At 47.9% G+C, this 112,901-nt stretch carries 120 protein-coding genes, 2 pseudogenes and 2 riboswitches (1 of these 124 running past the window's edge); of the genes and pseudogenes, 38 read left to right on the top strand and 84 right to left on the bottom strand.

Features of this window, described 5'->3' with window-relative positions; all coding sequences use genetic code 11:
- On the bottom strand, window positions 1-387 hold the beginning of the coding sequence (locus ICW23_RS10740; protein WP_188154483.1) for an ABC transporter substrate-binding protein. The gene continues 882 nt to the left of window position 1, outside the view; 387 of the gene's 1,269 nt are visible here — the first part of the coding sequence; the start codon lies at window positions 385-387; the stop codon falls past the left edge of the window.
- 80 nt (window positions 388-467) lie between these two features.
- On the bottom strand, window positions 468-1,454 hold the full coding sequence (frlB, locus tag ICW23_RS10735) for a fructosamine deglycase FrlB (protein ID WP_016938024.1): 987 nt from the start codon (window positions 1,452-1,454) through the stop codon (window positions 468-470).
- Between the two features lie 193 nt (window positions 1,455-1,647).
- Between frlB and ICW23_RS10730 the strand changes: the two genes are divergently transcribed.
- Window positions 1,648-2,574: a MerR family transcriptional regulator gene (locus ICW23_RS10730; protein ID WP_045926018.1), complete on the top strand. Its 927-nt coding sequence runs from the start codon at window positions 1,648-1,650 to the stop codon at window positions 2,572-2,574.
- A gap of 32 nt (window positions 2,575-2,606) precedes the next feature.
- Here the strand turns inward: ICW23_RS10730 and ICW23_RS10725 are convergent, their stop codons facing one another.
- The 3 genes from ICW23_RS10725 to ICW23_RS10715 are packed head-to-tail and all read right to left on the bottom strand — an operon-like array spanning window position 2,607 to window position 4,661.
- Window positions 2,607-3,197 carry a sporulation delaying protein family toxin gene (locus ICW23_RS10725; protein ID WP_064778650.1) on the bottom strand — a complete coding sequence of 197 codons (591 nt, stop codon included), beginning with the start codon at window positions 3,195-3,197 and terminating at the stop codon, window positions 2,607-2,609.
- A complete protein-coding gene (locus tag ICW23_RS10720) occupies window positions 3,190-4,134 on the bottom strand; it encodes a sporulation-delaying protein SdpB family protein (protein ID WP_045926016.1) in 945 nt (314 codons plus the stop codon). The genes ICW23_RS10725 and ICW23_RS10720 overlap by 8 nt, the downstream gene beginning before the upstream one ends.
- A complete protein-coding gene (locus ICW23_RS10715) occupies window positions 4,131-4,661 on the bottom strand; it encodes an SdpA family antimicrobial peptide system protein (RefSeq protein WP_016938020.1) in 531 nt (176 codons plus the stop codon). Before ICW23_RS10715 ends, ICW23_RS10720 begins: the two co-directional genes overlap by 4 nt.
- A gap of 123 nt (window positions 4,662-4,784) precedes the next feature.
- Here ICW23_RS10715 and ICW23_RS10710 point away from each other — a divergent pair, with 123 nt between their 5' ends.
- Window positions 4,785-5,057 (top strand): DUF1648 domain-containing protein, encoded by a 273-nt coding sequence (locus ICW23_RS10710; RefSeq protein ID WP_188154482.1) that lies wholly within the window; start codon window positions 4,785-4,787, stop codon window positions 5,055-5,057.
- Window positions 5,058-5,095: 38 nt separating this feature from the next.
- Here the strand turns inward: ICW23_RS10710 and ICW23_RS10705 are convergent, their stop codons facing one another.
- From ICW23_RS10705 to ICW23_RS18965, 3 genes are all read right to left on the bottom strand, one after another.
- Complete coding sequence (locus tag ICW23_RS10705) at window positions 5,096-5,470, bottom strand: nucleotide excision repair endonuclease (protein WP_016938018.1); 375 nt, start codon at window positions 5,468-5,470, stop codon at window positions 5,096-5,098.
- Window positions 5,471-5,536: 66 nt separating this feature from the next.
- Window positions 5,537-6,652 carry an NAD(P)/FAD-dependent oxidoreductase gene (locus ICW23_RS10700; RefSeq protein ID WP_188154481.1) on the bottom strand — a complete coding sequence of 372 codons (1,116 nt, stop codon included), beginning with the start codon at window positions 6,650-6,652 and terminating at the stop codon, window positions 5,537-5,539.
- A 37-nt stretch (window positions 6,653-6,689) separates the two neighbouring features.
- Window positions 6,690-6,923 (bottom strand): hypothetical protein, encoded by a 234-nt coding sequence (locus ICW23_RS18965; RefSeq protein ID WP_223152289.1) that lies wholly within the window; start codon window positions 6,921-6,923, stop codon window positions 6,690-6,692.
- 73 nt (window positions 6,924-6,996) lie between these two features.
- Here ICW23_RS18965 and ICW23_RS10685 point away from each other — a divergent pair, with 73 nt between their 5' ends.
- Together ICW23_RS10685 and csn are read left to right on the top strand one after the other, a co-directional pair.
- Window positions 6,997-7,458, top strand: a complete 462-nt coding sequence (locus ICW23_RS10685; protein WP_047477638.1) for a DUF2691 family protein — start codon at window positions 6,997-6,999, stop codon at window positions 7,456-7,458.
- A 136-nt stretch (window positions 7,459-7,594) separates the two neighbouring features.
- A complete protein-coding gene (gene csn, locus ICW23_RS10680; RefSeq protein WP_016938014.1) occupies window positions 7,595-8,431 on the top strand; it encodes a chitosanase in 837 nt (278 codons plus the stop codon).
- Window positions 8,432-8,466: 35 nt separating this feature from the next.
- Here the strand turns inward: csn and sufB are convergent, their stop codons facing one another.
- The 19 genes from sufB to ICW23_RS10585 all read right to left on the bottom strand — a co-directional run bounded on the left by sufB (window position 8,467) and on the right by ICW23_RS10585 (window position 25,255).
- Window positions 8,467-9,864, bottom strand: a complete 1,398-nt coding sequence (gene sufB / locus ICW23_RS10675) for a Fe-S cluster assembly protein SufB (protein ID WP_003151878.1) — start codon at window positions 9,862-9,864, stop codon at window positions 8,467-8,469.
- Between the two features lie 19 nt (window positions 9,865-9,883).
- The gene (gene sufU, locus ICW23_RS10670) at window positions 9,884-10,327 is read right to left on the bottom strand and encodes a Fe-S cluster assembly sulfur transfer protein SufU (RefSeq protein ID WP_003151877.1); all 444 of its coding nucleotides are present in this window, start codon (window positions 10,325-10,327) and stop codon (window positions 9,884-9,886) included.
- A complete protein-coding gene (gene sufS, locus ICW23_RS10665; protein WP_047477634.1) occupies window positions 10,317-11,537 on the bottom strand; it encodes a cysteine desulfurase SufS in 1,221 nt (406 codons plus the stop codon). Before sufS ends, sufU begins: the two co-directional genes overlap by 11 nt.
- Window positions 11,537-12,850, bottom strand: coding sequence for a Fe-S cluster assembly protein SufD (sufD, locus tag ICW23_RS10660; protein ID WP_016938012.1), 1,314 nt, complete (start codon window positions 12,848-12,850; stop codon window positions 11,537-11,539). The genes sufS and sufD overlap by 1 nt, the downstream gene beginning before the upstream one ends.
- A 17-nt stretch (window positions 12,851-12,867) precedes the next feature.
- Window positions 12,868-13,653: a Fe-S cluster assembly ATPase SufC gene (gene sufC, locus ICW23_RS10655; RefSeq protein WP_003151872.1), complete on the bottom strand. Its 786-nt coding sequence runs from the start codon at window positions 13,651-13,653 to the stop codon at window positions 12,868-12,870.
- A gap of 177 nt (window positions 13,654-13,830) precedes the next feature.
- On the bottom strand, window positions 13,831-13,983 hold the full coding sequence (locus ICW23_RS10650; RefSeq protein ID WP_016938011.1) for a YuzK family famiily protein: 153 nt from the start codon (window positions 13,981-13,983) through the stop codon (window positions 13,831-13,833).
- A gap of 192 nt (window positions 13,984-14,175) precedes the next feature.
- Entirely contained in the window at window positions 14,176-14,553 is a 378-nt protein-coding gene (locus tag ICW23_RS10645) for a carboxymuconolactone decarboxylase family protein (protein WP_031306536.1), read from the bottom strand.
- A 92-nt stretch (window positions 14,554-14,645) separates the two neighbouring features.
- Complete coding sequence (gene metQ, locus ICW23_RS10640) at window positions 14,646-15,461, bottom strand: methionine ABC transporter substrate-binding lipoprotein MetQ (protein WP_016938010.1); 816 nt, start codon at window positions 15,459-15,461, stop codon at window positions 14,646-14,648.
- A gap of 13 nt (window positions 15,462-15,474) precedes the next feature.
- Complete coding sequence (locus tag ICW23_RS10635; RefSeq protein WP_188154480.1) at window positions 15,475-16,143, bottom strand: methionine ABC transporter permease; 669 nt, start codon at window positions 16,141-16,143, stop codon at window positions 15,475-15,477.
- Entirely contained in the window at window positions 16,136-17,161 is a 1,026-nt protein-coding gene (gene metN, locus ICW23_RS10630; RefSeq protein ID WP_016938008.1) for a methionine ABC transporter ATP-binding protein MetN, read from the bottom strand. Before metN ends, ICW23_RS10635 begins: the two co-directional genes overlap by 8 nt.
- 105 nt (window positions 17,162-17,266) lie before the next feature.
- Window positions 17,267-17,373, bottom strand: a riboswitch (SAM riboswitch).
- A gap of 111 nt (window positions 17,374-17,484) precedes the next feature.
- Window positions 17,485-17,835 (bottom strand): SCP2 sterol-binding domain-containing protein, encoded by a 351-nt coding sequence (locus tag ICW23_RS10625; RefSeq protein ID WP_049627324.1) that lies wholly within the window; start codon window positions 17,833-17,835, stop codon window positions 17,485-17,487.
- A 96-nt stretch (window positions 17,836-17,931) separates the two neighbouring features.
- On the bottom strand, window positions 17,932-18,252 hold the full coding sequence (locus ICW23_RS10620; protein WP_016938005.1) for a thioredoxin family protein: 321 nt from the start codon (window positions 18,250-18,252) through the stop codon (window positions 17,932-17,934).
- 8 nt (window positions 18,253-18,260) lie between these two features.
- The gene (locus ICW23_RS10615) at window positions 18,261-18,623 is read right to left on the bottom strand and encodes a toprim domain-containing protein (protein ID WP_095241367.1); all 363 of its coding nucleotides are present in this window, start codon (window positions 18,621-18,623) and stop codon (window positions 18,261-18,263) included.
- A gap of 69 nt (window positions 18,624-18,692) precedes the next feature.
- Window positions 18,693-18,929 carry a YusG family protein gene (locus ICW23_RS10610; RefSeq protein WP_016938003.1) on the bottom strand — a complete coding sequence of 79 codons (237 nt, stop codon included), beginning with the start codon at window positions 18,927-18,929 and terminating at the stop codon, window positions 18,693-18,695.
- Window positions 18,930-18,983: 54 nt separating this feature from the next.
- The gene (gene gcvH / locus ICW23_RS10605) at window positions 18,984-19,367 is read right to left on the bottom strand and encodes a glycine cleavage system protein GcvH (RefSeq protein WP_003151844.1); all 384 of its coding nucleotides are present in this window, start codon (window positions 19,365-19,367) and stop codon (window positions 18,984-18,986) included.
- Window positions 19,368-19,426: 59 nt separating this feature from the next.
- Window positions 19,427-19,783: an arsenate reductase family protein gene (locus ICW23_RS10600; protein WP_016938002.1), complete on the bottom strand. Its 357-nt coding sequence runs from the start codon at window positions 19,781-19,783 to the stop codon at window positions 19,427-19,429.
- Between the two features lie 113 nt (window positions 19,784-19,896).
- The gene (locus tag ICW23_RS10595; RefSeq protein WP_045926008.1) at window positions 19,897-21,681 is read right to left on the bottom strand and encodes an acyl-CoA dehydrogenase family protein; all 1,785 of its coding nucleotides are present in this window, start codon (window positions 21,679-21,681) and stop codon (window positions 19,897-19,899) included.
- Window positions 21,682-21,699: 18 nt separating this feature from the next.
- Entirely contained in the window at window positions 21,700-22,875 is a 1,176-nt protein-coding gene (locus tag ICW23_RS10590; protein WP_188154479.1) for an acetyl-CoA C-acetyltransferase, read from the bottom strand.
- A 10-nt stretch (window positions 22,876-22,885) separates the two neighbouring features.
- Entirely contained in the window at window positions 22,886-25,255 is a 2,370-nt protein-coding gene (locus ICW23_RS10585; protein WP_188154478.1) for a 3-hydroxyacyl-CoA dehydrogenase/enoyl-CoA hydratase family protein, read from the bottom strand.
- 190 nt (window positions 25,256-25,445) lie between these two features.
- Between ICW23_RS10585 and ICW23_RS10580 the strand changes: the two genes are divergently transcribed.
- Window positions 25,446-25,586 (top strand): YuzL family protein, encoded by a 141-nt coding sequence (locus ICW23_RS10580; protein ID WP_076982541.1) that lies wholly within the window; start codon window positions 25,446-25,448, stop codon window positions 25,584-25,586.
- A gap of 30 nt (window positions 25,587-25,616) precedes the next feature.
- Here the strand turns inward: ICW23_RS10580 and ICW23_RS10575 are convergent, their stop codons facing one another.
- Entirely contained in the window at window positions 25,617-26,525 is a 909-nt protein-coding gene (locus tag ICW23_RS10575) for a proline dehydrogenase family protein (RefSeq protein WP_016937997.1), read from the bottom strand.
- A gap of 89 nt (window positions 26,526-26,614) precedes the next feature.
- On the opposite strand from ICW23_RS10575, the gene ICW23_RS10570 reads away from it, so the two are divergent.
- From ICW23_RS10570 to ICW23_RS10555, 4 genes are all read left to right on the top strand, one after another.
- Entirely contained in the window at window positions 26,615-26,872 is a 258-nt protein-coding gene (locus ICW23_RS10570; protein ID WP_016937996.1) for a hypothetical protein, read from the top strand.
- Window positions 26,873-26,883: 11 nt separating this feature from the next.
- On the top strand, window positions 26,884-27,216 hold the full coding sequence (locus tag ICW23_RS10565; RefSeq protein WP_047477613.1) for a spore coat protein: 333 nt from the start codon (window positions 26,884-26,886) through the stop codon (window positions 27,214-27,216).
- 138 nt (window positions 27,217-27,354) lie between these two features.
- Window positions 27,355-27,816: a MarR family winged helix-turn-helix transcriptional regulator gene (locus ICW23_RS10560; RefSeq protein WP_045926003.1), complete on the top strand. Its 462-nt coding sequence runs from the start codon at window positions 27,355-27,357 to the stop codon at window positions 27,814-27,816.
- 20 nt (window positions 27,817-27,836) lie between these two features.
- On the top strand, window positions 27,837-29,432 hold the full coding sequence (locus ICW23_RS10555) for an MDR family MFS transporter (protein WP_016937993.1): 1,596 nt from the start codon (window positions 27,837-27,839) through the stop codon (window positions 29,430-29,432).
- A 34-nt stretch (window positions 29,433-29,466) separates the two neighbouring features.
- Here the strand turns inward: ICW23_RS10555 and ICW23_RS10550 are convergent.
- Together ICW23_RS10550 and ICW23_RS10545 are read right to left on the bottom strand one after the other, a co-directional pair.
- Window positions 29,467-29,575: pseudogene (locus tag ICW23_RS10550) on the bottom strand (tautomerase family protein); the annotation flags it as partial.
- Between the two features lie 62 nt (window positions 29,576-29,637).
- Entirely contained in the window at window positions 29,638-30,525 is an 888-nt protein-coding gene (locus ICW23_RS10545) for a LysR family transcriptional regulator (protein WP_188154477.1), read from the bottom strand.
- Window positions 30,526-30,646: 121 nt separating this feature from the next.
- Here ICW23_RS10545 and ICW23_RS10540 point away from each other — a divergent pair, with 121 nt between their 5' ends.
- Together ICW23_RS10540 and ICW23_RS10535 are read left to right on the top strand one after the other, a co-directional pair.
- On the top strand, window positions 30,647-31,393 hold the full coding sequence (locus ICW23_RS10540) for an acetoacetate decarboxylase (protein ID WP_188154476.1): 747 nt from the start codon (window positions 30,647-30,649) through the stop codon (window positions 31,391-31,393).
- A 13-nt stretch (window positions 31,394-31,406) separates the two neighbouring features.
- Window positions 31,407-32,447, top strand: coding sequence for a ketopantoate reductase family protein (locus ICW23_RS10535; RefSeq protein ID WP_064778640.1), 1,041 nt, complete (start codon window positions 31,407-31,409; stop codon window positions 32,445-32,447).
- Between the two features lie 191 nt (window positions 32,448-32,638).
- On the opposite strand, the pseudogene ICW23_RS10530 reads toward ICW23_RS10535, so the two are convergent.
- The 4 genes and pseudogenes from ICW23_RS10530 to ICW23_RS10515 form a co-directional block, all read right to left on the bottom strand.
- Window positions 32,639-32,906: pseudogene (locus ICW23_RS10530) on the bottom strand (YusU family protein).
- Between the two features lie 2 nt (window positions 32,907-32,908).
- On the bottom strand, window positions 32,909-33,733 hold the full coding sequence (locus ICW23_RS10525) for an ABC transporter ATP-binding protein (RefSeq protein ID WP_016937987.1): 825 nt from the start codon (window positions 33,731-33,733) through the stop codon (window positions 32,909-32,911).
- Window positions 33,734-33,888: 155 nt separating this feature from the next.
- Window positions 33,889-34,326, bottom strand: coding sequence for a YusW family protein (locus ICW23_RS10520; RefSeq protein WP_188154475.1), 438 nt, complete (start codon window positions 34,324-34,326; stop codon window positions 33,889-33,891).
- Window positions 34,327-34,446: 120 nt separating this feature from the next.
- A complete protein-coding gene (locus tag ICW23_RS10515) occupies window positions 34,447-36,228 on the bottom strand; it encodes a M3 family oligoendopeptidase (RefSeq protein ID WP_188154534.1) in 1,782 nt (593 codons plus the stop codon).
- Window positions 36,229-36,361: 133 nt separating this feature from the next.
- Between ICW23_RS10515 and ICW23_RS10510 the strand changes: the two genes are divergently transcribed.
- Together ICW23_RS10510 and ICW23_RS10505 are read left to right on the top strand one after the other, a co-directional pair.
- Window positions 36,362-37,210 carry an oxidoreductase gene (locus tag ICW23_RS10510; RefSeq protein ID WP_188154474.1) on the top strand — a complete coding sequence of 283 codons (849 nt, stop codon included), beginning with the start codon at window positions 36,362-36,364 and terminating at the stop codon, window positions 37,208-37,210.
- An 83-nt stretch (window positions 37,211-37,293) separates the two neighbouring features.
- Window positions 37,294-37,758, top strand: a complete 465-nt coding sequence (locus tag ICW23_RS10505; protein WP_016937983.1) for a Dps family protein — start codon at window positions 37,294-37,296, stop codon at window positions 37,756-37,758.
- Between the two features lie 46 nt (window positions 37,759-37,804).
- Here ICW23_RS10505 and ICW23_RS10500 read toward each other — a convergent pair whose 3' ends face one another.
- A complete protein-coding gene (locus ICW23_RS10500) occupies window positions 37,805-39,169 on the bottom strand; it encodes a S1C family serine protease (RefSeq protein WP_064778638.1) in 1,365 nt (454 codons plus the stop codon).
- A 276-nt stretch (window positions 39,170-39,445) separates the two neighbouring features.
- On the opposite strand from ICW23_RS10500, the gene cssR reads away from it, so the two are divergent.
- Together cssR and cssS are read left to right on the top strand one after the other, a co-directional pair.
- Entirely contained in the window at window positions 39,446-40,123 is a 678-nt protein-coding gene (gene cssR, locus ICW23_RS10495) for a two-component system response regulator CssR (protein ID WP_045925993.1), read from the top strand.
- Window positions 40,120-41,475 (top strand): two-component system sensor histidine kinase CssS, encoded by a 1,356-nt coding sequence (cssS, locus tag ICW23_RS10490; protein WP_188154473.1) that lies wholly within the window; start codon window positions 40,120-40,122, stop codon window positions 41,473-41,475. Before cssR ends, cssS begins: the two co-directional genes overlap by 4 nt.
- Before the next feature lie 27 nt (window positions 41,476-41,502).
- On the opposite strand, the gene spxO is transcribed toward cssS, so the two are convergent.
- Window positions 41,503-41,667, bottom strand: a complete 165-nt coding sequence (gene spxO, locus ICW23_RS10485; RefSeq protein ID WP_007410067.1) for an anti-adapter protein SpxO — start codon at window positions 41,665-41,667, stop codon at window positions 41,503-41,505.
- Between the two features lie 178 nt (window positions 41,668-41,845).
- Between spxO and ICW23_RS10480 the strand changes: the two genes are divergently transcribed.
- Window positions 41,846-42,721 carry a TetR/AcrR family transcriptional regulator gene (locus ICW23_RS10480; protein ID WP_188154472.1) on the top strand — a complete coding sequence of 292 codons (876 nt, stop codon included), beginning with the start codon at window positions 41,846-41,848 and terminating at the stop codon, window positions 42,719-42,721.
- Between the two features lie 36 nt (window positions 42,722-42,757).
- On the opposite strand, the gene fumC is transcribed toward ICW23_RS10480, so the two are convergent.
- A complete protein-coding gene (gene fumC / locus ICW23_RS10475) occupies window positions 42,758-44,146 on the bottom strand; it encodes a class II fumarate hydratase (RefSeq protein ID WP_045925990.1) in 1,389 nt (462 codons plus the stop codon).
- 67 nt (window positions 44,147-44,213) lie between these two features.
- Window positions 44,214-44,399 carry a YvzF family protein gene (locus ICW23_RS10470; RefSeq protein WP_016937977.1) on the bottom strand — a complete coding sequence of 62 codons (186 nt, stop codon included), beginning with the start codon at window positions 44,397-44,399 and terminating at the stop codon, window positions 44,214-44,216.
- A gap of 116 nt (window positions 44,400-44,515) precedes the next feature.
- Between ICW23_RS10470 and gerAA the strand changes: the two genes are divergently transcribed.
- From gerAA to ICW23_RS10455, 3 genes are read left to right on the top strand one after another with little or no spacing between them, the layout of a single operon-like run.
- Window positions 44,516-45,958 carry a spore germination receptor protein GerAA gene (gerAA, locus tag ICW23_RS10465; RefSeq protein WP_045925989.1) on the top strand — a complete coding sequence of 481 codons (1,443 nt, stop codon included), beginning with the start codon at window positions 44,516-44,518 and terminating at the stop codon, window positions 45,956-45,958.
- Entirely contained in the window at window positions 45,933-47,033 is a 1,101-nt protein-coding gene (locus ICW23_RS10460) for a spore germination protein (RefSeq protein WP_016937975.1), read from the top strand. The genes gerAA and ICW23_RS10460 overlap by 26 nt, the downstream gene beginning before the upstream one ends.
- Window positions 47,030-48,142 (top strand): Ger(x)C family spore germination protein, encoded by a 1,113-nt coding sequence (locus tag ICW23_RS10455; protein WP_016937974.1) that lies wholly within the window; start codon window positions 47,030-47,032, stop codon window positions 48,140-48,142. The genes ICW23_RS10460 and ICW23_RS10455 overlap by 4 nt, the downstream gene beginning before the upstream one ends.
- 43 nt (window positions 48,143-48,185) lie before the next feature.
- Here ICW23_RS10455 and liaR read toward each other — a convergent pair whose 3' ends face one another.
- From liaR to ICW23_RS10400, 11 genes are all read right to left on the bottom strand, one after another.
- Entirely contained in the window at window positions 48,186-48,818 is a 633-nt protein-coding gene (liaR, locus tag ICW23_RS10450; protein ID WP_016937973.1) for a two-component system response regulator LiaR, read from the bottom strand.
- Window positions 48,796-49,878, bottom strand: a complete 1,083-nt coding sequence (liaS, locus tag ICW23_RS10445) for a two-component system sensor histidine kinase LiaS (protein WP_016937972.1) — start codon at window positions 49,876-49,878, stop codon at window positions 48,796-48,798. Before liaS ends, liaR begins: the two co-directional genes overlap by 23 nt.
- Window positions 49,875-50,606 carry a cell wall-active antibiotics response protein LiaF gene (liaF, locus tag ICW23_RS10440; protein WP_016937971.1) on the bottom strand — a complete coding sequence of 244 codons (732 nt, stop codon included), beginning with the start codon at window positions 50,604-50,606 and terminating at the stop codon, window positions 49,875-49,877. The genes liaS and liaF overlap by 4 nt, the downstream gene beginning before the upstream one ends.
- 28 nt (window positions 50,607-50,634) lie before the next feature.
- Window positions 50,635-51,504 (bottom strand): LiaG family protein, encoded by an 870-nt coding sequence (liaG, locus tag ICW23_RS10435; RefSeq protein WP_016937970.1) that lies wholly within the window; start codon window positions 51,502-51,504, stop codon window positions 50,635-50,637.
- A 105-nt stretch (window positions 51,505-51,609) separates the two neighbouring features.
- On the bottom strand, window positions 51,610-52,287 hold the full coding sequence (gene liaH, locus ICW23_RS10430; protein ID WP_188154471.1) for a stress responsive protein LiaH: 678 nt from the start codon (window positions 52,285-52,287) through the stop codon (window positions 51,610-51,612).
- A gap of 13 nt (window positions 52,288-52,300) precedes the next feature.
- Window positions 52,301-52,681, bottom strand: coding sequence for a protein liaI (locus tag ICW23_RS10425; RefSeq protein ID WP_188154470.1), 381 nt, complete (start codon window positions 52,679-52,681; stop codon window positions 52,301-52,303).
- Window positions 52,682-52,848: 167 nt separating this feature from the next.
- Window positions 52,849-54,117: an MFS transporter gene (locus ICW23_RS10420; RefSeq protein WP_016937967.1), complete on the bottom strand. Its 1,269-nt coding sequence runs from the start codon at window positions 54,115-54,117 to the stop codon at window positions 52,849-52,851.
- 164 nt (window positions 54,118-54,281) lie between these two features.
- On the bottom strand, window positions 54,282-54,851 hold the full coding sequence (locus tag ICW23_RS10415) for a cob(I)yrinic acid a,c-diamide adenosyltransferase (protein WP_188154469.1): 570 nt from the start codon (window positions 54,849-54,851) through the stop codon (window positions 54,282-54,284).
- Window positions 54,848-56,074: an ABC transporter ATP-binding protein gene (locus ICW23_RS10410; protein ID WP_188154468.1), complete on the bottom strand. Its 1,227-nt coding sequence runs from the start codon at window positions 56,072-56,074 to the stop codon at window positions 54,848-54,850. The genes ICW23_RS10415 and ICW23_RS10410 overlap by 4 nt, the downstream gene beginning before the upstream one ends.
- On the bottom strand, window positions 56,071-57,117 hold the full coding sequence (locus ICW23_RS10405; protein ID WP_045925979.1) for a FecCD family ABC transporter permease: 1,047 nt from the start codon (window positions 57,115-57,117) through the stop codon (window positions 56,071-56,073). The genes ICW23_RS10410 and ICW23_RS10405 overlap by 4 nt, the downstream gene beginning before the upstream one ends.
- The gene (locus ICW23_RS10400; protein ID WP_188154467.1) at window positions 57,080-58,024 is read right to left on the bottom strand and encodes an ABC transporter substrate-binding protein; all 945 of its coding nucleotides are present in this window, start codon (window positions 58,022-58,024) and stop codon (window positions 57,080-57,082) included. The genes ICW23_RS10405 and ICW23_RS10400 overlap by 38 nt, the downstream gene beginning before the upstream one ends.
- A gap of 188 nt (window positions 58,025-58,212) precedes the next feature.
- On the opposite strand from ICW23_RS10400, the gene ICW23_RS10395 reads away from it, so the two are divergent.
- On the top strand, window positions 58,213-59,004 hold the full coding sequence (locus tag ICW23_RS10395; RefSeq protein WP_016937962.1) for an SDR family NAD(P)-dependent oxidoreductase: 792 nt from the start codon (window positions 58,213-58,215) through the stop codon (window positions 59,002-59,004).
- Window positions 59,005-59,052: 48 nt separating this feature from the next.
- Here ICW23_RS10395 and ICW23_RS10390 read toward each other — a convergent pair whose 3' ends face one another.
- From ICW23_RS10390 to ICW23_RS10370, 5 genes are all read right to left on the bottom strand, one after another.
- The gene (locus tag ICW23_RS10390) at window positions 59,053-59,931 is read right to left on the bottom strand and encodes an SMP-30/gluconolactonase/LRE family protein (protein WP_045925977.1); all 879 of its coding nucleotides are present in this window, start codon (window positions 59,929-59,931) and stop codon (window positions 59,053-59,055) included.
- A 66-nt stretch (window positions 59,932-59,997) separates the two neighbouring features.
- Entirely contained in the window at window positions 59,998-61,740 is a 1,743-nt protein-coding gene (locus ICW23_RS10385; RefSeq protein WP_060964297.1) for a HAMP domain-containing sensor histidine kinase, read from the bottom strand.
- Window positions 61,737-62,444 carry a response regulator transcription factor gene (locus ICW23_RS10380; protein ID WP_016937959.1) on the bottom strand — a complete coding sequence of 236 codons (708 nt, stop codon included), beginning with the start codon at window positions 62,442-62,444 and terminating at the stop codon, window positions 61,737-61,739. Before ICW23_RS10380 ends, ICW23_RS10385 begins: the two co-directional genes overlap by 4 nt.
- 172 nt (window positions 62,445-62,616) lie before the next feature.
- Window positions 62,617-62,853, bottom strand: a complete 237-nt coding sequence (gene rsoA, locus ICW23_RS10375) for a sigma-O factor regulator RsoA (RefSeq protein ID WP_016937958.1) — start codon at window positions 62,851-62,853, stop codon at window positions 62,617-62,619.
- 3 nt (window positions 62,854-62,856) lie between these two features.
- On the bottom strand, window positions 62,857-63,387 hold the full coding sequence (locus ICW23_RS10370; RefSeq protein ID WP_095241447.1) for a sigma-70 family RNA polymerase sigma factor: 531 nt from the start codon (window positions 63,385-63,387) through the stop codon (window positions 62,857-62,859).
- Window positions 63,388-63,627: 240 nt separating this feature from the next.
- Between ICW23_RS10370 and ICW23_RS10365 the strand changes: the two genes are divergently transcribed.
- From ICW23_RS10365 to ICW23_RS10355, 3 genes are all read left to right on the top strand, one after another.
- Complete coding sequence (locus ICW23_RS10365; protein ID WP_016937956.1) at window positions 63,628-63,783, top strand: YvrJ family protein; 156 nt, start codon at window positions 63,628-63,630, stop codon at window positions 63,781-63,783.
- Between the two features lie 116 nt (window positions 63,784-63,899).
- Window positions 63,900-65,060, top strand: coding sequence for an oxalate decarboxylase family bicupin (locus ICW23_RS10360; RefSeq protein ID WP_016937955.1), 1,161 nt, complete (start codon window positions 63,900-63,902; stop codon window positions 65,058-65,060).
- A gap of 65 nt (window positions 65,061-65,125) precedes the next feature.
- Window positions 65,126-65,548, top strand: a complete 423-nt coding sequence (locus ICW23_RS10355; RefSeq protein ID WP_016937954.1) for a regulatory YrvL family protein — start codon at window positions 65,126-65,128, stop codon at window positions 65,546-65,548.
- A 37-nt stretch (window positions 65,549-65,585) separates the two neighbouring features.
- Here the strand turns inward: ICW23_RS10355 and ICW23_RS10350 are convergent, their stop codons facing one another.
- From ICW23_RS10350 to ICW23_RS10340, 3 genes are read right to left on the bottom strand one after another with little or no spacing between them, the layout of a single operon-like run.
- Entirely contained in the window at window positions 65,586-66,389 is an 804-nt protein-coding gene (locus ICW23_RS10350) for an ABC transporter ATP-binding protein (protein WP_007613715.1), read from the bottom strand.
- A gap of 18 nt (window positions 66,390-66,407) precedes the next feature.
- Window positions 66,408-67,418: a FecCD family ABC transporter permease gene (locus ICW23_RS10345; protein ID WP_188154466.1), complete on the bottom strand. Its 1,011-nt coding sequence runs from the start codon at window positions 67,416-67,418 to the stop codon at window positions 66,408-66,410.
- Entirely contained in the window at window positions 67,418-68,455 is a 1,038-nt protein-coding gene (locus tag ICW23_RS10340; protein WP_188154533.1) for a FecCD family ABC transporter permease, read from the bottom strand. The genes ICW23_RS10345 and ICW23_RS10340 overlap by 1 nt, the downstream gene beginning before the upstream one ends.
- Window positions 68,456-68,702: 247 nt before the next feature.
- Here ICW23_RS10340 and ICW23_RS10335 point away from each other — a divergent pair, with 247 nt between their 5' ends.
- Window positions 68,703-69,641 carry an iron-hydroxamate ABC transporter substrate-binding protein gene (locus ICW23_RS10335; protein WP_188154465.1) on the top strand — a complete coding sequence of 313 codons (939 nt, stop codon included), beginning with the start codon at window positions 68,703-68,705 and terminating at the stop codon, window positions 69,639-69,641.
- 147 nt (window positions 69,642-69,788) lie between these two features.
- Complete coding sequence (locus ICW23_RS10330) at window positions 69,789-70,703, top strand: class I SAM-dependent methyltransferase (protein ID WP_188154464.1); 915 nt, start codon at window positions 69,789-69,791, stop codon at window positions 70,701-70,703.
- A gap of 49 nt (window positions 70,704-70,752) precedes the next feature.
- On the opposite strand, the gene ICW23_RS10325 is transcribed toward ICW23_RS10330, so the two are convergent.
- Both ICW23_RS10325 and sspJ read right to left on the bottom strand, forming a co-directional pair.
- On the bottom strand, window positions 70,753-72,165 hold the full coding sequence (locus ICW23_RS10325; RefSeq protein WP_188154463.1) for an amino acid permease: 1,413 nt from the start codon (window positions 72,163-72,165) through the stop codon (window positions 70,753-70,755).
- A gap of 108 nt (window positions 72,166-72,273) precedes the next feature.
- Window positions 72,274-72,455, bottom strand: a riboswitch (Lysine riboswitch).
- 122 nt (window positions 72,456-72,577) lie between these two features.
- Window positions 72,578-72,718, bottom strand: coding sequence for a small acid-soluble spore protein SspJ (sspJ, locus tag ICW23_RS10320; protein ID WP_007410034.1), 141 nt, complete (start codon window positions 72,716-72,718; stop codon window positions 72,578-72,580).
- A 183-nt stretch (window positions 72,719-72,901) separates the two neighbouring features.
- Here sspJ and ICW23_RS10315 point away from each other — a divergent pair, with 183 nt between their 5' ends.
- Both ICW23_RS10315 and ICW23_RS10310 read left to right on the top strand, forming a co-directional pair.
- Window positions 72,902-73,384, top strand: coding sequence for a metal-dependent hydrolase (locus ICW23_RS10315; protein WP_016937948.1), 483 nt, complete (start codon window positions 72,902-72,904; stop codon window positions 73,382-73,384).
- A 42-nt stretch (window positions 73,385-73,426) separates the two neighbouring features.
- The gene (locus tag ICW23_RS10310) at window positions 73,427-75,283 is read left to right on the top strand and encodes an LTA synthase family protein (protein ID WP_188154462.1); all 1,857 of its coding nucleotides are present in this window, start codon (window positions 73,427-73,429) and stop codon (window positions 75,281-75,283) included.
- A gap of 29 nt (window positions 75,284-75,312) precedes the next feature.
- Here the strand turns inward: ICW23_RS10310 and ICW23_RS10305 are convergent, their stop codons facing one another.
- On the bottom strand, window positions 75,313-76,239 hold the full coding sequence (locus tag ICW23_RS10305; protein WP_188154461.1) for a substrate-binding domain-containing protein: 927 nt from the start codon (window positions 76,237-76,239) through the stop codon (window positions 75,313-75,315).
- Between the two features lie 117 nt (window positions 76,240-76,356).
- Here ICW23_RS10305 and modA point away from each other — a divergent pair, with 117 nt between their 5' ends.
- The 7 genes from modA (at window position 76,357) to ICW23_RS10270 (ending at window position 82,988) form a co-directional block, all read left to right on the top strand.
- Entirely contained in the window at window positions 76,357-77,154 is a 798-nt protein-coding gene (modA, locus tag ICW23_RS10300) for a molybdate ABC transporter substrate-binding protein (RefSeq protein WP_064778627.1), read from the top strand.
- Window positions 77,135-77,818 carry a molybdate ABC transporter permease subunit gene (modB, locus tag ICW23_RS10295; protein WP_016937944.1) on the top strand — a complete coding sequence of 228 codons (684 nt, stop codon included), beginning with the start codon at window positions 77,135-77,137 and terminating at the stop codon, window positions 77,816-77,818. Before modA ends, modB begins: the two co-directional genes overlap by 20 nt.
- Before the next feature lie 93 nt (window positions 77,819-77,911).
- Window positions 77,912-78,559, top strand: a complete 648-nt coding sequence (locus tag ICW23_RS10290) for a response regulator transcription factor (RefSeq protein WP_029575311.1) — start codon at window positions 77,912-77,914, stop codon at window positions 78,557-78,559.
- 5 nt (window positions 78,560-78,564) lie between these two features.
- Complete coding sequence (locus ICW23_RS10285) at window positions 78,565-79,668, top strand: sensor histidine kinase (protein WP_188154532.1); 1,104 nt, start codon at window positions 78,565-78,567, stop codon at window positions 79,666-79,668.
- Window positions 79,669-79,787: 119 nt separating this feature from the next.
- On the top strand, window positions 79,788-80,723 hold the full coding sequence (locus ICW23_RS10280; protein ID WP_047477526.1) for an ABC transporter ATP-binding protein: 936 nt from the start codon (window positions 79,788-79,790) through the stop codon (window positions 80,721-80,723).
- A gap of 23 nt (window positions 80,724-80,746) precedes the next feature.
- Complete coding sequence (locus tag ICW23_RS10275) at window positions 80,747-81,841, top strand: ABC transporter permease (RefSeq protein ID WP_188154460.1); 1,095 nt, start codon at window positions 80,747-80,749, stop codon at window positions 81,839-81,841.
- A gap of 1 nt (window position 81,842) precedes the next feature.
- On the top strand, window positions 81,843-82,988 hold the full coding sequence (locus tag ICW23_RS10270) for an ABC transporter permease (protein ID WP_016937939.1): 1,146 nt from the start codon (window positions 81,843-81,845) through the stop codon (window positions 82,986-82,988).
- Between the two features lie 33 nt (window positions 82,989-83,021).
- Here ICW23_RS10270 and ICW23_RS10265 read toward each other — a convergent pair whose 3' ends face one another.
- Window positions 83,022-83,852 (bottom strand): aldo/keto reductase, encoded by an 831-nt coding sequence (locus ICW23_RS10265; protein ID WP_007410023.1) that lies wholly within the window; start codon window positions 83,850-83,852, stop codon window positions 83,022-83,024.
- A gap of 221 nt (window positions 83,853-84,073) precedes the next feature.
- Here ICW23_RS10265 and ICW23_RS10260 point away from each other — a divergent pair, with 221 nt between their 5' ends.
- Entirely contained in the window at window positions 84,074-84,559 is a 486-nt protein-coding gene (locus ICW23_RS10260; RefSeq protein WP_016937938.1) for a hypothetical protein, read from the top strand.
- Window positions 84,560-84,599: 40 nt separating this feature from the next.
- Here ICW23_RS10260 and ICW23_RS10255 read toward each other — a convergent pair whose 3' ends face one another.
- The 5 genes from ICW23_RS10255 to ICW23_RS10235 all read right to left on the bottom strand — a co-directional run bounded on the left by ICW23_RS10255 (window position 84,600) and on the right by ICW23_RS10235 (window position 93,708).
- Entirely contained in the window at window positions 84,600-86,615 is a 2,016-nt protein-coding gene (locus ICW23_RS10255; protein ID WP_016937937.1) for a Na+/H+ antiporter, read from the bottom strand.
- A gap of 288 nt (window positions 86,616-86,903) precedes the next feature.
- Window positions 86,904-88,619, bottom strand: coding sequence for an assimilatory sulfite reductase (NADPH) hemoprotein subunit (cysI, locus tag ICW23_RS10250; protein WP_188154459.1), 1,716 nt, complete (start codon window positions 88,617-88,619; stop codon window positions 86,904-86,906).
- 27 nt (window positions 88,620-88,646) lie between these two features.
- On the bottom strand, window positions 88,647-90,455 hold the full coding sequence (locus tag ICW23_RS10245; RefSeq protein ID WP_188154458.1) for an assimilatory sulfite reductase (NADPH) flavoprotein subunit: 1,809 nt from the start codon (window positions 90,453-90,455) through the stop codon (window positions 88,647-88,649).
- 175 nt (window positions 90,456-90,630) lie between these two features.
- Window positions 90,631-92,946 carry an RNA polymerase recycling motor HelD gene (gene helD, locus ICW23_RS10240; protein ID WP_188154457.1) on the bottom strand — a complete coding sequence of 772 codons (2,316 nt, stop codon included), beginning with the start codon at window positions 92,944-92,946 and terminating at the stop codon, window positions 90,631-90,633.
- A 153-nt stretch (window positions 92,947-93,099) separates the two neighbouring features.
- Complete coding sequence (locus tag ICW23_RS10235; protein WP_016937932.1) at window positions 93,100-93,708, bottom strand: trimeric intracellular cation channel family protein; 609 nt, start codon at window positions 93,706-93,708, stop codon at window positions 93,100-93,102.
- Window positions 93,709-93,934: 226 nt separating this feature from the next.
- Between ICW23_RS10235 and ICW23_RS10230 the strand changes: the two genes are divergently transcribed.
- Window positions 93,935-94,735, top strand: a complete 801-nt coding sequence (locus tag ICW23_RS10230) for a zinc-dependent metalloprotease (RefSeq protein ID WP_060964275.1) — start codon at window positions 93,935-93,937, stop codon at window positions 94,733-94,735.
- 33 nt (window positions 94,736-94,768) lie between these two features.
- Here the strand turns inward: ICW23_RS10230 and ICW23_RS10225 are convergent, their stop codons facing one another.
- The 6 genes from ICW23_RS10225 to csoR all read right to left on the bottom strand — a co-directional run bounded on the left by ICW23_RS10225 (window position 94,769) and on the right by csoR (window position 101,328).
- Window positions 94,769-95,188 (bottom strand): disulfide oxidoreductase, encoded by a 420-nt coding sequence (locus tag ICW23_RS10225; protein ID WP_013353605.1) that lies wholly within the window; start codon window positions 95,186-95,188, stop codon window positions 94,769-94,771.
- Entirely contained in the window at window positions 95,178-95,849 is a 672-nt protein-coding gene (gene bdbD, locus ICW23_RS10220; RefSeq protein WP_188154456.1) for a disulfide bond formation protein BdbD, read from the bottom strand. Before bdbD ends, ICW23_RS10225 begins: the two co-directional genes overlap by 11 nt.
- 117 nt (window positions 95,850-95,966) lie before the next feature.
- Complete coding sequence (locus ICW23_RS10215; RefSeq protein ID WP_188154455.1) at window positions 95,967-98,078, bottom strand: heavy metal translocating P-type ATPase; 2,112 nt, start codon at window positions 98,076-98,078, stop codon at window positions 95,967-95,969.
- A 149-nt stretch (window positions 98,079-98,227) separates the two neighbouring features.
- Entirely contained in the window at window positions 98,228-100,657 is a 2,430-nt protein-coding gene (locus ICW23_RS10210; RefSeq protein WP_188154454.1) for a heavy metal translocating P-type ATPase, read from the bottom strand.
- A gap of 83 nt (window positions 100,658-100,740) precedes the next feature.
- Window positions 100,741-100,947, bottom strand: a complete 207-nt coding sequence (gene copZ, locus ICW23_RS10205) for a copper chaperone CopZ (RefSeq protein ID WP_015240581.1) — start codon at window positions 100,945-100,947, stop codon at window positions 100,741-100,743.
- A gap of 75 nt (window positions 100,948-101,022) precedes the next feature.
- Window positions 101,023-101,328 (bottom strand): copper-sensing transcriptional repressor CsoR, encoded by a 306-nt coding sequence (gene csoR, locus ICW23_RS10200; protein ID WP_013353610.1) that lies wholly within the window; start codon window positions 101,326-101,328, stop codon window positions 101,023-101,025.
- 137 nt (window positions 101,329-101,465) lie between these two features.
- On the opposite strand from csoR, the gene ICW23_RS10195 reads away from it, so the two are divergent.
- Window positions 101,466-102,506 (top strand): oxidoreductase, encoded by a 1,041-nt coding sequence (locus tag ICW23_RS10195; protein ID WP_095241337.1) that lies wholly within the window; start codon window positions 101,466-101,468, stop codon window positions 102,504-102,506.
- 42 nt (window positions 102,507-102,548) lie between these two features.
- Here ICW23_RS10195 and azoRB read toward each other — a convergent pair whose 3' ends face one another.
- The 10 genes from azoRB to ICW23_RS10145 form a co-directional block, all read right to left on the bottom strand.
- Window positions 102,549-103,184, bottom strand: a complete 636-nt coding sequence (azoRB, locus tag ICW23_RS10190) for an FMN-dependent NADH-azoreductase AzoRB (protein WP_003151719.1) — start codon at window positions 103,182-103,184, stop codon at window positions 102,549-102,551.
- A gap of 194 nt (window positions 103,185-103,378) precedes the next feature.
- Entirely contained in the window at window positions 103,379-104,707 is a 1,329-nt protein-coding gene (locus tag ICW23_RS10185; protein WP_188154453.1) for an LLM class flavin-dependent oxidoreductase, read from the bottom strand.
- A complete protein-coding gene (locus ICW23_RS10180; protein ID WP_188154452.1) occupies window positions 104,704-104,991 on the bottom strand; it encodes a glutaredoxin family protein in 288 nt (95 codons plus the stop codon). The genes ICW23_RS10185 and ICW23_RS10180 overlap by 4 nt, the downstream gene beginning before the upstream one ends.
- A 2-nt stretch (window positions 104,992-104,993) precedes the next feature.
- Window positions 104,994-106,010 carry an LLM class flavin-dependent oxidoreductase gene (locus ICW23_RS10175; RefSeq protein ID WP_188154451.1) on the bottom strand — a complete coding sequence of 339 codons (1,017 nt, stop codon included), beginning with the start codon at window positions 106,008-106,010 and terminating at the stop codon, window positions 104,994-104,996.
- A complete protein-coding gene (locus ICW23_RS10170; protein WP_016937923.1) occupies window positions 106,007-106,786 on the bottom strand; it encodes an amino acid ABC transporter ATP-binding protein in 780 nt (259 codons plus the stop codon). Before ICW23_RS10170 ends, ICW23_RS10175 begins: the two co-directional genes overlap by 4 nt.
- Window positions 106,783-107,490 (bottom strand): amino acid ABC transporter permease, encoded by a 708-nt coding sequence (locus ICW23_RS10165; RefSeq protein WP_188154450.1) that lies wholly within the window; start codon window positions 107,488-107,490, stop codon window positions 106,783-106,785. The genes ICW23_RS10170 and ICW23_RS10165 overlap by 4 nt, the downstream gene beginning before the upstream one ends.
- A 15-nt stretch (window positions 107,491-107,505) precedes the next feature.
- On the bottom strand, window positions 107,506-108,228 hold the full coding sequence (locus ICW23_RS10160; RefSeq protein ID WP_016937921.1) for an amino acid ABC transporter permease: 723 nt from the start codon (window positions 108,226-108,228) through the stop codon (window positions 107,506-107,508).
- Between the two features lie 22 nt (window positions 108,229-108,250).
- Window positions 108,251-109,063 (bottom strand): amino acid ABC transporter substrate-binding protein, encoded by an 813-nt coding sequence (locus tag ICW23_RS10155; RefSeq protein WP_188154449.1) that lies wholly within the window; start codon window positions 109,061-109,063, stop codon window positions 108,251-108,253.
- Window positions 109,064-109,088: 25 nt separating this feature from the next.
- Window positions 109,089-109,901 (bottom strand): amino acid ABC transporter substrate-binding protein, encoded by an 813-nt coding sequence (locus ICW23_RS10150; RefSeq protein WP_395941061.1) that lies wholly within the window; start codon window positions 109,899-109,901, stop codon window positions 109,089-109,091.
- The gene (locus ICW23_RS10145) at window positions 109,898-110,437 is read right to left on the bottom strand and encodes a GNAT family N-acetyltransferase (protein WP_045925952.1); all 540 of its coding nucleotides are present in this window, start codon (window positions 110,435-110,437) and stop codon (window positions 109,898-109,900) included. Before ICW23_RS10145 ends, ICW23_RS10150 begins: the two co-directional genes overlap by 4 nt.
- Before the next feature lie 152 nt (window positions 110,438-110,589).
- Here ICW23_RS10145 and ICW23_RS10140 point away from each other — a divergent pair, with 152 nt between their 5' ends.
- Window positions 110,590-111,480, top strand: a complete 891-nt coding sequence (locus tag ICW23_RS10140; protein ID WP_188154447.1) for a LysR family transcriptional regulator — start codon at window positions 110,590-110,592, stop codon at window positions 111,478-111,480.
- 40 nt (window positions 111,481-111,520) lie between these two features.
- Here ICW23_RS10140 and ICW23_RS10135 read toward each other — a convergent pair whose 3' ends face one another.
- The gene (locus tag ICW23_RS10135; protein ID WP_188154446.1) at window positions 111,521-112,315 is read right to left on the bottom strand and encodes an SDR family NAD(P)-dependent oxidoreductase; all 795 of its coding nucleotides are present in this window, start codon (window positions 112,313-112,315) and stop codon (window positions 111,521-111,523) included.
- 113 nt (window positions 112,316-112,428) lie between these two features.
- On the bottom strand, window positions 112,429-112,734 hold the full coding sequence (locus ICW23_RS10130; RefSeq protein WP_016937916.1) for a barstar family protein: 306 nt from the start codon (window positions 112,732-112,734) through the stop codon (window positions 112,429-112,431).
- Window positions 112,735-112,901 lie beyond the last annotated feature (167 nt).

The raw sequence follows: 112,901 nt of genomic DNA, 5'->3' as shown, positions 1-112,901 counted from the left end.
CGATTGAACGAGCTGTGATGACCAATCGGTATCATTTTTGTAGTAGGACGAGAGATCAAGTGCTTTATTGCCTTTGATGAATTTAAAAGCAAACTCGTCGCTCCAAGAGAAGTAAATGTCTGGAGGACTGGTGGTTCCCAGCATAACCTTAATTTTGTCTTTATAGGAGTCATTCAAAACGGATTCAATCTGAATGTTGATATCCGGGTGCTTTTTTTCAAATTCCTTCACAACCTCTTGAAAGTAACTTTTTTCCGGCTCCTTCGGCCATCTGTGGAAAAATTTCAATGTCACCTTTCCGTCCGCTGAACTGCTCTGACTCGAACAGCCTGCAATGGTGAGCATACTGACAGCTGCAATGATCAAGAACAACAACATTTTCTTCAAAGGGTTGGCCTCCTCTGGACACTAGACTATAATGTTATATAACATTATAGTCTAGTGCATAATGGTTCCTCATTTTCAGATCAATACTCAACTTTCCACATGTATCTTCTATGAGATAAAGGATGATTTCTCGCCTCTGCCAGCTCGTCTGCGTAGCTTCTCAGCACACGGTTGAGGACGAGCGGGGCAAGGTAGCCTTTAACTGAATCGTCAATTGCAGTGAAATCGTAAGATGCGGCATCAAGCACAGTGAGCTTTCTGCCATACTTTTTCGAGAAGGAAAGCGCCCGCTCTTCAAGAGGTCTTGTTTCGTCTAAGCCGAGCAGGATAATAAATGGAACGGATTCATCAATGATTTCAAATGGTCCGTGAAAATATTCTCCGGCATGAATGGCGTGGGAATGAATCCATTGCATTTCCATGAGAATGCAGATGCTGTAGGAGTAAGCGACACCGTAGTTTGCACCGCTTGCCATTGTGTAAATGATGCTTTCTTTTTCATGAGCTTTTGCGAATTGCTGTGCGTTGTCAGCTTCCTGCTTAAGGGCTCCTTCATACACAGCCTGTAATTGGTCTAAGCCTTCAATGGCCTGCTCAAATTTCGTGTTTTTTTCTAAAACTTGCAGGGTGCCGAAAACGATTTGATACAAAACGCCATAGTTCGTATTGATCGCAAGCGCCTCATCACCCCAATCGTACTGGGCAACATATTGCGCTTCCTGTGCTAAAGGAGACTCCGGTTTATACGTCATCGCAATCGTAAGTGCGCCTTTGCCCCTTGCAAACGCGGCAGCTTTAACTGTTTCCGGGGTATTTCCCGAATGCGAGCACAAAATAACAAGAGACTTTTCACCAAGCTGAACAGGGTTGCGCTGAATAAATTCGTTTGAGCTGTAAAGGTCTGAGCTGATTGATTTTGACTCCCTGTCAAACACATATTTACTCGGATACATAATGGCCGAAGACCCTCCGCAAGCGACAAAGAAGACATGATCAATGGTTTTCCCTTTCAAATCCTGCAAGAAAGCTTGAACCTCACGATTTACTTTTGCTGTGGCCTGACTCAAATCCTTCACTCCTTATTCTTATTATATAACGTTATATAACATTATATATTGTTATATTAATCGCAATAAAGGTGTGTTGTCAATTATATTTTCTGAAATTTCTAAAATATAAAGCAGGATCGCCTTATTTCCCGCACTCTCTTGACCTGACCCTTAGAGACACGTTTAGAATAAAAGCAGGGAGTGATGCAGAATGAATATAAAAGAAGCTGCCCGGCAGACGGGTCTCACGAAAAAAGCCATCAAATATTATGAGCAGGAAGGTTTAATTACCGTCAGCAAAAACCCTGATAACGGATACCGTGAGTATTCCGCAAAGGATGTAAATACACTGAAAATGATTGCCGCCCTTCGAATGCTGGCACTGTCCGTAAGCGATATTAAAGCGTTTCTCTTAGAGGGCAGCAGCCTGCATGAGATACTGCAGCAGCAGCATCAAAAGCTCAGCCGGCAGATTGAAGGGCTTGAGCAGGAACGGAAACTCACCGAACTGCTGCTCAAACGCGTGGAGGGTGCAGAAAATGTCGATTCCATTTTACATGACATCGGCGAAGTCCAAATAGACGAACCGAAGTATATGGGGCTTCAGCTGAAAAAACTGTTCCCGGGAGATTTCGGAAAATTTATCGCCGCGCTGTTTGAACCGTTCCTCGACTTTTCTATTGATACAGATGAGAAAAAAACGACATGGGCGGAGCTTATTAAAGTATTGGATGATATGGAAGAAGTGCCGGCCGCACACCCGATCATGCAGCTGGTCGGCAGTGAGGATCCGGCTCAGCTCCAGCAGCACAAAGCCCAGCATGACCAATTCATCGAGCGGATTTTGGAGAGAGACCCCGCTACTTGGGACACTCATAAAAACACAATCATTCAGCTCGTAAAAAGAGTGCAGACAGATGAAGAATACAGAGAAAACCTGATTAAGGTCGGGGAATCCGCTTCGGATCTGCCGGCGCTTAAGGCGGGTTCGCCTTTCAGCAATCTCCTTCAAAAGCTCAGTCCGACATATGACAAATACGTGCGCCTTCAGCTTGAACTGAAAAAAGAAGCCGACGAGGAGCTCGGCTTTGATTCAGAGGCATATTTAAAAGAGATGCTGCAAATAAAAAAACGCTAAGGCCGTTTTCCTTAGCGTTTCTTTCTTCAGCTTCAGTGCTGCGCATTAATGCGGTCCACGACATTAGCGATGAGCTGCTCTTTGCCTAAGTCGGAATCTTCGTCAACGCTTGCTACGGTCAAAATGATGGCCGCTACCGCAAGAGCGATCGTCTCAATGGCGGCTGCCGCGTTTAAAAACACCCAAACTGCCGTTGCGCATTGGCCGATGGCCGTTGATTTTCCTTTGTCCATGCTTTTTTTGTCAAATTCTTCTTTCAGCACTTTCGCCATAATCTGCGAACCTTGATCAATGACGCTGTTCACTTTCTCATAATCGCCGCTGTAGACCGCGGCTTTTAACTTTTTAAAATAATCCGGCGATGACTTTTTAATATCAGCGATCACCTGATCGGAAACTTGCTTTAATTCGTCCTGATTAATCTTTTTGACAGCTTTGGTATCCCATACCTCGGGAAGAAGCTTTGCGACCTCACCTTGTCCAAAAAAGATGCCGGAAAAAATGTCTTCACCCGAATAAGAGACGGCTGGCTTCGTTTTCGCTGTGGCATGCGGGCCGACTAATGCGACCATTAAAACAAACACCAGCAGCATGGCGGCAGCTGACCTTTTACTTTTAACCATATAATTTCCTCCTTTTCCTTTTATTGAGAAAATTGTAACTAATAAAATAGGAATTGTAATGGTTCAAAGCTACTGTTTTCTCTGCCGGCACCAAAAACAGGACCAAAATACCAGACACTGTAATGGAAAATGAGGTAAGCCCAAGCATGACAGCAAAAATTTCATGCATAAAAATGGATATAAACAAGATCAGGCGCCAATATTTTTTCGGAGCGAACAAAGCGCAGAACATAATGGTTTGCACAATGAGCGTGCCCCAAGTCGGGATGATGACAAGCTTTGACTGCAAGATAAAGTCAAACAGACTGTGAAGCGCATCCGGCAGCCCCAGCATCGGATCGTTCAAATAGTAATAAACGGCGGTGCCATTCTGCCACTCTTCTTCCATCAGTTTGGCAATGACGGAGTTAAAGTACAGCATCGCGACCTGTATTCTGATGATTGTCAGTGTCGCCCAGCATAAGGAACGGTAATAAGGCTCAAGCGGCCTTTTCTCAAAAGACGCTTCGTACGGAGACCAGTGCCACTTCCGCGGATCAGTTAATGTCAAGGGCAGCAGCAGCAGCGTAAAGACTGCAGCCACCTGATCTCCCCCATCAAGGGTAACGGCGGAGTTTTGGAAGCTGTATGAAATCCACCAGTGAAAAAAACCTGTTAGGCGGGGCCGCCAGCCAATGACAACCAGAATTAAAATACAGATACAAACGGCTTTGACGACCTCAATGTAACGGAAATCGGGAAACAGCAAGAACAGGCTGAACGTATCGGAAAAGCTGAGCATTTGATTTTGCGTTTTAAAGAAGACAGACGCCGGATTGAACAGCAATGTCAGAAGCGTGCCGAGCGCGATTAAACTTCTGGCAAGCCCGTACACATTTGTCCAAGGCGGATTCTTCATCATCCATAAGGTGAGCTGCTTTTTTGCATCCTGAATCAATTGACATCCACTCCGATGTATTTTTTGATGGTTCGTTTCGTTTCAGTATGGCTGCTCCATGCCCATGGGGTAATGCGTTCATATGTAATGATCATTTTTCCTTTCAGCCTTGGGGAGGGAGACTCATTTTTCACCTTCAAAAATGTGGTATCCTTAAAGTCCTGGCCGGCCGTGAAGTCGTTCCACTTTTCTTTGGAAGGCAGCTTTTCCAGCATAAGGCCGAGTTCTATCCCTTGCGTCCGTCCGTAGCGGTTTAAGCCGATCACGTTTTTCAGAGAATTATTCGGCCATCTGAGCTCCTCCCCGGCATCAAGAAGATAGATGTTCAGGCTGTCTTCTCTCGGATCTTTACTGAAAAACCCCCAGCTTTGCGGATAAATCATAGAAACGGTTTTGGATTGATGTTTGGTTAATTGGATGGCGGAGCTTGGCAGTGCCGCGATAACGGTTAAAAACAAAACGATGATCCAGGCGGCCATGATAAAAAGAAAGAATGAAAACATGCCGGTTTGCTTCTTGTCAGTCAATCGAAACCCTCCTATTGTTTGGAAATTTCATTGACATGATTATACACCATTCAACAGGTAAAATATTGATAAATTAGATTTTTCGGACTAATATACTATTATATGTAAAAAAGGGGTGTTCAAATGTTTTTGATGAATGATAAGGTGCTGTGGGGAGCGGTGGCTCTCGCCTTTATTCTGTCGATTGTGTTTTATCCGTTGCTTCCTGCTGATATGGCCATTCACTATGACGTGTCGAACCGTCCGAATACATCAATCAATAAAACGGCCGGCGTTCTGATTTTACCCGTGCTTATGATTGTCTGTATGTTATTCAGAAAACGGATCGTCCAGTTATTCCTCGTCGTATACTTTCTGCTGATCGTCCATATAGCGGTGCTGTGGCTGGCACTGTAACAACAATAAAACCGGAGCCTGAAGGGCTCCGGTTTTCCTTATTTATAAAATACTTTCTCAATGTTGTATTTCGACTGAAGGGTATTGATCGCGTACGTTTCGTAAATTTCCCTTTCCATCGGATCATTGACGACACATACTTCAATTTTATACACTTCGTCCCTGTGATGTTTAACAGGCGACACATTGTCTTCAAAATGCTTTTTGATTCTTTGTCTTAATTTACGGGCTTTCCCGACAAACAGCAGTTCATCATGAATGTTATAAAACATAAAGATGCCGCCTTTGTCTCTTGGAATTCGGTGAAAATCAATGAAACCGTAAATCGCTTTAATCGCCGGTTCATTTTCCGACTGTGACTGCTGCCGTTCCGTAATCGTTACATCAGGAGCAGGAAGGTTTATTTTTATCAAAATGGGTCACGTCCTCTTATTCATTAAAGCTCCATCCTATCATAAGAATGCGCCAAAAGCTATTTTTTATTCAAGCGCCCCGGCCGGATCATAAAGGCTCAAATCAATTTCTGTCTGCTGACCGAGCGCGAGTTTCGCCAGTTCAGCCCCCAGATACGGCCCGCTCGTCAGCCCTGAGGCGCCCAGCCCGTTGGCAACGAGAAGTCCGCTGATATTCGGCAGTCTGCCGATGACGGGTAGAAAACCGGGAGTAAACGGCCGGAATCCGACTCTTGTCTCCATCAAAGTACTGTCTGAAAGCCCCGGCGCCACGGTTAATGCTTTATCAAAAATCTCGCGGAGACCGCCGGCCGTCACCCGCAAATCCATGCCGGTATCGTTTTCATGAGTCGCGCCCGCTACAATCCGGCCGTTTGCAAACGCGAGAATGTATTGATCATTTGGAGGCATGACGACCGGCCAGCCGCCCGTATCCTCATCCTGAAGCTCTAAATGAACGATCTGCGCCTTTTGGTACGATACTGAAAAGCGGATGCCGAGCGGCTCAAGCAGCTCTCTCGCCCAAGCGCCGGCCGTTACGAGAACCTGATCGGCCAAAAGCGTGCGTTCTGCGGTTTTCACACCGATGACGGCACCGTCCTCTGTCAATATTGACGCCTCTTCCTTGTAAACAGCCGCGCCGTGCTTAACGGCAGCGTTTAACAGCGCCTTACGAAGCGCCCTGCCGTTCACCCGGGCCGCACCGCTGATATGAACCGCTCCGTATTCCTCCGACAGCGCAGGAAACAATGCTTTCGTTTCTGCCGGAGTCAGTCTTGTAATGTCACCGATTTCAGGAGCGTCCTCTCTTCTTTTATAAGCTCTTTCCTCCATTTGGCTGAGCTTTTTTTCATCCGTATGGAGACTGACGGCACCGACCTTTTGATAACCGGTGTCCGTTTCTCCGTCGGCTTCAAGCTGCTGTATCAATTGGTTATAATAACGGGCTCCGCCTTTTGCGATCGCATACCATGCCTGATTGCGGCGCTGTGACAGCCACGGGCAGACGATCCCCGCTGCAGCGTCAGTCGCCTGCCCCTTATGTTTCCGGTCAATGACCGTTACATCCGCACCGGCCTTTGCGAGATGATAAGCCGCTGACGCACCGAGAATGCCGGCTCCGATAATGATATAAGACTTCATGTGTAACACCTTTTCTATCTGTTTTGTCTTATTTATTTTAACAAATGGAGCGCCCGGTTCCTACCGGAGTCCTGACGGCAATGATGAGTTTCGAAATAAGTTCTTGTCTGGAAGCCGTTTTCCTCAAGAAGCTTTCTGTATTCAAAGCACCCGTCAGCCAGCCCCAGAAAAGAGGGATCATGCCGCATAACGTGCCTGCAGCATAAAGGATCGCAAGTAAAATAAACCCAAAAGCCCCATAAGGCGCATCAATTCCGTATCGTGTTGTCATACCATCAAGCCCTTTCAATATTTATCCAACTATTATATCATAATATTCAAAAGCCGAAAGAAGTGAGGACAATATGAAACGCGGCATTACCTTTGACATCCCAAATCAATTCGGGCGGTTTGCGGCAGATATATTAAAACCGTTCCCCATCTCTTCCTATACGTGGTTTATCGGTGATGGAGAGGCGTATACTGAGTTCAAAAAAGACACCGATACAGACCTGTTTCCGCAAAATCAGCGCATCATTGAGGGTCAAGAACTCCGTCAGCGTCTGGAAGGAAACCCTTATTATATGATTTTTGCTGAATTGAAAGCTTTCCCGAGCGGGATGGTAACGGAAATCAATACGTACGAGGAGTATGTGGAGAGTTCCTGTGAACTTGTGCTTCTCATCGCGGATTGCTCGTATGTAACGTTATATTGCAAAGATCCGGACATGCTCGAAGCTCTGTTTCAGCAGGCTGTACAATGCGGGTTTCACCGCGTTGACTATGTGACAGATGAGAATGATGCGAGAACGGGATTGTCTGTCTGATGAAGATGCGTTCTTTTTATGAAGCACCGGATAGGGCTTACGATTCAAAAAATTGACAAATTCGTGTGTTTTCAACAAAAAAACAACCCCCTCATGTATACTGAGTGCGTAACTTACATATGAAAGGGGTATGACCATGAAAATCAGGTTGAAGAAAAAAGCAGGTTTTTGGAAGAAGACGGCGGTTTCATCTCTTATTTTCACTATGTTTTTTACCCTGATGATGAGCGGTACGGTTTTTGCGGCCGGGCTGAATAAGGATCAGAAGCGCCGGGCGGAACAGCTGACCAGCATCTTTGAAAACGGCAAGACGGAAATCCAATACGGCTATGTTGAAGCGTTGGATGACGGAAGAGGTTACACCTGCGGCCGGGCCGGCTTTACGACGGCTACCGGAGATGCGCTGGAAGTAGTCGAAGTATACACGAAAGCGGTGCCGAATAACAAATTGAAAAAGTATTTGCCTGAATTACGGCGTCTTGCAAAGGACGAAAGTGATGACATCAGCAATCTGAAAGGATTCGCTTCTGCCTGGCGCTCACTTGGCAATGATAAGGCCTTCCGCGCTGCCCAGGATAAGGTAAATGACAGCTTGTATTATCAGCCGGCGATGAAACGTTCAGAGCAAGCCGGACTGAAAACGGCATTGGCAAAAGCGGTGATGTACGATACAGTGATTCAGCATGGCGACGGCGATGATCCAGACTCCTTCTATGCCCTGATTAAACGCACGAACAAAAAAATGGGCGGGTCACCGAAAGACGGAACGGACGAGAAGAAATGGTTAAATAAATTTTTGGATGTGCGCTATGACGATCTGATGAATCCGTCAGATGAAGATACCCAGGATGAATGGAGAGAATCGGTTGCCCGGGTCGACGTTTTCCGTGATATTGTCAAAGAGAAGAACTACAATTTAAACGGGCCGATTCATGTCCGGTCAAGTGAATACGGAAATTTCACTATTCAATAAAACAAAAAAACCCCGCGCATGTCGGGGTTTTACTATTAACCGATAGAACCTTCCATCTCGAACTTGATCAAACGGTTCATTTCAACTGCGTATTCCATCGGAAGTTCTTTTGTGAACGGCTCGATGAAGCCCATAACGATCATTTCTGTTGCTTCTTCTTCAGAAATACCGCGGCTCATCAAGTAGAAAAGCTGTTCTTCAGAAACTTTTGATACTTTCGCTTCGTGCTCCAATGAAATGTTGTCGTTCAGAATTTCATTGTAAGGGATTGTATCAGAAGTTGATTTGTTATCCATAATGAGCGTATCGCACTCGATGTTAGAACGGGCGCCGTCCGCTTTCCGTCCGAAGTGGACGATTCCGCGGTACGTTACTTTTCCGCCTTGCTTTGAAATCGATTTTGATACGATTGTGGATGACGTATTCGGTGCAAGGTGAATCATTTTCGCACCTGCGTCCTGATGCTGTCCTTTGCCCGCAAGAGCGATAGAAAGCGTCATGCCGCGCGCGCCTTCACCTTTCAGAATGACAGCCGGATATTTCATCGTCAATTTAGAACCGATGTTTCCGTCAACCCATTCCATTGTTGCGTTTTCTTCACAAACCGTACGTTTCGTTACAAGGTTGTAAACGTTGTTCGCCCAGTTTTGGATTGTTGTATAACGGCAGTAACCGCCTTTTTTGACGATGATTTCAACAACCGCGCTGTGAAGTGAGTTTGTCGTATACACAGGAGCCGTACAGCCCTCTACGTAATGAACGCTTGCTTCTTCGTCAACGATAATCAGCGTGCGTTCGAATTGGCCCATGTTCTCAGAGTTGATGCGGAAGTACGCTTGAAGCGGTGTTTCAACCTTCACGCCTTTAGGCACGTAGATGAAAGATCCGCCGGACCATACAGCTGAGTTCAGCGCCGCAAACTTGTTATCAGTCGGCGGAATGACTTTCGCCCAGTGCTCGCGGAAAATGTCTTCATTTTCTTTCAGCGCGCTGTCTGTGTCTTTGAAGACGATGCCTTGCGCTTCAAGATCTTCTTTCATGTTGTGGTACACAACCTCAGATTCGTACTGTGCAGAAACACCGGCAAGGTATTTTTGCTCAGCTTCAGGAATACCGAGTTTGTCGAATGTCTGTTTAATTTCCTCAGGCACTTCATCCCAAGAACGCTCTGAACGCTCAGACGGTTTTACGTAGTACGTAATTTCGTCAAAGTTTAAAGAGTTTAAATCCCCGCCCCACTGCGGCATCGGCATGTTGTAGAAATGCTCAAGAGATTTCAGGCGGAAATCAAGCATCCATTGAGGCTCTTCTTTCATGCGTGAAATTTCTTCTACGATTTCTTTTGTCAATCCGCGCTCTGAACGGAAAATGGAAACGTCCTTATCGTGAAAACCGTACTTGTATTCACCAATTTCAGGCATTTTTTTAGCCATCCATTTTCACTCCAATCTTTTAATTGCCGCCTTTTTCGCCAGCGACTCCTTTTTCAAGTGCTTTCCATGAAAGGGTGGCACATTTAATCCGGGCCGGGAATTTCGAAACGCCTTGAAGAGCTTCAATATCCCCGAGATCTATTGAGTCGTCATACTCTTTCCCTTGCATCATGTCTGAGAAAATCTTAGACATGGAAAGGGCGGTATCAATATCTTTTCCTTTAATCGCCTGCGTCATCATGGAAGCTGAAGCCATGGAGATAGAGCAGCCTTCCCCTTCAAACTTCGCTTCCTGAACGGTATCGCCGTCAAGCTTCATTGTCAGTCTGATCCGGTCGCCGCAAGTCGGGTTGTTCATATCGACGACGATGCTGTCATCCAAAACCCCTTTGTTGCGCGGATTTTTGTAATGATCCATGATCACTTGTCTGTATAATGTATCTAAATTTGCATTAAAAGACATTTGTAAAGTACTCCTTTGTCTTTTGGAGAGCTTCCGCGAGCTTATCGATCTCTTCCTCTGTATTATACAGATAAAAACTCGCTCTCGCAGTAGCAGATACATCCAGCCATTTCATGAGCGGCTGGGCGCAGTGATGTCCGGCTCTGACCGCAATGCCCTCAGCATCAAGGACAGTCGCGACATCATGAGGGTGAACCTCATCAAGGTTAAATGTCACAAGGCCCGCCCGCTCTTTCGGTCCGTATACCGTCACGCCGTCGAGCTGTTCGAAACGGTCAAGCGCATAGGCCGCAAGCTTATGCTCATGCCGGGAAATCTCGTCGAGTCCGACCTCTTCAAGAAAATCAATCGCGGCTCCCAATCCGATTGCGCCTGCAATAATCGGCGTGCCTGCTTCAAACTTCCACGGAAGCTCTTTCCAAGTTGATTCATAAAGCCCTACAAAGTCGATCATCTCGCCGCCAAATTCAGCCGGCTCCATATTCTCAAGCAGTTCTTTCTTGCCGTACAGCACGCCGATTCCCGTCGGGCCGCACATTTTATGGGAAGAAAGCGCGAAGAAGTCGCAATCCAGATCCTGAACGTCGATTTTCATGTGCGGTGTGCTCTGCGCTCCGTCCACCACGATGACCGCGCCGTTGTCATGAGCGATTTTGGCGATTTCTTTAATCGGGTTGATCGTGCCGAGCACGTTTGACACATGAGCGACCGCCACGATCTTCGTATGGCTTGTGACCGTCTGCCGGACGTCTTCCAGCGAAAGCGTGCCGTCTTCCTGCATCGGGATATACTTTAAAGTCGCGCCGGTTGCTTTTACAGCCTGCTGCCACGGGATGATATTCGCATGATGCTCCATTTGGGTGATGACCACTTCATCACCGGGTTTTAAGCTGGCACGGGCATAGCTCAGCGCCACCATATTCAGTGAAGTTGTCGTGCCTTTTGTGAAAATGACCTCAGCCATTGACTTCGCATTGATAAACTTACGGACTTTTTCACGCGCTCCTTCATAGCCGTCTGTCGCTCTTGTGCCAAGAGTATGGACGCCTCTGTGAACATTGGAGTTGTATTTGTTGTAATACTGATCCACTGCTTCAATGACAGACCGCGGCTTCTGAGAAGTCGCCGCGCTGTCAAGGTACACGAGGTCATGTCCGTTCACTTGCTGATGAAGGATCGGGAACTGTTCACGAATATCAGTGATATTCATTATTTTACTTTCCTTTCGATGACGGAGACGAGCTGTTTCTTAACTCCTTCAATCGGAAGTTCTTTTACCACCGGAGCAAGGAATCCGTAAATGACTAAGCGTTCTGCTTCTTCTTTCGCAATTCCGCGGCTCATCAGGTAGTAAAGCTGAATAGGGTCCACACGGCCGACAGATGCCGCATGTCCTGCAGTTACATCGTCTTCATCAATTAAAAGAATCGGGTTTGCGTCGCCTCGCGCTTTTTCACTCAGCATCAGGACGCGGGATTCCTGTTCAGCGTTTGCTTTAGACGCGCCGTGCTCAATTTTGCCGATGCCGTTAAAGATGGAAGATGCGGCATCTTTCATGACTCCGTGCTTCAGGATATAGCCTTCGGAAGCTTTACCGAAGTGGATGATCTGCGTCGTAAAGTTTTCCGTCTGTTCTCCTCTTCCGACAACCACGGTTTTCGTATCGCCGTATGTGCCGTCTCCGTAGAGGTTTGTCGTGTTTTCAGAAATCGTGTCGCCGTCGTTCATCAGACCGAGCGCCCACTCGATTTTGCTGTCGCGTCCGCGCGCGGCTCCGCGGCGGTTGACGTATGTTGTGACGCCTGCTGACAAGTTGTCAACGGCACCGTACGTCACGCTGGCATTATCACCTGTGATCACTTCACTGATAATGTTGAATACAGCTTCTTTCGGATTCACCGTGCTGATATAGTTCTCAACGTAAGTGACGGAGCTGTGGTCTTCAGCGACGATCAGCACGTGGTTGAACAATGCCGTGTCATTGCTTTCATGAACGTAAACGGCCTGAACAGGCGTCTCCACCTGAACGTTTTTAGGAACATAAAGGAATGCCCCGCCGTTCATTAGTGCCGCATGAAGCGCAGTCAGTTTATGCTCGTCGACCTTTACGCCGTCTTTCATGAAGTATTTCTCAACGAGGTCGCTGTGCTCACGGGCAGCCGTTAAGATGTCCGTGAAAATAACGCCTTTGTCTTTCAGCTCTTTAGAGAGAGACAGGAATGCTGGCGTTTGGTCACGCTGCACATATAACGTTTTGTCTTCATTTTCAATATCGATCAGCGCTTTTGCTTCATCAGCTAAATCTTCCAAAGAAGCAAGCGGCGCGTTTTCTACTGTATGCTTGTTGAACTTTGTAAAGTTCCAATTTGTGATTTTTGTTTTATCAGGCTTAGGCAGCGGCAGATCTTCAGCTTTTTCAAGAGCCTGTAAGCGCAGGTTTTTCAGCCAGGCAGGTTCTTGATGCTTTTCGGAAAAGCCTTTGACATATTCCTGATCTACGGATAGTTTCGTTTCCAATGTCATGTTAATCCCCCTAACGCTTACGCTTCTTGGCCTACAGTTTCGTCTTCAATGCCGAGTTCTTGTTTAATCCAGTCATAACCTTCCGCTTCAAGGCGCTGTGCAAGCTCCGCACCGCCTGATTTCACAACGCGTCCCTGCATCATAACGTGAACGACATCCGGCGTGATGTAGTTCAGAAGGCGCTGATAGTGAGTGATCATTAAGCAGCCGAAGTTTTCGCTGCGCATTTTGTTGATTCCTTTAGAAACAACTTTAAGCGCATCGATATCAAGACCTGAATCGATCTCGTCAAGAATGGCGATTTTCGGCTCGATCATCATAAGCTGAAGGATTTCGTTGCGTTTTTTCTCTCCGCCTGAGAAACCTTCGTTCAGGTAACGCTGCGCCATTTCAGGGTCCATTTCAAGGAACTCCATGTTTTCGTCCATTTTGCGGATGAATTTCATAAGAGAAATTTCATCGCCTTCTTCGCGGCGTGCGTTAATCGCAGAGCGAAGGAAGTCGGCATTCGTCACACCGCTGATTTCACTTGGGTACTGCATCGCAAGGAAAAGACCCGCCTGAGCGCGCTCGTCCACTTCCATTTCCAGTACATCCTTGCCGTCAAGCGTGATGCTACCTTTAGTGACTTCGTATTTCGGATGTCCCATAATCGCTGCAGAAAGCGTTGATTTACCGGTACCGTTCGGCCCCATGACAGCGTGGAATTCGCCGCCTTTTATTTCAAGGTTTACACCTTTTAAGATCTCTTTTCCTTCGATTTCAACGTGAAGATCCTTGATCGTTAATGTTGAAGCAGCCATATCTATACCTCCAAAAATATATAATCATTATTCTCAATTTATTCTCATTCTAATTTTATAACAAATGAAAAGTAAATACAACTTTTTATATTACCCGGAACATTCCTAAAGTTTATCAAAGAACCGGACGTAGTTAAAGCTGTTTGAAACAGAAAAAGGGCGGAATTCCACCCTTTTTTACTGACCGATTTTCTCATTAAACTGCGCTGCGAGGAACTTGCTTTTTTGGTACTCAAGCTCCCTCTGCCGTTCGACTTCCATCCTTTTTGAAAGACGCCGTCCGTATTCCTCGTAGCCGATGCCGTGTGACTTCTGCATCGCTTTTTCCATTTCAGGCGTATAGTCAAGGTCCAGTCTCTCGTGGCTGGTGCAGATAATGAATCAATCCCTTCATATATTTGCTTCTATTGTAACAATGATCCTCTGCTCCGGCCAAAGGGAGTGTGCCCCTGAATCCTTTCGAATGTGCCGGTAACCGGCGCTGGCTTTATCTGAAAAACGATATTCATACGATTGCTCTTTCTAATGCGTCGTATGTCCGAATTCCTGAATACACTGCTGCACGAGGGTTACTCCCTGACTGAGAGCCGCGCCTCCCCCGAATGCCGCGGCGACGCTGATGACCTCAAGGATGTTTTCCTCTGTCGCGCCCTGATCAAGACAGCCTTTCGTGTGATAAATCATGCAAAATTCATCTTGAGCGCTGATGCTGATGCCCAGAGCGATTAATTGTTTCTCTTTTTCAGTTAATGAATCCGCTGAAAAACACTGTTCAGTAAATTCATTAAACTTCCGCCCCATCATCGGCATTTTTTGCTCGAATATGCCTAAACCTTCTTTATATTGTTTCAATGCGTCATGCACGCTTTTTCCGTTATCCTGGTATTGAGCCACTGCCATTCCCTCCAATCGTTAACCTTCCTTTTTATTATGGACAGTTCTCCGATTAATACCCGAAAAAAACCCCGGATGATCCATCCGGGGTTTTTGCTTTATTCAGATACAGGAAGCACGGCTCCGTCGTATTTTTTCTCAATAAAGTCTTTGATTTTCTTAGAGTGAAGCACTTCCATAAGCGCTTTGATTTTCGCTGATTTTTCGTCACCTTTTCGCACGGCGATGATGTTTGCGTACGGGTTGTTTTTCGTTGATTCTACTTGAATCGCATCTTTTAACGGATTCAGTTTGTTTTGAATCGCATAGTTGACGTTAATGAAGACTGCATCGCCTTCTTCTTCATTATATGCTTTCGCCGTTAATTCAGGGGCGATTTTTTTGAATGTCAGGTCTTTCGGGTTTTTCGTAATGTTTTTCGTAGTGGCGTCAATTGTTTTTACCTTCGGATCAAGAGTAATCAATCCGGCTTTTTCAAGCATCGCCAGCATCCGGCCTTGTTCAGCGACGTTGTTTGTCATGATGATGGTCGCGCCTTTAGGCAGGTCTTTCAGTGTTTTATATTTTTTCGTATAAATACCGAACGGCTCAAGATGAACGGCTCCGGCATTCACGAGTTTGTAATCTTTATTTTCTTTCATTTCCTGTTCAAGGTAAGGAACGTGCTGGAAGTAGTTTGCATCCACTTCTTTATCAGCTAACGCTTTGTTGTACATTTTGTAATCGTTCAGCACTTTTACTGTTAATGTGTAGCCTTTTTCCTTCAGGAGCGGCTCCGCTTCTTTTAAGATTTCAGCGTGCGGCGTCTTTGTCGCAGCGACGACGATTTCCTTTTTATTTGATCCGTTTGATCCGCAGGCGGCCAAAACTCCCGCGAACACAAGCAGCAGCGCACTTAGTACAATCTTTTTCAATGTAAATCCTCCCTTATCTTTTGTCTATTATATTTGTAATCACATCACCGATGATTTGAATGATAAAGACGATGATGAGTATAAATACAGTTGCTACAAACGTTACATCCGTATTATTGGACTGGTACCCCTCTACATATGCAAGGTTTCCGAGTCCGCCTGAACCGATGGCGCCGGCAATGGCGGTAGATCCGATCAGGGCGATGGCTGTAACGGTGATGCCCGAAATTAACGCAGGCATTGATTCAGGAATCAGCACTTTGAAGATAATCGTCGATGTCTTTGCTCCCATTGATCTGGCAGCTTCGATGACTCCTTTATCGACCTCACGCAGCGCAATTTCAACAAGCCGGGCATAAAACGGCGCGGAGCCGATAATCAGCGCAGGCAATGCCGCGTTCGGCCCTAAAATCGAGCCGACCAAAATCTTAGTAAAGCCGAGAAGCAGAATAATTAAAATAAGAAACGGAATAGACCTGAAAATATTAACGACCGCCGCAATCACAGTGTTAATGATTTTATTTTCCCATAAGCTTCCCTTGCCCGTTAAAAAGAGCAGAAGACCGAGAATCGCTCCGATGACAAATGAAAAGGCTAAGGCGATGACCGTCATATAAAGGGTCTCGTATGTGGCCGTCCACAGCTCGGTTAAATCAACGTTCGGGAACCATTTTTCAAACATTTGTGATCACCTCTGCTTCTACCTGTTTGTCTTTGATGAACCGGATCACGTTTTCTACTTCTTTTTCCTGACCGTCAATATGGATGAATAAAGAACCGTAGGCTCCGTCCTTCGTCTGTGAGATTTTCCCCTGCAGAATATTGACGTCCACATCAAAGTTTCGAATCATCTCCGTAATGAGGGGCTGCTCGGCGGCCTGCCCGACAAATGAAAGCTGAATCGTTTTTCCTGTCGCGGTTTCCTGCAGAAAATGCTGGATGGTTTCTTTCGTCTCTTCCGGTTCTGTCACCTGCTGAACGAAACGCTTGGTCATCGGTTCGCGCGGGTTTCTGAAGACTTGGAGCACTTCGCCTTCTTCAACGACTTTCCCGTTTTCCATAACGGCGACTCTGTTGCAGATTTTTCGGATGACGTGCATTTCATGGGTAATGAGCACGATCGTCAGACCGAGTCTGTCATTTATATCGGATAAAAGATCCAAAATTGAATCGGTCGTCTGCGGGTCGAGCGCTGATGTTGCTTCATCGCACAGAAGGACTTTCGGATTATTGGCGAGCGCCCGGGCGATGCCGACACGCTGCTTTTGACCGCCGCTCAGCTGTGACGGATAAGACTTTTCTTTCCCCTCTAATCCGACCAGTTTAATCAGCTCATCGGCGCGGCGGACCCGTTCGCTTTTTTTCACGCCGGCGATTTCCAGCGGAAACATAATGTTCTCCCGGACGGTGCGCGACCACAAAAGGTTAAAATGCTGGAAAATCATGCTGATTTCCTGGCGCGCTTTTCTCAGTCCGCGGCTGCTTACTTTATTTAATTCCGTCCCCGCAACTTCCACGATGCCTGACGTCGGCTTTTCAAGGCCGTTCAAAAGACGGATTAAGGAACTTTTACCAGCTCCGCTATATCCTATAATTCCAAATATTTCGCCCTTTTTGATATCAAGAGTGACATCTTGGACAGCATTGACATCCCCATGCTTCGCTTTATAAATTTTTGAAACATTTTGAAGATGGATCAAAGCAATCACCTGCCTTACACTGTTCTAAGAAATCTTCCGGTTTTCTACGCAAAAGAAAAGCCTTTCTGCAAAAATGAGCAGAAAGGCTTATTGAAAAAGGCCTTTCTCTCATCTTTCAAAGCAGACCGCTTTGAGTGAATTGGCACCATTTCAACATCGTTGATGGTTGCCGGGCTTCATAGGGCACTTCCCTCCACCTCTCTTGATAAGAGAAAACATATCGTATTTTCGTCCGGAAATTCTTACTGTAGAATAGCACGGCGAATGATAAAAAGTCAATAAAATAAATAATGGAAGCTATTGTCACATAGTAGATTGGCTGTTTACGGCCGTTTGCTGATCGTCTGAAAAAATCCGTTTGTCAGCCAGAGGATGGCCTCCAGCTTCAGCAGGGCTCGGAATGATCCTTTCACTTTGAGTTTTCCGCTTTGGATGAGCTTCTGCAAAGAGACATCACCGTGCAGGAGATGGATGATTTCCGCCTGGTTTCCGTAAAAGGTCAAATTTGATTTCTCCTTTGAAACCGCCGTTTTTCTCATTTCTCCCTGTCCGTTAATTGAGACCGTTAAGGCTTCTTTTTCTCCCTGGAATGTAATCAGCAGCGTTGAGGCGTTTAATAGCGGTTTCAAAAACAGATGCTGTCCGTCATTCTCCAAAACTTCTATTTTCTCCACTCGTATAACCTCCCGTTTTAATGGCCATACATACACTTTCTCTTTTTAACGGACAGAACCCTTTATAAACCGCACGACATTTTCCTGTAAAAATTGTCACATCGGGAACGTTTGCGATGTTTTTTGTTTAATCAGCTCATATAAATAGGAAACGGAGCGGAAGGCGTATCCTTTCTCAACAAGCTCTCCGCCTTTAAACAGCAAAAAGCACGGAACACTCTCAATCTGATAGGCTTTGGCGAATGCGGGGGAATAATTCACGTTGTTTTTATAGAAGGCGGTGCCGGGCAGCATTTCTTCGACGACAGAAAGCATCTTGGACGCCAGCTGGCATGTGCCGCAAAACGGGGTGTACAAATACAGGAGATAGACATCATCCTGAATCAATTCGAGTTCATTTTCTTGGAGTTCTTTCATTTTGATTATCACCTCAGGTCGTTCTTTTTCAAAAATACAGGGTCTGCATCAAGGCCGGCTCTGATCAGCACGGATGCGAGATGATGGCCCGGGCACGACTCGACTTGCCTGTATGTTCTGTCTATATAGATATGGCGCGCTTCGGGAAGCTCCCGTTTCAGCTGTTTTCTTAATTTTTCTCCGGATTCATCTGCGTCCGTTAATATAAACACGTCTCTGTCAAACAGGCGGTCCGCCAAATCTTCCAGTTCGGTTTGGCCGATCGTCCCGTTTGTGCAGACGATTTCCGCGGGTTCGATGAGCACTTCTCTGACTTTGATTTTATCCGATTTTCCTTCTACGATGATCACCTTTTCATCTCCGTTGAACATAAGCGCATCACCTGCCGATTGTTTTAGCATCAGATTAAAAAAGAAGGCAGTGAAATTCACCGCCAACTGTTAACACCAGCCGTTCTCATAATCGCAATCCACATATTTCGGATCACTGCCGTTTATGACATCGGCTGTTTTATAAAATTTTTGATTCTCAAATGAAAAGCCCTGTTTGAGCTCGTACTGGTTCATGCCTGTCATCTCGCCGATGGCTTCATTTTCATGAAACAAGGAAAACCGGCCGTTTTGAAAGCGGCCCGTGACGTTTTCCGTCACATCGACCTTTTGTTTATCAAAAGCCATATTAGACACCTCCCGTTACAGATAGAATGTCCAAATGGCCCTTTTGCTATCCGATCAGTCTTCCTGTGTCATTTCGTCATATTGCTCGGAAGTCATGAGGTTTTCGATTTCTTCAGCATCAGCCGGTTCTACGACGATCATCCACGCTTTTTCATACGGAGACTCGTTTACGAATTCAGGGCTGTCATCAAGGTCTTCGTTCACTTCCGTCACCGTTCCGTTAATCGGTGCGTACAATTCGGATACGGTTTTGACGGATTCTACGCTGCCGAATGGCTCGTCCGCTTTAATTTCAGCGCCGACTTCCGGAAGCTCGACAAATACGATATCGCCAAGTTCGGCTTGCGCGAAATGTGTAATCCCGATACGGGCTTTTCCGTCCTCAACTTTGACCCATTCGTGCTCTTTGGAATAACGCATATCTTTCGGTGTGCTCATCTAAATCCCTCCAATTTTTTCTTATAATAAGAAGATACCATAATTCTTTGAACGCGGCATTACATCCAATATTTTTCGAATTGGTCTTCTTTGAAGCCGACAGTGACTTTTTCGCCGTCTGTCGTAATCGGGCGTTTCAGGAGCATACCGTCAGATGACAGAAGGTCAAGCTGTTCATCCTCTGACATGTGATACAGTTTTTCCTTTAGGTTCAGCTCGCGGTATTTCATGCCGCTCGTGTTGAAAAACTTTCTCAGCTCAAGTCCGCTCTTTTCATAGAGGTCTTTAATTTCTTCTTTCGACGGAGTTTCCTCCACAATATGTATTTCGTTTATTTCCTTACCGCGGTCTTCCAGCCATTTTTTCGCATTACGGCACGTTCCGCATTTAGGGTACCAGTAAAAATTCAACGACATCTTCTTCACCCCTTGTAAATGATCGTCGTTATTTTAACACAATCACTTGTAAAAACCTATAACGTTGCTTCATGAAAAAGCGCTCCGGATGAAGGAGCGCTTACAGCATGTGATCAGACGATATATTTTTCTTCACGGAAGACAGCGGCCGCTGCTTCACGTTTTTTCTGAATCAGATTTTTCGGTGTCAGGCGCGTCAGTTTGCGCAGCACGGAAAGCATCATGCGGAGGGAATCTCCTTCCTCCATGGCGATCAGTGATTCTTTGGCATGCGCTTCAATATTCTGAAGGGCTTCCTGGGCAAAGATTTCCGTATATAACAGCTTTTGCGCGGCTTTTTCGGCACCGTCCGCCGCAATCGCTTTTTCCGTTCTGAGGACGGCAGATTCCAAAGCGTACACCGCGCTGACGATATCAGCGATGTTTACCATGATTTCCTGCTCGCCTTCGATCTCTTTCCCGTATTTCTGCGCCGCGAGCCCCGCTGTCAAGAGGGCAATCTTTTTCGCCTGTCTGACAATGTATTTTTCCTGTTCAAGAGGCTCTGAGCCCGGCTCTTCAGGCATCAGCATCATGAGCTCTTCCTGGAGCGCCTTCGCTTTTTCAAAGAGCGGAAGCTGCCCTTTTACGGCTTTTTTCAGGAACGTGCTCGTTACGATCAGGCGGTTGATTTCATTTGTGCCTTCAAAAATTCTGTTGATTCGCGAGTCACGGTAGGCGCGCTCCACTTCATATTCCTGCATAAACCCGTAACCGCCGTGAATTTGAACGCCTTCGTCGGCAATGTAATCAAGCGTTTCAGATCCGCACATTTTGTTGAGCGAGCATTCAATGGCGTACTCGGCGATCGACTTTGCGACTTCGCGTCCGTCTTTTTGCGCTTCTTCCGTCAGCCTGCTCATATTATCTTCGAATAAGCCCACTGTTCTGTATACAGAGCTCTCCATGGCGTAAAGCCGTGCCGACATTGTCGCAAGCTTTTCCTGAGTGAGCGTGAAGCTTGAAATCGGTGTTTTAAATTGCCGGCGCTGGTTTGCGTAAGCGGCAGACAGCTCAATCACCCGTTTAGAAGCGCCGATTGTGCCGACGGCAAGCTTGTAGCGTCCGATATTCAGGATATTAAAGGCGATGACATGGCCTTTTCCGATTTCGCCGAGAAGATTCTCTTTCGGCACTTCCGCCTGATCTAAAATCAGCGTTCTCGTCGATGAACCTTTAATCCCCATTTTTTTCTCTTCAGGGCCCGTTGACACGCCCGGATAATTTTTCTCTACGATAAATGCGGAAAACTTATCTCCGTCCACTTTTGCGTAGACGACAAAGACATCTGCAAAGGCGGAGTTCGTAATCCATTGCTTTTCTCCGTTGAGAATATAATGTGTGCCCGCTTCATTCAAAACAGCCGTCGTTTTCGCGCCGAGGGCATCTGAACCTGAACCGGGCTCAGTTAAGGCGTATGCCGCGATTCTTTGTCCTGAAGCCAAGTCCGGCAAATATGTTTTTTTCTGTTCTTCCGTTCCGAAGAACACGATCGGCAATGAGCCGATACCGACGTGAGCGCCGTAAGATAGCGAAAAGCTGCCGGCACGCGAAAATTTTTCCGTAATGAAGGCTGAACTGATTTTATCCAAGCCGATGCCGCCGTACTCTTCTGGCACGTCTGCTCCGAGGAGGCCTAAGTCTCCGGCTTTTCTGAGCAGTCTGACTGAATGCTCAAACTGATGGTTTTCAATTTCATCAATATAAGGAAGCACATCGTTTACGACATAGTCTTCTGTCGTTTTGCCGATCATTTTATGTTCGTCTGTAAAGTCCTCCGGAGTGAATATTTGATCATATCCCGTCTCCTCAATCAGAAAGCTGCCGCCTTTTTTGACGTTGACCGTTTCCTGTTTCATGTTTGTTTCCCCCTTTGTTTAAATGAGCTCAAATACGCCGGCAGCGCCCATGCCGCCTCCGATGCACATCGTCACCACGCCGAATTGCTCGTTTCTCCGTTTCATTTCATGTATGAGTGACAGGGTCAGCTTCGTCCCCGTGCAGCCGAGCGGATGTCCGAGCGCGATAGCGCCCCCATTGACGTTCACCTTTTCTTCATCTATCCCCAGCGATCTGATGACTTGAATGGCCTGTGAAGCAAAGGCCTCATTCAATTCAAAAAGCCCGATATCCTGTAATTCGAGTCCGGCAAGCTTGAGCGCCCGCGGAATGGCTTCAATCGGACCGATCCCCATGACCTCAGGGGGAACGCCGCCTACGGCAAAGGAACGGAATTTGACTAGCGGCGCCAATCCGAGCGACGAAGCTTTTTCGCGATCCATCAGCATGACTGCCGCCGCGCCGTCACTCGTTTGTGAAGAGTTCCCCGCCGTCACGGTCCCCGTTTTAGAAAAAGCCGGACGGAGCTTTGCCAATACGTCAGCCGATGTGCCGGGACGCACGCCTTCATCTTGAGAAAAGGTAAATTGTTTTTTCCGCGGCTTATGGTCATCCCCGACTTCTGTCAGCGATACTTCAACCGGCACGATTTCGTCATTAAATTTTCCTTCTTTAAGGGCTTTCGCGGCATTCTGATGGCTGCGGACGGCAAACGCATCCTGGTCTTCTCTGGATACGCCGTACGTTTCGGCGACCTGCTCCGCCGTATGCCCCATGCTCATGTAATACTCAGGTGCATGCTCCGCCAAAGCGATATTCGGGCGGGTCACATGCCCCATCATCGGAACTTGTGACATGGATTCCGCACCGCCGGCGATGACGGTGTCGCCCGCGCCGAGCATAATTTTTTCCGCACCGTAAGCGATGGATTGGAGTCCGGAAGAGCAGTAGCGGTTCACCGTAATGGCCGGCACCGTATGAGGAAGCCCCGCCAGCGCACCGATATTCCGCGCCATATTTAATCCTTGTTCGGCTTCAGGTGTTGCACATCCGATAATTAAGTCATCGATGTTTCCTTCATAGCCGCCTGCCCGTTTCAGCGTTTCTTTCACACAAAGCGCGCCTAAATCATCAGGACGAACGGCTGCAAGCGACCCTTTTTTCGCTTTACCGACCGGAGTTCTTGCACCGGCCACAATGACTGCTTCTCTCATAAACACCCTCCTAGTTCCGTAAAGGTTTGCCTTTGACCAGCATATGCTGCATTCTTGCTTGAGATTTCGCCTCGCCAGCGAGGCTTAAAAAGGCTTCTCTTTCAATCTCGAGTAAATATTCTTCTGAAACCTCCGTGCCGAACGGGACTCTTCCTCCGGCAATGACATGGGCCAGCTTCTTCGCAATCTTCATATCATGATCTGATAAATAGCCGGATCTTCTCATTTGGTCTGCTCCGAGCAGTAATGCGGCACAGCCGGTTTCCCCGGTCACTTTTACTTTTTTGCGGGCAGGCGGGCGGTATCCGCTGTCATATAAATAAGCAGCCAGCTGTTTCGCATCATGCAGCAGGTGATCCTGATTCATGCTGACACGGTCTGCCGCAGACAAAATCTTCATATCACGGGCTTCGTGCGCCGAGCCGGACACCTTGGCAAGCGCAATTGTTTCGAAGGTTTTAATGGCCGCGTCCATCAGTTCACTTCCGCCGTTCAAGTAATTCATGTACAACTCTTTATTTCCTCCGCCGCCCGGAATAAGGCCGACGCCGGTTTCGACAAGACCCATGTACGATTCGCTCGCCGCCTGAACGCGTGCCGCCGGAAGACAGACTTCCGTTCCTCCGCCGAGTGTCATTCCAAACGGCGCCGCCACAACAGGTTTGGCGCTGTATTTGATGTTCAGCATCGTCTGCTGAAAACGGCGGATGACAAAATCGACTTCCATGAAGTTATCATCCTGAGCTTCCATTAAAATCATCGCAAGATTTGCTCCCGCGCAGAAATGTCTGCCTTGGTTTCCGATGACAAGACCTTTATAATTCCGCTCCGTTTCCTCAAGCGCATTGTCAATCATCTGAATAATGTCTAAGCCGATCGCGTTGCTTTTCGTATGAAATTCCAGCAAAGCGATATCATCGCCGAGATCAATCAGACTGGCGCCGCTGTTTTTGCTGATCACGCCCTTTGTTTCCTTTACCGCTTGCAGGCTGATCCGTTTCGGATTTTCTTTCACAGCCCTGTATTGGCCGTCTGAATAGTAAAATGGTCTTCCGTTTTCCTTCATATAAAATGTTTCATGGCCCTCGTCAAGCATTTCTTTCACCCAGCCGGGAAGTTCTGCGCCTTCTTGTTCAAGCCGCTCTGCTGATGTTCTGACACCGATGGCATCCCATATCTCAAACGGGCCGAGCTCCCAGCCGAAGCCCCATTTCATGGCGTCGTCAATCGCTTTGATATCATCAGCGATTTCACCTAAAAGCCGGGCTGAGTATAAGAGGGTTTGCGACGTGATATTCCAAAGCAGGCGGCCGGCGCGGTCATCAGAGTATATAAGCGCTTTCATTTTCCCTTTGGCACCCTTTGCCTGTTTGGCGGCTTCTAAAGCGGGTGTCTTCATTTTCGAGCGCTCGCCGTATGTCATGGTAAGCGGATCGAGCTCATATATTGTTTTACCTTCTTTTTTGTAAAAACCTTGGCCTGATTTGCTGCCCAGCCAATTGTTTTTCAGCATGTCATTCATAAATTCCGGCAGCTTAAACATGTCTTTTTCAGCACCGTCGGCTTTATCATAAACATTTTTTGCCACATGGGCGAATGTATCAAGCCCCACGACGTCAAGGGTTCTGAAGGTCGCGCTTTTCGGTCTGCCGATCAAAGGCCCGGTCACCGTGTCCACCTCGCCGATGCGGCAGCCGGAGGAAAGCATTTCCCTTACCGTGACCAACAGGCCGTACGTACCGATGCGGTTGGCGATAAAGTTAGGCGTGTCTTTTGCGATGACGACACCTTTTCCGAGTGTATTTTCGGCAAATGAAGTCATAAATTGCAATACATCAGGATCTGTTTCCTGAATCGGAATGATTTCCAGAAGCTTCAAGTAGCGGGCCGGATTAAAGAAATGGGTTCCTAAGAAATGAGCTTTAAAATCGGCAGATCTGCCTTCCGCCATTTTTGTGACGGAGATACCGGACGTATTGCTGGACACGATGCTTCCCGGTTTCCGGTATTCATCAACAAGTGAGAAAATCTGTTTTTTCACGTCAAGATTTTCGACGACGACTTCAATAATCCAATCAGCATCCTTCAACCCAGCCGCGTCATCTTCCAAATTCCCCGCCGTTATATAATCGAGATTGGCAGCTGAAGTCAGCGGCGCCGGTTTTTGCTTCAGCAGCTTTTGCATGGCCGATCGGCTCAGTCTGCTGCGGACCTCCGGGCTTTCTAATGTCAGCCCCTTTTTCACCTCATCCTTTGTCAGCTCGTTTGGCACAATATCAAGCAGCAGGACGGGAATTCCAATGTTAGCCAAGTGCGCGGCAATTCCGGACCCCATGACGCCTGACCCGAGAACGGCTGCTTTCTTTATAAACTTGTGCATGAGTCATCCCCCTTGAACTTTGAATGAATAGTCATTCATTTTTTCGGCAAAAAAAATGAAACCCTTTTCTTCTTTCATCTTAAAAGATTTTCAGGATGACTTCAATAGCAAATATGGAATTTTTTTAAATTTTTTGGCTTCCGCATGTTCCGTGCCGCAGGCGGGAAACTTAAACCCGGAGGTGAAGGGAATGGTGCGAGGGAGAAAAGATCCGTCTTCCGGCGCAGTGAGCGCGGCAAGCATGAAAGGAAATGCGGGACCGAAGCAAAAATACGGCGGCGGCAAGCGGACAAGCCAAAATCAGCAATATAAAAAAGACAACATGGAGTAACAGACTGCGGCTGCTTTTTTAAGGCAGCCGTTATTTTTTGAAGATTCCTTTCAGCACAAACGCCGCATTTGCCGGGCGCTCGGCAATTCTTCTCATCAGGTAGCCGTACCAATCGGTTCCGTACGGGACGTACACCCTCATCCTGTACCCTTCTTCAGCAAGCTTCTTCTGGCGCTCCGTTCTGATGCCGTACAGCATTTGGAATTCAAACTGCTCCCGGGGAATCTGATATTCGCTGATGAGTGTTTTCGTATACGAAATCATGTCGTCATCATGTGTCGCCACCGCTGTTTCATGCCCGCTCAAAAGCTGCAGCTTGATCAGCTGCTGGAAATGAAGATCGGTCCCTTTTTTATCAGGAAACGCAACGGACGCTGATTCTTTGTATGCGCCTTTTACAAGCCTGAGCCGCGGTTTGTATGGCATCAGGCTGCTGATGTCTTCAGCCGCGCGGTACAAATAAGCCTGAATGACGGTGCCGAGCATCGGAAAATCCGGTTTGCACCGCTTATACAGATCAAGCGTGCGGGCGCATCTGGAATAGTCCTCCATGTCAATCGTGACGGGGACGCGGTGTTCTTTTGCCTCCGTCAATATGTCTCTGATGTGCTGTTCGGCGAGATTCTCAGATATATCCAGACCGATGGATGTTAATTTCAGCGACAGCTCACAGTCCAATTGATTCTCGGCGATCGCCCTGATTGCTTTTTTACATTCTTCGGCCGTCCTTTTGGCATCCTTCCGGGACCCAGCATATTCACCTAGGTAATCTATCGAGGCCGACAGCCCGTTTTGGTTCAGCCGCTTCACCGTTTTTACTGCTTCTCGAAGTGTTTCCCCCGCAACGAATCTTCCCGCGCCGAAGCGGAGGCCGTAAGCCTGGGCGAATTTCGTAAGCATTTTATTTTTCGACAAAAATAAACATATGCTCCGCAGCAAGGGCGAACTCCCTCCTTTTTCTTTTATTCGTGTATGAAATCCCGGTCGCAGAGAAAGCTAAGAAGAACAGAATTGAAGGAGGCGTTTATATGAATAACCAGGAGCAGCACGGACATTTGCCGCCTGCCGTCATCTCAACGAAAGACCATTTGTATCTTGAAGACATGCTGAACTGGAATCTGCTTGCCATGAAAAAAGCGCATTTCATGGCGGAACACTGCCAGAATCAGACGTTAAAACAAGAGCTTGAACAAATAGGCCGGATGCACCACAAACATTATCAAAACATTTTGGGTCACCTGAATCCCGCTCAAGGCGGACAGACAACAACAGGCTATATGCAATAGGAGGACAATACATGGAACAGCAAAATCAAAAAATCACTAACCCGCAAACACCCGTGCCCAATACGGCGCAAATGAATGACCGAGACTTGGTGAATGAACTGCTGACGACGGAAAAGTATATCACGTCTTCATATTGCACAGCCCTGCACGAGTTCAGCCACGAGTCTCTTTATCAAGATATTCAGGCGATTTTCGATGAGTCACAAAAAGCGCAGAGAAGATTATACGATGTAATGTTTCAAAATGGCTGGTATTCCATTGAAGCGGCCGACACCCAAAAGCTTCAGCAATCGTATCAGAAGTTCCGGCAGACCATTCAGCAGCAGTCTCCCTACCAGCAGTAACATAAGAAAGGATTTGATGTTTTCACTAAGCATCAATCCTTTTTTTATTTTTGCACAAAAGGATTGACTTATCTTTAATCCTTATTTATATTTAACTAATGTTAATTATTTTCCCGAAGAACCAGATGAGGAGGAGTTATGAAAAACGCGGATCAATATGTGTCTGACATCCAAAAATCCCTTCAGACGCTGCTGCAAAACATACAGCCGGAAATGATGGAAAGCATGGCAAAACATGAGGTGACTCCTGCCCAATTATTTGTTTTAGCCAGCTTAAAAAAACAAGGGAGCTGCAAAGTTTCCGAAATTGCGGAGCGCATGGAAGTAAAGCCGAGCGCAGTGACGCTGATGGCCGACCGCCTTGAGCAAAAAGGACTGATCGTCCGCAAACATAATCAGCAGGACAGACGTGTCATCGACATCAGCCTTACCGAAAAAGGCGAGAAGAAATTCGAAGATGTCGTGGAAGGAAGAAAAGCGATATTAGCGCGAAACCTGTCCGTTCTGACTGACGATGAACTGATTCAGTCCGTGAACATCATCCGCAAAGTAGCGGAAGCCGCCGAGAAATACGCGGCTGACCAAAAAGAAAACGAATAGAAAAGAGGAGCTGCCGAAGCATGAGCATTGAACAGAAGGATCCAAAACGCACATTATTAATAACGGGCTTAATTATCGCTATGTTTTTCTCAGCCCTTGACGGCACGATCGTAGGAACGGCGATTCCTAAAATCGTGGGTGACCTCGGGGGATTAAGCATGATGACGTGGCTGACCACGGCATATCTTTTAACTTCGACGACGATCGTCCCGATTGCGGGGAAACTTGCAGATTTATTAGGGCGGCGCGTCGTATATGTATCAGGTTTATTGATTTTTATGGGAGCTTCCGCACTGTGCGGAATGGCCAGCAACATGACGGAACTGATTATTTTCCGCGGACTTCAGGGAATCGGCGGCGGTGTCATGATGCCGATGGCCATGATCGTCATCGGAGATTTGTTCACAGGGAAACAGCGTGCCAAGTTCCAAGGGCTTTTCGGGGCGATTTACGGGCTGGCTTCTGTTATCGGCCCGCAAATCGGGGGCTGGATTGTTGACTCTTTAAATTGGAAATGGGTTTTCTATATCAACCTGCCTGTCGGAATCTTAGCCGTCATCTTTATCGCAAGAGGACTTCAAGGCAGAAAACAGACCGGGCCGATTAACTTTGACATCGCCGGCATTTTCACAATGATCGTCGGAATCGTCAGCCTCCTGCTCGCACTCAGCTTCGGAGGAAAGGATTATGCATGGGGGTCTTGGCAGATTCTCGGTCTCTTTGCGCTTGCGCTTGTCGGGATTGTCGGATTCATTTTCGCTGAAATCAAAGCAAAAGAGCCGATTCTGCCGATGTACCTGTTTAAAAACAGAACGTTTACCGTACTGAATCTGATCGGGTTTTTCATGAGTATCGGCATGTTCGGCGCCGTTACGTTCGTTCCTTTCTTTATGCAGGGAATTATCGGAGTCAGCGCTACCGCGTCCGGAACGATTATGACACCGATGATGGTATCTATGATCATCACAAGTATTATCGGAGGCCAGCTGGTTTATAAGATCGGCATTAAACCGCAAATCATGATCGGCATGCTGATTATGGCCGTCGGCTTCTTCTTATTAACGACTTTGCAGCTGGATACAAGCAAGCTCGCGGCTACATGCTATATGGCCGTGATCGGTCTGGGAATGGGGCTCGTCATGCCGCTTCTCACACTCGCTCTGCAAGAAACGTTTTCAAAAGAAGAGCTGGGTGTGGTGACTTCATCAAGCCAATTTTTCCGGATGATCGGGGGAACGTTCGGCATTACGGTGCTCGGCGCTGTCATGAATGCCAGATCAGGAACCCTTCTAACCGACAGACTGGTGCCTTACTTAGATTCACTGCCGAAACAGGCAAGTGCCTTTGCCGACCAGTTTAAAGGCATGATTGACAAGAATCCTGAAGGGCTGCTTCAATCCTTGTTCAGCCAGGAATCGATTAAGCAGATTCCGGCGGCATTTTCTTCCCATATCGTGCCGGTTTTAAAAACGTCACTGATGGATTCGCTTCACAGCGTGTTTTTCACAGGTCTGGCCTTTATCGCTGCCGGATTAATCCTCACGCTGTTTGTTAAATCAATTAAACTGACTAACAAAAAAACAGGCAAACAAGAAGAAAAGGCGAAAGCCGTTTAATAGAGAAAAATCCCGCGGATCCCGCGGGATTTTTTTATATCATCTGGGCCTCTCCGTTTCCGAATGACCAGTCTTCCGCCGCATTGCCTTTAGAGGACGATAAACACATCTTCTTTTCTGACGCCCAGCTTTTCGTGCAGCCGGAGTACCTACCCCGCAACAAGTGAATAGGAAATGGGGGTAAAAACCCTAGTGATGGAACCCTTTAATAAACCTTAAACATTTCATCGTTATCTTTATAGTACGACATAATAAAGTCACGAAAATTTCTTACCGAAGAAGATAACAGCTTATGTCTCATCCAAGATAAGCCGACTGGATATGAAGCAGAGTGATCAGTCACTTTTATAAAATTCAGCCCCAATGTTCTGCAAACTGAAATAGGAAGCAACGCAACACCTCGATCCAGCTTTATAATCTCGACCAGTAAATGAGAATCCGCCTCAAATGCAATATTTGGGGTGAAACCAGCTTTCTCACAAAGCGAGGTTGTAAAACCTCTATACTCCTCATTATTAGCAAGGGTAATAAATGGTTCAGCGGCGACAAGACGTAAAGAAATTTCTGTTTTACCCGTAAATCGGTGGTTTGAGGGTAAAGCCAGAACAATATCTTCATTTACCAGCACACAACTCTCTATCTCTTCATCTTGAATCGGATGACCTGTTATTCCTAAATCAATGTCCCCTTTTTTTAAACTTGTGATGATCTCGCTTTTAACTCCGATTGCTTGGAGAATTTTTGATTGAGGAGAGCGGTTGATATATTCACTCATCAGTCCTGCAAGGAATCTTGGATTGGAAATAGATATTCTTATGGTGTCAGAAATTTGATGTTCCTTCAATTGAATTTCCGTTTGTGCATTTTCAATTTCAGTAAAAATCCTGTTTACATGTTTTAAAAGAATTTCCCCTGATGAACTCAGCTTAATATTTCTGCCTTTTCTATCAAACAAGGCTGTTCCCAGTTCATTCTCCAGTCTTTTTATAGTAAGACTTAAAGAAGGCTGGGCAATCTTTAAGTGTTCTGCTGCTTTAGAAATATGCTCAGTATAGGCAACTGTCTGAAAGTATTTTAGCTGCAGCAATTCCATCTGTCTGCATCCCCCTTATTTATTTCAATAAATATACATATACCTTATTATGTATTAGATTAAATGTAAATGCGGATGTAAGATAATAGCATAGTTAAAGAAAAGGAAAGGGTGTCATTCAATGAAAATTGATGTGAAAGATATAGCAAAAAATTTAAATACGCCGCTAACGGCTCCTGCTTATCCTATCCCAAATTATAAATTTGTTAACCGTGAATATTTAAATATTATTTACCGAACGGATGAAAAAGCGTTACGTGCGGCAGTGCCAGAACCTCTTGAAATTACTGAACCTTTAGTGAAATTCGAAGTGATGTGGATGCCCGATGTTTCCGGGCTTGGTGCCTATACAGAGGCAGGACAAGTCATCCCTGTCAGCTTTAATGGTGAAGAAGGGGATTATGTACATTCTATGTACGTAGACAATTTTCCAGCTATCGCAAGCGGACGGGAACTTACTGCATATCCAAAGAAATTGGGTGCCCCTAAGCTGTATATAGACTCTGATACTCTTGTCGGCACACTGGATTATGGCAGTCTTCGCGTGGCAACTGCGACTATGGGATATAAACATTTCGAAATGGACAAGGAAAAAGCGAAAAGGGAAATTTGCCGACCTAATTTTATGGTTAAGATGGCTACTGATTACAATGGTGATTTAAAGGTTTGTGATTTGGTGCGAACGCAAATAACGAATATAGAAGTTAAAGGTGCCTGGACTGGACCCGCGCGGCTTCAATTATTTGAACATGCTCTGGCACCTCTTGCAGACTTGCCTGTATTAGAAGTCGTTTCAGCATCTCATATCCTTACAGATTTAACCTTAAATGCTGCTCAGCCGGTTTATAACTACTTAGACGAAAAATAAGGAGACGTTTACATTGAGAATTGCAATTTTAGGAGCAGGTTCTTTAGGAACCATAGTGGGAGCATATCTGTCTGCTGGCGGAATGGATGTCGAATTGATTGATTCATACAAAGAACATGTAGATACTCTAAATCAAATAGGTGCTAAAGTAGTTGGTACAACGGAATTCCAAGCAAAGGTGAAAGCCATTACCCCTGAAAACAAGTCAGGCAAGTATGATTTAATATTACTTCTGACGAAACAATTATATAATGATTCGATTCTTAAAGAGTTACTGCCTTTTTTAAAGGATGACAGTGTTGTATGTTCCTTGCAAAACGGTATACCTGAACAGAAAGTTGCTTCGATCGTTGGTGATGAACGTGTTATTGCGGGTTCTGTTGAATTTGGTGCTACGTTTATTGAGCCAGGCGTATCCAGACTTACAACTGAGTATACTCAATTTAAAGAGTACGCTTTTCAAATTGGAGAATTAAATGGTGAAACAACAGAAAGAATCCAGCGTATTAAATCAGTTTTAGACCTTATCGGCGGAACACATATTTCCGATAATTTAGTTGGGACGAAGTGGTCAAAATTACTTATCAATAATGCATTCAGTGGTTTATCGGCAGCATTAGATGGAGAATACGGAGACATTCTTGACCATGAAATCGGCATTGTCAGCGCAGTTCATATCGCAGATGAGACGATTAAGGTTGGACACGCCAATGGTGTCAAATTTGCGAAAATGGGCGGCCTTGATTTAGAATCTTTGGAATTAAGAAGCGAAAATGATATTCCTGAACGGATCCAGACATTTAGGGCAGCCATGGCACCATCTAGGCTGCTAAGAGCAAGTATGCTGCAGGATCTTGAGAAGAAACGCAAAACTGAAATTGATTATATTAATGGAGTTATTCCCAAAATGGCAGAAGGTACTGGAATTTCAACACCTTTTAATGATTTGGTTGTAGCACAAGTCAAATGTGCCGAGGAATCTCAAACAGTGCCCAATTTTGATACAAATATAAAAGCATTTGAAGAGTTATTAAGTATCCGAAAAGAAATGTGATATATAGGAAAGAGAGAAAGGGATTGCTGCGGCGGTCCTTTTTTCTTGGTTCAACAAGCGGAAGAAATGTACGTAAACAAACGGGTGCGTTAGTTAAATTAAAGTTCTTCGCTATGAATTGAACGGCGCCTTTATTGATTCCTTTTCAGCAAAAAAAGCTTCCGGCACCTCTCTTTGATGCCGGAAGCTTTTTATTGTTTTTTTCTGTGCTCTTCATTGAGCTGTTTAATGTGCTGTATCGCAGCTTTGATGCCCTCTTTGGCGTCCGGGTAGGATTGGTTCCAATGCTTTACGAGCGGAGGCATGCTTTTTGCGATATGTGTATACAAAATCCATTGCCTGACTTCTTCCTTTAGTTCCGGGGTTGTTTCGCCAAGCAATAGTTCCGTATATTTTTCAAGCAGGCCGTCCAGCTGCTGCTGCAGTTTCTCTTCCATACCGTTCCCTTCCCTTTTTCATGATTATGACAATCGGGCGGTGAGAGCCGCTTCCTGCACGATGCATCTCCCGCGCCCGTGCGGAATGCAAAGCGGCGTGCCGAACAGCGGGTCCTGCGTGACTTGGCAGTTCATCGCAAATACCTGCTGCACAAGCTCGCAAGTGATGACTTCTTCGGGACGGCCCTCCGCGTAAATCTGTTTATCCTTTATGGCGACAAGATAATGAGCATAGCGGCATGCGAGATTAAGGTCGTGCAGCACCATGACGATGGTCCGTTTTTCTTTTTCATTTAGCTCAAACAGCAAATCAAGAATTTCAATTTGATGCGTCATGTCGAGATAGGTTGTCGGCTCGTCAAGCAGAATGATATCCGTATCCTGGGCGAGTGTCATCGCAATCCACGCGCGCTGGCGCTGTCCGCCTGACAAAGAATCCACCGTACGGTCGGCCATTTCCTCAAGCTTTGTCGCCTTCAGCGCTTTTGCCACTGCGTCTTCGTCCTCTTTGGACCATTGCTTCAGCCAGCTTTGATAAGGATATCGCCCCTGCTTTACAAGCTGATGCACGGTCAGGCCTTCGGGAGCTGACGGGCTTTGCGGCAAGATAGCCAGTTCTCTGGCGACTTCTTTCGTCGGCAGCTTAGCGATGGCTTTTCCTTCCAAAAGCACAGAACCGCCCCTCGGTTTCATCAGGCGCGCCAATGAACGTAAAAGCGTCGATTTTCCGCAGCCGTTACTTCCGATCAATACAGTGATTTCGCCTTTTGGAATCGCTACATCCAACTCGTCAATGATAACAGTCTCTCCGTACCCTAAGCTCAGCGTCTCTGTAGAAATTGCACTCATACCGCTAACCGCTCCTTTTTTGTATTTCCCAACACTATGTATATAAACAAATTGCCTGAACATTCAACGTGAGATCATGATTATATTGTAACAGAAATTAATGACTCTGAATATCATTATCAATTAGTTTTGGGCAAAAAAACAGCGGACCGCGGTTATTTCTTGATTTCCGTCATTTCTCCGTCGCTTTTTTCCAGTTTCAAATAAAAATGGTCATAATGGCTGTCTAAATTAAAAGCAGAGAGCACCTGCCTGACGACTTCGCTTTCCTGCATCCGGCTGTTTACGGCAAGTTCTCCGAGGATCATCTTCATTTCATCAAGCGCTTCCTCGCCCTCTCTGTGAACACCTGAAAGCTTGTCCTGGATGTCAGCCGTTTCACGACCGCCTTTTCTTTCATACAAACCTTCATAGCGGTTATGCTCTCCGGCTCCGTAGTTGACGCGAAGGGAAAAGCTGCTGTAAGGAACCGGCTTCGCGGATGATACGGGCGTGCTGTCTTGTTCCGCATTCCGTTTTTCTTCATTCAATCGGCAGCCGGCAATCAGCATCAGCGCCAGACATAAAACACCCGCCGTCCTGATCCATTTCATGCGATTCACTCCCATTCCATTCCGATCGTTTTTAGGTATTTCCAAGGGAGGCGGCTGTCATTCATCGAACAAAAAAGAACCGGAGCTGTTTATCGCTCCGGCCGGTTCCTCTCTATATCATCATTCAGTCAGCTCTAAAAATTCCTGTACATCCCGTACCGCAAGGCGGACCGCGTCCTCCCAAAACGATCGTTCCGTCAGATCCGCTCCAAGGTGCTTCATCGCCAAATCCTCAACGGTCATCGAAGCCGTGTCACACAAAAGCGCGATATATTTTTCTTCAAAATCCGCATTCTCCCGAAGAGCTCTTGCGTATATTCCAAGCGAAAATAAATAACCGAACGTATACGGAAAATTGTAGAACGGCACTCCCGTAATATGAAAATGAAGTTTTGACGCCCAGAAATGCGGGTGGTATTCCCCTAATGAATCGCAAAACGCTTCTTTCTGCGCCGCTTCCATCAGTTCATTCAATTTATCAGCCGGAACGACGCCATGCTTCCGCTCTTCATAAAACCGCGTTTCAAATAAAAATCTCGCATGAATATTCATAAACATGGCTACGCTTCTTTGAATTTTATCTTCAAGCAGGAACAGCTTTTCTTCTTTTGTCTCCGCTTGTTTCAAAGCGGCGTCGGCGACGATCATTTCCGCAAAAGTCGAGGCTGTTTCAGCGACATTCATGGCGTAGGCTCTGTTCAGCTGCCGCACTTGAAGCATGGCCTCCTGATGAAACGCGTGTCCAAGCTCATGCGCAAGCGTTGATACATTTGAAGCGCTTCCTGAAAACGTCATGAAAATACGGGATTCTCCGCTGTCGGGAAAGCTGGTGCAAAAACCGCCGACCCGTTTGCCGCTGCGGTCTTCCGCTTCAATCCACCGATCGCGGAACGCTTTTTCCGTAAATGCGGACAGTTTTTTGCCAAATGTGGAAAATTGGGTGACGATCAGATTGGCCGCTTCATCATATGTGTATTTTTTCGGCGCCTCGCCGATCGGCGCATTCACATCATACCAATTCAGGCGCTCAAGCCCTAAAAGAGACGCCTTTCGATTCAGGTATTCGGCAAAGGGTTTTTTATGATCGGTGATGACCTGCCACATGACATCCAGTGTTTCTTTTTTCATCCGGTTGATCGCAAGCGGCTCTTCCAAGGCGCTTTCCCAGCCCCGCGCTTTATACATTTCCGTTCGGAAGCCGGCCAGATGATTCAGCGTGCTGCCAAACAGCTCCTCTTCTCCCTTCCAGGCTTCGTTAAGCTCTTTAAATACTTGCCGCCTGGTGCCGCGGTCCGGATGCGCCATCATGTTTTCCGCTTGGCCGACTGACAGCTCTTTATCCTCAAACGGAATCTTCATTCTGCCGACAGCCGCATTATACAGGTCGCCCCATGCGTGATAGCCGTCAACGGAAAGACCTTCAATCAGTCTCTCCTCTTGTGCGCTGAGCTTTTCTCTGATCCGGTCTCTTCTTTCATTTAAAACGTATGTGAGGTCCTGAAGTTCCGGTTTTTGCAGCAGTTCCTCCCAGACCCGCTCGTCAATCCGGGCAAGTGTATCATCAAGCGTGACCAGAGCGGATTTAAAATCACTGCTCAGCTGATTGATCCGCGCCCTCCACTCATTCGCTTTCTGGTCATCAGTGTTCTGAGCCTGAAGACAGCCGACGAACGCTCCCGCCTGTCTGATCATGATCGCCGACCGTTCAAACCGATCAATCAGATTGACCAGCTCCCCGCCTTCATCAGCATGAGACGGAACTGTAAACGCCTCTGCCTCTTTTTGAAAAGCGCTGAGCTGCTGTTTGAGCTCTTGTATGTATTGCTGAAAATCTTCCGACCTGCTCCCGCCCTCAAAAATGGAGTTTAAATCCCATGTTTCCTTCAATCCCTCTAATGCCATCTTTTTCATTACCCCTTTCTGTCCGAAGCTGATTCCATTATAAAATAATTCTGACATATTTCCGAACGATTTCTCCTTCTCACCGCTAAATGTTATACACTAACATATAAGAACAAACGGGGAGGAATATGAGTTGAACAGAAAAATTGCCATTGTAACCGGCGCGACAAGCGGATTCGGTCTGCTGACAGCGCTGAAGCTCGCCCGGTCTTATCATGTCATCGCAACAGCGAGACAGCCGGAGAAAGCTGAAACATTGAAAGAGGCGGCCGCCCAAGCGGGTGTATCCGGTCATATTACGATCGCTTCTTTAGATGTTACAAATGAGCAGTCGGTGTCTGACTTCGGCAACACCATCAGCGGTTTCGGACCGGTTGATGTGCTTGTGAACAACGCCGGCACTGCGTATGGGGGATTTATTGCAGATGTACCGATGGAACATTACAGACAGCAGTTTGACACGAATGTATTCGGCCTGATTCATGTCACAAAAACCGTGCTCCCTTATATGAGAAAACACGGCGGAGCGAAAATCATCAACATCAGCAGCATCAGCGGACTGACCGCCTTTCCTGCTCTTTCTCCGTACACTTCTTCCAAATTCGCGATTGAAGGGTTTACAGAGTGTCTGCGTCTTGAGCTTCTGCCTTTAGGAATTAATGCCGCTTTAATAGAACCGGGCTCCTATAAAACGTCTATTTGGGAGACGTCTCTCTCCAATCATCTTACGGCACCTGGAAAAGATTCGCCTTATTACCGCTATTATCAGCAAATTGAAGCTTACGTCAAAGCGAGCGCATCCAAAAGCGGCGATCCCAATGACGTGGCGGAGCTGATTTATCAATTGGCACAGACGAAACGCCTGAAGAAACTGCGGTATCCGATCGGCAGGGGCATTAAGCTGACATTGGCTTGCCGCTCACTCTTCTCTTGGCCCGTCTGGGAATCGATCATAAAGAAAAAGCTGTTCAAGGAAATCTAAATTATAATTATTATAATTTAGTATTGATTTTTATTTGATACGTGATATAATTAAATTAACAGATCACAGGGAGGACGATAAATATGAATACACAAAACGCGAAAAAAACTGAAAATCTAGTTGAGAAATCAATGAACACCCAATTATCAAACTGGTTTATCCTTTACTCTAAGCTGCACCGCTTCCATTGGTATGTAAAAGGCCCTCACTTCTTTACGCTGCATGAAAAGTTTGAAGAACTGTATAACGAAGCGGCAGAAACGGCAGATGCCATCGCAGAGCGTCTTCTGGCCATCGGCGGACAGCCCGCGGCGACTTTTCACAGCTATCTTGAACAAGCTTCCATTACGGATGAAGGACAGGAAAAGACGGCTTCTGAAATGGTGGAATCACTCGTTCAAGACTACAAACAGATCAGCCGCGAATCAAAATTTGTCATCGGCATCGCCGAGGAACAAAATGACCCGTCAACAGCCGATTTGTTTGTCGGATTAGTTGAAGAAGCGGACAAGCATGTGTGGATGCTGTCAGCCTACTTAGGAGAATGACGAAAAAAGCTGAACCTCAGGCGGAGGTTCAGCTTTTTTTATGCGTTCAGCTTGCGCTTTCAGTTTGTTTCGTTAATGTGATGTTCAGCGTCTTTTTGCTGCCGCCTCTGAGAACTTGAACAGTCGTTTTATCGCCGATTTTCAGCTGGTTATACAGAATCTGTCTGATATCGGCGCTGCTGCCGACATCTTTGCCGTTCAATTTTACGATGACGTCATTTGATTTGATGCCCGCTTTCGCAGCCGGTGAGCCGGACTGCACTTCTTTTACGTAAACGCCCTTAGACAGCTGGTCGCCGAACAATCCGAGTGTGTTTTCCTGATAGGTTTCCGGCACTTGCGACATATCAATCATCTGCACGCCTAAAAACGGACGCTCGACTTTTCCTTTTGCAAGCAGCTGGTCGACAATCGGTTCCACATCGTTGCTCGGAATGGCGAAGCCGAGTGATTCCACGCCGTTTTCACTGACTTTCATGCTGTTGATTCCGATGACCTGGCCGCTGGAGTTGATTAACGGCCCTCCGCTGTTACCGGGATTAATCGCCGCATCCGTCTGAATCACGTTCATTTCCACCGTGCCTTGGGAAGTGTCGGCGTCTACCGTTCTGTTCAATCCGCTGATCACACCTTGTGTGACGGTGCCGGAAAACTGCTGGCCGAGCGGGTTGCCGATGGCGATTACCTTATCGGCAATGCGCAGCTGTGAAGAATCGCCGAAGCTGGCCGCTTTTTTGACATTGGACGAGCTGATTTCCAGTACGGCCAGGTCACTGATGGCATCCTTTCCGACAAGCTTTGCCGTTTCGGTTTTCCCGTTATAAAGAGTGACCGACAGCTTGTTTGCTCCTTCTACGACATGGTTGTTTGTGATGATGTACGCTTTTTGGCCGTCTTTTTTGAAAATGACGCCTGACCCCGTGCCGCTCTCCGTTTCAGAGCTTGAACCGCCGTCAAGTCCGAATTGGCCGCTTTGCGACGCTTGATAGTTGGACACTCCGACAATCGCAGGCTCCAAATCTTCTACCATATCTGCCACACTTGAGGTATTTTTCAAAGGCGTTGACGTAAAATTCGCAGACTGAACTTGTTTCGCCGTATCAGAAACAGATTCTGCCTTATGCTGCTCACCCGGCAGATTCGGCACAATGCCAAGCACGAGGCCGCCGCCGATAATGCCGCCTAAAATCGGGCTCAGCCAAGCGGCTCTCCGTTTTTTTTCTTTTTTCACGGCAGCCGTTTTTTCAAATTCCGTACCGGCGGCCGCCTCTTTTTCCGCTTCTTTCGAGACGGGGCCTTCAAGCAGCTCGGGCTCCTGATGGCTGATCCGCTGCTGTTCATTGCCGTTTTGCTCCGTATGTGAAAGATCTGACTGATCGCGGCTGATGCCGTCATCTCGCTGATCGTTCATATTCACGCACACTCCTTCAGTATGTTCTCATTCTATTCATTACATATTCATCGCATGTACAAGTTCTATTGTCCCAATAATAAGGAGAAAAGCAAAGCTCCAAAACAAAATGTGTTTGAACATGTTATCTTCCCCGCTTTTTTTCTTCCTTTCTTCCCTTATACACATCATAAACAAACATTGTGGGATAAAAATGAAAAGAATATGTGAAATTATGAAAATGCGGCCTGAGTGTGTTAAAACTAGTATAATGACGTTGAAAGGATGTGAACTGCCTTGTCATACACCATTTATCTAGTTGAAGATGAGGACAATCTGAATGAACTGCTCACAAAATATTTAGAGAATGAAGGCTGGAACATTACATCTTTCACAAAAGGCGAAGAAGCCAGAAAGCAAATGCAGCCGTCTCCCCATCTGTGGATTCTTGACATCATGCTGCCGGATACGGACGGCTATACATTGATAAAAGAAATAAAAGAAAAAGATCCCGATGTGCCGGTCATTTTCATTTCCGCCCGGGATGCCGATATTGACAGAGTTCTCGGGTTAGAGCTTGGAAGCAATGATTATATCGCCAAGCCTTTTTTGCCGAGAGAGCTCATTATACGGGTTCAAAAACTGCTGGAGCTTGTGTATAAAGAACAGCCCGCTCCCAAAAAAACCGGCCTCACCGTTTCCTCCTACAATGTGATCGAAGATGCCAGAGAGGTTTATGATGAAACCGGCAGCCTGGTCAATTTGACGTCTAAGGAATTTGATCTGCTGCTTTTATTTCTTCACCATAAAGGACACCCCTTTTCCAGGGAAGATATCCTGCTGAAAATATGGGGCCATGACTATTTCGGCACTGACCGGGTGGTCGATGATCTTGTGCGGAGGCTGCGGAAAAAAATGCCCGGCTTAAAGGTTGAAACCATTTACGGATTCGGCTACAGGATGATGACGTCATGAAAAATAAGCCGCTTGCTTTTCAAATATGGGTGGTCATCTCAGGCATCCTTTTAGCCATCTCGATTCTGCTGCTCGTGCTGTTCTCAAATACGCTGCGGGATTTTTTCACGGATGAAACGTACACGACCATTGAAAATGAACAGCATGTGCTGACGGAGTACCGGCTGCCCGGGTCGATCGAGCGGGGATATTACAGTGAGGACGCGACCGCTCCGACGACTTTCCGATCCGTTCAGCACGTTCTTTTGCCGGAGCGGGAGGAATCGGCGAGCGACAAAGATTTAAACTACTTTTCTTCTTCCTTTATCCATAAGGTGTACAAGCTCGCGGGCCGCCAGCACAGCGTCACGAAACGATACAGCGCGGACATCGGCGGGGAAAAAGTGTTTTTCGTCATTAAAAAAGGCCTCACCATTAACGGTCAGGATGCGATGATGCTGTCATATGCGCTTGATTCTTACCGTGATGATCTGTCATACACCCTGTTTAAGCAGCTGCTCTTTATCATTGCCGGCGTCATTTTGTTAAGCTGGATTCCGGCGATTTGGCTTGCCAAATATCTCTCGCGTCCGCTCGTCTCCTTAGAGAAGCATGTCAAACGGATTTCCGAACAGGACTGGGATGATCCGGTCATCGTCGACAGAAAAGATGAAATCGGAAAATTAGGCCACACCATTGAAGACATGCGGAGCAAGCTGGTGCAAAAGGATGAAACGGAAAGAACGCTCCTGCAAAATATCTCTCATGATTTAAAAACGCCTGTCATGGTGATAAGGGGCTATACTCAATCAATAAAGGACGGGATTTTTCCTAAGGGGGACCTGAAAAACACAATTGATGTCATTGAAGGCGAAGCAGAAAAGCTTGAGAAGAAAATTAAGGATTTATTATATTTAACGAAGCTTGATTATTTAATGAAGCAGCGGGTGCACCATGAGACATTTGACCTTGTGAAGGTCACGGAAGAAGTCATTGAGCGGCTCAAATGGGCCCGGAAGGAATTATCGTGGACCGTTGAAACAGAAGATGTATTGATGATGCCCGGTGATCCGGAACAATGGGGCAAGCTCCTCGAAAACATTCTTGAAAATCAAATCCGCTATGCAGAAACGGCGATTCACATTCGGATCAGCCAAAATCAGCAGCAGATTGTCATGACGGTTAAAAATGACGGGCCTCCGATTGAGGATGAGATGCTATCCAGCTTGTACGAGCCTTTTAATAAAGGGAAGAAAGGCGAGTTCGGCATAGGACTCAGCATCGTAAAACGGATTTTAACCCTGCATAAAGCATCAATTTCAATTGAAAATGATCAATCGGGTGTAATCTATCAGATTATCATACCAAAGTAGACTGTAGTGTTTCATTGCAGTCTTTTTTTATGTGAAGGAGTAGCCGTTAAAATCTCTGTAGTTTGTTTTCAGCGGTTTTTGGCATTGATGAACCCATTTCTTTTCACAAATCGTCTTTTTCGGATATTTCACCTTTTCGACTTTAATTCCTCTGTTTCGCAAGCGGCTGATCATTTCATCTAATTCTTTCATTTTCAGATTCACCCTTTCGCCAGAACTTTGACCATTCGGTCAGCTCACTTTATAATATAAATAAAACAAAACAAAAAAACAAGTTACAATCAGGTTAAATTTACAGAATATCAATATGACCATATAGTCACACACGTGAAGCATAAGCCAGCCTCCTGGCTCCGAAAGGGTGGAACCATTGAAGGAAAAAGAAAAGCTGATTATTGAAGCAGCAATTAAACTGTTTGCCCGAAAAGGGTACAAATCAACATCGGTTCAGGAAATCGCCGATGAATGCAAAATCTCAAAAGGCGCTTTTTATCTTCACTTTCCTTCCAAAGAAGCACTGCTTCTGTCCATGCTGAATTACTACTATGATAAAACGTTTACCCGAATCACGACGATCCAAACGGAGGGTGACAGCCCGAGAGCCGCTTATCAAAAACAGCTTGCGGTGTTTTATGAATCGATTCTCGCCCATAAAGATTTTATTACCGTGCAGATGAAAGACGGTTCACTTCCTTATACCGAAGAAGTGGCCCAGTGCGGAAAGAGAATCCGCCGGTCGATCCTGCAGTTTCATATCGACAGTCTTCTTGCTATTTACGGAGAAAAAGCCGAACCATACACCGCCGAGCTTTGTTTTTTAATAGAAGGAATCAGTCAGATGTATCTTGAATATCTCATTCTGACCGGCCGGTCTGTACAGCCTGCGCTTCTCGCAAATACCGTGATTCACAGAATTGATGACATCGTAAACGGAATGGCGGACAGACATGATGAAGCGTTAATTTCTCTTGATGAGGCAAGCTCACTGTTTGGGCCCCTTCATAACGGGAAGCCCGATCCTTTAAGCCAATCAATCTTGCAGACCCTCCGTGCGCACATCAGCACGATGGAAAAGCCGCAAGCATCTGAATACACCGAGAGCTTGGATATTCTTGAAGCGGAAATGAAGAAAAAGTCGCCGAAACCGGCAATCATCAAAGGAATGATTCTGAATTTGAAGGAATCCGGCCTGCTGGCTGAAGATGCAGAACAGCTCAGATTTTTACTGAAACAGCAGTTTATTTAGAAGAACGGCCGCAATGACTGCAGCCGTTCTTTCTGTTTATGCTTTCGGGTGCACCATATCTTCCGGACGCACCATTTCATTAAATTGTTCTTCTGTCAGAAGGTTCAGCTGTAATGCCGCTTCTTTCAGCGTCAGGCCTTCTTTATGGGCAAGCTTGGCGATTTTTGCCGCGTTTTCATAACCGATGTGCGGGTTAAGCGCCGTGACAAGCATTAATGAGTTAGAAAGATTTTCCTGAATGGTTTCCTGGTTCGGCTCAATACCGACAGCGCATTTGTCATGGAAGGAATTCATTCCGTCACTGAGAAGCTGCACTGTCTGCAGGAAGTTATAAATGATAACCGGCTTGAAGACGTTCAGCTCGAAGTTTCCTTGGCTGGCCGCAAATCCGATTGTCGCGTCATTTCCCATCACTTGCGCGGCGATCATTGTCAGCGCCTCACTTTGCGTCGGGTTGACTTTGCCCGGCATGATAGAGCTTCCCGGCTCATTTTCAGGAATGACGATTTCGCCGATTCCGCAGCGCGGGCCGCTTGCCAGCCATCTGACATCGTTGGCAATCTTCATCAGGTCGGCAGCCAATGCTTTTAACGCGCCGTGAACGTGAGTGATTTCATCATGGCTTGTCAGCGCATGGAATTTGTTAGGCGAGCTTTTGAACGTCTGCCCCGTTACTTTTGTGATTTCTTCCGCGACGAATTCACCGAACTGCGGGTGGGCGTTGATTCCGGTACCGACTGCCGTGCCGCCGATGGCAAGCGCGCGGATTTTTTCCGTTGACTCAAGAATCATTTCTTTAGAACGGTCAAGCATGTATACCCAGCCGCTGATTTCCTGTCCGAGTGTCAGCGGAGTCGCGTCCTGCAAATGCGTGCGTCCGATTTTCACAATGTCTTGATACGCTTTTGCTTTTTCGTCAAGTGTCGCGCGCAGCTGATCAAGTGCCGGAACGAGCTGCTCATATACGGCAAGGACCGCCGCAACATGCATCGCCGTCGGGAATGTATCGTTTGAGCTTTGGCTGCGGTTGACGTCATCATTCGGATGAATCTTCAGATCAGAATTTTTTTCTTTCAATAAAGCAGTCGCGCGGTTGGCCACCACTTCGTTCATATTCATGTTGCTTTGTGTGCCGCTTCCCGTCTGCCAGACAACGAGCGGAAAGTTATCGTCATATTTGCCGTTTAATACGTCATCACATACAGCGGCAATCGCTTGTGCTTTTTCAGACTCTAAATTGCCAAGGCGTTCGTTAGCGATCGCCGTGCTTCTTTTTAAAATTGCAAACGCCTTCACAACACGCTGAGGCATTTTTTCTGAACCGATTTTGAAGTTCTCTTTGCTGCGCTGTGTCTGAGCGCCCCAAAATTTATCTGCCGGAACTTTAACTTCTCCCATGGTGTCTTTTTCAATTCTGTAGTCCATTTATGTATCCCTCCATAACAGTTGCTTCACCCTGAGTATTATTCGCCAGTAACCGATGAAACCCTTTTTATTTTTCGGTCTTGGCCGTTTTTAATTTCAGCTCAAGATAGACGCGCGAATCCTTAGAGTATTTGTACTTCGGATTTGTTTTTCGGTATTCCTTCGACGTGTAAGCCACTTCGTAATGGGCTTCAAATGATTTGATGAGCTGTTCTATTTCTTCGGCATTTCCTGCCAGTCTGACTTGTGCCACATCTCTCCTCCGCTTTCATAAAAAAACTTGTACCATTAATTACTTTATCATAGTATATCATTTTTTTAACAGGAAAAGATAACCTCAATTAAGGAATGGAGGGCGGGTGACAGTTGATGGCGCAATCGGAATTCAAGGAATACATACACATAAACCTGGCTATGGTGCTGCCCCACCTAGAGCCGAACGATGACCTGGTTCAAAATAAAAAGATGCTTCCGAACGGGCTTGTTTTTTATTATATGTATCTGAGTGAAATGAACGATGAAGACAAAATAAAAGAAGCGATTGAAACGCTGCTGCAGGGAGAAGACACCCTGACGCTGGAGGCAGTGACGAAGCGTCTTGATCAGATTGACGCCCGTCCCGTCACTGCGGCGAAAGAAGCCGTCACTTCCATTCTGCGGGGGAAATGCGCCGTGTTTATTAACGGCCTTGATAACGTATACATTCTTTCCACGGGAAAAAGAGAAAAAAGAAGCGTGACAGAACCTACCTCCGAAAAGGTTGTAAGAGGGCCTAAGGTCGCTTTCATAGAGGATTCTGATACAAACGTCGCCATGATCAGGCAGCGGACGAACCATCCGAAGCTGAAAACGAAAAAGGTTCCGCTCGGAGAAAGCAAGTTAAAATACGCCACTGTCATGTACATAGATGATGAGGCTGACCCGTCTGTCGTCAGCGATGTTTTAAAACGCCTCAGCGAAGTGAAGCTGGACGACATTCAGGATTCCGGGACGCTTGAAGAGCTTATTGAGGATAATAAGTATTCGCCGTTTCCGCAAATACAAAATACGGAACGTCCTGATAAAGTCTCCTCCGCCTTGTTTAACGGCCGCGTCGCCATCCTTGTCGACAACTCACCGTTTGCGCTGGTGGTTCCGGCTTCTTTAGGAATGTTAATGCAGTCTCCCGACGATTATTATGAACGGTGGATTTCCGCCTCGCTCATTCGGGCGCTGCGGTTTACGTCTATTTTTATCACACTGTTTTTTTCAGCCATTTATATCGCCCTCGTCTCGTTTCACCAAGGGCTTCTGCCGACGCCGCTTGCAGTCACTATCTCGGCGAACAGAGAAAACGTTCCCTTTCCGCCCATCATTGAAGCAATGGTGATGGAAATTACGATAGAACTGCTGAGAGAAGCGGGTTTGAGGCTCCCTAACCCGCTCGGCCAGACGATCGGATTGGTGGGCGGAGTCGTCATCGGCCAGGCGGCCGTTGAAGCGAATATTGTCAGCTCCATCATGGTCATCGTGGTCAGCATTGTCGCGCTCGCTTCATTCACGGTGCCGCAGTACGGAATGGGGCTTTCATTCCGTGTGCTCCGTTTCATTTCAATGTTTGCTGCGGCAGCATTCGGGCTGTACGGCATGATTTTATTTATGCTGGCGATATACACCCATTTATCGAGACAGCGAAGCTTCGGTTCTCCATATTTCTCGCCGAATGGGTTTTTCAGCTTAAAAAACGCAAGCGATTCCATTCTCCGTCTCCCTATTAAAAATCAACCAAAAGAGGCGAAAAACGTAAATGAGCCAGAAAACAACTCACAATAAACTTACAAGCTATCAAGGGACGGCATTGATTGCCAACACGATGCTCGGGGCGGGGCTCCTCACCATGCCGCGGTCGCTGTCAGCGAGGGCAAATTCGCCGGACGGCTGGATCGCATTATGTCTGGAAGGCGTCATCTTTATCTTTTTGATTTATCTCAATACGCTCATTATGAAAAAGCATCAATACGGATCGTTTTTTGATTATATGAATGAAGGTCTCGGCAAATGGGCGGGCAATATCGTCAACCTGGTGATCTGTCTCTATTTTATAGGAGTCGCCAGCTTCGAAGCCCGTGCGATGGCGGAAATGGTCAAGTTCTTTTTATTGGAAAAAACCCCCGTGCCGGTCATGCTGATTATCTTTATCGCCTGTTCCGTTTATTTGATTATCGGCGGCATGAGTGATATCGGCAGGCTCTTTCCTTTCTATTTAATGATTACGATTATTATTTTGCTGACGGTGTTTTCCTTCAGCTTTAAAATATTTGATATAGACAACTTGCGGCCGGTGCTCGGCCAGGGATTTTCTCCCGTTATGGCCTCTTTGACCGTCGTTTCTGTTTCCTTCTTGGGCATTGAAATTATGCTGTTTCTCCCAGAGTACCTTAAAAATAAACAGCACACATTCCGCATGTCGGCCATTGGCTTTGGCATCCCGATTATTTTATACATCATTACCTACGTGCTCGTCGTCGGCGCCTTAACCACCCAGGATGTCAAAACAATGATCTGGCCTACGATCGCGCTCTTTCAATCATTTGAAATCAAAGGGCTTTTTATCGAACGGTTCGAGTCCTTTTTACTTGTTGTCTGGATTATCCAATTTTTCGCCACCTATGTATCGTACGGATATTTCGCGACATCTGGCCTTCATAAAATTTTCGGGCTGAAGCAGAAAAAAGGCATCATCTTCGTAGGGATTGCGACATTCTTGGGGTCATTGATGCCAAAGGACGCGAACAAGCTGATGATGTTCAGTGATATTCTCGGCTATATCTTCTTAGGTTTCTTTTTGCTGCCTTTACTGATGTTTGCAGTCGTCGCTGTGAAAAGGAAGGTGAAAAAAGCGCAATGAAGAAATACATCGTAATCTTTCTTTGCTCATTGCTTTTGACGGGGTGCTGGGATAGCCGTAATATAGAAGACTTGAGCCTCGTTATCGGAGTCGGGCTCGATAAACCTGAGGAAGAAAACGTGGAAGTGACGCAGCAGATTCTGATTCCGCAAAAAGCTAGTTCCCAGCAGTCGACATCAAGCAATCCGACAAAGGTGACTTCCACTTCCGGGGAAACCGTTCACCAAGCCTTAAGGACGGCATCGTTAAAAAATCACCCCGCTTTCTCCCAGCACTTGCGCATCATGCTGTTTTCCGAAGCGCTGTTAAAGGACAACATCCCGTTTGACGCATTAATGAACCAGTTTGTCAGGGACAACGGAACGAGAAGAAGCTGCAATGTGATGACGGTGCCGGATAAAACGAAAGATATTTTCAATGTCAGCGACCAGGGGGAGCCTGCGTCAAATACCATCTATGACTTAACGGAAAATAATGCCGTCACCATCCGGATGATGGAGCCTGTGACATTGGGGGAAATATCCGAGAGAATCGCCAAGGGCGAAACCTTTGCCCTTCCTCAAGTGCGCAAAGTGGGCAGCAGACTGGAAATCTGGGGCGCTACCATTATAAAAAATAAATTCTGGTATGCGAATTTAACGCCTTTACAAGTCCAGAATATGAACCTGTTCACAGGGACGGTAAAAGGGGGCGTCACGTTTGCAAAGCATGACAATTATTATTTATCCTTCGAGGTATTTTCAAGCAAATATGATGTAAAAACACAATATAAAAACGGAAAATTCAAGTTTATCGTCACCCGGTTTGTTGAAGGCCGCCTGTCTGAGGATTGGAACCCGAAAGAAGATTCCTTCAAGGAGTCCTATATAAATGAAATCAAAAACGCGGTAAAACGAAGCATCCATTCGGATGTCATGACATTCATCGATTATCTGCAGCATGATTTAAAAGTGGATATTACCGGGTTAGGCGACCAGGTCCGCATTCATTACCCCGATAAGTGGCAAAAGGTGGCCTCTGACTGGGACCGTCATTTCAGTGAATCAGATATTGAATACAAAGTCAAAGTCGCCGTCAGAGATTTCGGAACAAAAGGAATGTCCCAATGACCTGTCCTGCGGGGAGAGTGTGCATAGCGCCGCTCTCCTTTTTTCATTTCACGAGATGATTGCGGTGGGCATATACGGCGGCCTGCGTGCGGTCACTGACATCAAGCTTTGACAATATATTCGTGATGTGGGTTTTCACCGTTTTAATCGTTATGAACAGCTCTTCCCCAATCTCTTTATTCGTCTTGCCTTCCGCGACGAGACAGAGGATTTCCAGTTCTCTCTTCGTCAGCGTTTCATGCGGAAGCTGATTCTCTGAATGGCGCAGCCTTGACAGCACTTTTCCCGCCACCTTCGATTCAAGCTTCGGTTCGCCCTTGGCAGCCGCTCTGATGGCTTCGGCTATTTCCGCCGCCTTGGACGTTTTCAGCAAATAGCTGAGCGCTCCCGCTTCGATTACCGGGTACACTTTATCGTCATCAATAAAGCTCGTCAGCACGATGATTTTCGGGTCATCGAGTTTGGCGCAGATCTGTCTCGTCGCTTCGATGCCGTCCATGCCGTCCATGACAAGATCCATTAAAATCACATCCGGCAAAAGCGCGGCGGCCAGATCGACGCCCTGCTGTCCGTCTGATGCTTCACCGGCGACTTCAATGTCCGGCTGTGCTTCTAAAAACGCGGCCAGACCCATCCTGACCATTTCATGATCATCAATCAGTAACACTCGAATCACTGTCGTTCTCTCCTTTTGTTTTCTCGTAAATCGGGACTTTCACGTCGATCTGCGTGCCTTTTCCCTTCACTGAGATAATCTCCGCTATGCCGCCGATTTCGCTCGCTCTTTCCTTGATGGAATGCAGACCGTAAGAGGACGCTTTGACTTGATCCATTGTAAAACCCGCCCCGTTATCAATGACTTTAAGCTGAAGTTTTTGATGTTTCGCGCCGAGTCTGACGGTGACCTTGGTCGCCTTTGAATGCCTGAAAACGTTAGAAAGCGCCTCTTGTACGATTCGGAACAGATGGTCTTCAACGCCTTTTGACACACCCGTGTCGCTGATATCCCACTCAATATCAAGCGGCTGCTTCGCTTTGAACTCTTTTAACAGCTCAATCAGCCCTTCTTTCAAACCTTTTCCTTCTAACGTGACGGGCCGCAGATGCAATAGCAGCGCCCTCATTTCGTTTTGCGCTTCCCCCGCCATATGTTCAACCATGCGAATCCGTTTGACGATTTTGTCATCCGCATCTTTCACCTGCTCTAAGACGGCGGATGTCATCATAGAGATGGCAAAGAGCTGCTGGCTGACGGCATCATGCAGATCGCGCGCCAGCCGCTGGCGTTCTTCAGTGATGACCGATTTTTTCATTTGGTCCTGCCATTCCGCCCGCTCGTTGGAAAGCTTTTGCAGCGATGTGACCTGCAGCTCGACCCGCTTGGCCATTTCGTTGAGCTGGTCTGCCGCCAGACCGATTTCATCATCACCGAGCGGCGGCACCCGATAAGCGAAATTGCCGTTTTCAAATTTCAAAACCGCTTCAATCAGTGTATCCATTCTCGTTTTCAGACGGCCGCCGTATACATAACCGGAAATCAGTCCGGCCGAAAGGGACGCCAAAAGCAGGATGACCACAAACGGAATACCGAACCAGCCGGAAGAAAACAAAAGCATCGGATCAAGCCCGTAATATAACAGCATCAGCGCAATAAACACCGCGCAAAGGAGCAGACTGAGCCCCGCGGTCATCAGCATGGCGCGCCACTGAATATTGGCGAGTAATTTTTTCCTCATAAATACTTCACATCCACATCGCCGATGAATAGAGAAATTGATATTTTAATCCGCCGCGGCGAGTCGCCGTACTCAGAAGACACTTTATACAGATTCGTGCTCATGCCGCTTTTCTTAGAACCGAGCAGATTCATATCGCCGATAAAAGCTGATGAACTGACGGACACTTCGATATCGGACGGGACGTACACATCAACATTGCCGATGACACCGCTGATTGTCATCGTGCTTTCTCCTTCAGGTATCATCGCCTTGGATAGATCAATTTTCACATCACCGATAAACCCGGAAACATTTAAATCATTCAGCTCAAACGGGTCCTTCATCATGCGCAGCTCGCCGATAAAAAAGCTCCGGAGATCCGGCTGTCTGCTTTCCGGCTGGACGGCAGGCTTTGGCTGTTCTTCTTTTTCAAGGCTGATTTTCTTTTCTTTATGCTCAAATACGCGCTTTCCTTTCAGGAGCCTGTAGCCCGCGTAAATGAGAAAGGCGGCGAAGGCATAGCCGAACAGGCTGAAGGTGGCGCTGAACAGGTTTCTCAAAAATAAAAAAGCGGCAAAGATATACAGGACGGAGCCGAGCCAGCCGCGGGAGTATTTATTAAAAATATAGCCTGTGATCAGAAAAAAGAGCGGCCAAAACAGGAAGTCGCCGATGCCGATAATACGTAAAAACATGCTGACGCCTAATAAGGCGATGATAAGTCCGAGAATCTGTTTTTTTGCCATGTCAGCTGCTTGCCCCTCCTTTCCTTGTCTATTGCAGTGCAATATTGCCGCTCGTCACTTTTATATCTATCGGCCTGGCGCCGCTGCCTTTCATGCCGGTGAAGGTCCCGCCTTCCTTACTCGTTTTCTCAAAGGAATAGGACGGCTGAATCCTTCCGCTTGCCGTTTCGGCGTTTACTGTAAAATCCCCGTCTTTCGGCAGGCTGATGGCTGCGCTGCCGCTCGCAAGCCTGACGGATACGGGAGCCTTCGCCGTCTCAAGCGAGGCGTCGACACTGCCGGAAGCGACCCTCACGTCAAGGGCTCCCGTCACATGATGAAGCCCGGTATGTCCTGAGGATGAGCGGACTTCCGCCGTTTCAGCCGCAAGATCGGCTGCTTCGAGATCGCCCGACAGCCCTTTCGCTTTAAACACATCCGTCTTCACATGCTTCAGCGATATGTTCCCGCTTACAGAACGGACGCCGAGATGCGCAAGAGACAGCCCCTTGTTTCCGTCAACGGAAATGCTGCCGCCTGATGTTTGGACGGTGATGTCCTGATGATACTCATACGGGATGCGGACAATCAGCAGAGGACGCTGAAAGAGATTCAAAAATTGGAATCGTTTCTCTTTCGCTTTGAGATTGAGGGTTTTCCCCCTGCTTTGGACAAACATTTTCCCCGCCGGTCCGGTCATGTTTGCCGCGATGTCATTCCGCTCTTCCGCAATGATTTTCACATCCGTCTGTTCCGACGAAACGGACAGGCTTTTGACGGCATGAGGCGGCACGCTTGCCGATACCGATTCTGTTTCGTACAGCGAAAACAAACGCCCGGCAAACACTTCTTTCACCAAAAACAGACAGCAGATCAAAACGGACGCCGCCATCAGCCCTTTGGCAATCTTACGCTTCATTACGTTCCATCCTTTTTCATTCATTTTATTATAAAGGAAAAGCCGGATAATTGATACGTGCGTATAGGGAAGAGGCGTAAAAGCGCCGACCTTCCCTTGTGCACATTATTCATGAGCCGCTTTTTGATGCTCTGTTTTCTCCAGAGAAAGCGAGCGCATTTTTTCAAGCTCAGCTTCGACCTCGTCCGAATATTGCGAGCGGCTGTGTTCTGTATTCGCCTCAGCTGAAGTGCCGTATTTGACGCGGACTTCCATTTCTTCAATGCGGTTTTCCATTCGGAGAAACTCTCTGTAGGCGCTTTCGCTGTCAATCTTGTCAAAAGAAGCATTCATATGTTCCTTCGCTTTTGCTGCGTTGGCGCGGGCGATGAGCGCCTGTTTTTTATCCTTTACGTCGCGAAGACGCGTTTCCAGGGTTTCCAGCTGTTCTTTCAGCTCGGCCAGCTGTGTTTTCGCCTGCTCGTACGCTTTTTCATGTTCGGCCGCTTTTCCCTCAAGGTATTTCATTTCAGTCAAAGCCTTTTTCGCAAGCTCCTCTTCCCCGGCGTCAAAAGCAAGCTGAGCCTGATTTTTCCGCTTTGCCGCCGTTTCGGAAGCGTCCTCCTGTTTTTTCTTAAACTGATGGACGATCGTGTGCTGTTTGACGATCGTTTGTTTCGCCTTGGCGATGTCACTTTCCATATCACGCACATATTGATTCAGCATGACTTTCGGATTTTCTAATTTATCAAGCCCTTCGTTAACAGATGCGACGAACATATCTCTTATTCTTTTTAAGACCATTTTGTCTTCCTCCTTATTTTTTCTTCAAAAATTCTTCCCATTCAGAGTCAAAGCCGGATTGGTAGCCCGGTGATGCCGCTTCGGGTTCATACTGGCGGGAAGCGGTGTCTGAGCCGCCCTGCTTCATCATTTTCCATCCGCCATACACCATAGCGCCGGCCAGTCCGATGGCAACGATAAATGGAAGAGAGCCGACAAGAATCATAGCTCCGATGACGCCCGCGATGATGCCGGATACGGCGCGGCCGTTTGAGAAACGTTTGATTCCCCAATAAAGCATCAGGCCTCCGATCGCAAGCGGGATGATAAACGCGAAGTGGCCTCCTCCTAAAAAGACAGAAAGTCCGAACACAATCAGCAGAAAGCCGCCTGCCGTTTTTACATTTATATTCATGCAGATCCTCCTTTCGATTTCCTTGTCTTTACTATAAACAAATCCCCCGGCCGGCAAAACGAATCAGAGATTGATTTTCATATCAGACCGGAGTCGTATAAGCCCCCCGACCCTTACGACAAAAAAACGCCGCTGCACCGGACGGCGCAGGGCGTTTTACAAGAATGCTATATTCTGATGCTCGCTTCTTTTTCCTTGATGAGATCAGTGCGTTCCGCTTTGGCAAGCTTCGTAAAGAACAATATCCCGAGACCTGACAGGACTTCAACGAGACCTCCGGCGGCAATGACTTTTCCGGGACCGAAGGCGTTAGCCGCATATCCGCAAAGAACCGCACCGAGCGGAATGGATATGTTGGAGATCATATGGATGACGGCATAGACCTGCGGCTGATCATCATGATCCACAGACGTTTGAATAATGGTATACTCCGGCACATTTATGGCGCTGACGGCCGATCCGAATGCAAACGCCGCAAGGAAGACGAGCGGCAGAAACGTGTTGATGCCGGTGATGAAAAATGCCGCCCCTTCTATGATTCCCGCTGACACAAACAGGAGACCGTATTTGTTCACCTTCACCTTAGCCAAAATAAAACCCATTAAAAAGGCTCCGCCCGTCCCTGTCGCTTTCAGAAGCGAGTAAATGATCGGCGGCATATGTAAATCTTCGGCGACGTAAACGGCGGAAAGCGCCTCCCACGGAGCGGCCGCAAAGTTCATGAAAATACAATAGATGGCGAGCGGGTATAAAATCTGGTGTTTTCTGACGAGCACGAAACCCCGTTTAAGCCTTCCGAAATACGTCCCGCGCTGTCTGACGGCGGCGGTATCCTGTTTGTCATGCTGAACTTGGTATGACATAAAGAGTACGAGAAAACCTGATAGAAGATAGAATATAAGTGCGATAAACAAAGAATAGGCGGGACTGATAAATGTTAAAAACACTCCGCTCAGCGTAATGGCGGCAAGCCTGACGATCTGGCCTGATGACTGGATGACCGCATTCGCTTTCTGCAGGCTGTTTTCTCCGACAATATTGGGGATTAAAGAGATAGATGCAGGATTATAAGCGGCTCCGGTGGCTGAATGCACAATCATGAGAAGCATCACAAACCATAAAGGAGAAAAACCGTTAAAATAACAGACCGGAATGATTAACACGACCGCCGCGCGCGTGAGGTCTGAAAAATACATCCAGAATTTCAGCGTATGCTGCTTCATAAAAGGCCCGGTAATCGGCGCCAGCATCGCCTCCGGAAGGAACGTAACCGCAATTAACAGCGCCGTGCCGATCGCCCCTTCACCGTCAAAAATCAAAAACCAGAGAATGGAATTAAAGGCAAAACCGTCTCCCGACAATTTAACAAGCCTTGAGATAAACAGAAAGGTGAAATTTTTATTCCAGATGCTCTCGCTCTTATGATTTGTATCCATCTATCAAATCCCCCATTTTTTTACAATGTTTCTTATAATATCTCATTTTTTAATTTTTCAGTCAATAATGCATAAGATACATTTTCCTTCTGGCAATAAGGGTTCAATTGATGGATATTGCCGTTAAAAACAGCCGGCTTCCTCTCGCCGGCTGAATCAAAACGTTATTCATCTTCACGGAATACTGGGGCGCTTCTTTCATACTCTATATCTTTCACGCCATGTCTTGCGTTGACTGCTCTTGCCGCCGCGAAAAAATAATCAGACAGGCGGTTCAAGTAACGCATCACCGTGTCATTTATCTCTTCTGTTCTGCCCAGTTTCACGATGAGACGCTCCGCCCGTCTTGTGACGGTCCTGGCAATGTGAAGCTGAGCAGCCGCCTTATGCCCGCCCGGAAGAATAAATTTTTCAAGCGGAGGCGCTTCAGCGGTATAACGGTCTATGCAGGCTTCCAGCACGGTAATAGATTTCTCTCTTAATGTATAGCTCTTATTCTCCGTGACAGTCGCCAAGTCGCCGCCGCAGTCAAACAGCTCATGCTGAATGTTTCTGAGTTCGGCTTTCAGATCACCGCAATTCTCACAATCATCAAGCTCCGCAAGCGCAAGCCCGATAAAGCTGTTCAGCTCATCGATCGTCCCGTAGCTCTCAACCCGCAGACTGTCTTTATCCGTTCTGCCGCCGATCAGGCTTGTCTGTCCTTTATCGCCGGTTTTCGTATACAGCTTCATCGTTCTGTTCCTCCTTCTTCCGCCGCTTTTACACATGCCGCGGTTCCTCTTCTCACAGCTTTTTCCGCATGGCGGACGTCCATTACCTTTCCTGTCTGCAAGGCACAAATGACAATGTCGCCGTTTGCCTGTCTGCCGGAAAGGGCCTGCATTCTCGCTTCCGTTGCTGCCGTTAACAGCCGTACAAATCCTTGTTCAGATAAGCGGCCGCTGATGAGTGCCCAAACGGTGTGCTTGGCGGTCACGGCAATCGTTATCGAATCAAACGTCCGGCAGACAAAACCAGCGCCTGCTGAGCCGGTAAGCCGGCGGCTCCACGAAAAGCCAGAGCCGTCAGATGCGGTTGACAACATTCTGAACGGACGGTCTGTTTGAAGCGTTACGGTATTTCCGCTTTTGTTTATCAAAGAGGCGAACGGAACGCTGGCGGACTCTCTTTCCTCCCGCACTTCCGGCATGAAGGCGATCAGCGGTTTCGGTGACGCCTTTTGGCCGACAGCATTGACGGTGATGCCGTAAATGTCTTCAATCGTTTCTTTTTTCAAAGCCTGATCCGGCGTCTGCTTCGAAAAAGCGCGTCCGTCTTTCATCATCAGGAGCTGATCACAGTATTGTCCTGCGGCGTTGAGGTCGTGAAAAATACTGATGACCGTCAGGCCGCTTTCTCTCGTCAGCCGCTTCACCGTATCAAGCAGGTCTTTTTGATATTTGAGATCAAGAAATGTCGTCGGCTCATCCAGACACAGCACCTCAGGCTGCTGAGCCAGCGCCTGCGCCAGAAAGACGCGCTGCCGCTCCCCGCCGCTCAGATTGCGGACGGGTTGCTGCGCATATCGGTCGATACCGGTCATTTCCATCGCTTCCCGGACAATGTCTTCGTCATGTTGATCCATCTGTCTGAAGAGCCCCTTTTGATACGGGTATCTGCCGAAAGACACCGTTTCCTTCACGGTAAATGAAAAGGCTTGCTCCGTATGCTGCGGCAAAACGGCCATGATTTTCGCAAGCTCCCGCGGCTTGTATCTGCCCGCGGGCCTGCCTGCGACAAGCACCTCGCCTTTTGACGGAGAAAGCATCCCCGTCAGCAATTTCATCAGCGTTGTTTTTCCTGAGCCGTTCGGACCGAGTATGCCGACAAATTCACCCTTTCCGGCGGTAAAGCTGACATCCTCTACAATCATCCGGCCTCCGTACCCGCCGGACAGGCCGCTCACCCTGATCATAAGCGTTTCCCTCCATGATGCTGGCGAAGCAGAATCAAGGCAAATACAGGCGCTCCCGCCAAAGCCGTCATAATGCCGATCGGCAATTCGACAGGTTCAATGACGGTGCGGGAAAACAAATCAGCCAAAATGAGAAAACCGGCGCCCGTCAATGCTGACAGCGGGAGTAAATGGCGATGATCCGTTCCCCATAAAAGCCGTGTCACATGGGGAATGACAAGGCCGACAAATCCGATTGTCCCCGATACGGCAACCGCTCCTCCCGTCAGCAGAGATCCGGCAGCGATCATCAGCAGTTTTCTTTTTCCCGTACTGACGCCTAACAGCCTTGCCTTTTCTTCTCCATAAGTCATAATGTTTAATTCTCTGCCATTGATAAGCAGAAGCGCCGTCCCGGCCAGAAAAAAAGGCAGAAACAGCGCGACATAGCCCCAGCCCCTCATTGACACGCTTCCTAACAGCCAGCGCACAATCGGGAGCAGGTCATTTCCCGTTAAAGCGATCACAAGCGAAATGAGAGCTCCGAGAAAAGAATTCATGATGATGCCTGTCAAAATGAGTGTCGAAACAGACATCGACGCATGAACGAGACGGCTGAAAAACAGAACCGCCGCCATGACCGCAATGGCGGCGGCGATGCTGACAACCGGAAGTGTGAACCGGCCGATGACGGGAATCTGAAGGCCGAAAAACAAGGTGATCACGGCTCCCGCCGAAGCTCCCGAAGACACCCCGAGTGTATAAGGGTCGGCGAGCGGATTTTTCAGAAGTCCCTGAAACGCCGCTCCCGCAATGGATAACGCGGCTCCGACAAGGGCGGCCAGCACGACTCTCGGCAGGCGGATATTCATCATAATATTGACATTCATAGGGTCAGCCGAGGATGTCCGGCCGATCCCGATCCAAAAAACGTCGGATAAAGGAATATGCAGACTGCCGATTGAAATGCCAAGCGCCGCACAAACGGCTAAAAACAGCAGGCTGACCGCGTAAGCCAGCGGCCGGTTACTTTTTAAACGTTTCAGGATAAACGCTTTCCGCAAGCTTCTCGACCCCTTTTACAAGGCGCGGGCCTGAGCGTGTGACAAGGTCAGGATCAACAGAATAGACGTTGTGGTGTTTGACCGCATTGACGGCACCCCAGCCGGCGCGTTTTTCCACTTCAGCGGCCTTTACGCCGTCTGTCGTAATGATGACGTCCGGATTCATTTTGACAATCGCTTCATCCGTCAGCTGCACCCAGCCGGTCTGGCTGCCGGCGGCGTTTTTCGCATGTATATCTTCAAGCATTTCGTTCATAAACGTGCCCTTTCCCGTTGTATAGCCGTCAGGAGAAACCTCGACGAATACTTTCTTTTCATCTTTTTCCGAAATCGCCGCCGCTTTCTTTTCTATGCCGGAAAGGTCGGATTTCATCTTTTTAATCAGCTTGTCCGCCTGCTTTTCTTTGCCGGCCGCTTTTCCGATCATACTGATTGATTTGTACACGTCTTGGAACGATTGCGCATCATTGACCGTTAAGACGGTGATGCCCGCATCTTTTAACTGCTTCATCGCATCGGCGGAAGCAGACATTGAGGACGCGTGGGCCAGCACGAGATCCGGCTTCAGCGCGATGACTTTCTCAGCGTTTACATTCATATCTCCGACTTTCGGTTTTTTTACAGCTTCTTTCGGATATGTATCATTTGTCGTGACGCCTGCGACCTTATCTCCCAGTCCGAGCGCGTATGTAATTTCCGTATTGCTCGGCATGAGGGAGACGATTTTTTCGGGCGCCTGCTTCATGGTTACTTTGTCATTTGCGGCATCCTTGATGGTTACCGGGAATGCCTCGGTTGAAACGGCTTTTTGTTTGGCCGCGCTTCCTTCTTCTTGCGCGCCGGAACAGCCGGCGGTCACAACGGCGGTGACAAAGAGCGCCGCCCAGACGGCAGTGATCTTCTTCATTCTTTTAACTCCCCCTGATTATGGTAAACGATTGTCTTCTTGACATTCGTATCCTTTTTTCGCAGTAATTATACTATAAGTCTTGAAGGCTTGTATATCCGGCCTTTTTTGCATGAAAGCAAATGATTCGTAAACACTAAAATTCATCATGTATACTGTTACACAGTCGAGTAAAAAGGAGGATCATCATGGAATTACAGCTTGAACGAAAACTCGTGTTAATCACAGGATCAACTTCCGGCATCGGAAAAGCCGCGGCAAAAAGCTTTTTAACCGAAGGCGCCGAGGTGATTGTAAACGGAAGAAAAAAAGAAACCGTTGAACGGACGGTTGAGGAGCTTTCCGCTTACGGAACGGTTCACGGCATCGCCGCAGATTTATCGCGCCAGGAGGAGGCCGATGACCTGATTAAGCGCGCCGCCGGAATCGGGGAAGTCGATATTCTCGTTAATAACCTCGGTTTTTTCGAAGTAAAGGACTTCGCGGATGTATCTGATGACGAATGGACCCGGTATTTTGAAGTGAATGTCATGAGCGCTGTGCGCCTGTGCCGGCGTTTTCTGCCGCAAATGCTTGAAAGAAACAGCGGACGGATTTTGAACATTTCCAGTGAAGCCGGTGTCAAACCGCTTGCGCAAATGATTCCTTATTCAATGACGAAAACGGCGTTAATCAGCTTGTCACGGGGAATGGCGGAAATGACAAAAGGCACGAATGTCACGGTAAACTCTGTGCTGCCTGGACCGACATGGACCGAGGGCGTCGCTTCTTACATGGAAGGAGCCGCAAAGGCCGCCGGAGAAGATACGGACAGCTTCGTTCGGGATTATTTTAAAGTGAATGAACCAACATCTTTGATCCAGCGCTATGCGACCCCGGAAGAAGTCGCCAATACGATTGTATTTCTCGCTTCAGCTGCGGCATCTGCCATTAACGGCACCGCACAGCGGGTTGAAGGCGGCATCATCCGCTCCATTTAACAAAAAAAGCCCGGCACAATGGGACTGTTCCCATATGCCAGGGCTTTTTTACATGAGGCCTGCAAACGGAACCGGCTCCCAGCCGCCTGTCTCAAGCTCTGCGGAAAACAGGCCGCCCGCATGCGGCTGTTCAAGTCTTTCGGCTTCCGTCAATTTTTCCGTCGCGGTCGTAATGTATAATGTGTTGAGCTCCCTTCCTCCGAACGCACAGCAGGTGACGTATTTTGCGGGAACTTCAATAGATGCAATTTCCTTATGCGAAAACGGGTCAATCCGGACGGCACGGCCGCCTCCGAACAGAGCCACCCACAGCATTCCGTCACGGTCAATAGTCATCCCGTCGGGAGATCCTTGCGACTCCGGAAAGCGGTAGACTGTTTTCGGATCTGATACGGCTCCGGTTTCAGGATCGTATGCATAACAGACGATTTCCTGCGTCGGAGTATCAATATAGTACATCAGGTTTCGATCCCGATCCCAATCCAAACCGTTCGAAGTGGAGACCTGGTCTTTTATTTTGGCAAGACTGCCGTCCGTATTCAGACGGTACAGCGAAGCCTCCTCTTCTTTGCCTTCCATGCTCGTCGTCCCCGCCCATAATCTTCCGGACGGGTCGCATTTGGCGTCATTGAAACGGATATCTTCCCGCATGTCTTTCGGCTGCTTCATCTTCGTCAATGTGTCTTCCCGGAGATTGTACAGGTAAAATCCGTCTTTCATCGTCATCACCAGCTCTTCCTTTGAATACAAGGCCAGAGCTGTGACAAATGATTTGAATTTAACGGAACGGTTAATTCCGTCAGCAGGAGTGAAAATATGGAGCTGGCTGCCCAGTATATCCACCCAGTACAGGCATTGCTTGTCCTTATCCCATAAAGGGCCTTCTCCTATAACTGCTCTCGTATCTGCTCGTAATGCTGCTTCCATGTGTGAACACCTCTTCTTTTGCTTGTCAGTCTTCTATTGTTATTCCCGACAAAGCGGCGTCCAAACTCAATCTTTCTTAAAAAGAATCGTAATCACCGTTCCGGCGCTGATTCTGCTGTTGACATGAATGGTTCCGTTATGGAGGTGAACCAGCTCCTTAGCAATGGCGAGCCCGAGTCCAGTTCCTTCTGACGGCCCCTTCGTATTCGTTCCCCGGTAATAACGGTTAAACAGCTGGTGAATCGTTTCGTCGTCCATTCCTCTTCCGTTATCTTTCACCTTCAGAATGAGCTGTTCTGCTGATTCCTCAAGCACGACCCGAATGGCGGTCCCTTTTTTATTATGCTTTACCGCGTTTGCCAGCAGATTCTCCAGAATACGGCGGAACCATGCTTCATCAATGGCGAAAAGAATATCTTCCTTTTTGGTTTCAAAGGCGATGTCATAGCCTTCCGAGAACGTGTTTTTCGTGAAATCGTTCGTGACGTTTCTGATAAACGGAACGACGTTGATCAGGCGCCGTTCGATCGGGAGGGCGGCGTTTTTCAGACGGTATGTCAAGTTCAAGTCCTCAATCAGCTTCGACATATATTCTGATTTTTCCCGGACGATCTGCCCCATTTCTTTGACTTCTTCCGGGGTCCAGTCGTATTGCTTCGATTCAAGCATCATGCTGTAGCCGTAAATCGTGCTCAGCGGGGTTTTCAAGTCATGGCTCAGCCCGGCGATCCACTCTTCCCTTGTCGCCTGGATTTTTTCTCTGTTTTTCTTATCCCGCTTCAGCGTGTCCGTCAGCTGATCCATTGATTCGAAAATCTCAGCAAAAAAGCGGAACGGCTGCTTTGTTTTGCCTTTTTTGTTTTTGCTGACCGGCTGTCCTTTGCGGTTCTTCGGCTCTTCAAGCCGGCCCTTTGATAAATTGACGAGCCATTTGATGGTATGAAACAGCGGCCAGCCGAAACGGAAAGAGTACCAGATGGTCAGGATGCAGATCATCAATACTAAGATTCCAATCAAGAGGAAGAGGGTTTTCATCACATTTCTCAGAAATGACTTGTTAAACTCATGATCGGGAATGTACACGGGATTCGGCACCGACGCGACCATCCATTTCGTTTTATCGAGTCTTTTAAAAGAAATCTCCCGCTTGTAATTCCACGGTTTGGAATTGTATTTCAGCAATTCAAGCTCATTGACGGTGTTCCGCTCTTTTTTGGTGCTGTTGATATCCCCGAGCAGTCTGCCGCTGTCTTCGAGAAGGTAGACCGCCCCTTTTTCCCGTTTAATATAATCAACCGTGCTTTTTTTATATTGAGAAAGAGAAGCGAGAGATGGCTCCTGGGACTCGATGTAAGTGAGAAGCTGCTCACTGGCGGATTTCCAGCCGAACAGAATCAGATAGGTCTCATCATTAATCGTGACCGTCCAGTAGTTCAGCTTATAGTTGTCAAAATTCCGATACTGATAAATGGATAAGAGATCTTTTCTGCTGTAATGGCTCGGGACGTCTTTCGGCACTCTGTACGCGTAGTCCGTTTTTTCTTTGTCATTAATGATCTGCAGCCAGCCCTTCTGCTTTCTGACCGACATCTTTAAAAATTCATCGACATCCCATGTGCCGTCTTCGTTTTTATCAAGCCACGCTTCAAACGAGTCTGCCGTCGCTTTAGTAAGTCCTGCATTGGCTTCCGCTTCGCTGAAACGCCAATCCAAATAGAAGAAAGAAGCGACGGCCAAAACGGACATCAGCAGGATGACAAGCAGCAGCTGACCGAAAAAGTGAAGCAGAAATTTTCCGCGCATTCTCATGAGCGGGTTCCTTTTTCTCCTTGATCGGGAATAAACCGATAACCGAGGCCGCGCACCGTCACAATATAGGACGGGTTGCTGGGGTCTTTTTCAATCTTTTCTCTGAGCTTGCGGATGTGAACCATGACGGTGTTGTTGTCGCCGTAAGACGGATAGCCCCATACTTTTTCATAGATCTGGTCTTTAGAGAGCACCACATCAGGATGTTCACAGAAATATTGAAGCAATTGCAGAAGCTGTGCGGAGCAGCTGACGGGCTCGCCCCCGACGATCAGCTCGGCGTTTTGCGGCGAATAGGAAAAATGGCTGTATGAGTACGTTTTCTCTTCGCGCTTATAGGTTCTCTTCAACGTCGCCCTGATCCGCGCCGCCAATTCAAGCGGATTAAACGGCTTTGTTATATAATCGTCAGCTCCCAATGCAAATCCTGACAGCTTATCCGCATCAGACGACCGGGCAGTCAGAAAAAAGATCGGAGCGTCGGTATAGTTCCGGATTTCGGCGCATGCCTCAAAACCGGACATGCCTTCCATCATCACATCCAGCACGAGCAGATCCGCTGTCTCATGTTTAACAAACTCAATCGCTTCCTCTGCGCTGCCTGCTGTCTTAATGTTGTGATAGCCTTCTTTGACGAGAACGCGCTTGACCATATCAACGATCGCCTTCTCATCGTCTACAATTAAAATTGACGCATTTTCCACCTTGGACGTTCCTTTCTCTTTGTTTTTTTCATCATATCATTATATGGATAAGATTTGGTACTTTTTTAGTGCGGAGGTCTTGCGGGGAAACAGAAAAGAAAAACGAGACCGGACATCTCCTCTCGTTTTTCTCGCGGTGTCAGAGCGGAATCCCAATCATCCCGCCGCTTTGTCAGGAGCTTTCATTTATAAGATGAAGAATAAATTCCCAAAATCCCGGCACTTCCTGGCATAACAGCATGTCCGCTTTCTCTACGATTTTAATCTTCAATTCCTGTTCCAGATCTTCTCTTTCCTGGTAAGACGTATTGCTTAGTTTTTTTTTTATCATTGGCGAAAAACGAGAAATCAAGAGTTCCATTTCGTCGATATCTGTTTTCCCCTTGTTGAAGTCAAATGGCCCGTTCACTGCTTATTTTCCCCCTTTTTTCTGCTTGTCCAGCTGCTTTCTGAGATTGTCGAGACCCTTTTTATGAATATTGGAAATGTTCTGCCTTGATTCCCCCAGAGACTCGGCAATCTCCTTCATTGTCGCTCCGTGAAGGTAAATATTCGTCAGCACGCTTTTTTGTTTATCGGTTAACGTCTGGAGCGCTTCGTATAAATCCCGGTTTTGGACATGCTGGCTCAAATCCCCCTGCTGCCGCAGAAACTCTTCATACGCGTCTTTTCCCATTTCATAGGGAAGCGCTTCACCTCCTTCCGGCTGATCCACCGTAAGCGGATAGCGCTTCTGATTTTTGCGGATGCGCTTGTCAAAGTCGATGGAGAAAATCCGGATCATAGAATTCATATATTTGATGATCCGGATTTCCTTATAAAACTGCTTAAAATGTTCGTCCAGTGATTTTGCATCCTTCTCGTCTGAATGTTCGAGCACATTTTTAAATTTCTCGTAATGCTTAGGGTCACTCAAGAAATGTTTGACGATCGGATGTTTCATGATTTCCTTGCATTTTGACCGTAAAAGAACTTGATAGTCCATAAAACCGCCTCCTATTTAAATTAAATGAAAGAAAGCAAAAAAAAGTAAACTACTCCTTTCCGACTAAGGTTTCACACTCCTTATGTCCCGTTTTTGCCGGAACAAAAAAAGACTCTCGCCCGGATATCAGGTTTACAAGAGCAGCACGTTCTTTCACTTATATACATGACTGCAGGTCAAGTCAGGAGGTGGCTGGTGATGGATCAGGTTTTTATAGAAGAAGTTGTCAGACAGATCGGCAATCTCGGCTTTCCGGCTCTGATTGCCATGTACCTTCTCACCCGGTTTGAGAAGAAGTTTGACGCCCTGATCGAGCTGATGGCGGAGCTGAAAGACCAGAAAATGAAAAATTAATTTTCACACGAAGTTGACTTTTCATCAGGACGCATCACTTAACAAAGCAGAAGGGAAAACGAAAGGCCTTTCACATTCTCTTTCTGAAAATCAAAGCTTGAGAGGAGACGATTTACATGTCAAAAGAAAACAACTGTAATATCCCGCAGCCGATCAGAGGAGACAAAGGAGCGACCGTCACGATACCGCGCAACCTTGAAAGAGACCGCCAAAACCCGGATATGCTGACGCCGCCGGAAACGGATCACGGCACGGTGGATAATATGAAATTCTCTTTCTCAGATGTGCATAACCGGCTGGAAAAGGGCGGATACGCGCGTGAGGTAACCGTCCGCGAGCTGCCGATTTCTAAAAATCTCGCATCTGTCAACATGCGTTTAAAACCGGGCGCCATCCGTGAGCTGCATTGGCATAAAGAAGCGGAATGGGCATATATGCTGACGGGCAAAGCGCGGGTCACAATTGTTGATGAACAGGGACGCAGTTTTATTGATGACGTGAAAGAAGGAGATCTGTGGTATTTCCCATCAGGCCTGCCGCACTCCATTCAGGCGCTGAAAGAAGGCTGTGAATTCCTTTTAGTCTTTGATGACGGTTCATTCTCAGAAAACAGCACGTTCCAAGTAACTGACTGGCTTGCCCACACACCGCTTGATGTCATCGCCAGCAACTTCGGGGTTTCAGAAAAAGACCTTGCCGGACTGCCGGGGAAAGAAAAATATATCTTTGAAGAACCTGTTCCCGGCAAGCTGAAAGATGACATTGTGGAAGGACCGAACGGCGAGGTGCCTTACCCGTTCACCTACCGTCTGCTGGATGAAGGTCCGACTGCTGAAACGGACGGCGGCAAAGTATATATTGCGGATTCCACAAATTTCAAAGTGTCCAAAACGATCGCTTCAGCGCTTGTCGTGGTCGAACCGGGCGCAATGAGAGAGCTGCACTGGCATCCGAATACGCATGAATGGCAGTATTATATTTCCGGTAAAGGACGAATGACGGTGTTTGCTTCGGACGGCCATGCGAGAACTTTCAACTATCAGGCCGGAGATGTCGGCTACGTTCCGTTCGCCATGGGCCATTATGTAGAGAACCTGGGGGATGAGCCGCTCGTCTTCTTGGAAATCTTCAAGGATGACCACTACGCCGATGTGTCTCTGAACCAATGGCTCGCCATGCTTCCTGAGAAATTCGTCCAGCAGCATCTGGATCTGGGCAAAGACTTTACGGATATTCTTTCGAAAGAGAAACACCCTGTCGTCAAAAAGAAATGCTGAAGACACACACCGACTTGCAGAGTCCGTCTCTGCAAGTCTCCTCTGTGTAAAAAGGAGCTGAGCAGATGATCAATCAAAACGGGCCGAAATTGTTTTTTCTCCAGGTGCTCAGGTATGCCCTGGCAGCGGCCGCCGTATTATTCGGGTATTTCATCGTGATGATGACCGTTTTTTCATTAGCCGGGACGAGCTACGGATCAATGGCGTACGTCCTGCTTTTTTCCGTGCTTTTTATTCTTCTCGGTTTATGTTTTGAACCGCTTGAGCGGCTGATGATACATAGCTTTACTTTTTTTAGGACGGGCAGGCTGCCTTTTCTTCTTTTAGCCAGCACCGTTCAGCTGCTGTTCCTCTGGATGACCGCGTATACGACGGATAAAATGATTGAAAAGATTTGGCTGTCAACGACCGAGGAGCTGATTGTGGCGGGGGTTTTTTTCGTTTTGGATAAATGCGTCTCCGGGCAAAAGCAGCCCCGGGCGCAATAAAAAAAACGCAGACCGAAATGGTTCTGCGTTTTTACCGTCATACCGTGGCATTTTCATGCCGGATTAAATCGTATGTCAAGCAGACGGGTTTGTTCGTGCGCGGATCTTTAACGATCTGTGCGTCAATCTGAAACACGTCTTCCAATATGCCGGGCGTCATGACTTCCTCCGCCGTCCCTTCCTTGATGACGCGCCCTTTTTTCAGCGCAATCATATAATGGGAAAAACGGGCGGCATGGTTCAGATCATGAATAACCATTAAAATCGTGCGCCCCTGCTCCTTGTTTAATTTGTCCAGCAGCTGCAGAATTTCAAGCTGATGGGCGAGATCTAAATAAGTGGTCGGTTCATCAAGAAGCAGCAGCTCCGTTTCCTGAGCGAGCGCCATGGCGATCCACACACGCTGCCGCTGTCCTCCGGAAAGCGCTTCGATCGGCCGGTCGTAAAATTCGGCCATCCCCGTCTCTTCAAGCGCCCATTTGATCATATCACGGTCTTTATCACTCAAGCGGCCCATTCCGGACTGATGCGGAAACCTGCCGTAAGAAACAAGTTCGTATACCGTCAGCCCGCTCGGCGCTTCAGGCGTCTGCGGAAGGATGGCCATTTCCTTGGCGATGTCCTTCGTGGATTTTTGCATGATCGCCTGTCCGTTTAAATAGACGGCGCCGGATTTCGGTTTCATGATTCTTGACATCGTCTTAAGAACCGTCGATTTTCCGCATCCGTTTGGGCCGATCAGCGTTGTTATTTTTCCTTTCGGTATGGCGATGTCCAATTCTTTCGCTATCAGACGGTCTCCATAACCGACAGTAAGCTGTTCCGCCGATAATGAGTTCATCGCGGCAGTCTCCTTCCTCTATTTCGTTTTCATCAGCAAATAGACAAAATACGGCGCTCCGAGCACCGAAATCACCAAGCCGACCGGAACCTCGGACGGCGCAAGCACATTTCTCGCCAGCGTATCAGCGAGCAGAAATAAAAATGCGCCGATTAAAGCCGAAACCGGAATAAGCGTTTGATGGCGCGGCCCGGTAAGCCTTCTGGCCAAATGCGGGGCAATCAATCCGAGAAAAGCGATTCCGCCGGCTGCCGCAACACTTGACGCGGCCAAGGCGGCAGCTGAAAACAGCAGAATGCGCCGTTCCTTTTCGACCTGGGTGCCGAGTCCCGCCGCCAGCTGGTCACCGAGCTGGAGCACGTTTAAATACCTCGCTTTATAGAGGCTGAACGGCAAAAGAACCAGCAGCCACGGCAAAATGGACAGCACCATTTTCCAATTGGCATTCCAAATCGAACCGGAAATCCATACAAGCGCCTGCATGAAGTCCCGCGGGTCCATTTTCAGCTGAAAAATCAAGAGAAGCGCATTAAACCCCGCATTAACGCCGATCCCGACCAAAATGAGCCGGACAGGCGAAACACCTTTTTTCCAAGCGAGCACATAGATGAGCAGCACAGCCAGAAAAGCCCCCGCCAAAGCGCTCACCGGAAGCAGCCATGTACTGAACATGCTTAAATCAGCAGCGGACCCTTGGAAAAAGAAGATAAACAGAACGACCGCCAAAGACGCTCCGGCGTTGATACCGAGAATGCCCGGCTCCGCCAAGTCATTTTGAGACACGCTTTGAAAAATCGCGCCTGAAACCGCGATTCCGGCCCCGACCAGTAATGACAGCACCATGCGCGGCAGTCTGAATTCAAATAAAACGAGCTGATCCCGGGCATCCCCCTGTCCGAAAAAGACACGTAATGCATCGAAAGGCGCAATCCGGATCACACCCATATTTAAGCTGATAAAAAAGACGATGCATATGAGCAAAAACGTAACGGCTATAACCGCCAGCGGTTTTTTCGATTTCACATTCATTACAGCCCTCTCCTTTCCCTGCGCGCCAAATAAAAGAAAAAGGGAACGCCGATAAGGGCCGTTAAAGCGCCGACCGGTGTTTCAAACGGCGCATTGACGAGTCTTGCCGCAATGTCACTGAAGACTAACAAAACGGCGCCGAATACCGCCGAACAAGGAATAATCCATCTGTAATCTACACCGACTAAAAAACGGGTGATGTGCGGAATCACCAAGCCGATAAAAGAAATGGCTCCGGCGACTGAGACTGAAGCCCCCGTCAAAAGGACAACGACAACCATTCCGATGACTTTCACAAGCGCCGTGTACTGCCCGAGCCCTTTGGCAAGCTCCTCACCCAAGCTCAGCACCGTCACTGAGCGCGCAATCAGAAATGCAAGCAAAAGTCCGATGACGCCGACTGCCAAAAGCAGCTGGACGCCCTCCCATTTCACGGACGCGACTCCTCCGGCATACCAGAACTTCACATCCTGAGCGACATCAAAACGGATCGCAATCGCGCTTGAAAGCCCCGTTAAGAAATAGCCGACCGCCGTACCGGCCAGCGCGAGCTTCACCGGTGTCAGCCCGCCTTTTGAAAACAGGCCGATGCCAAACACAATGAGCGCCCCGATTCCCGCTCCCATAAAGGACCACAAAACAAACCCCGCGGCAGAGAGTCCCGGAAAAAAAGCAAATGCCAAAGCGATCGCAAAACCCGACCCCGACGTCACGCCCATAATGGAAGGCTCAGCAAGCGGGTTCCGCGTCAGCCCCTGCATGATCGCCCCGGACACAGCTAAAAAAGCCCCGACGAGCGCGGCGGCGGCAGTTCTCGGCAGCCTTAGATCGCGTATGATTTGATGAGATGTATTTTGCGGCTGAAAGTGAAAGAGAGCATCCCACACCGTCCGCAGATGAATATCGGCAGCTCCGATGGAAACAGACAAGGCCGCGCCGATCAATAAAACCGCAATACCGGCACACAGCAGCACAGCCGCCCGGAATGAACGCGCCGTCCACTGGATTTCGCTCCCTGATGCCCCTTGAGCCGTCATTGTCTGCTTCTTTTTTAATAGACCCAACACTCGTTCTTCCTTTCTCAAAACAAGAATGGTAATGATAATGATTATCAATGACTTGTTTCAGTATAGCACTTTTATCTTCTCTTTTAATAGACCTAATTTCATATCATAAAAGAAAGCTTTTCTTTAAAAAGAGCGTGCTTCTCTATAAAAGCAGTGATATAATCACACTGATAATGATTCTCTTTATCACTATTTTTTATGAAAGAAGGAATGTCGGATGTTCCATACATACAAGAAAATCGGCGCTGCGCTGATTGCCGTGCTGCTCATCGCCGCTTTGGCCGCATGCGGAAATTCTTCAGACACGAAAGGCTCTTCTGAAAAAGGAGAAACCGTCACTTATAAAGCCGAAAACGGCAATATTAAAATTCCGAAGCACCCAAAACGTGTCGTCGTCATGGCTGACGGCTACTACGGCGACTTCAAACAGCTCGGCATCAATGTTGTCGGCGCGCCGCAAAACGTATTTAAAAACCCTTATTACAAAGGGAAAACAAACGGTGTGACAAACATCGGCGACGGCACGTCCGTTGAGAAAATCATTGACTTAAAGCCTGATTTAATCGTTGTCTGGACGACACAAGGCGCCGATATTGAAAAACTGGAAAAAATCGCGCCGACCATCGCCATTAAATATGACAAGCTCAGCAACATTGATCAATTCAAAGAGTTTGCGAAAATGACAGGCACTGAAGATAAAGCAGATAAATGGCTGGCTGAATGGGATAAGAAAACCGCTGCCGCTAAAACAAAAGTTCAAAAAGCGGTCGGCTCAAAAACCATCTCCATCATGCAGACAAACGGAAAAGACATCTATGTATTCGGTAAAGACTTCGGCCGCGGCGGAAGCATCATTTATGACAAACTCGGGCTGAAAGCCACAAAACTGACGAAGGAAAAAGCCATTAATCAAGGGCCGGGCTACGCCAGCATTTCACTTGAAAAACTGCCTGACTTCGCGGGAGACTATATCTTTATGGGGCCATGGCAGGCCGGCGGTGACGACAAAGGCGTGCTTGACAGTTCAATCTGGAAGAATCTCGATGCCGTCAAGCAAAACCATGTCTATCACATTGATCCGGTCGGCTTCTATTTCTCAGACCCGATCTCACTCGAAGGCCAGCTCGACTACATCACAAAAAGCTTAACAAAGTAACCCGGGAGCCGCTGTCACAGCGGCTTTTTATGACGCCAAAAACTTGACAAAAAAATTCATTTGTGCTATAATTTACATTTTTGGATTAACATGTATAATGAGATTCTCCCGGCCGGAGATTGATGTAAATAACGGAGGATCTTTAATATGAGAGAAAATAAAGCGAGTATGACTTCCCTGCTGTCGGCTTTCGTAAGGGCGTACCACAGTAAATACGACACACCGGTGATATTTGATGATTTCTTGGCACAAGATCTTTTATCTGAAAAAGAGCTGTCGGACATCAGCGATCATTTGATTCAAGGTATATCATTTTTCAGCAAAGACATGGCCCGGAAGCTTCAAGGCAAACCGGATGACATCTTAAAATGGGTGACTCAAGTTCAGCTGTCTCCTACACCGTTAGCCCGTGCGGCGTATTGTGAAGAAGTGCTTTTGAATGAAGTGAAGCTCGGGGCCAAACAGTATGTCATCCTCGGCGCAGGGCTGGATACTTTCTGTTTCAGGCATCCCGAGGTGACAAACAGCTTAGACATCTTTGAAGTGGATCTCCGCGCTTCACAGGAAGACAAATTAAGCAGATTAAAACGTTTGGAGCGCGATATCCCGAGCTGTCTTCATTTTGCGCCGATGGACTTTACGGCTCCGCTTTCTTTCAGCCGTCTGAATCAGGATGGTTTTTCCCGCCGAAAAACCTTTTTCAGCCTGCTCGGTGTGTCATATTATCTTACGAAAAAGCATCTCGCCCGCCTGCTTACACAATTATTTGCCGAAGTCCCGCCCGGCAGCTCTGTCGTGTTTGATTATGCGGATGAGTCGCTCTTTGAAGAAAAAGGACTGTCAAACAGAGTGGAGAACATGGTGAAAATGGCTGCGGCGGGCGGAGAACCGATGCTGTCGTGTTTCAGCTATAAAGAAATTGAAAAGCTGTTAGAATCATCAGGCCTGCTTATTTATGAACATTTATCTCCAACGGTAATCAATGACCGTTTTTTCAGCGGGCGCACTGACCATTTAACCGCATTCGAGACCATTCATTATATACACGCCGTCAAAAAGTAATCCGCTGACGCCAAAAAAGACATCCCACAGACGTGAGATGTCTTTTTTTTTATACGGGTTGTCTGTTGTTTGCAAATTTCTTTGAAACGAAAGGATATAACAGCAAACCGACGAAAAACAGCCCGATCCCGAGAATAAAGGTCGTTAAATCGGCCGTTCCCGTAATAATGACGTAAAAAGAATAGATGCAGGCAAGGATAGCGATGAAACCGTCCTTCACTCTTGAACCCTTGATTTCGTCATACGTTTCACCCGTCAGCACGAGCTTCAGGCTGTAAAACGCAGATACGAGATACGGAATCAGATAAGCGAGTGTCGCCGCCGTTGTTAAAAACGTAAACGCGTCACTGATTGTCCGGGAAATAACCGAAAAGATAAAGATCTGTGACATCACGTTCGTGACGATTAACGACACAACCGGGCTGCCCTGTTTATTCGTTTTTGCAAAAGCAGCGGGAAAGTCTCCTGATTTCGCGGCTTGATACGGAACTTCAGAGCCGAGAAGAATCCAGCCGAGCATCGTCCCGAACAGACAGAGGATCGCCAAAATCGCCATGATGATGCTTCCCGCATTGCCGACGATCGCGTATAATACGTCAACAAACGGTTTTTCCGAGCCGACAAGCTTACCATGCGGAAGCACGCCCATCGTAATCAATGTCACGATGATATAGATGCTGAGCGCAATCAATAAGCCGGTAATGGTGGCGCGTTTCACGTCGCGCTGCGAACGGGCGCGCCCGGATAAGATGACTGCCGATTCAATTCCGACGAACGCCCATAATGTTGAAATCGCCGCATTGTGGACCTGACCGCCGATTCCCTCAACCGTATGAGGACCTGTTTGAACCGGAAAATAAAAATGATCGAAAAACGACGTTTGAAACACAAACAAACCTGCAATGATAAAAAAGATAAATCCTAATACTTTTGAAAACGTCGTAACGAAATTTAATTTACTCGCACCGTTCATGCTGGAAACGAGAATCGTGTGAGTGCCCCATAATAAAACCGTACATACGGCAAACGTCAGCAGCTGGCCAAGTGTAACCGCCTGGCCGCCGATTGAAAACATTTCACGCTTATCCGTTAAAATCGGGAAAAAAGAAGTTAAATATCCGGCAAGGCTGGTGATGATCGCCACGTTGCTGATCCAGCTCGCAACCCAGTAGCCCCACACCATCGTGAATCCGGCTGCGTTCCCTTTTTTCCGATCGCTGAACAGCGCTCTCGCATAGCTTTGCGGCCCCGCCGTCAGCTCAGGCTTGCGGATGGATAAGTGACCGAAGACAAGCGCGATCATTAACACACCGGCTCCCGTCAAAAGCCATGCCGATGTAGCGCCGAACGGACTCGCGATTTTTGCGAGCGTGCTCGGAAGGGAAAAGATGCCCGAGCCTACCATATTTCCTACGACAAATGCCGTTAATAACCAAAAACCCCATTTTTTCGTCTGTTCCATTCCTGTACCTCCTGGTTGTTCATTCGTACGGACCAGACCCCGAGACCATATTTACACGCAAAAAAAGCCTGAACAAAAGTCCATGCTTAAAGAAACACACACCCTTGATCTCCGGATAGCCCTCCGCGAAAAAGCACGCGGCAGTCCTGCACTTATTCAGATACAGTCCCAGCATAAAGAAGGATCGGCTTTCTTTACACTTCGGCGCTGATGCCTTTAACACATGTTTTGCGGCCCCTTATCAGCCTGGCATGTGCGACTCATCATCAAGCGCAACCTCTACCTCACCGAGAAAGAGTGAGGATTTTTATCATTCAATTCTACTCAGAGGTTATCAGAGATAAAAAGATCTGTCAAAGGGAAAAATTAGACGGAAAACGGATAGAGCATTCGCCCTACCCGTTTTATATGGTCAGCGGTTGTTTTTTTTCTTTTGAACAGCTTCTTGAAGCGGATCGTCTTTCAAAGCTGCACCGGCGTCCTCAAGCGCACCTTGAATGACGTTTTTGTTTTTATCGCTGTTTTTGCCTTTTTCTTTGTTAAAGAAAGCCATCTGTATCACCTCTTTATCAAATATAGGTACACCTATAATGTGTCTTTTTCCGCGGCAGAATATGCGGAATCCGATCCTCCTTCCTTTTGGCGGAACAGGTAAAGTTTGTTGATCAAACATGCATTCTCTTGATATATTTGTAATTCAGGGGATTTTGGCAAAAATAAAAAGGAGAAGCGAAAAATGACAGGAAAAACACACATCATGGGAGGCATCGCTTCTTGTTCCGCAATTGCGTATTATTACGGGTATGATCCGGTCCTTATGACCTCCGCGGGTGCCCTCGGGGCGCTGATTCCCGATATATGCCATACGAAAAGCAAAATCGGCAGAACACTGCCCGTTCTGTCCAAAATCGTAAGCACGGTGTTCGGCCACAGAACGTTTACACACAGTCTGCTGTTTATGCTTATTATGTTTTTCATCACGGCAGCCTATATCCCGAATCCAAGCATCTCCGCCGGACTGATGATCGGAATGGCAAGCCACCTTGTGCTTGACGCATGGACCGTCAACGGCATTAAACTGCTGTTTCCGTCAACCATCCGCTTCCGTCTTCCCCTTTATATGAGGACGGGGAGCTTTTCGGAGCAGCTTGTGCTGGCCGGGTTAACGATTGTATCCTGCTATTATTTATACGAATTGGTTCACGGCCGCATCTCTTAAACAAAAAGCGTCTTTTCGCTTTTAGGGTGAGGAGTCATACATATGAAGAAATCCTTTTTCAGCAATCATCGGTTTTTATGCCTGTCCATCCTGTTCATGTGGATAAAAACATACGTCGTTTACAAGCTCGGTTTTGATCTGCAGAACAATTCTGTTCTTGAGGAATGTCTGCTTCTCATTAACCCGCTGAGCTTTATTGTGCCGCTGTTCGGCATTGGCCTGCTGCTGACGGAAAAAAAGCAGCGGATCTTTCTGCTTTCGGCGAATGTGATGCTGACGGGGATTTTAATTGCGAATACGGTGTTTTACGGGTTTTATATTGATTTTATCACCATACCGGTTTTGTTTCAGGCAAGCAATATGGGCGATATGGGAAGCAGCGTCCAAGAGCTGTTTCACCCGCTGTATATCGCTTTATTCGCGGATATTGCGGTTCTGTTTTACCTAGCGGGAAAGCATAAAGCCGGTAAGGGAAAAGCGGGCGCCCGGACTGTTAAAGCGTATGCGTGGGCATCAGCCGGCCTCATGCTGTGCAACCTTGCGCTGTCTGAGGCCCAGCAGCCGAAGCTGTTCAGGCATCCTTTTGATCGTGAAGCGCTCGTAAAAGGAATCGGCCTGTTCCACTTTCATTTGTATGACACCATTTCGCAGACGCTGAATGCAGGGGCTAAAGCGTTTGCCGACGAAGACAGTCTTGCGGCGGTCGCGAACTACACCCAAGCCGACTACAGCCGCCCGTCCGATGCAAAATTCGGGCTTGCTAAAGGGCGTAATGTGATTTTTGTCACGCTTGAATCAACACAGCGTTTTGTGATGGATGAACGGGTCAACGGGCGGGAGATTACCCCGTTTATGAATAAGCTGCGGAAAAAAAGCTATGACTTCACTCATTTTTATCAGCAGACCGAACAGGGAAAAACCTCAGATTCAGAATTTATTACTGCGAATTCGCTGTATCCGTCTTCAAGCGGCGCCGTTTTTTTCACAAAAAGCGGCAATCGGTTCAATACGCTGTACCATACGTTAAAAGACCATCAGTACTATTCGGCCGTTCTGCATGCCAATCATAAGGCCTTTTGGAACCGGGATGAGATGTACGGGGCATTCGGCATCGACCGTTTTTTCGATGCGGATGAATTTAAGGTGACACCGGGAAATTCAACGGGCTGGGGCCTGAAGGACAAGGAGTTTCTCGAACAGTCAGCGGAAAAATTAAAGAAGCTTCCGCAGCCGTTTTACGCAAGCCTGCTGACTTTGACCAACCATTTTCCTTTTGAAATTGATAAACAGGATCAGCTCATTGAGGAACCGGACACAAGCAGTGATTTGTTAAACCGTTATGTGACGACGGTCCGCTATGAAGATGAGGCGCTAAAACACTTTTTCAACAAGCTGAAAAAAGAAGGGCTGTATGACAACGCGATGATCGTCCTGATGGGAGATCATTACGGCATATCCGAAGCCCACAATAAAGGACTTGCCGAATTCTTGGGAAAAGAAGAAATTACGCCGTTTGATACGGTTCAGCTTCAGCGCGTGCCGTTTATCATTCATATTCCCGGGGTGACCGACCGTGAGCCGGAAACGATCGCTTCCGCCGCGGGACAGGTAGATGTAAGACCGACGCTGCTTCACCTGCTCGGCATTGAAACGAAAGGCAGCATTCAGTTCGGCAATGACCTGTTTTCCAAAGAGCGGACTCCGTTTGCTGTGCTGAGAAACGGCAGCTTTATCACGAATGATCATATTTATACGAAAAATACGTGTTACAGCCGCAAAACGGGCGAACCGCTTTCTGACATGGGCGCATGCAGCGATGAGAAAGAAAAAGCGGAACAAGAACTGATGCTCTCCGATAAAATATTAAACGGCGACCTGCTGCGGTTTTACAAACAATAAAAAAATCCCTCCGTCATTGGAGGGGTTTTTTATGTTTCATATATGAGCCGACCGGTCATTTTCGTATCATATCCGGATAATTGAGAAAGCTGAGACTTGAATTCCTCAGAATTAAGAACGTCCCGCACGCTTTGAACAAGCTCCCGGTTTTGTTTTAAGACGACCACATCGTACTGCTCCCTGATCACCGGGATAAAGTCCGTGCCTGCCATATACGCCGCATGCTGCGACCCGACTCCGATATCCGCCTTGCCGCTTGATACTTGTGAAGCCGCTGACAGATGATCCGTGACAATGTCATGATATCCGGCGACATCAGACGGCTTGATGCCGAATGATCTGAGCTGTTCATCAAGCAGCACCCTCGCGCCTGATCCTTTTTCGCGATTGACGATACGGACATCCTTTCTGCTCAAATCCTGAAAGCCCTGAATGTTCAGCGGATTGCCCTTTTTCACGTATAATCCGGCCTGCCGAAGCACAACATGAAAGAGCGCAAACGGCTCTCCTGAAAGAATGCGCTTCACATACGGGATGTTATACTCCCCCGTCTCCCCATCATACAGATGCAGACTGACGATGTCGCAGGCTCCCCGGTACATCTCGATCAAGCTGTTTAAGCTGCCGCTGTACTTGCGGAGCGGGGACGCCTGTATCTTTTGTTCCAGCTGTTTACTGAGGAGATCCATCGACACATCCTGGCCGCTGATGATAACAGACTGCCTTTTTTCCGGCTCCGGCCTGCGGGGCGGATCAGCCTCCTTGGCTGCTGATGGCTCTTTAGACATCCTCATATTTGCTTTATATTGTTTCAAGTCCTCTTCATCGACCCTCATCTGTCTTCCGACCCTGTACGCCGAAATGAGTCCTTTTTTTATCAAATCATATACTGTCAGTTTTGAGACCTTCAAAAGGCCCGCAACTTCTTCTATTGTATAGGAAGTGGCTTCTGTCATATTATCACGCTCCGTTTTTATTATAACGGTTCAGATATTGAAAAAAAACCGCACCCTCACGTACAATTACGTTATAATTAGTTTTATCTAATGATATTCAGTTATAAGGGGTGCACAATGTTGAAAAAGAAAGCGACACTATTCACAACTGCGGTTATGGGCGTTTTCCTCGCAACTGCGGGCTGCTCATCCGGACAATCGGCCAAAGGCGGACAAAACGAAAAAGTAACGCTGACCGTTTCCGCAGCGGCCAGCGCTCAGGACGCGCTTAAAGAAATCCAAACCAACTACGAAAAATCACATTCAAACGTTGCCATCCAAGACAACTTCGGATCATCAGGCACACTGCAAAAACAAATTTCCCAAGGCGCGGGAGCTGATTTATTCTTCTCGGCAGCCGAAGATAAATTCGAAAAGCTTGTCCATGACGGCGATATCGACAAAAAGGACAGCACGGACCTTTTGAAAAACGATCTGGTCATGATCGTGCCCGAGAAAAACAGCGCACACCTTACACATCTGAATGACCTGAAAAAAGACAGCACGGAAAAAATCGCGCTCGGCACGCCTGAATCCGTTCCGGCCGGGCAATACGCCAAACAGTCATTGACTAAATTATCCCTGTGGGACAAGGTAAAAGATAAAGTCGTCTATGCAAAAGACGTCCGCCAGGTGCTTTCTTATGTTGAAACCGGAAATGTCGATGCCGGGCTTGTCTATAAAACAGACGCTCTCATTTCGAAAAAGGTGAAAATCACCGATGAAGCACCGGCGAAAACACACGATCCGATCGTGTACCCGCTAGGCATCGTCAAGGATACAAAGCACCGTAAAGAAGCAGAAGCGTTTTATCAGTATCTGCAGTCAGATGCAGCGATGAAAGTGTTTAAGAAATATGGATTTACTGCCAAGTAACATTACGGCTTCGGAATTTTTCACCCCAGTCGTATTGTCTTTTGAGGTGGCTTTGGCTTCGGGCATCGCCGTCATCATTCTCGGAACGCTTGCAGGCGCCTGGATGGCGAAAGCGCGATTTCCCGGAAAAACGGCTTTAGAGACTCTGTTTATGCTCCCGCTCGTTCTTCCGCCTACCGTTGTCGGCTTCATCCTCATTATCATTTTCGGGAAACACAGCTTTATCGGCCGGGCGATCGAGCGGATTACTCACCAGCCTGTCATTTTCACGTGGTGGGCCGCGGTAATCGCTTCGGCCATTGTCGCCTTCCCGCTTATGTATCAGTCTGCCAAAACGGGTTTCGCCGCGGTTGATCCTGACATCGAAGGAGCGGCGAAAGTAGACGGAGCCGGCAGATGGCAGGTATTTACCCGCATTTCCGTCCCGCTTGCCTTTCCGTCCCTTTTGACCGGAAGCATTCTCAGTATCGCAAGGGCGCTCGGTGAATTCGGGGCGACTTTAATGTTTGCGGGGAATATCCCGGGCGTCACCCAAACACTGCCAACAGCGATTTACGTCGCGATGGATTCCGGCAATGAAACACTCGCTTGGGTGTGGGTGATCTGTATTATGATGATTTCTTTTCTGATGCTGTTTTTCATCCAACTGAAAAAACCGGCTTGACCGATCCGCCTTCCGACCACATTTCGCCGGGAGGCTTTTTGATTTAAAATTGGATGGTATATAATGAAACAAAAACACACAAAGGGTGCGGTTATGAAAATTAATGTCATTATCGCGGATGATAATTCTTTCATCAGAGAAGGAATGAAAATCATTTTGCATACATATGAGGAATTTACAGTATCGGCAACGCTGGAAAACGGATTAGAGGCGGCAGAGTATTGTAAACACAATCCCGTCGATATCGCCTTATTGGACGTTCGCATGCCGGTGATGAACGGCGTCGAAGCCGCAAAACGGATCGCGGAGGAAACGGATACGAAGCCGATGATCCTGACGACATTTGACGACGACGAGTATATTTTAGAAGCGATTAAAAACGGCGCAAAAGGATATTTATTAAAAAATACCGAGCCGGAACGGATCCGCGATGCGATCAAAAGCGTCTTCAACGGGCACAGCATCCTTCAGGACACCGTGCTGGATAAAATAAAAGACAGCCTTTTCCGGCCGGCAGAAGCCGCGCATCAGATTGATGAAAGCCAGTTTACTGAAAGAGAGCTCAGCATCATGTCGCTTATTGCGAAAGGACTGTCGAACAGAGAAATTTCAAAACAGCTTTTCATTTCTGAAGGGACGACGGCCAATTATATTTCATCTATTTTAGGGAAAACGGGTCTTGAGCACAGAACGCAGATCGCGATTTATTATATCACCGGGAAGGTGGATAACGAGCGTTGAACGGTATGGATTTTTGGATGCTGATGAGCAGACTGATCGTCATTTTTTATACGGCCTTTTTGTTCGTATCGGCCGACCGCCATTACATGCCGTACGCCGTCTTGTTTCTGCTGCTTTATCTGTGTCTGGGCATTGCGGTCTGCATGATCAGGCCGACCGCTTGGAGGCGCGGGATCACCCTCATGACGCTGGCATTGACCGCCTCGCTTTCCGCCGGAGGCCATCCGGCGTTCCTGTTTCTTTTGCCGCCCGCCATTTTTGCCGTTCTTGCCGAATATCCGGTTCACCGCTATGTGTGCTGCCTGCTCGTGTTTTTGCCGTTTTTTTTCATCCCGTACGGCGATCTTCCGACGTATACCGTCATGACCTTGTTCTGTCTGGCGATTTTCGTTTTGGCCGCCCGGTCAAACGATCGGCTGAAGACATATGAGGAGCAGTCAGACAGCATGCGGGCAAGCATTGAAAAGCTGACGAAACAGCTGCACAGCAGCACAGAATATATCAAACAATCGGAGTATACCGGCAAACTCGAGGAAAGAAACAGATTGTCCCAAGCCATCCATGACAAAATCGGCCATTCCATGACCGGCGCGCTCATTCAGATGGAAGCGGCAAAGCGGATGCTCGGCTCCCGTCCGGACAAAGCGGCTGAACTGCTTCAAAACGCCATTACGATTTCCAAAGAGGGCATAGAAGATATCCGCATTACGCTGAAAAATATGAAACCGCCCGCTGAACAAATGGGCATTCACCGATTAAGAATATTTATTGATGAATTTTCGGCTAAAAACGGCATGCCGGTTCCGTTTACGCATCAAGGCGATTTGGACAGGCTGACGCAGATGCATTGGAAAGTCATTCAGGAAAACGTAACCGAAGCTTTGACCAATGCGATGAAATACGCCGATGCCGCACAGATTTCCATTGATATTCAAGTGCTGAATAAAGCCGTGAAAGCGGAAGTGAAAGATAACGGAAACGGCGCCGTCCGCTTTAAAAAAGGCCTCGGCATGCTCGGGATGGAAGAACGGGCCGCCGCCCTGCACGGAACCGTCATTTTTGACGGCACGGCGGGTTTTTCCGTCACGACATTACTGCCTATTGAATAAGTGAATGTTTTCATGTGAAAAATATGAGGATTCTCATGTCAAAGGAATGAACAGCTGCACTAACGGCCGTTCATTCTTTTTTTTATAATTAGAGCATCATAAGACATAGAGGTGGAAACATGAACATTTTGGAGCTCAAACAGCTGAGTAAGAAATTCGGCGATTATGCCGCCGTTGACCAAATGTCGCTTGCTGTAAAAGAAGGTGAGATTTTCGGGTTTCTCGGCGCAAACGGAGCCGGAAAAAGCACGGCCATCAACATGATCTCAGGCCTTTTAAAGCCTTCTGGCGGAGACATTCTGTTTCTCGGAAAAGATATTTTCAAACACAGCAAAGCCGTGAAAATGAATATCGGCATCGTCCCCCAGGACCTCGCCATTTACGAAGAATTAAACGCCTATGAAAATGTGAAGTTCTTCGCCGGGCTGTACGGGCTGAGAGGGGCGGTTTTAAAAGAACGGGTCGAGGAAGCCCTGACATTCGTCGGCTTGAGCGATAAACATAAATATCTCCCGAAGCATTTTTCCGGCGGAATGAAACGCCGGCTCAATATTGCCTGCGCCCTTGCCCACCGGCCGAAACTGATCATCATGGATGAACCGACGGTCGGCATTGACCCGCAATCAAGAAATTATATTCTGCAATCAGTGAAAAAGCTGAATGAAATGGGCTGCACGATCATCTACACGAGCCACTACATGGAGGAAGTTGAAGAAATATGCACGCGCATCGCCATCATTGACCACGGGAAAGTCATCGCAGAAGGCACAAAGGAACAGCTTACCTCCATCATTACCGACACAAAGGACGTCGTCATTGAGCTGTCATCCGGAAACGGCATCAGCCTCGGCGATATTCAGGATCTTCCCGGCGTCAGAGCCGCCGCACTGGAAGAAAACAGCGTGAAAATCAGCTCTGACACAGGGGTCAACAATTTAAACCGCCTGATCCGGTACTTCATGGACAAAGGAATTGAAATCCGCTCTTTACAGGAACAGGCCCCTGACTTAGAAACGGTGTTTCTCACTCTGACAGGCAGAAGCCTGCGCGACTGACCCAACTGAAAGGAGGATTGCAAATGAATATTCTGCACATCGCCGGGAAAGAAATCAAAATCAGTTTCCGTGACAGACGGACCTTTATTTTCATGCTTGCTTTTCCGATCGTCTTTATGATGATTCTCTCTGCGGCATTATCAAACGCCTTTGATTCAGAGGTGACGGTCGGACACATCAAGGTCGAATATACGGACCAGTCAAACGGATCGCTTTCTCATCATTTTACTGAGTTTATGAAAGCCGCAAAAAAAGAGCATGTCTATTTTCAAAAAGCGGACACGGAGGCAAAAGGCAAAAACGACGTTCGTGAAAATCAGGCGGATGCTTTCGTCACTGTCAAAAACAGCGGTTTTCAAGTTTATACAAATGACCGGAGCGGTATGAACGGCACGATCGTCCAAGGCATGCTGACCGCTTTTACCAACCAATACAAAGCAGGCGCCGCCGCATACAAGGCGCATAAGGCACCTTCCGCCGGACAAATAAAAAGCGATTATATGAAGCAGACGTCTTTAAACAAAGCGAAGGAACCGAAAGCGAAAGATTTTTACGCGGTGTCCATGACGACGATGATCGGGCTGTACGCCTCGATTTTTGCAAGCACCTTGTTCCGCGGGGAAAGAATACGCCACACAGCCGATCGCCTGATTGCCGCTCCGCTCCGGAAAAGCGATATCTTTCTCGGAAAGATGCTCGGCATTATGGCTGTGAACGTACTGACAATCCTTGCCGTTGTCGCCTTCAGCAAATTTATTTTAAAAGCCGATTGGGGCAGCCACATGGGACTTGTGCTTTTGATTCTCGCCTCTGAAATTCTTTTGGCCGTCAGCTTCGGGCTCAGCCTGAGCTATTTGACCAAAAAACCAGAAAGCGCCAGATTAATCACCGTCATCATCGTTCAAGTGATGGCCATTATCGGCGGCGCCTATTATAAATATGAAGGCGGAGGAATTTCCTCCCTGTCGCCCTTATCCTGGATCAATAAGGCGATTAACAACATCATATACGCAAATGACGTATCGGCCGCCTGGCCCGCAATTGGTTTAAACACAGCATTAGCGGCGCTCTTTTTGCTGATTGCCGCGGTTACGTTTCAAAGACGGGAGGGACTGTAAAATGAAAAACTTCTGGTGGCTGTTTATACACACGCTCAAAGGAATCACAAAAAGCAAAAAACAGCTCATTCTTTATATCGGGGCTCCGCTGATCGGCGTCTTTCTCTCCTTCATGTCCAATGCCAACGGCGGAGCCGAAACGCTCAATATCGGCATTCTCAATCAAGACGGCGGTGAAGTAGCACAGGATACGGTCACGTTTTTAAAAGGACTGGATCATGTGAAAGTTTCGGAGGAAACGGCTGCATCAGCCTCATCCAAGATCGCATCGGGAAAAATGGAAGCGCTGGTTACGTTTGAAAAAGGCTTTTCCCAAAGTGTAAAAGACGGAAAACCGGCTCACATCGGCATGACCTCGCTGAAAGGCGCCCAGGTCACCGGATATGTCAGCTCTTATCTGTACAATTATATAAACAGCGCCGCCTCAATCGGCAAATCTTCCGGCGGAGATGAGAAAGCCTTTCAGGCGATGTACGCCGATTTCAAGCATTCTCCGATTCAAACGGAGTCCGCTGTTTTACAAGATACTTCGAATCATAAAGAGATGACTTACTCAGTCATCGGGTATCTCATTATCATTATGCTCTATTCCGCCGGCAACCTGACGGAACTGATGATTAAAGAAAGAGAAAACAGAACGTACTACAGACTTCTGTCAACGCCGATCACGTCAAAGCAGTATGTATTGGCAAACGCGGCGGTGAATATCATTATCATGGCCGTCCAAATTCTATTCGCCGTTCTCTTTATGGGCGCCGCTTTTCATATTCATCCGTCATTCCCGCTGTGGCAGCTGTTCGTTCTGATGATGCTGTTTGCATTAAGCGCAATCGGGATCGCCTTTATTGCCGTCGGTTTTTCTAACAGCAGCGCTTCGGCATCGGCGCTTTTGAATTTGATCGTCGTGCCGACATGCTTGCTCGCCGGCTGCTTTTTTCCGGGCAATATTATGCCGAAAACAGTGCAGACAATCGCCGAATTTCTGCCTCAGCGCTGGGTGCTTGATACGGTAGATCAATTGCAGCACGGCCGCACGCTCCAAAGCCTGACGCTGAACATCATCATTTTGGGAGCCTTCGCCGCCGCCCTGTTATTAATAGCCGCATACAGATTCAGCGTAAAACGGCAGACACAGACATTTATGTAAAGAAAAACAGCCCCGCAAAGGGCTGTTTTTTTCTTAGAACAGAAGCTCGTCCGGGTTCGGGCCGACACGCTCATCTTTGTTCAAGGCGCTGATCTTTTCCATTTCTTCCTGTGACAGTTCGAAATCAAAAATATCGGCATTTTCTATGATGCGGTGCTCTTTAATGGATTTCGGAATGGTAACGACTTCGTTTTGAAGATCCCAGCGCAAAATCACTTGAGCGACCGATTTGTTATGTTTTTCCGCAATTTGTGACAGCACTTCGTTATCCAAGAGCTGTCCCTGCATCAATGGAGACCATGCTTCCACTTGAATGCCCTGCGCTTTGCAAAAATCTCTTACTTCTTTTTGAGTCAGGCGCGGGTGGAATTCTATCTGGTTGACCATCGGCTTGATCTCAGCATCTTTCAGCAGTTCTTCTAAGTGATGCACTTGGAAGTTGCTGACACCGATCGCGCGGATTTTGCCGTCTTTGTACAGCTTTTCAAGAGCGCGCCATGTGTCTTTATATTTATCCTTGCCCGGCCAATGAATCAGGTATAGGTCGAGGTAATCGAGGCCGAGGCGCTCAAGGCTTTTCTCAAACGCGTCAAGTGTCGTTTCGTATCCTTGATCTTCATTCCACACTTTTGACGTGATGAACAGCTCTTCTCTGGCAACGCCCGCAGCTCTGATGCCTTCGCCGACGCCCTCTTCATTTTTATAAATTGCCGCCGTATCAATGCTGCGGTAGCCATTTCTGATTGCCGCTTCGACAGAGTCCGCCGCTACGCTTCCGTTTTCCACCTTAAATACGCCAAGGCCGAACCACGGCATTTCAACGCCATTATGAAGCTTTACAGTATCTTTTAAGCTTTTTGCCACGTTGAACCATCCTTTCTAGTCATTATGTAAACGGTTATTATTATCTCACATTTCCGCCGTAAGAAACCAATTATACGCTCATCGTTATAACAGAAACCATCTTTAGTACTCCGGTACCACTAACGTTATTATTTTCCTATTTTTCAAAAAATCCGGTTAGCCCGGTAACTGACCGGGTAAATCGCTAATGTAGCCACCAAACAATCGAAGGAGGAAATACGATGAAACGTATACGCATCCCAATGTCCGTTGCCCTTGGCGCCGCTTTGTCCCTGACTCCTCTGTCCTTTGTATCCGCAAAAGAAAACCCGGTCCCTCAAAACATGGCACAGCAAAAGTCAGATGTCTCCGCAAAAGATGTCGGTTTAAACATTGATGTTGACCTGCTCGGCATCGGCAATTCGATTGCTGACGCGATTAAGTCGGCGCAAAACCGTGACGGCTTCGTCAAAAACTTAATGGAATCTTCATTCTACGCTTCAGGACAAAAATATAATGTCATGGTGTTTAATTTAAGCCAGGAATATGAAGATCATTTTAACGGCGTTCAGTTTTACGGTTCCGCCGTTTATGACGGCATCACATACGGCATTTGGGTGTTTGAAGACGGAAGCTTCACCAACAAAGGCGATGGCGGCTGGATCAACTGGGCCTTCAGAGGCTGGTTTGACCGCGACGGCGATCACGTCGAATTCCATCGTCCGTAATCAAAAAAAGTCCGGCACACAGATGCCGGACTTTTTTCATTTATTCATCTCCGTCAAGCATCGCCGCTTCCACATCATTGATGTATTGGCGAAGCTCATGTGACATGTCGCGGGAGATTTCCCGCTCTTCGAATAATGTTTGGATTTCGTTGCGGATGGCCTGCACGGCCCGCAGTTTGATCTCAAGTTTTTGATTTTCAAAACGGCGGCTCGGATTCTGTTCGTGATACGAGTGCCCCAGCCTGAAAATCAGGTGATTGTAAAAGGAAATGACGGCAAGCGTCACATCTTTATTTTCTTCGGTCATGTGTTTTTTCAGGCTTTCAATCGCCGCTTTGGCCGTTTTAACCCTTGTAGCGCGGATGAGGCCTTCTTCATTTAAAATCGACATTTCCGGCTTTTTTTGTTCACCGAAAAAGATCCAGTACATCAGGCGTTTCAGCTTTTTCTTAGATAGGCCGACTTTAAACGGATTCGTATACAGCACTTCCAGCTCATCGAACCGTTCCTGGAGGCTGTCAGCCGTTTCTTCCGGGATGTCGCCCCGCTCAATCAGCCGGAGCAGTTCTTCCTGTTCAGCCTGTATCCCTTGGGCGCGGACTTTCCGCTCATCTTTTTTCGTGCGGTTTTTTACGGTGAACTGCTGAAACCTGAGATTTTTCATTTTCTCATTGTATTCGGCAATGACCGCAAAAGAAGCCGTTTTGTTTGTCTCATTCATATTTTCTTTGATGGCCGATAAAGCAGCCTTTATCAGCTTCCGTCTCGCTGTCAGCAATTTGACTTTCTTCTCTTTCGCATTGTCTTCCGGCTTATCAGTCAGAATCGGCAGTACGATTGTCGCCAGCACCAATGTGCACAAAATAACGCCTGCGGCTAAAAAGAGAATCAAATTCCGTTCAGGAAACGGCGAGCCGTCGGAGAGCACGTACGGAATGGAAAAGGAACCCGCAAGCGTGACCGCTCCCCTGACGCCTGAAACTGAAATCAGCAGCGTTGAGCGCAGGCCGGGCTTATAAATGCTCTGATCCTTGTTAAAAAACCACTTGCCGTTCCAAAAAAACAGCACCCACAAAAATCTGAGAATCATTAACGTCAGCGTAATGACGATAATGTACCCGATGACCATCATATTGTTAAACGCGGTATCATTAAAAATAACAGAAACCACATCCGGTATTTGCGTTCCTAATATGACGAAAACAAGACCGTTAAGAATGAACAAAATAATATTCCACGTACTTGAAGAGACGATTTGCAGTTTGACCATCGTTGATTCAAGACGATCCTGCTCCACCGCATGCGTAATGCCGCCGGCCACAACCGCTAAAATGCCGGAAACGCCGATTTCTTCAGCCGCCAGATAAATGACAAACGGCGTCAGAATTTGAATCAGCATATGCATCGTGACATCCTGCATGCCGAGGCGGCGCAAAAACAGCCGGAAACGGATAATCAAAAAAGAAATGACGACACCGCTGAGTAAACCGCCGGCTGAAATCAAGACAAAGCTGAACGCGGCTTGCGCCAGCGAAAATGCGCCCGTCACGGCTGCCGCAATCGCAAATTTAAAAGCGACCAGGCCGGATGCGTCATTCATCAGCCCCTCTCCTTCAAGGAGACGCAGAATGCCTTTTGGCATCTTCACACGCCCTGACAGCGCGCTGACCGCAACAACGTCAGTCGGTGACAGGATCGCCGCCAGCCCGAACGCGGCGGCCAGCGGAATGCTCGGAATCATCCAATGAATGGTGTAACCGCCGACAATGACCGTGGCAAACACGAGCCCGAGTGCGAGAAGCAGAATCGGAGCTCTTAAGTTCCAAAGTTCCGCACGCGGCGTCCGTTTTCCATCGTTAAAAAGCAGCGGAGCGATAAACAAAACAAAAAACAATTCGGTATTCAGTTCAAAATGAAGCCCCTGCGGAAATGACGCCGCAATGATACCGAGCGCCACCTGAATCAGAGGCACCGGGATAAAGGGGACAAACCGATTTATAATATTGGAGATCGCAATGATGGTTAAAAGTACGAGTACGACTAAAAATATGTCCAAAGCATGACCTCCTTCATCTGCTGCATTGAATCATCATTGCCTGTTCTCATGGCCCCTGTCAAAGGCCGGAGCCAATTACCGGGCTGGGCCGGTATATTTTCCGCACACAACCATTCTTCTCTTATATTACCCGTTTTTATTTAAAATTTCTCATAACGTGCTCACGGGGAACTTTTTTTGCCTTCGGCTACTTTTTTTCCGAAAAAAGAAAAAGCCTGTTTTCTATGAAAACAGGCTTTTCGCATGGCTGCGTTCTTACTGTTCAGTAAATTGTTTCAGCAGCTCATCTTATTCGTGAAAATTCGTTCCGTCTGTTGTCGCTTTAATAATGCCCGCACGGATGACGAAATCTCCAAAGTGTTCGCCTTCCTCGCGCTCTTTCGCATAACGCGGCAGAATGGTGCTGAGCTCACTGAGAATCTCCTCTTCACCGATATTTTCCCGGTACATTTTGCTTAAACGGCTGCCGTCAAATGCAGCTCCTAAATACATATTATATTTTCCCGGCGCTTTTCCGATAAATCCGATTTCGCCGAGCGCATGGCGGGCGCAGCCATTCGGGCAGCCAGTCATACGGATGGTGATTTCTTCATCCCGCAGACCGTTTTCGTCAACAATGGCTTCAATTTTATCAATCAGCTTCGGCAGATACCGCTCCGCTTCGGCCATCGCGAGCCCGCATGTCGGAAGCGCGACGCAAGCCATTGAACTGCGGCGCAGGGCGGAATGCTGCCGGCCGTCTGTCAGACCGTATTGTTCGATTAATGCGCTGATTTGTTTCTTTTTCTCGCTCGTCACATTGCCGATAATCAGATTTTGATTAGAGGTGAGACGGAAATCTCCCGTATGGACTTTGGCGATTTCGCGTAATCCCGTCATCAGCTTATAATTCTCATAGTCGGTGACACGGCCGCCTTCGATAAACATCGTAAAATGCCATGTTCCTTTTACGCCTTTCACCCATCCGTAACGGTCGCCGTTATGGTCAAAATGATAAGGTTTCGCCTCATCCAGCTGCCAGCCGAGGCGGTTTTCCAGCTCGGCTTTTACATTTTCCAGACCGAGACGGTCAACAGTATATTTAAATCTGGCATTCTTTCTGACGGAACGATTTCCGTAATCACGCTGAATCGTAATGGTTTTTTCCGCTACATCATACAGCTGCTCCGGTTTGCAGAAGCCGATGACTTTTGAAAGCTGCGGATAAGTGGCCGTATCACCGTGCGACATTCCCATACCGCCGCCGATTGCCACGTTGAATCCAATCAGTCTGCCTTCTTCTACAATGGCAATGAAGCCGAGATCTTGAGAAAAGACATCAATATCATTGGACGGAGGCACGGCGATTCCGATTTTGAATTTCCGCGGCAAATACAGCGGCCCGTACATCGGTTCCGTTTCCGTATCAGGAGTGCCCGCCACCCGTTCCTCATCAAGCCAGATTTCATGATAGGCTCTCGTGCGCGGAAGAAGGTCGTCACTCAGTTTTTTCGACCATTCGTACACTTCCGCATGGATTTCAGACTGATACGGATTTGAAGCGCACATGACGTTTCGGTTGACATCTCCGCAGGCCGCAATGGTATCAAGCAGCGCCTCATTGATTTTCTGAATCGTTTTTTTCATGTTCCATTTTAAAATTCCGTGCATTTGGAACGTTTCGCGCGTTGTCAGCTTTAATGTATTGTTTCCGTATTTTTGCGCCAGTTCATCCATGACAAGCCATTGTTCCGGAGTTGACACGCCGCCTGGCATCCGGACGCGCAGCATGAATTGATAAGCCGGTTCAAGCTTTTGTTTCTGACGTTCATTGCGGAGATCGCGGTCATCCTGCAGGTAGCTGCCGTGATGCTTCATCAGCCGGTTGTCATCGTCCGGGATGCCGGCTGAAATCCGGTCAAGCATGACTTCTTTCAATGTGCCGCGCAAATAATCACTTTTTTCTTTAATTTCCTCAACATCACTTGGAGGGCCTTCCGGCGCTTTTAAAATGTTGTTCACCATGCTGAATAAGCTCCTTTCAAACCAAAATCAATATACGTCACGCTGATAGCGTTTTTTCTGCTGCATGTCTGCCAGGAAGCTTTCCGCTTTTTCACGGCTCATGCCGCCTTCTTCCTGAATGATATCGAGAAGCGCCTGGTGCACGTCATGCGCCATATGCTGTTCATCACCGCAGATGTATACGGCGGCTCCCTGCTGCAGCCATTCATACAGCTCTTTGCTTTGTTCTTTCATACGGTGCTGCACATATACTTTTTCCTCCGAATCCCGGGAAAAAGCGACGTCCATTTTTGTAAGTACACCGTTTTGCAGCCATTTTTGCCATTCCGTCTGATACAGAAAATCAGTGACAAAGTGCTGATCTCCGAAAAACAGCCATGTTTTCCCTTCAGCACCGGTTTCTTCACGTTCCTGCATAAAGGAACGGAACGGCGCGATGCCTGTCCCCGGCCCGACCATAATAATCGGTGTATCCGGGTTTTCCGGCAGCTTGAAGTTTTGGTTGTGCTGAATGTAAATCGGAAGCGTATCTCCCGGCTGGAGTCTTTCCGCACACAGAATGCTGCAGACGCCTTTTCGTTCTCTGCCGTGCGCGTCATATCTGACCGCTCCGATTGTCAGATGCACTTCTTCCGGATTCGCTTCTAAACTGCTTGCGATCGAATAGAGCCGGGCCGGCATTTTACGCAGGATGGAAAGAAAGTCTTCCGCGGACGCTTCCCACGGACCGAAATCCCGGACGAGATCAAGCAGGTCACGGCCGTTGATGTATGCTTTCACCTGCTCTTCATTTCCTTCGGCCAGAAGTTCACTCAGCTTTTTGTCAGTCGTAAACTGTGCGGCCTTTTGCAAGAGCGGTTTTGTTAACACTGTAATTTCAAAATGAGAAGTGAGCGCGTCTTTCAGCGGACGGGTCTCTCCTTGCTTATTCACCGCCACTTCCTGTTTTGGGTCCCATTTCAGCTCATTGATCAGCTCATCCACAAGCGCCGGATCATTTTCCGGATAGATGCCGAGGCTGTCCCCGGGCTGATACGCGAGACCGGAACCTTCAAGCGAAAGCTCCAGATGGCGTGTTTCTTTATTCGAACCGCGCCCGTTCAGATTGATGTTCTCAAGAACCTCCGCCCGAAACGGGTTCGTTCTGGAATAAACGGATTCACCGAGAGCAGGCGTCTCGGCAGGCGCTTCGGCTGTTTGGTTTCCCGCACCTTCGTTCAGGCCGCCGATAACCGCATCAAGCCATTCTGAAAACGGTTCATCATAATCAAGATCGCAATCAACCCGGGGCGCAAGCTGCGTGCCGCCGAGCTCTTTAAGACGCTCGTCAAACTCTTTGCCGGTCTGGCAGAAAAATTCATACGAGCTGTCCCCGAGCGCCAAAACGGAAAAACGGAGCGCTTCAAGCTTCGGCGCGCGTCTGCCGTGAAGAAATTCATGAAAAGCCAGCGCGTTATCCGGCGGATCGCCCTCTCCGTGCGTGCTCACCACGATCAGTAAATTGTTTATTTTTTTCAGATTATTCGGCTTAAAATCGTTCATCGACGCGACGGTGACTTGGAATCCCCGTTCCTCAAGCGTCTTTACCGTCTGTTTCGCAAGACCTTCCGCATTTCCCGTTTGCGATCCGTATAATACGGTCACTTCTTTCGAGACTGCCGGGCTTTCTGCCGCAGCCTGGGGAGCGGGTGCGGCTGCTTCACCGGACTCGGGCCGGGCCGCAGCCAAATAACCGCTCAGCCAGATTTTCTGTGATTCTGTCAAGGTCGGCAGAAGGCGGTTAAGGAGCTCTGCCTGCTCCTGATTAAACGGACTGTTCATGACCTGAAGTTGCAACGATATCCACCTCACAAGGAATTAAACGTAACGTACGTTATTTCTATAGGAATTGTCAAAATAATATTCTAATTGAAACTTTACCGAAAGTTTGTGTGTAAGTAAAATATATAATCATGATGATAATGATTAAGATTACTAATGATAAAAAGCCCTTTGCACTTGGGCAAAGGGCTTACACGAATAAGCCGGCGGGCACTTCGTTTATAAAAGGAGAGAGTTCTCCCGGAGACAGCATGGTCAGATGATGCATCGCCCGCGTGCAGGCCGTATATAAAAGCTTGCGGTCATGCCCGCTTTTATACTGAGCAGCAGAGGCGTCAGCGACAATGACGGCGTCAAACTCAATGCCTTTTGCCAAATACACGGGAATGACGCATACCCCTTTTTGAAAAGGCTGGTTTTCTTTATTGATCAAACGGACACTGCTCCCGGCGCTGACTGTCTGAAACACTTTTTCCGCTTCCGCGGCCGTTTTGCAGATGACAGCGATCGTCTCCCGGCCTTTTTGCCTGAGCTCCCGTATTGTTTGAGTCAATTGCTCGCGGCGCTCTTTTTCAGTATCCGCCCGCAGAACCCGCGGTTTTTCCCCGTTCCGGTTAAAAGGCTCAATGTCATCACCGTCAGCCAGCAGCGCTTTCGTAAATTCAACAATCTGCCGCGTCGATCTGTAAGTCCTCTTCAGGCTGACATACTTTTCTGCGCCATTGCGGAAGCAGCCGGCGAGTGAAGAAGGACCGGTAATGGTGTGTGCATAAATCGACTGGCTGACATCACCGAGCACCGTCATTTTTGCAGCCGGGAAGATGCTTTGAATATACGTGAGCTGAAAAGAGGAATAATCCTGCGCTTCATCAATGAAAACGTGCTTCATTTGTGTGTTTATTCTTTTTCCTTCTATCAGGTCCTGCAAATACAGATACGGAGCAGCATCTTCATACGGGAGCGACCGTTCTGCAAATGCGCTGCGGGTTAAAGTGCCGATGCTCTGCCAATGATCGGGCTTTTCATCAGCTCCCCAGTCTGAAAACAGCCGGAGGTACATCCGTTTTATATCGAGAAAGCCGAGCTGTCTGACGGCCTGTTTAATCGGTTTAAAGGCTTTGCGGACAATAATGGCGCCAAGCAGGCGCTGTTCACGCTGATGGTCGTCAAATGCAGGTTCATCATCCGCCGCTTGCTTCTTAAGTTTTTGATAAACCTCCGCATAATCTTCTTTATCAAGCAGCTCACTCTCCTGCAGCACCCATTCCTTCTTACGCTCCTTTTTTTCGAGTGCGCTGATTTCCGTAAGAAGCCATTCCGCCGTCAGCTCCGCTCTGTTCGGAATCGGCAGCTGCTTATCAAGCGAATAAAAATAGGCTTCAATCCGCTCTTTTGAAATCAGGATGTCTCCCCGGAAGCTGATCTGTTTACATATCAGGCCGGAGACCGAAAGCGACCCGGCATAACGGTCAATCATGGCCTGGAAAGCTGGTGACGCTTTGTAAGCAATGGCTGCGAGTCTTACGGAAAGGGCGTCCTGGTTCTGCTCGGTCAGGCAATATTCGAGCTGTTCGTACGGGCTTTCACATTCAAACTTTCGTCCGAGCCGGCGGGCGATATATTCCTGAAACGTGGCCTGTTCCATATTTTCTTCTCCCAGTTCCGGCAATACGGCGGAAACGTAACTGTTGAACAAAATGTTCGGAGAAAACAGCACTATCTGATGGGCGTCAAGCACACCGCGCCCGCGGTACAGCAAGTAAGCGGCCCGCTGAAGCGCCGCGGATGTTTTCCCGCTTCCGGCAGCTCCCTGAACGATGAGATATTTGCTTTTTTCATCACGAATGATTTCATTCTGTTCTTTTTGGATAGTTGACACGATGTTTTTCATATGCTGGCCGGAATGGCCGCTCAGCACCTCTTGCAGCATTTCGTCACCAATCGTCATATCCGTGTTAAACATCGCTTTAAGCGTCCCGTTTTTAATGATAAACTGCCGCTTCAGTGTGATGTCCCCTTCTATCGTTTCTTCCGGAACTTCATAGCGGGCTTTTCCCGGGGAATATTGATAGTAAAGAGATGAAATGGGCGCACGCCAATCGTAAATGAGAAAATGCTCATTGTTTTCATCCATTAAAGAAGTCAGCCCGATATAAATCTGCTCGGCAGAGGACTCCCCTTTTTCCGTAAAATCGACACGGCCGAAGTAAGGAGAGGCTTTCAGCTTTTGGATTTTTTGAAGCTGCCGGTATTGAAGCCGATGCGTCCGTTCACGTTCTGAAAGTATTTCAGCCTGCTGTTTAATGCTTGAAAATGTTTCCGCCGCTTCATGGGCATCATCCAAATTAACCGTGACATCATCCCAAAACGTTTTTCTCAGGCCGACAATATCCTGCTTCAATCCGCCCGATGATGCTTCAAGACGCGTTTGTTTCTGATCCAGTTCCTTCATGACAAAATTGATTCTTTCCTGCTCTTCTTTCCATTCTTCATCACGTTTTGCCATCAGCGGCACCTCCGACATCAAGCTGACAAATCCGGCTTTCTTTACACAAACATATTATTCATCATTATAGTCAAATACCCTTTTTCTTATCATATCGGGCGTCTTTTTTATCCGTTATGCAAAAAAACCGATTTCTTTTATGAAATCGGTTTTTTACTGATCTATATGATAGGAACGAATCGGCAGGCGCCACCTGAAAACATAACTGCAGATGCGGCATGCCACAAGCACTAGGAACAGCACATACAAACCTGCGGCATTCCCGGCCCAGCCGAGGCCCACGATTAATCCTCCGAGTGCGGCCCAGACTGCATAAATTTCCGACTTGAGCACAAGGGGCTTCCTGCCCGCGAGCAGATCCCGTATGATGCCGCCCCCGCTTCCGGTCAGCACGGCGGCCGCAACCACTGCACTGAGCGGATGGCCCATTTTCACGGCATACAAAGCGCCTTGGATGGCAAACGCCGAAAGCCCGATGGCATCGGATAAGTTGCCCCATTTACTCCAATGTCTTAACAGCAGCTTCGGAAATAAAAAGACAATCGTAACTGATGCGAGAGCGATTTGAAAAAATGCGCCTTGCTCCCACAAGGCGGAGACCGGAACACCGATCAGCAGGTTTCGGATGGCTCCGCCGCCGAACGCCGTTACAATCCCCAAGATATACACGCCTAAAATATCATACTCCTCTTCCATCGCAACAATCGCTCCGCTGACCGCAAACGCAATGATGCCGATTACACTAAGCAGCTCCCAGGCCATTCCATATGCTCCTTTTTATTTGTTAAATTTTCTGACGACCATTAGATTTTATAATCGCTTTCTCTTAAAATCAACCTTATTTTTGAAAGATTCTGATCCCAAAATCGGGACAACTGCATTCAGCATATCTGGAGGCGAGAATATTTTCCTATTTTATACTATATTAGGAGGTTTATTGGAAGTTACATTGAATACCTTCTCTTAACAAAAAAGGGGGGGTTATAAGATGAAAATCAGTTCACTTGTTTTTCCAGTTTTATTGGCCGCCGGATTAATTCCCGGCCTGCCGTCAGCCGAAAACCATACGCATTCGCACACTCATGCGGAGCCGGCCAAAACGGTGTATACGGACCCGCTTCCGAAAGCCGATCATTTTAAAGATCTGAAAGGCCCGGTTCAGATTGAACAGACGGTTGATACAAAAATTCTGGATGAAAACGGTAAGCAGGTCGGCACGAAACGATTCGATGCCAATGTCAATCAGGATAAAGCCTCAACTAAAGCCAGCACGGGCTCCCAGAAGGTCAAAGTGCTGGCGGTGGCGGACGCTGAATACCGCGCCAAATACAGCGACTGGCAAACGCGGATCGTCCAGATCGTGGAGCAGGCTGATGTCGCCTTCAACCGTGATCATAACATTGATTTTGTCGTACAGGCCGTGCAAGCCTGGAATTCCTCCGGCTCAAACAGTTCTCAGATTTTATCGAATCTCCAAAGCAGCTTCAGAAATCAAAATTATCATTTTGTCGTTGGTTTTACCGCAAAATCGAGTTTTGACGCCGGCGGTATCGCGTATGTATATAACGGCAAACCGAGCGGTCCGGCCTTCAGCGTGAACCTAGATCAAGGAACGGCCAACACGGCGAAAGCGGCCCAGCACGAGTTTTCCCATAATTTCGGACTTCAGCATGACGCCCAAGGCAGCGGCATCCGCTGCGTCATGAATTATGATTATGCCTATTCCGTAGATATTTGGGACAGTTCCCATAACAGACAGATTGAGACAAACAAAGCTTGGTACAGATAATAGAAAAAGAGCCGCTCCCATGGAGCAGGCTCTTTATTTTGCCGTGCGTTCCGCTTTGACAAAACACATGCAGACAATAATGAGAATAAATGCCGTCAATGCTAAGAATGGAATGGTAATAAAACCGAACCAGTTAATATATTCAGATGAGCAAGGCACGCCGTAGACGCACGGCTTGATGCCGCTGAAACCGGGCACCTTCTGCTCAAGGTAATGCATGATCGATATAAACGCCCCGATGACGGCCATCGGCAGCACATATTTTTTCACGCGCGTGTCACCCTGAAAGGTGGCGATTCCTAAAATCAGGACAAGCGGGTACATGAGAATTCTTTGATACCAGCACAGCTCGCACGGTATGAATTTTCTGATCTCGCTGAAATATAGGCTGCCGAGCATGGCAACAAGAGCTATTACCCAAGAAGCATATAAAAATACGATTCTATTTTTCATTTTTCAGCTCTTTCTTAATCGTTTTTGAAATCTCCTCATAATTAGCGAAGTCTTTAATCACTTTGTCATTTACGTAAATCGTCGGTGTCGCCGTGATATTTAATTTATCATTCAGGTCAGTGTCAGCTTTCAGCTCTGTTGTGAAGGTTTCTTTATCAAGGTTTTCCTTCAGCTTGTCAGGATCAACCTTTTTCGCGGTGCTTTTGACCGTCTTTTCAAGCAATGCAGGCGTGACCCATTCCTGTTCGCTTGACGGCTGCTCTTCAAACAGCTTTTCATGGAAAGCCCAGAATGATGCCGGGTCTTCCTTCCACACCTCTTCTGAGGCAAGTGCCGCCAGACGCGAGCCTGTTCCGTGGAACATGACGTTCACAAATGAAAATTTCACGTCGCCTTTATCAATAAAATCTTTTTTGATTTTCGGAAAGATATCGCTGTTAAATACTTTGCATGACGGACATTTGTAATCTCCGAATTCAACTACCGTCACAGGCGCGCTGTCTTTGCCGAGCACGGGCTGTCCTTTAATGGAAGGCTGTTCGGCGGCAGTTTCGCCCGCTTTTTCTGTTTGGTTGTTAATAATTACGATGGCCGCAAATAAAACGACAACGATTAACGTCAGAATCACCGCAAATTTCGCAGACGATTGTTTCTTTTTCACTCAGACACCTCATTGTTTTTAAAATAAAAAAGAAGCGGATGCCGGATGGCCCGCTTCTCTATTTTACCAAGACAACCTTGTTTAAGAAAACCCTGAAAAACGAATTATCTTTGACAATTATTCCGCTTTCACTCTCATAACGCGCATCGCGTTGGCAACGGCGATCAGCGTGACGCCTACATCTGAAAAGACCGCTTCCCACATGGTGGCGAATCCGAATGCGCCAAGCAGGAGAAAAATGATTTTTACGCCTAAAGCAAATCCAATATTCTGCCAGACGATCCGGCGTGTGCGGCGTGCAATCCGGATGGCTTCGGCTGCTTTTGACGGCTGGTCTGTCATCAGGACGACATCGGCCGCTTCTACGGCGGCATCAGAACCGAGAGCCCCCATGGCAGCTCCGATGTCAGCTCTGGCAAGCACAGGCGTATCGTTAATCCCGTCACCGACAAACATCAGTTTTTCATTCGGTGCAAGCGCCGCTTCGAGTTCTTCGACTCGGTCTACTTTGTCACCCGGCAGCAGTTCTGTATACACGTCATCAATACCGAGCTCGCGGCCGACCGCTTCACCGGTCTGCTTTGAATCACCCGTCAGCATTACTGTCCGTTTGACGCCGAGCGCTTTTAAACGGGCAATGGCCTGTTTGGCGTCCTCTTTGATTTCATCGGCGATCACGATCGCCCCCGCATATTGCTGATCAACGGCAACGTAAACGACGGTTCCGTTGTTTTCAGCTGTGCCGAAAGCGATTTGTTCTTTTGCCATCAGTTTTTGATTTCCGGCCAAAATCGTTGATCCGCCGGTTTTCACCCGAATGCCGTGTCCGGGTATTTCTTCATATTCTTCAATCTCCTCAGCCGCGAGCGGTTGAGTGTAAGCCTCACGGATGGATGAAGCAATCGGATGATTGGAATGGACTTCGGCAAGCGCGGCCGCATGAAGCAGGCTGTCTTGTGTAAATCCTGCCGCCGGCTTGATATCAGTAACGGCGAAATTGCCTTTCGTTAAGGTTCCCGTTTTATCAAACACGGCGTATGCCACCTGATTGAGCGCTTCTAAATAGTTGCTGCCTTTCACGAGCACCCCTGCTTTAGACGCGGCTCCGATACCGCCGAAAAACCCGAGCGGAATGGAGACGACGAGTGCGCACGGACAAGAAATCACAAGGAAAATCAGCGCCCGGTACACCCAGTCGGACAGCGCGGCTGAAGGCACGAGAAGCGGCGGTAAAAAGGCGAGAAGCACCGCAACAATGACAACGGCCGGTGTATAGTACTTGGCAAACTTCGTAATAAAGTTTTCCGTTTTCGCTTTACGTCCGGCCGCATTTTCGACCAAATCCAATATTTTTGATACGGCGGAGTCTTCATATCCTTTAGAGGTTTCAATATGAAGCACGCCGTTCTGGTTCATAAATCCGGCCATCACATCTTGCCCCGGCTCCGCTTTTCTCGGCACGGATTCGCCCGTTAAAGCGGATGTATCAACCATCGAGGAACCGCTCAGCACCTTTCCGTCCAGCGGAATCCGTTCTCCGGGATTCACGACGATGACCTGTCCGACTTTAACGTCCTGCGGCGGAACGGCAGTCATGCCGTTTTCCGTTTTCACATTGGCGTACTCAGGACGGATGTCCAATAACGCGCTGATCGATTTTCTGGATCGGCTGACGGCCGCTCCCTGAAACAATTCACCGATTTGGTAGAACAGCATGACCGCGACGCCTTCCGGATACTGATGAATGATAAATGCGCCGATTGTCGCAAGCGCCATCAGAAAATGCTCATCAAATACCTGGCCGCGGACAATATTTTTTCCCGCTCTGGCTACGATATCGCCGCCGATGATCAAATATGAAGCAAAAAAGAGCAGAAACTCAAGGACGGCGCCTGCGTGCGCGAAATAAGCGATGACAGCCAAAACGGCGCCCGCCGCCAATCTCACTAGCATCAGCTGCAGCTTTTTGCGGTATTCATCCTCGCCGGGTTTGTCTTCATGCTTCGAACGGACGGTCACATGAGGATCAATGGACTTTACTTTTTTTGCAACTTCATCTTTCATCCATTGCTCATCTTTGCCCCCGGCCGAAACCGTGATGGTGCTTGCCGCAAAATTGACAGCACAGCCGTCGATGCCGTCAATGGCTTTTACGCCGTTTTCTATTTTTTTTGCACAGTTGCTGCAATCAAGTCCGTCTAATACAAATTCACCTTTGGCTGCTTTCATTTTCGACTCACCCTACTTTCCGTAATAGGATTCCCATAACATCAATACAGCTAAACGAAATTATATATATGAGCATATGTTCATATAGTTGTTTTCTATATTATATGCAAGTTTTGGATAAAGTGTCAATAAAAAAGACAAAACCGGCATCAGCCGATTTTGTCTTTTTTCACCTTCTGTAAACGCAAAGCATTAAGGACAACCGATACCGAGCTGAATGCCATGGCAGCGCCTGCCACCCACGGAGCCAGAAAGCCGGCTGCCGCAATCGGAATGCCTATGGTGTTGTAGCCCAATGCCCATCCTAAATTCTGCTTGATGTTTCTCATAGTCAGCCTGCTCATGCCGATGGCGTCGGCAATGCCGTTCAGGTCTCCGCGGATCAGCGTAATGTCCGCTGCTTCCATTGCGATATCGGTGCCGGTGCCGATGGCCATCCCGATATCGGCCACAGCCAGAGCCGGAGCATCATTGATGCCGTCGCCGACCATTGCCACGCGCCGGCCTTCTTTTTGCAGCCGGGAAATCTCCGCTGCCTTTTGTTCGGGAAGCACTTCGGCAATCACGCGGCTGATGCCTGCGGCTTTAGCAATGGCTTCCGCCGTCTTTTGGTTGTCACCGGTCATCATGATGACGTCAAGGCCCATATCCTTCAGGCGTTTCACCGCAGCCTGAGATGTTTCTTTGATCGTATCGGCGACTGCGATAAGCCCCGCCGCTTTGCCGTCTGCCGCAATGAGCATCACCGTTTTTCCTTCCGCCTCCAAGCGGGTCATGTGCGGAAGCAATGCTTCATGTTCAATGTGTTCCGATTCCATCAGCCGTCTTGATCCGGCAAGAATCGTTCTCCCTTCAGCCTCTGCATAGATTCCGGAACCGATCCGGGCTTGGAAACGGGTTAGTTTCGGAATGGAAATCCCGCGTTTTTCGGCTCCTGAAACGATGGCTTCTCCAAGCGGGTGCTCCGATCCCGCTTCAGCGGCGGCCGCCAGCCGCAGGAGCTCCTCTTCGTTCATTCCCGCTGCCGGTACGGCGTCTGTCAGCACCGGTCTGCCGTTTGTCACCGTTCCGGTTTTATCCAGTACGATTGTCGTCAGACGCTGGGTCTTTTCTAAGTGCTCTCCGCCTTTAAAGAGAATGCCGAATTCAGCTGCGCGGCCGGAACCCGCCATAATGCTCGTCGGAGTGGCGAGCCCGAGGGCGCACGGACAGGCAATGACAAGCACGGCGATGAATTTGCCGATCGCTTCAGAAAACTGTCCCGGAGACGCCCATACATACCAAATGAGAAAAGTCACCACGGCCAATCCCAGCACAATCGGGACGAAAATGCCTGAAATGTGATCCGCAAGCCGCTGAATGGGCGCTTTTGATCCTTGGGCTTCTTCCACGATTTTAATAATGTGTGCAAGCGCGGTATCTTTCCCGACATTCACCGCTCTGATTTTGAGAAAGCCGTTTGCATTGATCGTCGCCCCGGTGACGGTGCTACCCGGAGACTTATCTGCAGGCATGCTTTCTCCCGTAATCATCGATTCATCAATCGCGGAATGGCCTTCAATCACTTCGCCATCGACAGGAACGCGTTCTCCCGGTTTCACATATACGATGTCCCCCGTCCGGACCTCGTCAATCGGAATCACCTGTACCTTCCCTTCCCGCTCGACCGCCGCCGTCTTCGCCTGAAGCTTCATTAACTTTTTAATCGCTTCTGATGAGCGGCCTTTTGCTTTCATCTCTAAAAGTTTTCCAAGCAAAATCAAAGTCAGCAAAATGGCGCTCGTTTCATAATAAAGCCCCTCGGCATGGCCGTTTCGCCCGAGAGACGCAATCGTCATGTACAGGCTGTACGCGTAAGCGGCCGTCGTTCCGAGGGCAACGAGAACATCCATATTGGCGCTTTTATTTCTCAGCGCCTTGTACGCTCCCGTATAAAAAGGCCAGCCGATGACGAGCTGCACCGGGGTGGCAAGCGCGAATTGCAGCCACGGATTCATCAGGATATCCGGCATCCAGATAAAAGAAGTAAAAGAAAAATGGCTGACCATCGACCATAGAAGCGGAAAGGAGAGAACGGCAGAAAATATCAGCCTGATCAGCTGTTTACGCTGTTCTTTTTCCTTTTGAGATAATCCGCCGTCTTGGCCGTCCGCTTCCTTATCTTCTAACCGGTAGCCGAGTTTTGCCACGGTCTCTTTCAGTTCTTTCGGTGCCACTTCTTTAGGGTTGTATTCAACGGAGACCGTTTCAAGGGCGAAATTCACCGGCGCGCCCACAACGCCCTCTATTTTGTTCAGGCGCTTTTCAATCCGATTGGCGCAGGCGGCGCACGTCATGCCTTCAATCTGAAAATCGGCTTTTTCCGTCACGACGTGATAGCCGAGTTTTTCAATCTTATCCTTTATGGCGCCAGCTTCGATTTTGTCAGGCTGATAGGAAATATTTGAGGTCTCAAGCGCAAGATTGACGGAAGCGTCATTGACGCCGTCCATCCGTTTCAGTCCTTTTTCAATTCTTGAAGCGCAGGCGGCGCATGTCATGCCTCCCACTTGAATGGTTATCTCTTTCTGTTCACTCAATGCCCTCACCTCTTCTCACAAACCCCCGGGGGGTATCATTTTCATAAAAGAAAACCGCGCCCGTTCCCGAAGCGCGATAAACCTTATACGACGTCATAACCTTGATCTTCAATCGCGTCTTTTATATCTGATACAGAGACTTTGTTCTCATCAAACGTCACATCCACCTGTCCGGCTTCCAATTTCACCTGAACCGCCGTCACTCCGTTCAGTTCTCCTACTCCGGTCTCTACTGCTTTGACGCAGTGCTGACAGGACATGCCTTCGACTTGCAGTGTTTTTTGTTCCATGATGATTCCCTCCACGTCTTGTTTTTTCTTCTTCATGTTACCATACCCCTGTAGGGTATTTCAAAACATTTTATTTCATGATTTCGCGATTTTTTTCACGACATCCAGCAGCTCGGCAATCGCCTGCTCCCCGTTTCCGCTCTCAATGGCGCCGGCTACGCAGTGATGGGCGTGATCTTCCAGCAGATGAAACGCGACTTTTTGCATGGCCGCCTGAACGGCTGAAATCTGCACGAGAATATCCACGCAATATCGTTCGTTTTCCACCATGTTCTGAATGCCCCTGACTTGGCCTTCAATCCGTTTCAGCCGGTTCAGAATCTGGTCTTTTTCCTTGGCGCTTTTATGATTTAACGATTGATGTTCGGTATGTTTGTCCATTTTCCACCTCGTTTTTTTCTTCGTTATCTTCATTATACAGACTTGAAAAACCGGTGTAAAAAATTTTCAACACACAAGTTTTACCAGTACACCCGCGGGGTATATATTGTTATCACATATCAAGAGGGGGAAGTTCATTGAAAACGATACAGGTTGGCATATTGGGATATGGTTTGTCGGGGAAAGTCTTTCATGCGCCGCTTTTGGACGTCCTTGATGATTATCAGATCAAAAAAGTCATGACCTCCAGAACGGATGAGGTCAAACGTGATCTGCCGGGGGCTGAAGCCGTGCGCACGATTGAAGACATCACCGGAGACCCTGATATTGATCTCGTCATCGTTACGACACCGAGCGGAATGCATTATGAATCAGCGATGAAATGTCTCCTTGCGGGGAAACACACCGTCGTGGAAAAGCCGATGACGGCGACTTCAGCAGAAGCGGAGGAGCTGAGAAGAACGGCTGAAAATAAAGGCGTCTTGCTGAGCGTGTATCACAACCGGCGCTGGGACAATGACTTTTTAACGATTCAAAAGCTGATTCGGGACGGGGCGCTTCAAGACATTCATACATATCAGGTCAACTACGATCTATACAACCCGGTTGTACAAGAAAGATGGCGCGAAAAAAACGGACCCGCCACGGGAACGCTGTATGATCTCGGTTCACATATTATTGACCAGACACTCCTGCTGTTCGGAATGCCGGAATCCGTCACCGCACATGTGATGAAACAGCGGGACAACAGTGAAACGGCCGATTGGTTTCTGGCCGCCCTCCATTACGGCAAGCTTCAGGTTATTCTTCAATCCGGCTCCATGAATGCGGCAAGCGGCCCGCGCTATCAGATTCACGGACGGAATGCAAGCTTTATCAAATACGGAAAGGACGGACAGGAAGCTGCGCTTTCAGCCGGCCAAAAGCCGATTGACGAGAACTGGGGCGCCGATGACCCTGACAGCTTCGGTGAGCTGACAACCGCAGCGGATGAAAAAAGACATACAGAAACAATCCCCTCTGAGAACGGATCTTACCTTACGTACTACAAACGGCTGGCAGACAGCATCTTAAACGGAAAACCGCTTCCTGTTACGGCGGAAGAAGGCATCGATGTCATCCGTGTCATTGAAGCGGTGATGAAAAGCAGCGAACAAAAACGGACGATCGCACTTTAATAAAAAACCCCCCAGCCGTATCAGCTGGGAGGTTTTTTTAGATTAGAATGATTTTCCGGCTTCTTTCGCGCGGGCAATCGCATCTTCTTTAATTTGCTGTGCTTTATTCGGTTCAGCATTATGACCTTCAACGATTAATCCGTCGAAAGAAGGAACGCCGAAGAAGTTCATCATGATGCCGATGTAACGGTGGCCCATTTCCATGTCAGCCGCCGGGCCTTCAGAGTAATAGCCTCCGCGCGCCTGAATGTGGAGCGCTTTTTTGTCTGTCAACAGACCGATCGGGCCTTGTTCTGTATATTTGAATGATTTTCCGGCTACAGCTACAGAATCAAGGTACGCTTTCATAACAGGCGGGAATGAGAAGTTCCAAAGCGGTGTAACGAATACGTATTTGTCAGCAGATGCGAATTGATCGCTCAGCTCGTTCAGACGGCCGACTTTCGCTTTTTCATTTTCAGAAAGCTCTTCAAAACCTGTGCCGGATTGAAGTTTTCCCCAGCCGCTGAATACATCCGCGTCGATATGAGGAATGTTTTCTTTGTAAAGGTCGATATGTACAACCTCATCATTCGGGTTTGATTCTTTATAAGAATCGATAAACGCTTTTCCTGTCGCCATGCTGTAAGATGTCTTTTCATCATGAGGATGAGCAGTGATATAAAGTACTTTTGCCATTGTAAACAGCCCTTTCGTTTTCAGATTACACACATATTTATTATGAAATATGAATGTTTTTTTATACTGATCAGTTCTGTAATAATTATAGTTACAAAAAAATCTTTTAGCAACAATAATATCTCGAAATCAGTATATTTTTTTTGAAATGCTTTAATGACGGGGGTTGGAAGCAGCAGAAAAAGCAGAAACATTTAGTTTCTGCTCAAAATCGGATTTGGTTTGCAGACCGGAATATCCAATCCGAGATTCCCCCGCAGTGTATCCGCCGGATAGCTTTTTCGGTACAGCCCCTTTTCCTGAAGGATCGGTATGACATCATCCACAAAGGCTTCAAGCATGCCCGGGATGTCAGAGTGAATGATAAACCCATCCGCTGCTTCCCGCTGAAACCATGTTTCAATTAATGATGCCACACGTTCCGGTGTCCCGATAAAGTTGGTTCGCGGAAACGCGGCTTCGCGCGCCACTTGACGCAGCGTAAGATTCCGGGATTTCGCCTCTCTTTTGATACGGTCTGTCGTGCTTTGAAACGCGTTTTTTCCGACGTCGCCCAAATCAGGAAACGGCTCATCCAGCGGAAAACGGCTCAGATCATAATCGTCAAAAAATCTGGCCACATATTTAACGGCGTTCTCTATCGGAATCAGCTCGGCGAATTCCTGATATTTCGCTTCCGCTTCTTCTTGTGAGCCGGCTATAATCGGACTGATTCCCGGAAAGATCCGCAGTTTGGAAGCGTCCCGGCCGTAATCCGCCGCCCGCTTCTTCACATCATCATAAAAAGCTTTCGTTTCCTCAAGTGAATTGGAGTGCGTAAAGACTGCATCGGCATTCCGCGCGGCAAACGACCGGCCGGTTTCTGAAGACCCCGCTTGGAAAACGACCGGCTCTCCCTGTTTGGACCGGCCGATATTCAGCGGGCCCTCCACTTGAAAATACTCGCCTTTGTGATACAGACGATGCAGTTTGTCAGGATCAAAAAACTGTCCGGTTTCTTTGTTGCGGACGAAGGCATCTTCTTCCCAGGAATTCCACAGACCGCGCACCACTTCCACATGTTCCTGGGCGATGGCGTAGCGCCGGCTGTGGTCGGGAAGGCTTTCTTTGCTGTGATTGCGCGCGGCTCCCGCCTGCGGAGAGGTGACGAGATTCCAGCCCGCCCTGCCGCCGCTGATATGGTCAAGAGACATCAGCTGTCTTGCGATGGTGAACGGCTCAGTGAACGATGTGGAAAATGTGCCGATTAAACCAAGATGGGTTGTAGAAGCGGCAAGCGCCGATAAAATGGTGATCGGCTCAAACCGATTTAAGAAATGCGGGATGGACTTTTCAGAAATGAACAAGCCGTCCGCAATAAAAGCAAAGCTGAACAGCCCTCTTTCAGCGGTCTGCGCTTTTTGCCTGTAAAACGCCGCATTCGTGCTTGCTGACGGATCGACGTCGGGATGACGCCACCCGTCCGTTGTACCGCCGACACCGTGAATCATGGCTCCGAATTGAATAAGATCCGTCCGGCTCATTTTCTCTCCCCCTTTTTTCCCTCGTAATCGGCAAGCGACCGTTCTACGTGTTCAATGCCGACTTGAGTAACGGCCTGATACACCCGCCTGTCACCGCTGCCGATTTCAACGACGGGGACATGGCGGATGCCGTACTTAGTCTGAAGCACGTCACGCAATTCATCCCGCTCCGTCACATCAATTGTTTCGTACGCAATGGCCTTTTCCCGCAAATATCCTTTCACTTCATCGCAATACGCACAGCCCTTTTTGCTCCAAACCACTACATTTGCTTCTTGACTCATGTTCATCCCTCCTGTAATTGTGCGGCCGGCTGCACCGCTTCGCTTAACAGCCGATAAGACAGCCGTTTTTCTTCAGCATTTTTGATAGGCGACAAAATCACAAAATCGGTAATGCTGTATTGAACCGATAGTCGTCTCAGCTCGGAAGCGGTCTCTTCTTTTGTCCCGGCAATCACACCCGTCTTTTGTGTGATCAGCTTATATGGCTGCGTAACTTGTTCAAGAAACGCATCCGCTTGTTTTCGGGAAGCGACATTCACCTTTTTGCCGTCTTCGAGAATGATTTTGACCGATTCACGCGATACGACGTGTTTTTCCGCTTCCGCTTTTGTATGCGCGGTAAAGACCATCGGCGCAAGGTGAAATTCCGCTTTTGCCCCTTTCGGCAGATGTTCATCAAAGGCTTGGCGCGCTTTTTCTAACGCAGCGTCTTCACCGTTTATGAAATAGGCGAAAACGAAGGAAATGCCGAGTTTGGCCGCTGTGATCGCGCTTTCTGTGCTGCCGCCGAGCAAAAAGATGTCAGGCGCATACTCAGTATGCGGAGCCGGCCGCAATGACGCGTAGCGATGCGAGTCCGGAAAATCATTGCGGATGAAATGAGTCAGCTCCTCAAGCTTTTCTTCAAATAAACGGGCGGGCTGAATAAGCTCGCGCTGAAGCGCATCGGTTGACAGCTGAAATCCGCCGGGCGCTTTGCCGACCCCGAGCGCTATACGGCCGGGGGCAAGGGCGGATAAAACCCGGAACTGCTCCGCCACTTTATAAGGGCTGTAATGCTGCAGCATCACCCCGCCGGATGCGAGGCGGATTTTTTTCGTACTGGCGGCCAGATACCCCATAACAATTTCCGGTGCTGATCCCGCTATCTCTTCATTGTTATGATGCTCCGCCGCCCAGAAACGGTCATATCCGTATTGTTCGGCCTCTTGAGCCAATCTCACCGTTTGCCGCAAAGCTTCTTCTGCGGTTTGGTTTTCCGCGGTGACACTTTGGTCTAAAATGCTTAAACGAATCATACGACAGGCTCCTTTATGTGTTCTTTTATGTCATAACCGTAATCAGGAAGAACGCGGCGGAGGAACTTCTTCGTTCTTTCTTTTTTCGTCTTGTAAAAGACCTCTTCAGGCGTTCCTTGTTCCACGATTGCTCCTTCATCCATAAACACAATTTGGTCGGACACTCTTCTGGCGAATTCCATTTCATGAGTAACAATGATCATGGTGGCGCCGGTCCGCACAATGTTAAGCATCACCTCAAGCACCTCGCCGACAAGCTCCGGATCGAGGGCTGCGGTCGGTTCATCAAACAGCATCACATCAGGATGAATGGCAAGCGCCCTGGCAATTCCGACCCGCTGCTTTTGGCCTCCCGACAGCTGATTCGGATAGGCGTGCAATTTGTCCTGAAGCCCCACCTTGGCCAGTTCCCGCTCCGCAATGGCGTACGCATCTGTTTTTTTCATTTTCCTTGCGACCGTCAGGCCTTCCATGACATTTTGAATCGCCGTTTTATGCGAAAACAAATGATATTGCTGAAAAACCATCGCCGTCTGTTTCCTCAGTCTGAGAATGTCTTTTTTGGCCGGCTTTTTGCAGTTAATGACTTCACCATGTACGGAAATGGCGCCCTCATCCGGCCGCTCAAGTAAATTAAGGCAGCGCAGAAACGTTGTTTTCCCCGAACCGCTCGGACCGATGATGGTCACGACTTCCCCTTTCCGGACACTTAAATTGATCCCTTTTAGCACGTGATGACTGCCAAAGTGTTTCTGAATGTTTCGGATTTCGATCATACTGCGCCTCCTTGATATCTGGCCGCTCTTTTTTCCGCCAAAGTGTTTACGGCCTCGAGAATCAGCGTTAATCCCCAATAGATGACGGCCGCCCCGATAAATGCTTCCAAAAACGCATAGTTATCGGATGCCGCAATCGTCGCCGTTCCTGTAATTTCAGGCACTGCAACGATTGCCGCGATTGAAGTGGTATGCAAAAAACCGATGCCTATGTTGGTGAAGTTCGGCAGTGATATCATGAACGCCTGCGGCAGAATCACGCGCCGAATCATCTGGCCCCGCGTCAGGCCGATTGAATAAGCCGCCTCCGCCTGCCCCGTATCGACGGCCATGATCCCTGATCGGAGAATTTCCGTCATATAGGCGCCTGCCGTTAATGACAGTGCCATGATGACAAACACGGCGACCGGAATCTGATTGGCCGACCAGCCGAGATGAAAGGCGCGGCTGAAATGATCGGCAATCAGCGGAACGCCTAAATAAATCAGCATAATATGGAGAATCGCCGGGGTGCTTCGAAAAAAAGATACGTAAAACGCTGAGCAGGCAAGCAGCCATTTGATGCGGAATATACGCACCGTGATATTGCCGAGAGCTATGAAAAATCCGGCAATAATCGGAATGACCGTCATTGCCAGTGTAAGCGGAACGGTTTTCATCATTTGTTTTATCGCAGTGCCGATAAACGGAATGTCCAGCTCCAATGTTCTCCCTCCTTTTCAGCTGTGCGCGCTCATGTCAAAAACCGTCACAAGACGCGTCTCATCTTTCTTGATTCGTTTTTCACACCATCTGAAGACACATTCAAATAAAAGCGCGGCTGCGTAATACAAAACAGAAAGCGAGATATACACTTCAAGAGAATGATTGCTCGACGTTATCAATGTCTGACCTCTGCCCGACATATCCATCACTCCGATTGAAAAAGCGAGTGACGTATCTTTTAAAAAACCGATCACCATATTCCCGATGTTGGGAAAAGCCTGCACGAGCGCCTGCGGCAGAATGATGCGCCGGAATGTCTGCACCCCGTTCAGCCCGATGCTGAACGCCGCCTCCGCCTGCCCGCGGTCAACGCTGTTCACACCTCCCCTGATGATTTCCGCCGCTCTTGCCGCACTGCTCAGCGCGTACGTGGCGATGGCCGCATACAAAGGGTCCATTTTGGAAGTGTCAATTCCGGCGAGCGCCGTGAGCGCCGGGATGCCGTAAAATACAATAAACAGCTGCACCATAATAGGTGTTCCTCTGAAAAAGGAGATATACAGCTTCGCGATCTGATTCAGCACGGGAATGCGATAGATCCGGGGCAGCGCCAAAAGCAGCCCCAATAGAAAGCCGAACAGCAAAGACACCGCCAATATATACAGCGTGACGGGCAAATACCCGAGCAATGTCGGCACAAAGGATGCGATCATACTGATATCAAACGCTTTTTCCATTGCCGATCCCTCTCTTTTTCACTTAATATTGCTCCTTTGAATAATCCGCGCCGAGCCACTTTTCACTCAGCTTTTTGAGCGTGCCGTCATCAATGATTTCCTTGAGCGCTTTATCAATGTCATCACTCAGCGTTTGCTCATTTTTGTTAAACATAAAGAACACTTTGGCATTTGACAGCGCCCCGCCGACCGTTTTTTCTTTGACCGCGCTCGTTTTGTTTTGGAAATCGACAGCAAACGGCGTGGAAATCGTCGCATCGGCGCGGCCGGATTTCAGCTGATTAGCCGCATCGTTTGAACCTTGGCCCGCATAGGCGATTTCAAACGGACTGCCGTGTTTTTCATTCCATTTCTTCAGCACAAGCGCGCCGTTTGACGTCGGACTCGTAATGACCCGCTTTCCTTTCAAGTCATCAATGCCGTGAATGTTCCCGTTCTCTTGGAGCACCGTGATTTTCAGCGGGAAGTTGTTATACGCGACTTGATTGAACAGAAATTTTTTCTCCCGTTCGGCGCTTTTCTCCATTTGATGAGCCACGATATCGACTTTATGCTGGCCGAGGCTGACAAGCAAATTGGAGAAATCCATCGTTTTAAAAGTGAAACGATAGTCCGGCAGGCGCCTGTCAAGCTCTTTCACCAGCTCAACATCATAGCCCGTCAATTTTCCTTTATCATCAATAAAGCAAATATTCGGAAATTGAGTTCCCGTGCCGACCGTGATGTTCTTCACATTTTTCTGATTGCCTGATGCCGCCTCCCCGCCCGCGCCGCAGGCTGATAACGCCGCCATTGCGGCAATTGTTAATGACATGACCGCCAGTTTTATTTTCATGTGATCGCCCCGTTTTCTGCTTCAATTATTTCGTGAAACTAGATTTTGAATAATCCGCGCCGAGCCATTTTTCACTCAGCCTTTTCAATGTACCGTCCTTCTCAAGCTTTTGAATCGCCCGATCCGTATCGTCCGCCAGGGTTTGGCTGTTTTTATTGAACATAAAATACACTTCTGTATCCAGCAGCACATCACCGACCGTCTTTTGTTTGAACGCGTGTGTCTTATTTTGAAAATCGACGGCAAACGGCGTAGATACGGTGGCGTCAGCGCGTCCTGTCTCAATTTGGTTCGCTGTATCATTGCTGCCCTGCCCGGCGTATTTCAAATGTATCGGGCTGCCGTGGGCTTTGTTGTATGCCGTCATATAATCCGCCGCGTTTGACGTCGCGCCGACGATGACGGTTTTTCCTTTTAAATCCCGGAGCGTGTGTATCGCGTCATTATCCGCCTTCACCGTGATGTACATCGGCGAGTAGTTATACGGGATTTTGTGATACAAAAAGCGTTTCTCCCGTTCCTTGTTTTTCGCCATATTGTGTGCGATCACGTCAATTTTCCGGTTTCCGAGACTTGTGAGCAGATTCGAAAAATCCATCGTCTTAAAGACAAATTTGTATTGCGGCAGCTGTTTATCAATGGCTTTCATCACTTCAATGTCATAGCCGGTCAGTTCGCCTTTTTCATCCATAAAAGCAATGTTCGGAAAATCAGTTCCCGTGCCGACCATGACGGTCTGCACGCCGTTCCCCGCTTTCGTGCTTTCTCCTTGTCCGCACCCGGCCAGCGCGCCGAGCAGCAGAAGCAGACAGCCGGCTCTGATCCGCTTTTTCATCATTGCGCCCAGCTCGGTGTGCCTAATAGCGACGCGTCAAACCGCTCCGGTATGAGCACCTTTCTCATCATGACTCCGATGTCTCCGTCTTTCTCCTGCTCAAAATACACTTCATAGCCCCTCCGTCTGTACATATCCAATAGCCAGGGATGCTTGCGCGCCGAGGTGCCGAGCGTGATGGCCGGGGCCTTCAGCGTATCCCGCAGCACGTGTTCCTCCACATAAGTCAAAAGTTTGCTGCCGATGCCCTGCCCCTTCAGCTCAGGAAGCGTCGCAAACCACCAGACAAACGGATATTTTGACGGAGGCGTGTCACTCTCCCACGGAAAACGGATCGTAATGGTTGAAAGAAGCCGTCCGTCCCGTTCCAGCACGACGGCTGAATGATTTTCAATATTTTCTGTTACCATGTCAAGGTCGGCCCGCGCCGACGGCCAGTCAATCTCCAAATTGCGGATCGGCTGAAACGCGCTGTACAGCAGTTCTAAAAACTCGGGCGCATCCTTTTTCTCAGCCAATCGAAATATGTCTTCACTCATTCCGTTCACTCTCCCCCGCAAATATATATAATTCCAATTTGTTTACTAAGCTTTAATTGTTTATACTATAAAGCAAACTGATTTATTTGACTAATCAAAAAAAATAAAGGAAAAGTTCAAGAAAATTAATGAACAGCCGGGAGGGGATTTCGTTGGAATTACGCACCATTAAAACGTTTCATACCATCGTACAGTCAGGCAGCTTTTATAAGGCCGCCGAAATTCTGAACTATTCACAGCCGACGATTTCAATGCGGATTAAACAGCTGGAGCAGGATGTAGGCGCGCAGCTTTTTGAACGGGGAAAGAAGCTGAAACTGACAAGAGCGGGACGGCTGTTTCATGAGCGGGCCGGGCAGCTTCTTGCGCAATACGAGGTGCTTGACCATACTCTGGCCGATATCAGACAGGGCCAGGCCGGCCTTATTCAGATCGGCATATCCGAACCGACGGCAAGCCTGATCTTTCCTGCCGTGCTGCGGGAGTTTTTAGATGATTATCCGGACATGTCGGTCAATGTCAGCGTGGATGATGCCAATACATGCAGCCGCAAACTGCTGGAGGGCGCCATTGATTTTGCGATATGCGGCGAGCCGGAGCTGATTTTGGAAAATTACTTCGATCCGTTTTTCCATGACTCGCTCAATGTCATCGTGTCCGACAGACATCCCCTTGCAGCCAAAACAAGTATCAATCTCGAAGACTTAGAAAATGAATGCCTGATTTTCACGCCCGCCAACTGCCCGATCCGGATTCAAATTGAACAGCACCTGCAGCGGGCCATCGGCAGCCGCTATCGAAAAATGGAGCTGACCAGCAGCATGGCTCACCAATATTATGTCAGGGAAAATATCGGCGTCTCGATCTTTACGGCGACGGCGCACTCAGAGCCGATCGGAGGCACGAAGGTCATTCCGATCCGTAACTTAACGATTTCACCGCCGGTCGGGCTGTTGACAAACCAAAAAGAAGAGCATTTTGACTCCGCCACAAAAGATTTAATCAGCAGGATCATCAGCCGGTTTCAGCATGATCCGCATTAAAAAACCCCCGCCACTTTGCGGGGGTTTTTGTATATTCATCTTATATAATGCTCCGCACTAAGCCGCCGTCGATCCGCAAAGCAGATCCGTTAATGGCTGACGACAGCGGGCTGCTTAAAAAGGCGACAAAATGGGCGATCTCCTCCGGACGGATCAATCGCTGAATGATCGACGTCGGACGATTTTCCTTCATAAATCGTCTCTCCGCTTCAGCCACTGTCAGGTTTTCACCCGGATAAAGCGACTCCAGCATCGTTTCGACGCCCTCTGTTTTCGTGGAGCCCGGCATGACCGTATTCACCGTCACATTCGTCCCTTCCGTGAGCTCGGCCAGACTGCGTGACAGCGACAGCTGCGTCGTTTTCGTGGCGCTGTAATGGGCCATTTCCTGAGAAGGCATGACGGCCGCTTCACTCGCGATAAAAATCACCCGCCCTTCCTTCCGTTCAATCATCCGCTTTGCATACCGGCGTGTCAGCCGCACGCCGCTCATGATATTCACCTCGAAAAACCGGAGCCACTCCTCGTCAGGAATATCAAAGTATTCCGCAGGTTCAAAGATTCCTAAATTGTTCACGAGAATATCCACATCAGGGTACTGCTGAAAAATCGAGCCGCATCCTTCCGCCGTGCCTAAATCAAATGCGGCCGGATAGAGCCGGGCACCCGGCGTCTGTTTCTCTAGTTCCCGGATCGTTTCGTTCACCTTTTCTTCACGGCGGCCGTTAATGATCACCGCCGCGCCTTCTGCAATCAGCGAAGCCGCAATCGCCTTCCCGATGCCTGACGTAGATCCCGTCACAAGCGCCGTCTTCCCTTTCAACTGCAAATCCATCGTCCATTCCTCCTATCACAAGTCTCTTCTTATATATGGTCAGAAATCGAAAACCTGAAACCTTCCGTCCCTATTATCGGATAGAAAAATGGATGAGGGGAAGTACGCACTTTTTAGTGCCTGTCGTTTGACCCGGCTGACGGCTGCTCGATTTGAATGAAAAATTCACCATCTAACTCTTCTTGAGCCTCTTGAAACAGCTCCAAGACATCATCAGCATCCGAACCCAATGCCTTCTGACTGATCTCAAAATTCTTCCACACCAAAGTCAGCGGATATTCGATCCATCCTGTCAGGCAATCCCATAAGGCATTCAGATTTTCACCATAATAGTCCGGGAAATCTAATTGATCTTTTAAGATTCGGTGTAAAGCTTCTGTGCTTGTAATATCTTTTCCGTCTATGATGACAACTATCATTCAAATGGACTCCTTTATTTTTCGGATTATATTTAGCAGGATACACCTTGACCCATTACCTTCGACCCGTTATTATAACTCACCTCACACTTGTTAAGGAGAAATTAATATTCTAGTTATTTACTGTATTATTTATTATTGGTAGAATTTAATTGAATCTTATGAGG

It is taken from the genome of Bacillus sp. 1021 (assembly GCF_014534735.1).
In the GTDB taxonomy this organism is placed as follows: domain Bacteria; phylum Bacillota; class Bacilli; order Bacillales; family Bacillaceae; genus Bacillus; species Bacillus siamensis.
This window is presented reverse-complemented; position numbering and strand designations above follow the sequence as displayed.

What these genes read in the sequence shown, in the direction of transcription:
- ICW23_RS10560 (WP_045926003.1), top strand. Translation starts at nt 27,355, where the DNA reads ATGAAAAACGCGGATCAATATGTGTCTGACATCCAAAAATCCCTTCAG.
- sspJ (WP_007410034.1), bottom strand. Translation starts at nt 72,718, where the DNA reads ATGGCTTTCTTTAACAAAGAAAAAGGCAAAAACAGCGATAAAAACAAA.
- ICW23_RS10350 (WP_007613715.1), bottom strand. Translation starts at nt 66,389, where the DNA reads ATGAACTCATTATCGGCGGAACAGCTTACTGTCGGTTATGGAGACCGT.
- ICW23_RS10415 (WP_188154469.1), bottom strand. Translation starts at nt 54,851, where the DNA reads ATGAAGCTGTATACGAAAACCGGCGATAAAGGACAGACAAGCCTGATC.
- ICW23_RS10260 (WP_016937938.1), top strand. Translation starts at nt 84,074, where the DNA reads ATGAAACGTATACGCATCCCAATGTCCGTTGCCCTTGGCGCCGCTTTG.
- ICW23_RS10285 (WP_188154532.1), top strand. Translation starts at nt 78,565, where the DNA reads ATGGATTTTTGGATGCTGATGAGCAGACTGATCGTCATTTTTTATACG.
- ICW23_RS10230 (WP_060964275.1), top strand. Translation starts at nt 93,935, where the DNA reads ATGAAAATCAGTTCACTTGTTTTTCCAGTTTTATTGGCCGCCGGATTA.
- ICW23_RS18965 (WP_223152289.1), bottom strand. Translation starts at nt 6,923, where the DNA reads ATGACAACACGATACGGAATTGATGCGCCTTATGGGGCTTTTGGGTTT.
- liaS (WP_016937972.1), bottom strand. Translation starts at nt 49,878, where the DNA reads ATGAGGAAAAAATTACTCGCCAATATTCAGTGGCGCGCCATGCTGATG.
- ICW23_RS10340 (WP_188154533.1), bottom strand. Translation starts at nt 68,455, where the DNA reads ATGACGGCTCAAGGGGCATCAGGGAGCGAAATCCAGTGGACGGCGCGT.
- ICW23_RS10170 (WP_016937923.1), bottom strand. Translation starts at nt 106,786, where the DNA reads ATGATCGAAATCCGAAACATTCAGAAACACTTTGGCAGTCATCACGTG.
- ICW23_RS10325 (WP_188154463.1), bottom strand. Translation starts at nt 72,165, where the DNA reads ATGGAACAGACGAAAAAATGGGGTTTTTGGTTATTAACGGCATTTGTC.
- ICW23_RS10600 (WP_016938002.1), bottom strand. Translation starts at nt 19,783, where the DNA reads ATGTCGTTGAATTTTTACTGGTACCCTAAATGCGGAACGTGCCGTAAT.
- sufD (WP_016938012.1), bottom strand. Translation starts at nt 12,850, where the DNA reads ATGACATTGGAAACGAAACTATCCGTAGATCAGGAATATGTCAAAGGC.
- ICW23_RS10425 (WP_188154470.1), bottom strand. Translation starts at nt 52,681, where the DNA reads ATGAATATAAATGTAAAAACGGCAGGCGGCTTTCTGCTGATTGTGTTC.
- ICW23_RS10615 (WP_095241367.1), bottom strand. Translation starts at nt 18,623, where the DNA reads ATGTTCAACGGAGATGAAAAGGTGATCATCGTAGAAGGAAAATCGGAT.
- ICW23_RS10420 (WP_016937967.1), bottom strand. Translation starts at nt 54,117, where the DNA reads ATGGATACAAATCATAAGAGCGAGAGCATCTGGAATAAAAATTTCACC.
- ICW23_RS10400 (WP_188154467.1), bottom strand. Translation starts at nt 58,024, where the DNA reads ATGAAGAAGATCACTGCCGTCTGGGCGGCGCTCTTTGTCACCGCCGTT.
- modA (WP_064778627.1), top strand. Translation starts at nt 76,357, where the DNA reads ATGTTGAAAAAGAAAGCGACACTATTCACAACTGCGGTTATGGGCGTT.
- ICW23_RS10390 (WP_045925977.1), bottom strand. Translation starts at nt 59,931, where the DNA reads ATGGAAGCAGCATTACGAGCAGATACGAGAGCAGTTATAGGAGAAGGC.
- ICW23_RS10180 (WP_188154452.1), bottom strand. Translation starts at nt 104,991, where the DNA reads ATGAGTCAAGAAGCAAATGTAGTGGTTTGGAGCAAAAAGGGCTGTGCG.
- ICW23_RS10275 (WP_188154460.1), top strand. Translation starts at nt 80,747, where the DNA reads ATGAATATTCTGCACATCGCCGGGAAAGAAATCAAAATCAGTTTCCGT.
- ICW23_RS10685 (WP_047477638.1), top strand. Translation starts at nt 6,997, where the DNA reads ATGAAACGCGGCATTACCTTTGACATCCCAAATCAATTCGGGCGGTTT.
- sufC (WP_003151872.1), bottom strand. Translation starts at nt 13,653, where the DNA reads ATGGCTGCTTCAACATTAACGATCAAGGATCTTCACGTTGAAATCGAA.
- liaH (WP_188154471.1), bottom strand. Translation starts at nt 52,287, where the DNA reads ATGGTCTTAAAAAGAATAAGAGATATGTTCGTCGCATCTGTTAACGAA.
- ICW23_RS10525 (WP_016937987.1), bottom strand. Translation starts at nt 33,733, where the DNA reads ATGAGTGCAATTTCTACAGAGACGCTGAGCTTAGGGTACGGAGAGACT.
- ICW23_RS10730 (WP_045926018.1), top strand. Translation starts at nt 1,648, where the DNA reads ATGAATATAAAAGAAGCTGCCCGGCAGACGGGTCTCACGAAAAAAGCC.
- ICW23_RS10645 (WP_031306536.1), bottom strand. Translation starts at nt 14,553, where the DNA reads ATGGCAGTGGCTCAATACCAGGATAACGGAAAAAGCGTGCATGACGCA.
- ICW23_RS10700 (WP_188154481.1), bottom strand. Translation starts at nt 6,652, where the DNA reads ATGAAGTCTTATATCATTATCGGAGCCGGCATTCTCGGTGCGTCAGCG.
- ICW23_RS10515 (WP_188154534.1), bottom strand. Translation starts at nt 36,228, where the DNA reads ATGGCATTAGAGGGATTGAAGGAAACATGGGATTTAAACTCCATTTTT.
- gerAA (WP_045925989.1), top strand. Translation starts at nt 44,516, where the DNA reads ATGGCGCAATCGGAATTCAAGGAATACATACACATAAACCTGGCTATG.
- ICW23_RS10135 (WP_188154446.1), bottom strand. Translation starts at nt 112,315, where the DNA reads ATGGATTTGCAGTTGAAAGGGAAGACGGCGCTTGTGACGGGATCTACG.
- ICW23_RS10355 (WP_016937954.1), top strand. Translation starts at nt 65,126, where the DNA reads ATGATCAATCAAAACGGGCCGAAATTGTTTTTTCTCCAGGTGCTCAGG.
- ICW23_RS10725 (WP_064778650.1), bottom strand. Translation starts at nt 3,197, where the DNA reads ATGGTTAAAAGTAAAAGGTCAGCTGCCGCCATGCTGCTGGTGTTTGTT.
- ICW23_RS10570 (WP_016937996.1), top strand. Translation starts at nt 26,615, where the DNA reads ATGAATAACCAGGAGCAGCACGGACATTTGCCGCCTGCCGTCATCTCA.
- ICW23_RS10580 (WP_076982541.1), top strand. Translation starts at nt 25,446, where the DNA reads ATGGTGCGAGGGAGAAAAGATCCGTCTTCCGGCGCAGTGAGCGCGGCA.
- ICW23_RS10310 (WP_188154462.1), top strand. Translation starts at nt 73,427, where the DNA reads ATGAAGAAATCCTTTTTCAGCAATCATCGGTTTTTATGCCTGTCCATC.
- ICW23_RS10520 (WP_188154475.1), bottom strand. Translation starts at nt 34,326, where the DNA reads ATGAAATGGATCAGGACGGCGGGTGTTTTATGTCTGGCGCTGATGCTG.
- ICW23_RS10305 (WP_188154461.1), bottom strand. Translation starts at nt 76,239, where the DNA reads ATGACAGAAGCCACTTCCTATACAATAGAAGAAGTTGCGGGCCTTTTG.
- ICW23_RS10155 (WP_188154449.1), bottom strand. Translation starts at nt 109,063, where the DNA reads ATGAAAATAAAACTGGCGGTCATGTCATTAACAATTGCCGCAATGGCG.
- ICW23_RS10650 (WP_016938011.1), bottom strand. Translation starts at nt 13,983, where the DNA reads ATGGAAAAAGCGATGCAGAAGTCACACGGCATCGGCTACGAGGAATAC.
- ICW23_RS10150 (WP_395941061.1), bottom strand. Translation starts at nt 109,901, where the DNA reads ATGATGAAAAAGCGGATCAGAGCCGGCTGTCTGCTTCTGCTGCTCGGC.
- modB (WP_016937944.1), top strand. Translation starts at nt 77,135, where the DNA reads ATGGATTTACTGCCAAGTAACATTACGGCTTCGGAATTTTTCACCCCA.
- ICW23_RS10130 (WP_016937916.1), bottom strand. Translation starts at nt 112,734, where the DNA reads ATGATAGTTGTCATCATAGACGGAAAAGATATTACAAGCACAGAAGCT.
- copZ (WP_015240581.1), bottom strand. Translation starts at nt 100,947, where the DNA reads ATGGAACAAAAAACACTGCAAGTCGAAGGCATGTCCTGTCAGCACTGC.
- ICW23_RS10455 (WP_016937974.1), top strand. Translation starts at nt 47,030, where the DNA reads ATGAAGAAATACATCGTAATCTTTCTTTGCTCATTGCTTTTGACGGGG.
- csn (WP_016938014.1), top strand. Translation starts at nt 7,595, where the DNA reads ATGAAAATCAGGTTGAAGAAAAAAGCAGGTTTTTGGAAGAAGACGGCG.
- ICW23_RS10215 (WP_188154455.1), bottom strand. Translation starts at nt 98,078, where the DNA reads ATGAAAGCAGCCAAAGGTGAATTTGTATTAGACGGACTTGATTGCAGC.
- ICW23_RS10610 (WP_016938003.1), bottom strand. Translation starts at nt 18,929, where the DNA reads ATGGCTTTTGATAAACAAAAGGTCGATGTGACGGAAAACGTCACGGGC.
- liaF (WP_016937971.1), bottom strand. Translation starts at nt 50,606, where the DNA reads ATGGCAAAAAAACAGATTCTCGGACTTATCATCGCCTTATTAGGCGTC.
- ICW23_RS10330 (WP_188154464.1), top strand. Translation starts at nt 69,789, where the DNA reads ATGAGAGAAAATAAAGCGAGTATGACTTCCCTGCTGTCGGCTTTCGTA.
- ICW23_RS10555 (WP_016937993.1), top strand. Translation starts at nt 27,837, where the DNA reads ATGAGCATTGAACAGAAGGATCCAAAACGCACATTATTAATAACGGGC.
- ICW23_RS10270 (WP_016937939.1), top strand. Translation starts at nt 81,843, where the DNA reads ATGAAAAACTTCTGGTGGCTGTTTATACACACGCTCAAAGGAATCACA.
- ICW23_RS10335 (WP_188154465.1), top strand. Translation starts at nt 68,703, where the DNA reads ATGTTCCATACATACAAGAAAATCGGCGCTGCGCTGATTGCCGTGCTG.
- cssS (WP_188154473.1), top strand. Translation starts at nt 40,120, where the DNA reads ATGAAAAATAAGCCGCTTGCTTTTCAAATATGGGTGGTCATCTCAGGC.
- ICW23_RS10620 (WP_016938005.1), bottom strand. Translation starts at nt 18,252, where the DNA reads ATGAAAGAACTCCAAGAAAATGAACTCGAATTGATTCAGGATGATGTC.
- ICW23_RS10505 (WP_016937983.1), top strand. Translation starts at nt 37,294, where the DNA reads ATGAATACACAAAACGCGAAAAAAACTGAAAATCTAGTTGAGAAATCA.
- sufB (WP_003151878.1), bottom strand. Translation starts at nt 9,864, where the DNA reads ATGGCTAAAAAAATGCCTGAAATTGGTGAATACAAGTACGGTTTTCAC.
- azoRB (WP_003151719.1), bottom strand. Translation starts at nt 103,184, where the DNA reads ATGGCAAAAGTACTTTATATCACTGCTCATCCTCATGATGAAAAGACA.
- ICW23_RS10290 (WP_029575311.1), top strand. Translation starts at nt 77,912, where the DNA reads ATGAAAATTAATGTCATTATCGCGGATGATAATTCTTTCATCAGAGAA.
- ICW23_RS10145 (WP_045925952.1), bottom strand. Translation starts at nt 110,437, where the DNA reads ATGAGTGAAGACATATTTCGATTGGCTGAGAAAAAGGATGCGCCCGAG.
- ICW23_RS10185 (WP_188154453.1), bottom strand. Translation starts at nt 104,707, where the DNA reads ATGAGCCGGACGGATCTTATTCAATTCGGAGCCATGATTCACGGTGTC.
- ICW23_RS10635 (WP_188154480.1), bottom strand. Translation starts at nt 16,143, where the DNA reads ATGTTTGAAAAATGGTTCCCGAACGTTGATTTAACCGAGCTGTGGACG.
- ICW23_RS10315 (WP_016937948.1), top strand. Translation starts at nt 72,902, where the DNA reads ATGACAGGAAAAACACACATCATGGGAGGCATCGCTTCTTGTTCCGCA.
- ICW23_RS10360 (WP_016937955.1), top strand. Translation starts at nt 63,900, where the DNA reads ATGTCAAAAGAAAACAACTGTAATATCCCGCAGCCGATCAGAGGAGAC.
- ICW23_RS10175 (WP_188154451.1), bottom strand. Translation starts at nt 106,010, where the DNA reads ATGATTCGTTTAAGCATTTTAGACCAAAGTGTCACCGCGGAAAACCAA.
- sufS (WP_047477634.1), bottom strand. Translation starts at nt 11,537, where the DNA reads ATGAATATCACTGATATTCGTGAACAGTTCCCGATCCTTCATCAGCAA.
- ICW23_RS10545 (WP_188154477.1), bottom strand. Translation starts at nt 30,525, where the DNA reads ATGGAATTGCTGCAGCTAAAATACTTTCAGACAGTTGCCTATACTGAG.
- gcvH (WP_003151844.1), bottom strand. Translation starts at nt 19,367, where the DNA reads ATGAGCACACCGAAAGATATGCGTTATTCCAAAGAGCACGAATGGGTC.
- ICW23_RS10585 (WP_188154478.1), bottom strand. Translation starts at nt 25,255, where the DNA reads ATGCACAAGTTTATAAAGAAAGCAGCCGTTCTCGGGTCAGGCGTCATG.
- ICW23_RS10595 (WP_045926008.1), bottom strand. Translation starts at nt 21,681, where the DNA reads ATGAAACAGGAAACGGTCAACGTCAAAAAAGGCGGCAGCTTTCTGATT.
- ICW23_RS10365 (WP_016937956.1), top strand. Translation starts at nt 63,628, where the DNA reads ATGGATCAGGTTTTTATAGAAGAAGTTGTCAGACAGATCGGCAATCTC.
- ICW23_RS10710 (WP_188154482.1), top strand. Translation starts at nt 4,785, where the DNA reads ATGTTTTTGATGAATGATAAGGTGCTGTGGGGAGCGGTGGCTCTCGCC.
- ICW23_RS10345 (WP_188154466.1), bottom strand. Translation starts at nt 67,418, where the DNA reads ATGAATGTGAAATCGAAAAAACCGCTGGCGGTTATAGCCGTTACGTTT.
- cysI (WP_188154459.1), bottom strand. Translation starts at nt 88,619, where the DNA reads ATGGTGAACAACATTTTAAAAGCGCCGGAAGGCCCTCCAAGTGATGTT.
- ICW23_RS10225 (WP_013353605.1), bottom strand. Translation starts at nt 95,188, where the DNA reads ATGAAAAATAGAATCGTATTTTTATATGCTTCTTGGGTAATAGCTCTT.
- ICW23_RS10540 (WP_188154476.1), top strand. Translation starts at nt 30,647, where the DNA reads ATGAAAATTGATGTGAAAGATATAGCAAAAAATTTAAATACGCCGCTA.
- ICW23_RS10500 (WP_064778638.1), bottom strand. Translation starts at nt 39,169, where the DNA reads ATGAACGATCAGCGAGATGACGGCATCAGCCGCGATCAGTCAGATCTT.
- ICW23_RS10395 (WP_016937962.1), top strand. Translation starts at nt 58,213, where the DNA reads ATGGAATTACAGCTTGAACGAAAACTCGTGTTAATCACAGGATCAACT.
- sufU (WP_003151877.1), bottom strand. Translation starts at nt 10,327, where the DNA reads ATGTCTTTTAATGCAAATTTAGATACATTATACAGACAAGTGATCATG.
- ICW23_RS10235 (WP_016937932.1), bottom strand. Translation starts at nt 93,708, where the DNA reads ATGGCCTGGGAGCTGCTTAGTGTAATCGGCATCATTGCGTTTGCGGTC.
- ICW23_RS10370 (WP_095241447.1), bottom strand. Translation starts at nt 63,387, where the DNA reads ATGAAACATCCGATCGTCAAACATTTCTTGAGTGACCCTAAGCATTAC.
- ICW23_RS10565 (WP_047477613.1), top strand. Translation starts at nt 26,884, where the DNA reads ATGGAACAGCAAAATCAAAAAATCACTAACCCGCAAACACCCGTGCCC.
- ICW23_RS10385 (WP_060964297.1), bottom strand. Translation starts at nt 61,740, where the DNA reads ATGAGAATGCGCGGAAAATTTCTGCTTCACTTTTTCGGTCAGCTGCTG.
- ICW23_RS10590 (WP_188154479.1), bottom strand. Translation starts at nt 22,875, where the DNA reads ATGAGAGAAGCAGTCATTGTGGCCGGTGCAAGAACTCCGGTCGGTAAA.
- fumC (WP_045925990.1), bottom strand. Translation starts at nt 44,146, where the DNA reads ATGGACTACAGAATTGAAAAAGACACCATGGGAGAAGTTAAAGTTCCG.
- ICW23_RS10280 (WP_047477526.1), top strand. Translation starts at nt 79,788, where the DNA reads ATGAACATTTTGGAGCTCAAACAGCTGAGTAAGAAATTCGGCGATTAT.
- ICW23_RS10410 (WP_188154468.1), bottom strand. Translation starts at nt 56,074, where the DNA reads ATGATCAGGGTGAGCGGCCTGTCCGGCGGGTACGGAGGCCGGATGATT.
- helD (WP_188154457.1), bottom strand. Translation starts at nt 92,946, where the DNA reads ATGGCAAAACGTGATGAAGAATGGAAAGAAGAGCAGGAAAGAATCAAT.
- ICW23_RS10160 (WP_016937921.1), bottom strand. Translation starts at nt 108,228, where the DNA reads ATGGAAAAAGCGTTTGATATCAGTATGATCGCATCCTTTGTGCCGACA.
- csoR (WP_013353610.1), bottom strand. Translation starts at nt 101,328, where the DNA reads ATGGACAAACATACCGAACATCAATCGTTAAATCATAAAAGCGCCAAG.
- liaG (WP_016937970.1), bottom strand. Translation starts at nt 51,504, where the DNA reads ATGAAGCGTAAGATTGCCAAAGGGCTGATGGCGGCGTCCGTTTTGATC.
- ICW23_RS10460 (WP_016937975.1), top strand. Translation starts at nt 45,933, where the DNA reads ATGAGCCAGAAAACAACTCACAATAAACTTACAAGCTATCAAGGGACG.
- spxO (WP_007410067.1), bottom strand. Translation starts at nt 41,667, where the DNA reads ATGAAAGAATTAGATGAAATGATCAGCCGCTTGCGAAACAGAGGAATT.